The organism is Pseudonocardia sp. CA-142604, from assembly GCF_050948475.1.
GTDB classification, from domain to species: Bacteria; Actinomycetota; Actinomycetes; order Mycobacteriales; family Pseudonocardiaceae; genus Pseudonocardia; species Pseudonocardia alaniniphila.
This window is the reverse complement of record NZ_CP192045.1, coordinates 2,734,679-2,846,436: the sequence shown is the minus strand read 5'-3', so window position 1 is coordinate 2,846,436 and position 111,758 is coordinate 2,734,679. Positions and strand designations below refer to the sequence as shown.

The 111,758-nt window shown below is 71.3% G+C and carries 112 protein-coding genes, 1 other RNA gene and 2 pseudogenes (2 of these 115 running past the window's edge); 54 read left to right on the top strand and 61 right to left on the bottom strand.

Going from position 1 to position 111,758, the window contains the following annotated elements:
* The 3 genes in view from ptsP to dhaK are tightly spaced (at most 29 nt apart) and all read right to left on the bottom strand, a layout consistent with a single transcriptional unit that may run on beyond the window.
* Positions 1–2,375: the 5' portion of a phosphoenolpyruvate--protein phosphotransferase gene (gene ptsP, locus ACQPZQ_RS13080; protein ID WP_433295400.1), read on the bottom strand. 139 nt of this gene lie to the left of the window's left edge; only the first 2,375 of its 2,514 coding nucleotides appear in the window; its start codon is at positions 2,373–2,375; its stop codon lies beyond the left edge, outside the window.
* A 25-nt stretch (positions 2,376–2,400) separates the two neighbouring features.
* Complete coding sequence (gene dhaL, locus ACQPZQ_RS13075; protein WP_433295398.1) at positions 2,401–3,042, bottom strand: dihydroxyacetone kinase subunit DhaL; 642 nt, start codon at positions 3,040–3,042, stop codon at positions 2,401–2,403.
* Positions 3,043–3,071: 29 nt separating this feature from the next.
* Positions 3,072–4,073 (bottom strand): dihydroxyacetone kinase subunit DhaK, encoded by a 1,002-nt coding sequence (gene dhaK / locus ACQPZQ_RS13070; RefSeq protein ID WP_433295396.1) that lies wholly within the window; start codon positions 4,071–4,073, stop codon positions 3,072–3,074.
* 64 nt (positions 4,074–4,137) lie between these two features.
* Here dhaK and ACQPZQ_RS13065 point away from each other — a divergent pair, with 64 nt between their 5' ends.
* Positions 4,138–5,109 carry an aldo/keto reductase gene (locus tag ACQPZQ_RS13065; RefSeq protein ID WP_433295394.1) on the top strand — a complete coding sequence of 324 codons (972 nt, stop codon included), beginning with the start codon at positions 4,138–4,140 and terminating at the stop codon, positions 5,107–5,109.
* Positions 5,110–5,116: 7 nt separating this feature from the next.
* Here the strand turns inward: ACQPZQ_RS13065 and ACQPZQ_RS13060 are convergent, their stop codons facing one another.
* The 6 genes from ACQPZQ_RS13060 to ACQPZQ_RS13035 are packed head-to-tail and all read right to left on the bottom strand — an operon-like array spanning position 5,117 to position 11,831.
* Positions 5,117–6,277 (bottom strand): vWA domain-containing protein, encoded by a 1,161-nt coding sequence (locus tag ACQPZQ_RS13060; RefSeq protein ID WP_433295392.1) that lies wholly within the window; start codon positions 6,275–6,277, stop codon positions 5,117–5,119.
* A complete protein-coding gene (locus ACQPZQ_RS13055) occupies positions 6,274–7,164 on the bottom strand; it encodes an AAA family ATPase (protein WP_433295390.1) in 891 nt (296 codons plus the stop codon). Before ACQPZQ_RS13055 ends, ACQPZQ_RS13060 begins: the two co-directional genes overlap by 4 nt.
* A complete protein-coding gene (locus tag ACQPZQ_RS13050; RefSeq protein WP_433295388.1) occupies positions 7,161–8,081 on the bottom strand; it encodes an XdhC family protein in 921 nt (306 codons plus the stop codon). The genes ACQPZQ_RS13055 and ACQPZQ_RS13050 overlap by 4 nt, the downstream gene beginning before the upstream one ends.
* Positions 8,078–10,429 carry an aerobic carbon-monoxide dehydrogenase large subunit gene (locus ACQPZQ_RS13045; RefSeq protein ID WP_433299166.1) on the bottom strand — a complete coding sequence of 784 codons (2,352 nt, stop codon included), beginning with the start codon at positions 10,427–10,429 and terminating at the stop codon, positions 8,078–8,080. The genes ACQPZQ_RS13050 and ACQPZQ_RS13045 overlap by 4 nt, the downstream gene beginning before the upstream one ends.
* A gap of 41 nt (positions 10,430–10,470) precedes the next feature.
* Positions 10,471–10,944, bottom strand: coding sequence for a (2Fe-2S)-binding protein (locus ACQPZQ_RS13040; RefSeq protein WP_241039307.1), 474 nt, complete (start codon positions 10,942–10,944; stop codon positions 10,471–10,473).
* Positions 10,929–11,831, bottom strand: a complete 903-nt coding sequence (locus ACQPZQ_RS13035; protein ID WP_433295385.1) for an FAD binding domain-containing protein — start codon at positions 11,829–11,831, stop codon at positions 10,929–10,931. Before ACQPZQ_RS13035 ends, ACQPZQ_RS13040 begins: the two co-directional genes overlap by 16 nt.
* Positions 11,832–11,994: 163 nt before the next feature.
* Here ACQPZQ_RS13035 and ACQPZQ_RS13030 point away from each other — a divergent pair, with 163 nt between their 5' ends.
* The 14 genes from ACQPZQ_RS13030 (at position 11,995) to ACQPZQ_RS12965 (ending at position 21,140) form a co-directional block, all read left to right on the top strand.
* Positions 11,995–12,237: a hypothetical protein gene (locus ACQPZQ_RS13030; RefSeq protein ID WP_241039305.1), complete on the top strand. Its 243-nt coding sequence runs from the start codon at positions 11,995–11,997 to the stop codon at positions 12,235–12,237.
* Positions 12,238–12,254: 17 nt separating this feature from the next.
* The gene (locus ACQPZQ_RS13025) at positions 12,255–13,121 is read left to right on the top strand and encodes an FAD binding domain-containing protein (protein ID WP_433295383.1); all 867 of its coding nucleotides are present in this window, start codon (positions 12,255–12,257) and stop codon (positions 13,119–13,121) included.
* Positions 13,118–13,681 carry a (2Fe-2S)-binding protein gene (locus tag ACQPZQ_RS13020; protein ID WP_433295381.1) on the top strand — a complete coding sequence of 188 codons (564 nt, stop codon included), beginning with the start codon at positions 13,118–13,120 and terminating at the stop codon, positions 13,679–13,681. The genes ACQPZQ_RS13025 and ACQPZQ_RS13020 overlap by 4 nt, the downstream gene beginning before the upstream one ends.
* Positions 13,678–16,065 carry an aerobic carbon-monoxide dehydrogenase large subunit gene (locus ACQPZQ_RS13015; protein ID WP_433295379.1) on the top strand — a complete coding sequence of 796 codons (2,388 nt, stop codon included), beginning with the start codon at positions 13,678–13,680 and terminating at the stop codon, positions 16,063–16,065. Before ACQPZQ_RS13020 ends, ACQPZQ_RS13015 begins: the two co-directional genes overlap by 4 nt.
* A gap of 3 nt (positions 16,066–16,068) precedes the next feature.
* The gene (locus tag ACQPZQ_RS13010) at positions 16,069–16,659 is read left to right on the top strand and encodes an SRPBCC family protein (RefSeq protein ID WP_433295377.1); all 591 of its coding nucleotides are present in this window, start codon (positions 16,069–16,071) and stop codon (positions 16,657–16,659) included.
* A gap of 12 nt (positions 16,660–16,671) precedes the next feature.
* On the top strand, positions 16,672–16,932 hold the full coding sequence (locus ACQPZQ_RS13005) for a hypothetical protein (RefSeq protein WP_241039300.1): 261 nt from the start codon (positions 16,672–16,674) through the stop codon (positions 16,930–16,932).
* Between the two features lie 13 nt (positions 16,933–16,945).
* A complete protein-coding gene (locus ACQPZQ_RS13000) occupies positions 16,946–17,173 on the top strand; it encodes a hypothetical protein (protein WP_241039299.1) in 228 nt (75 codons plus the stop codon).
* Positions 17,174–17,187: 14 nt separating this feature from the next.
* The gene (locus tag ACQPZQ_RS12995) at positions 17,188–17,433 is read left to right on the top strand and encodes a hypothetical protein (protein ID WP_433299164.1); all 246 of its coding nucleotides are present in this window, start codon (positions 17,188–17,190) and stop codon (positions 17,431–17,433) included.
* Between the two features lie 2 nt (positions 17,434–17,435).
* Entirely contained in the window at positions 17,436–17,768 is a 333-nt protein-coding gene (locus tag ACQPZQ_RS12990; RefSeq protein ID WP_433295374.1) for a hypothetical protein, read from the top strand.
* Positions 17,769–17,771: 3 nt separating this feature from the next.
* The gene (locus tag ACQPZQ_RS12985; protein ID WP_433295372.1) at positions 17,772–18,134 is read left to right on the top strand and encodes a hypothetical protein; all 363 of its coding nucleotides are present in this window, start codon (positions 17,772–17,774) and stop codon (positions 18,132–18,134) included.
* A 206-nt stretch (positions 18,135–18,340) separates the two neighbouring features.
* Positions 18,341–18,502, top strand: a complete 162-nt coding sequence (locus ACQPZQ_RS12980) for a lasso RiPP family leader peptide-containing protein (protein ID WP_241039295.1) — start codon at positions 18,341–18,343, stop codon at positions 18,500–18,502.
* Positions 18,503–18,621: 119 nt separating this feature from the next.
* Positions 18,622–20,421 carry an asparagine synthase-related protein gene (locus ACQPZQ_RS12975; protein ID WP_433295370.1) on the top strand — a complete coding sequence of 600 codons (1,800 nt, stop codon included), beginning with the start codon at positions 18,622–18,624 and terminating at the stop codon, positions 20,419–20,421.
* Positions 20,405–20,647, top strand: a complete 243-nt coding sequence (locus ACQPZQ_RS12970; RefSeq protein WP_433295368.1) for a lasso peptide biosynthesis PqqD family chaperone — start codon at positions 20,405–20,407, stop codon at positions 20,645–20,647. Before ACQPZQ_RS12975 ends, ACQPZQ_RS12970 begins: the two co-directional genes overlap by 17 nt.
* A gap of 49 nt (positions 20,648–20,696) precedes the next feature.
* Positions 20,697–21,140, top strand: coding sequence for a lasso peptide biosynthesis B2 protein (locus ACQPZQ_RS12965; protein WP_433295366.1), 444 nt, complete (start codon positions 20,697–20,699; stop codon positions 21,138–21,140).
* Between the two features lie 58 nt (positions 21,141–21,198).
* Here the strand turns inward: ACQPZQ_RS12965 and ACQPZQ_RS12960 are convergent, their stop codons facing one another.
* The 5 genes from ACQPZQ_RS12960 to ACQPZQ_RS12940 are packed head-to-tail and all read right to left on the bottom strand — an operon-like array spanning position 21,199 to position 24,329.
* A complete protein-coding gene (locus ACQPZQ_RS12960) occupies positions 21,199–21,636 on the bottom strand; it encodes a hypothetical protein (RefSeq protein WP_433295364.1) in 438 nt (145 codons plus the stop codon).
* Positions 21,633–21,941 (bottom strand): hypothetical protein, encoded by a 309-nt coding sequence (locus ACQPZQ_RS12955; protein ID WP_433295362.1) that lies wholly within the window; start codon positions 21,939–21,941, stop codon positions 21,633–21,635. Before ACQPZQ_RS12955 ends, ACQPZQ_RS12960 begins: the two co-directional genes overlap by 4 nt.
* A gap of 11 nt (positions 21,942–21,952) precedes the next feature.
* A complete protein-coding gene (locus tag ACQPZQ_RS12950) occupies positions 21,953–23,098 on the bottom strand; it encodes a vWA domain-containing protein (RefSeq protein ID WP_433295360.1) in 1,146 nt (381 codons plus the stop codon).
* Positions 23,095–23,991, bottom strand: a complete 897-nt coding sequence (locus ACQPZQ_RS12945) for an AAA family ATPase (protein WP_433295358.1) — start codon at positions 23,989–23,991, stop codon at positions 23,095–23,097. The genes ACQPZQ_RS12950 and ACQPZQ_RS12945 overlap by 4 nt, the downstream gene beginning before the upstream one ends.
* A 32-nt stretch (positions 23,992–24,023) precedes the next feature.
* On the bottom strand, positions 24,024–24,329 hold the full coding sequence (locus tag ACQPZQ_RS12940; protein WP_433295356.1) for a hypothetical protein: 306 nt from the start codon (positions 24,327–24,329) through the stop codon (positions 24,024–24,026).
* Between the two features lie 129 nt (positions 24,330–24,458).
* On the opposite strand from ACQPZQ_RS12940, the gene ACQPZQ_RS12935 reads away from it, so the two are divergent.
* From ACQPZQ_RS12935 to ACQPZQ_RS12910, 6 genes are all read left to right on the top strand, one after another.
* Positions 24,459–25,406, top strand: a complete 948-nt coding sequence (locus ACQPZQ_RS12935) for a LysR family transcriptional regulator (RefSeq protein WP_433295354.1) — start codon at positions 24,459–24,461, stop codon at positions 25,404–25,406.
* Between the two features lie 283 nt (positions 25,407–25,689).
* Entirely contained in the window at positions 25,690–27,600 is a 1,911-nt protein-coding gene (locus ACQPZQ_RS12930; RefSeq protein WP_433295352.1) for an ATP-binding protein, read from the top strand.
* Positions 27,601–27,620: 20 nt separating this feature from the next.
* A complete protein-coding gene (locus tag ACQPZQ_RS12925; RefSeq protein ID WP_433299162.1) occupies positions 27,621–27,998 on the top strand; it encodes a roadblock/LC7 domain-containing protein in 378 nt (125 codons plus the stop codon).
* Positions 27,998–28,375, top strand: coding sequence for a DUF742 domain-containing protein (locus ACQPZQ_RS12920; RefSeq protein WP_433295350.1), 378 nt, complete (start codon positions 27,998–28,000; stop codon positions 28,373–28,375). The genes ACQPZQ_RS12925 and ACQPZQ_RS12920 overlap by 1 nt, the downstream gene beginning before the upstream one ends.
* Positions 28,365–28,934 carry a GTP-binding protein gene (locus tag ACQPZQ_RS12915; protein ID WP_433295348.1) on the top strand — a complete coding sequence of 190 codons (570 nt, stop codon included), beginning with the start codon at positions 28,365–28,367 and terminating at the stop codon, positions 28,932–28,934. Before ACQPZQ_RS12920 ends, ACQPZQ_RS12915 begins: the two co-directional genes overlap by 11 nt.
* Before the next feature lie 52 nt (positions 28,935–28,986).
* Positions 28,987–30,174 (top strand): winged helix DNA-binding domain-containing protein, encoded by a 1,188-nt coding sequence (locus ACQPZQ_RS12910; RefSeq protein ID WP_433295346.1) that lies wholly within the window; start codon positions 28,987–28,989, stop codon positions 30,172–30,174.
* Positions 30,175–30,189: 15 nt separating this feature from the next.
* Here the strand turns inward: ACQPZQ_RS12910 and ACQPZQ_RS12905 are convergent, their stop codons facing one another.
* Positions 30,190–31,461 (bottom strand): PucR family transcriptional regulator, encoded by a 1,272-nt coding sequence (locus tag ACQPZQ_RS12905; RefSeq protein WP_433295344.1) that lies wholly within the window; start codon positions 31,459–31,461, stop codon positions 30,190–30,192.
* Between the two features lie 173 nt (positions 31,462–31,634).
* Here ACQPZQ_RS12905 and ACQPZQ_RS12900 point away from each other — a divergent pair, with 173 nt between their 5' ends.
* From ACQPZQ_RS12900 to ACQPZQ_RS12880, 5 genes are read left to right on the top strand one after another with little or no spacing between them, the layout of a single operon-like run.
* Entirely contained in the window at positions 31,635–32,450 is an 816-nt protein-coding gene (locus ACQPZQ_RS12900) for an ABC transporter ATP-binding protein (protein ID WP_433295342.1), read from the top strand.
* On the top strand, positions 32,447–33,166 hold the full coding sequence (locus ACQPZQ_RS12895) for an ABC transporter ATP-binding protein (protein WP_433295340.1): 720 nt from the start codon (positions 32,447–32,449) through the stop codon (positions 33,164–33,166). Before ACQPZQ_RS12900 ends, ACQPZQ_RS12895 begins: the two co-directional genes overlap by 4 nt.
* A gap of 34 nt (positions 33,167–33,200) precedes the next feature.
* On the top strand, positions 33,201–34,079 hold the full coding sequence (locus ACQPZQ_RS12890; RefSeq protein WP_433295338.1) for a branched-chain amino acid ABC transporter permease: 879 nt from the start codon (positions 33,201–33,203) through the stop codon (positions 34,077–34,079).
* A complete protein-coding gene (locus ACQPZQ_RS12885; protein ID WP_433295336.1) occupies positions 34,079–35,230 on the top strand; it encodes a branched-chain amino acid ABC transporter permease in 1,152 nt (383 codons plus the stop codon). Before ACQPZQ_RS12890 ends, ACQPZQ_RS12885 begins: the two co-directional genes overlap by 1 nt.
* Positions 35,227–36,558, top strand: coding sequence for an ABC transporter substrate-binding protein (locus ACQPZQ_RS12880; RefSeq protein ID WP_433295334.1), 1,332 nt, complete (start codon positions 35,227–35,229; stop codon positions 36,556–36,558). Before ACQPZQ_RS12885 ends, ACQPZQ_RS12880 begins: the two co-directional genes overlap by 4 nt.
* Positions 36,559–36,651: 93 nt before the next feature.
* Here the strand turns inward: ACQPZQ_RS12880 and ACQPZQ_RS12875 are convergent, their stop codons facing one another.
* Positions 36,652–37,611, bottom strand: coding sequence for a ring-cleaving dioxygenase (locus ACQPZQ_RS12875; protein ID WP_433295332.1), 960 nt, complete (start codon positions 37,609–37,611; stop codon positions 36,652–36,654).
* Between the two features lie 118 nt (positions 37,612–37,729).
* On the opposite strand from ACQPZQ_RS12875, the gene ACQPZQ_RS12870 reads away from it, so the two are divergent.
* Complete coding sequence (locus tag ACQPZQ_RS12870) at positions 37,730–38,473, top strand: HpcH/HpaI aldolase family protein (RefSeq protein ID WP_433295330.1); 744 nt, start codon at positions 37,730–37,732, stop codon at positions 38,471–38,473.
* Positions 38,474–38,497: 24 nt separating this feature from the next.
* The gene (locus ACQPZQ_RS12865) at positions 38,498–38,962 is read left to right on the top strand and encodes a group II truncated hemoglobin (protein ID WP_433295328.1); all 465 of its coding nucleotides are present in this window, start codon (positions 38,498–38,500) and stop codon (positions 38,960–38,962) included.
* On the opposite strand, the gene ACQPZQ_RS12860 is transcribed toward ACQPZQ_RS12865, so the two are convergent.
* The 5 genes from ACQPZQ_RS12860 to ACQPZQ_RS12840 form a co-directional block, all read right to left on the bottom strand.
* Positions 38,950–40,407, bottom strand: coding sequence for a CoA-binding protein (locus ACQPZQ_RS12860; RefSeq protein ID WP_433295326.1), 1,458 nt, complete (start codon positions 40,405–40,407; stop codon positions 38,950–38,952). The two genes, ACQPZQ_RS12865 and ACQPZQ_RS12860, sit on opposite strands and share 13 nt — an antisense overlap.
* Positions 40,404–41,585 (bottom strand): acyl-CoA dehydrogenase family protein, encoded by a 1,182-nt coding sequence (locus ACQPZQ_RS12855; RefSeq protein ID WP_433295324.1) that lies wholly within the window; start codon positions 41,583–41,585, stop codon positions 40,404–40,406. Before ACQPZQ_RS12855 ends, ACQPZQ_RS12860 begins: the two co-directional genes overlap by 4 nt.
* 40 nt (positions 41,586–41,625) lie before the next feature.
* The gene (locus ACQPZQ_RS12850) at positions 41,626–42,411 is read right to left on the bottom strand and encodes an enoyl-CoA hydratase/isomerase family protein (protein WP_433295322.1); all 786 of its coding nucleotides are present in this window, start codon (positions 42,409–42,411) and stop codon (positions 41,626–41,628) included.
* 27 nt (positions 42,412–42,438) lie between these two features.
* Positions 42,439–43,740: an MFS transporter gene (locus tag ACQPZQ_RS12845; RefSeq protein WP_433295320.1), complete on the bottom strand. Its 1,302-nt coding sequence runs from the start codon at positions 43,738–43,740 to the stop codon at positions 42,439–42,441.
* A 95-nt stretch (positions 43,741–43,835) separates the two neighbouring features.
* On the bottom strand, positions 43,836–44,507 hold the full coding sequence (locus ACQPZQ_RS12840) for a GntR family transcriptional regulator (protein WP_433295318.1): 672 nt from the start codon (positions 44,505–44,507) through the stop codon (positions 43,836–43,838).
* A gap of 1,352 nt (positions 44,508–45,859) precedes the next feature.
* Between ACQPZQ_RS12840 and ACQPZQ_RS12835 the strand changes: the two genes are divergently transcribed.
* The gene (locus ACQPZQ_RS12835) at positions 45,860–48,604 is read left to right on the top strand and encodes an AAA family ATPase (RefSeq protein ID WP_433295316.1); all 2,745 of its coding nucleotides are present in this window, start codon (positions 45,860–45,862) and stop codon (positions 48,602–48,604) included.
* Here the strand turns inward: ACQPZQ_RS12835 and ACQPZQ_RS12830 are convergent.
* The 4 genes from ACQPZQ_RS12830 to ACQPZQ_RS12815 all read right to left on the bottom strand — a co-directional run bounded on the left by ACQPZQ_RS12830 (position 48,560) and on the right by ACQPZQ_RS12815 (position 53,235).
* The gene (locus ACQPZQ_RS12830) at positions 48,560–49,318 is read right to left on the bottom strand and encodes a sigma-70 family RNA polymerase sigma factor (RefSeq protein ID WP_433295314.1); all 759 of its coding nucleotides are present in this window, start codon (positions 49,316–49,318) and stop codon (positions 48,560–48,562) included. The genes ACQPZQ_RS12835 and ACQPZQ_RS12830 overlap by 45 nt on opposite strands.
* 1,241 nt (positions 49,319–50,559) lie before the next feature.
* Positions 50,560–51,801 (bottom strand): flavin-dependent oxidoreductase, encoded by a 1,242-nt coding sequence (locus tag ACQPZQ_RS12825; protein ID WP_433295312.1) that lies wholly within the window; start codon positions 51,799–51,801, stop codon positions 50,560–50,562.
* A complete protein-coding gene (locus ACQPZQ_RS12820; protein ID WP_433295310.1) occupies positions 51,798–52,310 on the bottom strand; it encodes a hypothetical protein in 513 nt (170 codons plus the stop codon). Before ACQPZQ_RS12820 ends, ACQPZQ_RS12825 begins: the two co-directional genes overlap by 4 nt.
* A 169-nt stretch (positions 52,311–52,479) precedes the next feature.
* Complete coding sequence (locus tag ACQPZQ_RS12815) at positions 52,480–53,235, bottom strand: IclR family transcriptional regulator (RefSeq protein ID WP_433295308.1); 756 nt, start codon at positions 53,233–53,235, stop codon at positions 52,480–52,482.
* A gap of 102 nt (positions 53,236–53,337) precedes the next feature.
* On the opposite strand from ACQPZQ_RS12815, the gene ACQPZQ_RS12810 reads away from it, so the two are divergent.
* Positions 53,338–54,465 carry a cupin domain-containing protein gene (locus ACQPZQ_RS12810; RefSeq protein WP_433295306.1) on the top strand — a complete coding sequence of 376 codons (1,128 nt, stop codon included), beginning with the start codon at positions 53,338–53,340 and terminating at the stop codon, positions 54,463–54,465.
* On the top strand, positions 54,462–55,292 hold the full coding sequence (locus ACQPZQ_RS12805) for a fumarylacetoacetate hydrolase family protein (RefSeq protein ID WP_433295304.1): 831 nt from the start codon (positions 54,462–54,464) through the stop codon (positions 55,290–55,292). Before ACQPZQ_RS12810 ends, ACQPZQ_RS12805 begins: the two co-directional genes overlap by 4 nt.
* Positions 55,293–55,308: 16 nt before the next feature.
* On the opposite strand, the gene ACQPZQ_RS12800 is transcribed toward ACQPZQ_RS12805, so the two are convergent.
* From ACQPZQ_RS12800 to ACQPZQ_RS12745, 12 genes are all read right to left on the bottom strand, one after another.
* Positions 55,309–55,674 carry a VOC family protein gene (locus ACQPZQ_RS12800; protein WP_433295302.1) on the bottom strand — a complete coding sequence of 122 codons (366 nt, stop codon included), beginning with the start codon at positions 55,672–55,674 and terminating at the stop codon, positions 55,309–55,311.
* 45 nt (positions 55,675–55,719) lie between these two features.
* A complete protein-coding gene (locus tag ACQPZQ_RS12795) occupies positions 55,720–56,307 on the bottom strand; it encodes a hypothetical protein (RefSeq protein WP_433295300.1) in 588 nt (195 codons plus the stop codon).
* Positions 56,304–56,825, bottom strand: coding sequence for a SigE family RNA polymerase sigma factor (locus ACQPZQ_RS12790; RefSeq protein ID WP_433295298.1), 522 nt, complete (start codon positions 56,823–56,825; stop codon positions 56,304–56,306). The genes ACQPZQ_RS12795 and ACQPZQ_RS12790 overlap by 4 nt, the downstream gene beginning before the upstream one ends.
* Before the next feature lie 79 nt (positions 56,826–56,904).
* Positions 56,905–57,849: a ribose-phosphate diphosphokinase gene (locus ACQPZQ_RS12785; RefSeq protein WP_433295296.1), complete on the bottom strand. Its 945-nt coding sequence runs from the start codon at positions 57,847–57,849 to the stop codon at positions 56,905–56,907.
* A gap of 48 nt (positions 57,850–57,897) precedes the next feature.
* The gene (gene idi, locus ACQPZQ_RS12780; RefSeq protein ID WP_433295294.1) at positions 57,898–58,458 is read right to left on the bottom strand and encodes an isopentenyl-diphosphate Delta-isomerase; all 561 of its coding nucleotides are present in this window, start codon (positions 58,456–58,458) and stop codon (positions 57,898–57,900) included.
* 79 nt (positions 58,459–58,537) lie between these two features.
* Entirely contained in the window at positions 58,538–60,190 is a 1,653-nt protein-coding gene (locus tag ACQPZQ_RS12775) for a thiamine pyrophosphate-binding protein (protein WP_433295292.1), read from the bottom strand.
* A gap of 121 nt (positions 60,191–60,311) precedes the next feature.
* Positions 60,312–61,667 (bottom strand): dihydroorotase, encoded by a 1,356-nt coding sequence (locus tag ACQPZQ_RS12770; RefSeq protein ID WP_433295290.1) that lies wholly within the window; start codon positions 61,665–61,667, stop codon positions 60,312–60,314.
* A gap of 42 nt (positions 61,668–61,709) precedes the next feature.
* Complete coding sequence (locus tag ACQPZQ_RS12765; protein ID WP_433295288.1) at positions 61,710–63,221, bottom strand: aldehyde dehydrogenase family protein; 1,512 nt, start codon at positions 63,219–63,221, stop codon at positions 61,710–61,712.
* A complete protein-coding gene (locus tag ACQPZQ_RS12760) occupies positions 63,218–64,225 on the bottom strand; it encodes an amidohydrolase family protein (protein WP_433295286.1) in 1,008 nt (335 codons plus the stop codon). Before ACQPZQ_RS12760 ends, ACQPZQ_RS12765 begins: the two co-directional genes overlap by 4 nt.
* Positions 64,222–64,851 carry a cysteine hydrolase family protein gene (locus ACQPZQ_RS12755; RefSeq protein WP_433295284.1) on the bottom strand — a complete coding sequence of 210 codons (630 nt, stop codon included), beginning with the start codon at positions 64,849–64,851 and terminating at the stop codon, positions 64,222–64,224. The genes ACQPZQ_RS12760 and ACQPZQ_RS12755 overlap by 4 nt, the downstream gene beginning before the upstream one ends.
* Positions 64,848–66,089, bottom strand: a complete 1,242-nt coding sequence (locus ACQPZQ_RS12750; RefSeq protein ID WP_433295282.1) for an alpha/beta hydrolase family protein — start codon at positions 66,087–66,089, stop codon at positions 64,848–64,850. The genes ACQPZQ_RS12755 and ACQPZQ_RS12750 overlap by 4 nt, the downstream gene beginning before the upstream one ends.
* A 26-nt stretch (positions 66,090–66,115) precedes the next feature.
* Positions 66,116–67,327: an MFS transporter gene (locus ACQPZQ_RS12745; protein ID WP_433295280.1), complete on the bottom strand. Its 1,212-nt coding sequence runs from the start codon at positions 67,325–67,327 to the stop codon at positions 66,116–66,118.
* A gap of 93 nt (positions 67,328–67,420) precedes the next feature.
* Here ACQPZQ_RS12745 and ACQPZQ_RS12740 point away from each other — a divergent pair, with 93 nt between their 5' ends.
* Positions 67,421–68,533, top strand: coding sequence for an asparaginase (locus tag ACQPZQ_RS12740; protein ID WP_433295278.1), 1,113 nt, complete (start codon positions 67,421–67,423; stop codon positions 68,531–68,533).
* Positions 68,520–69,194, top strand: coding sequence for a GntR family transcriptional regulator (locus ACQPZQ_RS12735; protein ID WP_433295276.1), 675 nt, complete (start codon positions 68,520–68,522; stop codon positions 69,192–69,194). The genes ACQPZQ_RS12740 and ACQPZQ_RS12735 overlap by 14 nt, the downstream gene beginning before the upstream one ends.
* Before the next feature lie 10 nt (positions 69,195–69,204).
* Here ACQPZQ_RS12735 and ACQPZQ_RS12730 read toward each other — a convergent pair whose 3' ends face one another.
* A complete protein-coding gene (locus ACQPZQ_RS12730; RefSeq protein WP_433295274.1) occupies positions 69,205–70,356 on the bottom strand; it encodes an acyl-CoA dehydrogenase family protein in 1,152 nt (383 codons plus the stop codon).
* Between the two features lie 269 nt (positions 70,357–70,625).
* The gene (locus ACQPZQ_RS12725) at positions 70,626–71,561 is read right to left on the bottom strand and encodes a phosphoribulokinase (protein ID WP_433295272.1); all 936 of its coding nucleotides are present in this window, start codon (positions 71,559–71,561) and stop codon (positions 70,626–70,628) included.
* A 177-nt stretch (positions 71,562–71,738) separates the two neighbouring features.
* On the opposite strand from ACQPZQ_RS12725, the gene ACQPZQ_RS12720 reads away from it, so the two are divergent.
* On the top strand, positions 71,739–72,395 hold the full coding sequence (locus ACQPZQ_RS12720; RefSeq protein WP_433295270.1) for a response regulator: 657 nt from the start codon (positions 71,739–71,741) through the stop codon (positions 72,393–72,395).
* Complete coding sequence (locus tag ACQPZQ_RS12715; protein WP_433295268.1) at positions 72,392–73,621, top strand: GAF domain-containing sensor histidine kinase; 1,230 nt, start codon at positions 72,392–72,394, stop codon at positions 73,619–73,621. Before ACQPZQ_RS12720 ends, ACQPZQ_RS12715 begins: the two co-directional genes overlap by 4 nt.
* A 5-nt stretch (positions 73,622–73,626) precedes the next feature.
* On the opposite strand, the gene ACQPZQ_RS12710 is transcribed toward ACQPZQ_RS12715, so the two are convergent.
* Positions 73,627–74,514: a LysR substrate-binding domain-containing protein gene (locus tag ACQPZQ_RS12710; protein ID WP_433295266.1), complete on the bottom strand. Its 888-nt coding sequence runs from the start codon at positions 74,512–74,514 to the stop codon at positions 73,627–73,629.
* Between the two features lie 104 nt (positions 74,515–74,618).
* Here ACQPZQ_RS12710 and ACQPZQ_RS12705 point away from each other — a divergent pair.
* A pseudogene (locus ACQPZQ_RS12705) lies at positions 74,619–75,149 on the top strand (NADH-quinone oxidoreductase subunit C); the annotation flags it as partial.
* Between the two features lie 43 nt (positions 75,150–75,192).
* Here the strand turns inward: ACQPZQ_RS12705 and ACQPZQ_RS12700 are convergent.
* Positions 75,193–76,902, bottom strand: a complete 1,710-nt coding sequence (locus ACQPZQ_RS12700; protein ID WP_433295264.1) for an MFS transporter — start codon at positions 76,900–76,902, stop codon at positions 75,193–75,195.
* Between the two features lie 48 nt (positions 76,903–76,950).
* On the bottom strand, positions 76,951–77,430 hold the full coding sequence (locus ACQPZQ_RS12695) for a hypothetical protein (RefSeq protein ID WP_433295262.1): 480 nt from the start codon (positions 77,428–77,430) through the stop codon (positions 76,951–76,953).
* A gap of 1,132 nt (positions 77,431–78,562) precedes the next feature.
* Here ACQPZQ_RS12695 and ACQPZQ_RS12690 point away from each other — a divergent pair.
* The gene (locus tag ACQPZQ_RS12690; protein ID WP_433295261.1) at positions 78,563–79,156 is read left to right on the top strand and encodes a sigma-70 family RNA polymerase sigma factor; all 594 of its coding nucleotides are present in this window, start codon (positions 78,563–78,565) and stop codon (positions 79,154–79,156) included.
* Positions 79,157–79,179: 23 nt separating this feature from the next.
* Here ACQPZQ_RS12690 and ACQPZQ_RS12685 read toward each other — a convergent pair whose 3' ends face one another.
* Positions 79,180–79,968, bottom strand: a complete 789-nt coding sequence (locus ACQPZQ_RS12685) for a serine hydrolase (protein WP_433299160.1) — start codon at positions 79,966–79,968, stop codon at positions 79,180–79,182.
* 462 nt (positions 79,969–80,430) lie between these two features.
* On the opposite strand from ACQPZQ_RS12685, the gene ACQPZQ_RS12680 reads away from it, so the two are divergent.
* Entirely contained in the window at positions 80,431–81,423 is a 993-nt protein-coding gene (locus tag ACQPZQ_RS12680) for an AraC family transcriptional regulator (RefSeq protein WP_433295259.1), read from the top strand.
* A 12-nt stretch (positions 81,424–81,435) separates the two neighbouring features.
* Here ACQPZQ_RS12680 and ACQPZQ_RS12675 read toward each other — a convergent pair whose 3' ends face one another.
* A complete protein-coding gene (locus tag ACQPZQ_RS12675; protein WP_433295257.1) occupies positions 81,436–82,374 on the bottom strand; it encodes a helix-turn-helix domain-containing protein in 939 nt (312 codons plus the stop codon).
* A 132-nt stretch (positions 82,375–82,506) separates the two neighbouring features.
* On the opposite strand from ACQPZQ_RS12675, the gene ACQPZQ_RS12670 reads away from it, so the two are divergent.
* Positions 82,507–83,094: a transglutaminase-like domain-containing protein gene (locus ACQPZQ_RS12670; protein ID WP_433295255.1), complete on the top strand. Its 588-nt coding sequence runs from the start codon at positions 82,507–82,509 to the stop codon at positions 83,092–83,094.
* Positions 83,095–83,116: 22 nt separating this feature from the next.
* Here ACQPZQ_RS12670 and ACQPZQ_RS12665 read toward each other — a convergent pair whose 3' ends face one another.
* Complete coding sequence (locus ACQPZQ_RS12665; protein ID WP_433295253.1) at positions 83,117–83,401, bottom strand: hypothetical protein; 285 nt, start codon at positions 83,399–83,401, stop codon at positions 83,117–83,119.
* A 400-nt stretch (positions 83,402–83,801) separates the two neighbouring features.
* On the opposite strand from ACQPZQ_RS12665, the gene ACQPZQ_RS12660 reads away from it, so the two are divergent.
* Positions 83,802–84,905, top strand: coding sequence for a hypothetical protein (locus ACQPZQ_RS12660; protein ID WP_433295251.1), 1,104 nt, complete (start codon positions 83,802–83,804; stop codon positions 84,903–84,905).
* Positions 84,906–85,055: 150 nt separating this feature from the next.
* Positions 85,056–86,321 carry an erythromycin esterase family protein gene (locus tag ACQPZQ_RS12655; protein WP_433295249.1) on the top strand — a complete coding sequence of 422 codons (1,266 nt, stop codon included), beginning with the start codon at positions 85,056–85,058 and terminating at the stop codon, positions 86,319–86,321.
* 266 nt (positions 86,322–86,587) lie between these two features.
* Here ACQPZQ_RS12655 and ACQPZQ_RS12650 read toward each other — a convergent pair whose 3' ends face one another.
* On the bottom strand, positions 86,588–87,817 hold the full coding sequence (locus ACQPZQ_RS12650) for an acyl-CoA dehydrogenase family protein (protein ID WP_433295247.1): 1,230 nt from the start codon (positions 87,815–87,817) through the stop codon (positions 86,588–86,590).
* 447 nt (positions 87,818–88,264) lie between these two features.
* On the opposite strand from ACQPZQ_RS12650, the gene ACQPZQ_RS12645 reads away from it, so the two are divergent.
* Complete coding sequence (locus ACQPZQ_RS12645) at positions 88,265–89,257, top strand: helix-turn-helix domain-containing protein (RefSeq protein ID WP_433295245.1); 993 nt, start codon at positions 88,265–88,267, stop codon at positions 89,255–89,257.
* Between the two features lie 89 nt (positions 89,258–89,346).
* Here the strand turns inward: ACQPZQ_RS12645 and rnpB are convergent.
* The 6 genes and pseudogenes from rnpB to ACQPZQ_RS12615 form a co-directional block, all read right to left on the bottom strand.
* Positions 89,347–89,764, bottom strand: an RNA gene (rnpB, locus tag ACQPZQ_RS12640) — RNase P RNA component class A.
* A 41-nt stretch (positions 89,765–89,805) separates the two neighbouring features.
* Positions 89,806–90,941 (bottom strand): annotated as a pseudogene (locus ACQPZQ_RS12635) (bifunctional RNase H/acid phosphatase).
* Positions 90,899–91,636, bottom strand: coding sequence for a zinc ribbon domain-containing protein (locus ACQPZQ_RS12630; protein ID WP_433295243.1), 738 nt, complete (start codon positions 91,634–91,636; stop codon positions 90,899–90,901). The pseudogene ACQPZQ_RS12635 and the gene ACQPZQ_RS12630 overlap by 43 nt, the downstream one beginning before the upstream one ends.
* Before the next feature lie 29 nt (positions 91,637–91,665).
* Positions 91,666–92,832 carry a Nif3-like dinuclear metal center hexameric protein gene (locus ACQPZQ_RS12625; RefSeq protein ID WP_433295241.1) on the bottom strand — a complete coding sequence of 389 codons (1,167 nt, stop codon included), beginning with the start codon at positions 92,830–92,832 and terminating at the stop codon, positions 91,666–91,668.
* A complete protein-coding gene (gene cobC / locus ACQPZQ_RS12620; protein WP_433295239.1) occupies positions 92,829–93,908 on the bottom strand; it encodes an Rv2231c family pyridoxal phosphate-dependent protein CobC in 1,080 nt (359 codons plus the stop codon). The genes ACQPZQ_RS12625 and cobC overlap by 4 nt, the downstream gene beginning before the upstream one ends.
* A 57-nt stretch (positions 93,909–93,965) precedes the next feature.
* Entirely contained in the window at positions 93,966–94,361 is a 396-nt protein-coding gene (locus ACQPZQ_RS12615) for a hypothetical protein (RefSeq protein WP_433295237.1), read from the bottom strand.
* Positions 94,362–94,530: 169 nt separating this feature from the next.
* Between ACQPZQ_RS12615 and ACQPZQ_RS12610 the strand changes: the two genes are divergently transcribed.
* Both ACQPZQ_RS12610 and ACQPZQ_RS12605 read left to right on the top strand, forming a co-directional pair.
* Positions 94,531–95,010, top strand: a complete 480-nt coding sequence (locus tag ACQPZQ_RS12610) for a low molecular weight protein-tyrosine-phosphatase (protein WP_433295235.1) — start codon at positions 94,531–94,533, stop codon at positions 95,008–95,010.
* Complete coding sequence (locus tag ACQPZQ_RS12605) at positions 95,007–95,834, top strand: fructosamine kinase family protein (protein WP_433295233.1); 828 nt, start codon at positions 95,007–95,009, stop codon at positions 95,832–95,834. Before ACQPZQ_RS12610 ends, ACQPZQ_RS12605 begins: the two co-directional genes overlap by 4 nt.
* A 69-nt stretch (positions 95,835–95,903) precedes the next feature.
* Here the strand turns inward: ACQPZQ_RS12605 and ACQPZQ_RS12600 are convergent, their stop codons facing one another.
* The 4 genes from ACQPZQ_RS12600 to ACQPZQ_RS12585 all read right to left on the bottom strand — a co-directional run bounded on the left by ACQPZQ_RS12600 (position 95,904) and on the right by ACQPZQ_RS12585 (position 101,077).
* Positions 95,904–96,830: a GNAT family N-acetyltransferase gene (locus ACQPZQ_RS12600; protein ID WP_433295231.1), complete on the bottom strand. Its 927-nt coding sequence runs from the start codon at positions 96,828–96,830 to the stop codon at positions 95,904–95,906.
* Positions 96,831–96,974: 144 nt separating this feature from the next.
* Complete coding sequence (locus ACQPZQ_RS12595) at positions 96,975–98,366, bottom strand: WS/DGAT/MGAT family O-acyltransferase (RefSeq protein ID WP_344724136.1); 1,392 nt, start codon at positions 98,364–98,366, stop codon at positions 96,975–96,977.
* An 84-nt stretch (positions 98,367–98,450) separates the two neighbouring features.
* Positions 98,451–99,680 carry a class I SAM-dependent methyltransferase gene (locus tag ACQPZQ_RS12590; protein WP_433299158.1) on the bottom strand — a complete coding sequence of 410 codons (1,230 nt, stop codon included), beginning with the start codon at positions 99,678–99,680 and terminating at the stop codon, positions 98,451–98,453.
* Entirely contained in the window at positions 99,680–101,077 is a 1,398-nt protein-coding gene (locus tag ACQPZQ_RS12585) for an FAD-binding oxidoreductase (RefSeq protein ID WP_433295229.1), read from the bottom strand. The genes ACQPZQ_RS12590 and ACQPZQ_RS12585 overlap by 1 nt, the downstream gene beginning before the upstream one ends.
* A gap of 233 nt (positions 101,078–101,310) precedes the next feature.
* On the opposite strand from ACQPZQ_RS12585, the gene ACQPZQ_RS12580 reads away from it, so the two are divergent.
* From ACQPZQ_RS12580 to ACQPZQ_RS12570, 3 genes are read left to right on the top strand one after another with little or no spacing between them, the layout of a single operon-like run.
* Entirely contained in the window at positions 101,311–102,453 is a 1,143-nt protein-coding gene (locus ACQPZQ_RS12580; protein WP_433295227.1) for an acyl-CoA dehydrogenase family protein, read from the top strand.
* A 36-nt stretch (positions 102,454–102,489) separates the two neighbouring features.
* The gene (locus tag ACQPZQ_RS12575; protein WP_433295225.1) at positions 102,490–103,125 is read left to right on the top strand and encodes a DUF47 domain-containing protein; all 636 of its coding nucleotides are present in this window, start codon (positions 102,490–102,492) and stop codon (positions 103,123–103,125) included.
* A gap of 1 nt (position 103,126) precedes the next feature.
* Positions 103,127–104,122: an anion permease gene (locus ACQPZQ_RS12570; RefSeq protein ID WP_433295223.1), complete on the top strand. Its 996-nt coding sequence runs from the start codon at positions 103,127–103,129 to the stop codon at positions 104,120–104,122.
* A 15-nt stretch (positions 104,123–104,137) separates the two neighbouring features.
* Here ACQPZQ_RS12570 and ACQPZQ_RS12565 read toward each other — a convergent pair whose 3' ends face one another.
* From ACQPZQ_RS12565 to ACQPZQ_RS12545, 5 genes are all read right to left on the bottom strand, one after another.
* Complete coding sequence (locus ACQPZQ_RS12565; RefSeq protein WP_433295221.1) at positions 104,138–104,986, bottom strand: PPK2 family polyphosphate kinase; 849 nt, start codon at positions 104,984–104,986, stop codon at positions 104,138–104,140.
* 88 nt (positions 104,987–105,074) lie between these two features.
* Positions 105,075–105,665 carry a Uma2 family endonuclease gene (locus ACQPZQ_RS12560; RefSeq protein WP_433295219.1) on the bottom strand — a complete coding sequence of 197 codons (591 nt, stop codon included), beginning with the start codon at positions 105,663–105,665 and terminating at the stop codon, positions 105,075–105,077.
* A 66-nt stretch (positions 105,666–105,731) separates the two neighbouring features.
* Positions 105,732–106,574: an ABC transporter ATP-binding protein gene (locus ACQPZQ_RS12555; RefSeq protein ID WP_433295217.1), complete on the bottom strand. Its 843-nt coding sequence runs from the start codon at positions 106,572–106,574 to the stop codon at positions 105,732–105,734.
* Positions 106,571–107,665 carry a FecCD family ABC transporter permease gene (locus ACQPZQ_RS12550; RefSeq protein WP_433295215.1) on the bottom strand — a complete coding sequence of 365 codons (1,095 nt, stop codon included), beginning with the start codon at positions 107,663–107,665 and terminating at the stop codon, positions 106,571–106,573. Before ACQPZQ_RS12550 ends, ACQPZQ_RS12555 begins: the two co-directional genes overlap by 4 nt.
* On the bottom strand, positions 107,665–108,714 hold the full coding sequence (locus ACQPZQ_RS12545; protein WP_433295213.1) for a FecCD family ABC transporter permease: 1,050 nt from the start codon (positions 108,712–108,714) through the stop codon (positions 107,665–107,667). The genes ACQPZQ_RS12550 and ACQPZQ_RS12545 overlap by 1 nt, the downstream gene beginning before the upstream one ends.
* A 167-nt stretch (positions 108,715–108,881) precedes the next feature.
* Here ACQPZQ_RS12545 and ACQPZQ_RS12540 point away from each other — a divergent pair, with 167 nt between their 5' ends.
* The 7 genes from ACQPZQ_RS12540 to ACQPZQ_RS12510 form a co-directional block, all read left to right on the top strand.
* Complete coding sequence (locus ACQPZQ_RS12540; protein ID WP_433295211.1) at positions 108,882–109,622, top strand: pyrimidine reductase family protein; 741 nt, start codon at positions 108,882–108,884, stop codon at positions 109,620–109,622.
* Between the two features lie 73 nt (positions 109,623–109,695).
* Positions 109,696–110,196: an Asp23/Gls24 family envelope stress response protein gene (locus tag ACQPZQ_RS12535; protein ID WP_433295209.1), complete on the top strand. Its 501-nt coding sequence runs from the start codon at positions 109,696–109,698 to the stop codon at positions 110,194–110,196.
* Positions 110,197–110,222: 26 nt separating this feature from the next.
* Positions 110,223–110,549, top strand: coding sequence for a hypothetical protein (locus tag ACQPZQ_RS12530; RefSeq protein WP_433295207.1), 327 nt, complete (start codon positions 110,223–110,225; stop codon positions 110,547–110,549).
* Positions 110,546–110,803, top strand: coding sequence for a hypothetical protein (locus ACQPZQ_RS12525; RefSeq protein WP_433295205.1), 258 nt, complete (start codon positions 110,546–110,548; stop codon positions 110,801–110,803). The genes ACQPZQ_RS12530 and ACQPZQ_RS12525 overlap by 4 nt, the downstream gene beginning before the upstream one ends.
* Positions 110,804–110,822: 19 nt before the next feature.
* The gene (locus ACQPZQ_RS12520; RefSeq protein WP_241039218.1) at positions 110,823–111,002 is read left to right on the top strand and encodes a hypothetical protein; all 180 of its coding nucleotides are present in this window, start codon (positions 110,823–110,825) and stop codon (positions 111,000–111,002) included.
* On the top strand, positions 110,999–111,376 hold the full coding sequence (locus tag ACQPZQ_RS12515; protein WP_433295203.1) for an Asp23/Gls24 family envelope stress response protein: 378 nt from the start codon (positions 110,999–111,001) through the stop codon (positions 111,374–111,376). The genes ACQPZQ_RS12520 and ACQPZQ_RS12515 overlap by 4 nt, the downstream gene beginning before the upstream one ends.
* A gap of 21 nt (positions 111,377–111,397) precedes the next feature.
* A protein-coding gene (locus ACQPZQ_RS12510) for a DUF6286 domain-containing protein (protein WP_433295201.1) crosses the window boundary here: on the top strand, positions 111,398–111,758 show its 5' portion. 179 nt of this gene lie beyond the right edge of the window; the window shows 361 of its 540 coding nt (coding positions 1–361); the start codon lies at positions 111,398–111,400; its stop codon lies off the right edge, out of view.

The window sequence follows — 111,758 nt, the reverse complement described above, 5'->3', positions numbered from 1 at the left end:
AGCCCCACCAGCAACTGCGCCGCGAGCGGGTCGGCCGCCGCCTCGCCGCAGACGGCCACGAGCACCTGCTCCCCCGCCGCCCGGCACACAGCGTCGACTAGCCGGAGCACGCCCGGATCGAGCGGATCGGCCACGGTGGCGACCGCCGGATTGCCCCGCTCGGCAGCCAGCGTGTACTGGGTGAGGTCGTTGGTACCGATGCTGAAGAAGTCGACGTGCGGCACGAATGCGGCCGCCTTCAACGCCGCCGCCGGTACCTCGACCATGATCCCCACCTCCAGGCCGGGCGGGGTGCCCCGGCCATCGCGGGCGATCGCCTCGTCCAGCGAGCGGCGGGCGGCGAGAAGCTCCTCGACGGTCGCGACCATCGGGAACATCACGCTCACCGGCGTGTCGTGGGCGACCCGGACCATGGCCAGGAGTTGGTCGGCCAGCAGTTCGGGGAACGACGTGGCGAGCCGGATACCACGCAGGCCGAGGAACGGGTTGGCCTCGGCGGGCAGCGGCAGGTACGGGAGCGGCTTGTCGCCGCCGACGTCGAGGGTGCGCAGCGTGATGCGCTTCCCACCGAGGGCGGTGGCGACGGCGCGGTAGGCCGCCTCCTGCTCGTCGACGTCGGGGGCGGCGGCCCGGTCGAGGAAGAGGAACTCGGTGCGCACCAGCCCGACAAGATCGGCTCCCGCGTCCGCGGCCGCCGTGGCGTCGGCAGGGGATCCGACGTTCGCCCCGACAAGAACGTCGACGCCGTCGCGCGTGACCGCCGGGGCGGACGAGCGCTCGCGGGCCTCCAGCTCACGTTCCGCCTGCGCGGCAGCACGATCGCGGAACGACGCCACGGCGTCGGGTTCGGGGTCGACGAGGAGCTCGCCCGCAGCACCGTCGAGCGCGAGCAGCGTGCCGTCCCGGACGTCCAGGATCGCCGGACCGGCGCCGAGAACCGCGGGTACACCGCGGGCCCGCAGCAGGATCGCGCTGTGAGCGGTAGGGCTCCCACCGGCGAGCACCACACCCGCCACGCGTGCAGGGTCGAGCGCCGCGGCCCGCGCCGGGGTGAGGTCGGCCGCGACGAGGACGGTTGGTGGCCCGTCATCCGGATCGGCCAGGGCGTCCGGCACCCCGACGAGGGTGCGGAGCACCTGCTGCGCGACGGCACGGACGTCGGCGGCGCGGGCGGCGAGGTAGGGATCGGGCAGCGCGTCGAACTCCGCGGCCGCCCGCGCGGTGGCGTCGGACCAAGCCTGCGGGGCCGACGCCCCCGCCGCGACGGCGGCCCTGGCCTCCTCGACCACATCGGGGTCGTCGAGCAGGAGGAGATGCGCGTCGAAGATCGCCGCCTCGGCCGGTCCCAGCTCGCGGGCGGCCGTGTCACGACCGTCGCGGATCTCGCCCGCGACCGTGGCGATCGCCGCATCGAGCCTGCCCTGCTCGGTGGCCGGATCGCTGCCCGGCTCGTCCGGCACCACGACGGGAGCGGGAACGTCCGCACGCTTGGGCCCGATCGCGACCCCCGGCGACGCGGGAAGCGGCCCGCCGGGCCGGGGCGACCCGACCGCGGGAACCGGGCGACTCGCGGGAAGGCGGGGGGCAGGTTCGGGTGCCGCGGTGCCGGGCGCAGCCGTCTCGTCGAAGCCGCGGGCGGCGAGCTCCAGCACGGCGTCAACCACGTCCTGGGCCCGCTCGCCCGAGGCCGCGACCTCGACGCGGTGGCCGCGCAGCGCTCCGATCGTGGTGACGCGGGCGAGGCTCGTGGCAGGCGCCCAGGGCGAGCCGGTGGTCGCGTTGCGCAGCCGCACACCGGAGCCGTCCAGCTCGCGGACGAGCGCGACCAGCCGGGCCGCCGGCCGGGCGTGCAGGCCGTGCGGGTTCGCGACCTCGAAGCTCTCGACGATCTCCGACTGCTCCGCGGGCGCGGGCAGCGCCTCCGTCTCCGGTGCCGCGGTGACCGGTGCGGCCGGCTCGTCCGCCGCGAGCTGCGCGAGCTTCCCGTCGAGCGCCCCGGCGGCCTCCGCCGCCACCTCCGCCCGGTCGGCGCCGCCCGACGCCGCCACCGCGGCGACGACCAGCCCTTCGACCAGCGGGGCGGGGCAGAGCAGCACGCGCTCGCGCGAGGCCGGGTCGTCGAGCAGTTCGAGCGCAAGCTCCGCGGAGAGCACGGCGCTGCCGAGGTCCATCAGCACGACCACGCCCGACCCGGTGTCGGCTGCGCCGATCGCCCCCGCGATGGCCACGGCATCCGTGCCGAGCCCGCCGTCGGCCACCCCGGCTGCCACCTCGATCGGCAGCTCCCCCGGCGCCATCTCCCGGGCCAGCTCCACCGCCGCCGCCGCGAGCGCGGCGCTGTGCGAGACGACGACCAGGCCGACCGGCGCCGTCACGAACCCTCCCGCGCCGAGATGCAGCTCATGCCAGCGTGTCCGCCGCCGCGGCGATCAGCAGAGCCGCCGACGTGGCGCCTGGGTCCTGGTGGCCGATGCTGCGCTCCCCGAGATAGCTCGCCCGGCCCTTGCGGGCCTGCAGCGGGGTGGTGGCGTCGCGCCCGGTGGCGGCCGCGTCGGAGGCAGCCCGCAGCGCGGCCGGAAAGTCCTTGCCGTCCAGCGCGCCGTCGAGCGCGTCGACGGCGGGGGCGAGTGCGTCGTACATGGTCTTGTCGCCCGCCTCGGCCTTACCGCGGGCCACGATGCCGTCGACCCCGGCCCGCAGCGCCGCGGCGAAGCCGGCCTGGTCGAGCGACTCGGCGGTGCCGGCCGCGGTGGCCATCCGCAGGAAGAACGTGCCGTAGAGCGCACCGCTCGCGCCTCCCACCGAGCTGACGAGCGTCATCCCGGTGAGCTTCAGCAAGGCGGCCGGGTTTTCCGGGGGGCTCCCGTCGAGCTTCGCGAGCACCGCCTTCATCCCGCGGGCCAGGTTGGACCCGTGGTCGGCGTCGCCGATCGCGGCGTCGAGCCGGGTGAGCATCTCCGCGTTCTCGGCGACCGCCGCCGCGAACGCGCGGATCCAGCGGTCCATCAGTGCGGCGTCGATCGTCGCGGTCGAGTCGGCCATCACGCTCCCGTCCTACACGCTCCGGCGCGTCAGACGCCCCACCGCAGCCCGGGGGTGCGGACCGGAGCGTCCCAGAGCCGCAGCAGCTCGTCGTCCAGCTTCAGCAACGTCACCGAGCAGCCCGCCATCTCCAGGCTCGTGATGTAGGGCCCCACCAGCGACCGGGCGACCGTCACGCCGGACTTCGCGAGGATCGCCGCCACCTCGTTGTACATGAGGTACAGCTCCAGCAGGGGCGTGCCACCCATCCCGTTCACGAAAGCGAGGACGCCGTCGCCGCCGGTGAAGTCGAGGTCGGCGAGGATCGGCTCGACGAGCATCTCGGCCACCTCGCGTGCCGGCGCTGCTGGCACGCGACGCCGTCCGGGCTCCCCGTGGATGCCGATGCCGATCTCGATCTGGTCGTCGGGCAGGTCGAAGGTCGGGTGCCCGGCGGCAGGGACGATGCACGAGGTGAGCGCCATGCCCATGCTGCGGCCGTTGGCGTTGACGCGGCGGGCGACCTCGGCCACGCCTGCCAGATCGCGCCCCTCGTCGGCCGCCGCACCGGCGATCTTCTCCACCGCGACGGTGATACCGACCCCGCGCCGCCCGGCGGTGTAGAGGCTGTCCTGCACGGCGACGTCGTCGTCGGTGATCACGGCGTCGACCTCGACGCCCGTCTCGGCGGCGGCGAGCTCGGCCGCCATCTCGAAGTTCATCACGTCGCCGGTGTAGTTCTTGACGATGTGCAGCACGCCTGCGCCGCCGTCGACGCCGCGGGTGGCCGCCATCACCTGGTCGGGTACCGGTGAGGTGAAAACCTCACCCGCGCAGGCGGCGTCGAGCATGCCCGGCCCGACGAAACCCCCGTGCAGCGGTTCGTGTCCGGACCCGCCGCCGGACACCAGCGCGACCTTGCCCTGAACCGGCGCGTCGGCCCGGTAGACGATCTTGTTCTCGTGGTCGATGCGCAGCTCGGGATGCGCCGCGGCCATTCCCAGCAGCGCTTCGGAGACGACGTCGCCCGGATCGTTGATCAGCTTCTTCACGGCGGCACCTCTTCGACGATCATCGGTGAACGTGCAACAACCTGCGGGCGTAAGCTACGCCGCTGTGGGTGCAGGCACTACCGATCCGACCCGGCCGGTGGGTGTGGGCATCGGGCTGGCCGCTGTCGGGCGGCCCGCGTACATCAACTCCGGACGGGCTCACGACCTGGGCACACACCGCGCCGTTGAGGAGCTGCGGGACCGTACCGCGGCAGTGCTCGACGCGGCCTACGCCGCCGGTATGCGCTACCTGGACGCGGCGCGCTCCTACGGCCGAGCGGAGGAGTTCCTCGCCGAGTGGCTGGCTGCGCACCCCGAGATCGACGACGTGGTCGTCGGGTCGAAATGGGGCTACCGGTACGTCGGTGAGTGGCGCCTCGACGCTCCCGTGCACGAGGTGAAGGACCACTCGCTGGCCGCGTTCACCGAGCAGCTGGCGGAGACCGAGGCCCTGCTCGGATCCCGGTTGGACGTCTACCACGTGCATTCGGCCACTCTGGACACCGGTGTGCTGGACGACGTCGAGCTGCACGAGGCGATGGCGGCGCTGCGCGACCGCGGGGTGCGGGTGGGCGTCTCCACCTCGGGACCGGCGCAGCCGGAGGCGGTGCTCAAGGCGTTGGACGTGGAGGTGGGCGGCGCCCCGCTCTTCACCTCGATCCAGTCCACCTGGAACCTGCTCGAACCCTCCGTCGGCCCCGCGCTCGCCGAGGCCGCCGCCCGTGGCGCGCGGGTGATCGTCAAGGAGGCGGTGGCGAACGGGCGCCTCACCCCCGGCGCGCCCGACACCCCGCCTCGCGTGGTGGAGGTCGCCGAGCGGCTCGGCATCCCCCTCGACCAGCTTGCGATCGCTGCGGCGCTGGCCCAGCCGTGGACGTGGTGCGTGCTCTCCGGTGGAGTCGACCCTGCGCAGGTCGCGAGCAATGCCGCTGCCGAGCAGGTACAGCTGCCGGCCGACGTGCTGGCCGAGCTGGGCGAGCTCGCCGAACGACCCGCCGACTACTGGTCGGAGCGCTCGGCGCGCGCCTGGAGCTGACCGGGCCTCAGACCCTGGGGCCGGCCAGCGCGGCGACCAGCTCGCCGAGCGCGTCGAGGCTGTGTGCGCTGACCACCTCGTCGCAGTACGGCCACGCCGCCGCCATGCCGCCTGCCAGGGGGCGGTAGTCCGGGTGCCTGGTCCGGGGGTTGGCCCAGACGATCCGGTACGCCACCTGCCGCAGGCGGGCCATCTCCCCGCGCAGCAACTGCGGGTCACTGGTCTCCCACCCGTCGGACAGGATGAGCACCACGGCACCGCGCGCCAGCCCGCGCCGGCCGTACTCGTCGTTGAACCGGTGCAGCGCCTCCCCGATGCGGGTGCCGCCCGACCAGTCCGGTGCGAGCCGTGCCGCCCGGTCCAGCGCGACGGCGGGGCTGGAGCGAGCCAGCGCCCTGGTCAGCCTGGTCAGGCGGGTGGCGAAGGTGAACACCTCGGCACGCTCGGCTCCCGCCGCGCAGTAGAGGAGTTGGATCAGCGCCCGGGCGTAGGGCGCCATCGACCCGGAGATGTCGCAGAGCACGACGAGCCGTCGCGGCCGCAGGCGACGGCGACGGCGGGCGAGCGCCACGGGGTCGCCCGCGGTGCGACGGGCCGACCGCAGGGTCCGGCGAAGATCGAGCCGGTCGCCGTGGGCGGCAACGCGGGTGCGGCGTGAGCGGCGTACCGGCGTGGCGACGCGCAGCGCGCGCATCGCCTCGGCGAGCCGGGCGAGCTCGACGGGCGACAGCGCGTCGAACTCCCGCCCGCCGAGCCGCTCGGTGGCCGAGGCGAGAGCCGGCACGGGCACCTCCGACGGCGCCGCATCCGACCCGGACGAGGTACCACCCCCGACCCGCGCAGGCCCACCGGCCGCCTCCCCTCCGCGGGCAACGGACGCGACCAACGGATCGTCACGGAGCAGCGGAGCGTTGGGATCCCCGCGGAACACCGGCGGATCGCTACCGCGGAAGACCCTGTCGAACACGGCGTCGAGCACCGGGATCTGCGCGGGATCGGACACCAGCGTGGCCAGCGCGCACCAGTAGAGCCGCTGTGTGGTGGCCGGGGACACCTCGACAACGGCACGGGCGAGCCGCTGCGCCCGCTCCGGTCCCACCGGCAGGCCTGCGGCGTGGCACTCCGCGGTGAAGCGAGCCACCAGCGCCGGGAGGTCGCCGGGGGTCATCCAGCACCGCTGATCAGGGTGTCGAGGCCCGTCGCGTGCGCGAGCCGGGCGTCCTCCTCGTACTTCAGCACCGCGCCGAGGGTGCGCTCGGCCGCCACCGCGTCCAACTGCTCGACGCCGAGGGCGTCCAGTGCCCTCGTCCAGCTGATCGCCTCGGCCACACCTGGTTGTTTCTGCAGATCCAGGCCGCGTAGGCGCTGCACTGCACCCGTCACCTGCGCCGCCAGCCAGCCCGCCGCCTCCGGCACGCGGCGCCGCACGATCTCCTCGACCCGCTCGCCGTCGGGATAGCCGATCCAGTGGTAGAGACAGCGGCGCTTGAGGGCGTCGTGCAGGTCACGAGTGCGGTTCGAGGTGAGCACGACCACCGGCGCGACGGTGGCGCGGCGCGTCCCCAACTCCGGGATCGTCACGGCCGACTCGGCGAGCGCCTCGAAGAGGAACGCCTCGAACTCGTCGTCGGCGCGGTCGATCTCGTCGACGAGCAGCACCGCGGGGCCCGGGCCCGGATGCGTGATCGCGGCGAGCAGCGGGCGGGCGAGCAGGTAGTCCTCGGTGAACAGGTCGGCGTCGGCGAGGTCGGTGCCGCGGGCCTCCGCCAGCCGGATGGCCAGCAGCTGGCGGGGGTAGTTCCACTCGTAGAGCGCCTCGGCCGCGGTGAGGCCCTCGTAGCACTGCACCCGCAGCAGCGGCGTGTCGAGCGCGGCCGCGAGCGCCACGGCCGCGGACGTCTTGCCGACCCCCGGCTCGCCCTCCAGCAGGATCGGCTGGCGCATCCGCACCGCCAGGAACAGCGCGGTGGCAAGTGCCTCGTCGGCGAGGTAGGCGGTGCGGTCGAGCGCGGCGGCCAGGCCGTCGACGTCGGTGATCGCGCCCCCGTCGCTCACCGGGCGAACCGCTGCGGATCGTCGAGGAAGGCCTGCCGGCAGCCGGTCCCGCAGAAGTAGGCCGTCTCGCCGTCGTGCTGGGCGGAGATGCTCGCCGTGGTCACGGCCACCTCCATCCCGCAGACCGGGTCGATCGCCACCGCCGGCTCCCCGGCCGCAGGAACGTCCGCGGGACCGCTCGCCGGCAGCACCACCCGCGGGCTCTGCGCAACGATCTCCGCGAACACCGACAACGCGATCTCCGGGGCCGTCCGCGCCCCGATGTCCAGGCCTGCGGGGGCGTGGATCCGCTCGCGCTGCCCGGCGGGCACCCCCTGCGCCGCCAGGTCGTCGAGCACCCCCGCCGCTCGGCGCCTGCTCGCCACCAGCGCCACGTAGGGCACCTCCGCGCGGAGCGCCGCCCGCAGCACGGGTGCCTCGCCACGCCCGTGCGAGGCGACGACGACAGCGGCGGTGTCCGGGGCGATCGGTGCGTCCGGATCGACGCCCGCGCGCACGTCCCAGTCCAGGGCGTGCCCGACCCGCACCAGCGCCCTGGCCACCGGTGCCTCGCCGTGCACCACCACCAGGACGGGCGGGATCATCGCCTCAAGGAAGATCTCCAGCGTGCCGCCGGACAGGCACGGGTTGCCCACGGTGCGCACGCCTTCCTCGGCGGTACCGCCGTCCCCCGCGCGCGGGGTGATCCGCAGCAGTCCCGACTCCCCCGCCTGCAACAGTCGCAGACTCTCCAACCGCACGGTCGACTCGGCGCAGGCGCCGCCCACGAAGCCGTCGATCGTGCCGTCGGCCAGCACCAGCGCGCAGTCTCCCGGTTTCGCGCTCGTCGGACGCTCGGCCCGCACCACCGTGGCCAGCACGAAGGGGGTGCGCCCGGACCGCAGCCCGTCCACACGGGACAGCAAATCGGCTCTCATGATCGCTCTCCGATCGCCAGATCCGTCCGCAGCGGGGCGCCCTGCAGGGCCCGCCACACCTGCGCCGGGGTGAGCGGCATGTCGGCGTGCCGCACCCCGATCGCGTCCAGCACCGCATTCACGACGGCGGCGGGCGAGCCGACCGTGGCCGACTCCCCCACACCCTTGGCCCCGATGGGGTGGTGCGGCGACGGCGTCACCGTCTCCCCCAGCTCCCACGACGGGCACTCCATGGACGTCGGGAGCAGGTAGTCCATGAAGGACGCGCCCAGGTGGTTGCCGTCGCGGTCGAACGCCATGAGCTCCATCAGCGCCATGCCGATCCCGTCCGCCAGGCCGCCGTGCACCTGCCCCTCGACGATCATCGGGTTGATCCGCACACCGCAGTCGTCCACCGCGACGAACCGGCGGACCTTCACCTGCCCGGTACCCGGATCGACGTCCACGACGCAGACATAGGCGCCGCACGGGAACGTCAGGTTCGGCGGGTTGTAGACGCACGTGGCGTCCAGATGTCCCTCGACGCCGTCGGGGAGATCGAGGTCGGAGTGGGCGGCCAGCGCGATCTCGCGCATCGTGACGCCGGCTGCGCGGTCGCCGCGCACGTGGAACCGACCCTTCTCCCACACCAGGTCGCTGGCCGCGACCTCCAGCACCGCGGCCGCCACCAGCCGGGCGCGCTCGCGCACCTTGCGCGCGGCCAGCACCGCCGCCGCTCCCGAGACGGGCGTGGACCGCGAGCCGTAGGTGCCCAGCCCGAACGGCGTGCGATCGGTGTCGCCCTGCACGACCTCCACCTCGTCGGGAGGGATACCCAGCTCCTCGGCCACGATCTGCGCGAACGTCGTCTCGTGGCCCTGGCCCTGCGACATGCACGACAGCCGCAGCACCGCCGAGCCCGTCGGGTGCACGCGCAGCTCGGCGCCATCGGCCATGCCGAGACCGGCGATGTCCATCACCTTGCGCGGGCCCGCGCCGACGGCCTCGGTGAAGAAGCTGATCCCGACGCCCATCAGCGTGCCGTTCCCGGTCTCCGCGTGCTCCTGCCGCCGTTGCGCCTGCTCGCGCCGCAGCTCGTCGTACCCGGCGAGATCCAGGGCCAGCTCGAGGGTGCGCGGGTAGTCGCCGGAGTCGTACTCCCAGCCCGTCGCACATCGGTAGGGGAACTGTTCGGGACGCAGCAGGTTGCGCCGCCGGACCTCAGCAGGGTCCAGCCCGAGATCGTGGGCCAGCACGTCCACCAGCCGCTCCACCAGGTAGGACGCCTCGGTCACGCGGAACGAGCAGGCATAGGCGACCCCGCCGGGCGCCTTGTTCGTGTACACGCCGGTGACCTGGCAGTGCGCCGCGGGCACGTCGTAGGAGCCGGTGAAGATGTGGAAGAACCCGGCCGGGAACTTCGACGGCTGAGCCGTGCCGTTGAACGCGCCGTGGTCGGCGAGCACCCGCACCCGCAGGCCCAGGATCCGCCCGTCCTTCGTGGCCGCTATCTCGCCGCTCATGTGGTAGTCGCGGGCGAAGGAGGTGCTCATGAGGTTCTCCGAGCGGTCCTCCGTCCATTTCACGGGCGCACCGGTGAGCCGGGAGCCGACCACCGCGCAGAGGTAGCCGGGGTACATCCCGACCTTGTTGCCGAACCCGCCGCCGATGTCGGGGGCGACGATCCGGATCTTGTGCTCGGGGATTCCGGCGATCGTCGAGTACAGGGTGCGGTGGGCGTGCGGCGCCTGCGTGGTGCCCCAGACCGTGAGCTTGCCGCTCACCCGGTCGACGCTCGCCACGGTGCCGCACGTCTCCAGCGGCGCGGGGTGCACCCGTGGATAGAGCAGATCGAGGGTGCTCACGTGCTCGGCGGCGGCGAAGGCCGCGTCGGTGGCGGCGGCGTCCCCGGACTCCCAGTCGAAGACACGGTTGTCGGCGCGGCCGTCGATCTCGTCGCGCACCAGCGGCGCGTCGGGATCCAGCGCGCGGCGGGCATCGATCACCGGAGGCAGCGGCTCGTACTCGACGTCGATCAGCGCGAGGGCGTCACGTGCGGCGTACCGGTTCTCCGCGACGACGAACGCCACCTCCTGGCCCTGGTAGCGCACCTTGTCGGTGGCGAGCACCGCGGCAACGTCGTGCGAGAGCGTCGGCATCCAGGCCAGGCCCCGCTCCGCGAGCAGGTCACCGGTGATCACCGCGCGCACCTTCGGGTGCGACTCGGCCGCGCTGGCGTCGACCGACAGGATCCGGGCGTGGGCGTACGGGCTGCGCAGCACGGCTGCGTGCAGCATGCCGGGCAGCTGCACGTCGTCGACGAACTGGCCGCGGCCCCTGATGAACCGGGCGTCCTCCTTGCGGAGCATGCGCCCGTGGCCGATCGGCGAAGGGTCCGCCGGGAGCGCGCTCACGACGCCCGCTCCGCTTCCGCCTCGGCGGCGTGCCGCACCGACCGCACGATGTTCTCGTAGCCGGTGCACCGGCACGTCTGCCCGGAGATCGCCTCGCGGATCTGCGTGTCGGTGGGGTCGGGGTTGCGGTCCAGCAGCCACCGCGCGGTCATCAGCATCCCGGGTGTGCAGAATCCGCACTGCAGCCCGTGGCAGGCCATGAACGAGACCTGCAGCTGGTCGAGCCCGAACGGCGTCTCCAGCCCCTCGACGGTGTGCACGTCGCGCCCATCGGCCATCACAGCGAGGACGGTGCAGGACTTCACGGGGATCCGGTCCATCCAGACGGTGCACGCCCCGCAGTTGGACGTGTCGCAGCCCCAGTGCGTGCCGGTCAGGCCGAGCTCGTCGCGGAGCAGGTGGACGAGCAGCAGCCGCGGTTCGACCTCCCGCGTGTGCTCCTGCCCGTTGACGGTCACCGTGATCTCCACTTCACCCCCCGGCCCGCCCGGGCCACCGCCCGCTCCAGCGCTCGCACGGTCAGCTCGCCCGCCAGGTGCCGCTTGTAGTCGGCCGGGCCACGCTGGTCGTCGGCAGGCGAGCAGTGCTCCGCGGCGATCCGTCCGGCCTCCGCGAAGTGCTCGGCCCGAGCCGCGCGGCCGCGCAGGTACTCCTCCGCCTCCTGCGCCACGAAGTTCCGCGCCCCGACGGCGGTGAGCCCGATCCCCACGTCGGTGACCGTGTCGTCGTCGAGCCGCACCACCGCGGCCGCGGCGGCGACCGCCCAGTCCCCCGACCGGCGGTCCACCTTCACGTAGGCGCTCCCGGCGTCCGGGAAGATCGGCACCTGCAGCTCCACCAGCAGCTCGGCGTCCGCCACCACCGTCTGGTACGGGCCCGTGAAGAACTCGCGCATCGGCACCGTGCGCGTGTACGCCTCGCCCGCGTTCGAGCACCCCCGGATGACGGCCACGGCACGCAACGCGCAGAACGCGCCGGAGAGGTCCTCGGAGGGATCGGCCTGGCACACCGAGCCGCCGACCGTGCCGCGGTTACGCACGACGGGGTCGGCGATCACGCGTTCGGCGTCGTGCAGCATCGGGCACAGCAGCCCGACCTCGGGTGACGCCAGCAGGTCGGCGTGCCGCAGCAGCGCACCCAGCCGCAGGACGCCCTCCTGGAAATGGAGCTCGGCCAGCTCGGCCAGGTCGTTGATGTCGATCAGCATCTCGGGCTGTGCGAGCCGGAGTTTCATCATCGGGATGAGGCTGTGGCCGCCGGCCACCACACGCGACTCGGGCCCGTGCCGGTTCAGCAGCGCGATGGCGTGCTCGACGCTCGTGGCGCGCTGGTACTCGAACTGCGCAGGCACCTGCATGTCGCTCCCGACGCTGGGTGCGAGCCATCGTGTCTCCCGTCACATGACCCGGCAAGACCTCTTAAGTCTTCGCTTAGGCCAGGGGCGCCGGATGCGCCGATCGGGTGCAGCATGTCCGCACTTGACAGACCGGCACTTCCCGCAACGAGGCGAGTGAGGACGGATGGCGATCGAGTCGAGTGGGCACAGCCAGGACAACCCGCGCATGTACGAGCTGATCGAGGGCGCACCGAAGACCGGGAAGAGCCCGACGATCTGGGCCTGGCCGCAGATCACCGAGTACCTCAAGATCGCGGGTCAGCCCGTGGCCGGGCCGTGGCCGCCACACCAGGAGCCGCGCCCCGACCCCGTCGACGAGTCGCTCCCTGTCGCCGTGGCCGAGCCCGACCGCCGTCCGCGCCCGTAGAGCCGCAGGAGACGCCGATGTATCCGTCCCGTTTTCGCTACGAGGTCCCCCGCTCCCTGGACGAGGCACTCGCGCTGCTGCGGCAGTCCGGTGACGAGGCCAAGGTGCTGGCGGGCGGGCAGAGCCTCGTGCCGCTGCTGAAGCTGCGGTTCGCCTCGCCCGAGCTGCTCGTCGACATCAACGGCATCCCCGGCCTCGACCACCACCGCGAGGACCCGGACGGCACGCTGCACATCGGTGCCCTCTGCCGGCACGCCACCCTCGAACGGTCGGCGCTGCTCGCGTCGAAGCACCCGCTGATGGCCTCGGCCGCCCCGCTGATCGCCGACCCGATCGTGCGCAACCGCGGCACGCTGGTCGGCTCGCTCTGCCACTCCGACCCCCAGGGCGACTGGGCCTCGGTGCTCCTCGCACTCGGTGGGCACGTCGTCGCGCAAGGGCCGTCCGGACGCCGGACGATCCCGGCCGCCGAGTTCTCCGTCGGGCCGTTCGAGAACGCTCTGCAGCCCGGCGAGATCGCGGTGGAGGCCGTCGTCCCGCCGCCGGTCGGCGAGAGGTCGGGCAGATACCTCAAGCTCGAACGCCGTGTCGGCGACTTCGCCACCGCGGGCGTGGCCATCGCACTCGAGACCTCGGGCGGCCGGGTCCTCCGGGCCGGCATCGGGCTCACCGGAGTCGGGCCCAGCACCATCCAGGCCGTCGCGGCCGAGCAGGCGCTCACCGGGCGGCTGCTCGACACCGACGCGATCGAGGAGGCGGCGGCGCTGGCCGCCGAGGCGGCGCAACCGCGCAGCGACCACCGCGGCAGCGCGGCCTACAAGCGCCACGTCGTGGCGACGTTCGTCCGGCGCGGGCTCGCCCGCAGGGAGGCGGTGGCGGCATGAGGTACGGCGAGCCGGTCGACGAGGTCAGCGACGTCGTGCAGGACGAGCGGCGGATCACGCTCACGGTCAACGGGCGGCGCAGGGCGGTGGAGGTCGAGCCACGCCTGCTGCTCGCCCATCTCCTCCGCGAGGGGCTGGGGCTCACCGGCACCCATCTCGGGTGCGACACCACGAGCTGCGGCGCATGCACCGTGCTGGTGGACGGCACCCCGGTGAAGTCCTGCACGATGCTCGCCGTCCAGGCCGACGGGCACGAGGTCACCACCGTCGAGGGTCTGGGCACGCCGAGCGAGCTCGACCCCGTTCAGGAGGGGTTCTCGATCGAGCACGGGCTCCAGTGCGGCTTCTGCACCCCGGGGATGATGCTGACCTCGAAGGCCCTGCTGGAGCGCAACCCGGACCCGTCCGAGGACGAGGTGCGCTGGGCGCTGTCGGGCAACCTCTGCCGCTGCACCGGCTACCAGAACATCGTCAAGGCCGTGCTGTGGGCGGCGCGGAAGCAGGCGCCTGCAGGCAACGGGGCGAGCGCCAACGGGTCGGGCGGGGAGGCTGAGTCATGACCGCACTCGACGAGGTCAAGATCGGCGGGCTCGGTGCGAGCCGCCGCCGGGTCGAGGACAACCGGTTCGTCCGGGGCCGCGGCAACTACACCGACGACATCAAGCTGCCCGGCATGCTGCACATGGAGATCCTGCGCAGCCCGCTGGCGCACGCGCGGATCACCTCGATCGACACGAGCAAGGCGTGGGAGATCCCGGGCGTCCGGCTGGTGTTGACGGGCGAGATGATGGCCCAGCGCAACCTCGCCTGGATGCCCACCCTGTCCTACGACACCCAAGCCGTACTCGCCACCGACAAGGTGCGCTTCCAGGGCCAGGAGGTGTGCGTCGTCGTCGCCGACGACCCGTACATCGCCAAGGACGGCTGCGAGGCGATCGTCGTCGAGTACGAGCCGCTGCCGCCGGTCGTCAGCCCGGAACAGGCCCAGGCGCCCGATGCGCCGCTGATCCGTGACGACAAGGAAGGCCAGACCGACAACACCTGCTACCGGTGGGAGGTCGGCGACCGGGAGTCCACCGAGCGGGCGTTCGCCGAGGCGGACCACGTGTCACGGCTGAAGCTGCACTACCCGCGCAGCCACCCGTCACCGATCGAGTGCTGCGGATCGATCGCCGACTTCAACCCGGCCACCCAGAAGCTCACCGTCTACATGACCACGCAGGCCCCGCACATCATCCGAGCCGCGGTGGCGCTGGTGGCGGAACTGCCCGAACACATGATCCGGATCGTCTCGCCCGACATCGGGGGCGGGTTCGGCAACAAGGTGCCCGTCTACCCGGGCTACGTCGCGTCGATCCTGTGCTCGATCCTGCTCGGCAAACCCGTCAAGTGGATCGAGGACAAGTCCGGCAACCTCAGCTCCACGGGGTTCGGCCGGGACATGTACCTCGACAGCGAGATGGCTCTGCGCGCCGACGGGAAGATCCTCGCGGTGCGCCTGCGCGCCGACACCGACCAGGGCGCGTTCTTCGCCGACGCGCAGCCCAGCAAGTTCAAGATCGGGCTGCTGCACTCGGCGTTCGCCTGCTACGACATCCCCACCGGCCACATCACCGCGCAGGGCCACTACACGAACAAGGCACCCGGCGGCGTCGCCTACCGGTGCTCGTTCCGCGTCACCGAGGCGATGTACTTCCAGGAACGCATGGTGGCGGCCGCCGCGGCCGAACTGGGCATCGACCAGGCCGAGTTCCGCCGCATCAACCTGCTGCGCGACGACCAGTTCCCGCACCGCACGGCGTTCGGGTTCCTCGTCGACTCCGGCCAGTACGGGAAATGCCTGCAACTCGGGCTCGACGCGATCGGCTACGACGAGTTCCGCAAGGACCAGGAGATCGCCCGTTCACGGGGGCGCCGCCTCGGCATCGGGATCTCGACGATGACCGAGCCGCTCGGGGCGGGCAACAGCCGCGAGTACGACATCCTCGGCATCAAGATGTTCGACTCCGCCGAGCTGCGGGTGCACCTGACCGGCAAGGCGATCCTGCGAACCGGCGCGAAGACGCAGGGCCAGGGGCACGAGACCACCTGGGCGCAGATCGTGAGCCACGAGCTCGGCATCCCGGCCGCCGACGTGATCGTCGAGGAGGGCGACACCGACACGGCACCGTTCGGGATGGGCACCTACGCATCACGCAGCACGCCCGTGGCGGGCGCCGCGGTCTCGATGGTGGCCCGCAAGGTGCGCGCCAAGGCCCGCAAGCTCGCGGCGCACCTGCTGGAGGTGTCCGAAGAGGACATCGAGTGGGAGCTCGGGCGCTTCTTCGTGCGCAGCGCTCCCGACCGTGGCGCCACCATCCAGGAGTGCGCGATGGCCGCGTACTCCAACATGCCCGACGGGATGGAGCCCGGCCTCGAGTTCAACGCCTACTACGACCCGCCCAACCTGACCTGGCCGTTCGCCTGCTACATCGTGACGGTCGAGGTCGACCCGGAGACCGGCGTGTGGGACGTGCTGCGGGTGGTCGCCGTCGACGACTGCGGTGTGCGGATCAACCCCATGGTCGTCGAGGGGCAGATCATGGGTGGTCTCACCGAGGCGTACGCGGTTTCCAGCATGCAGTTCCAGACCTACGACGCCGACGGCAACATCGTGGGCTCGAACTACATGGACTACCTCCTCCCGACGTCCTGGGAGACGCCGGGCTTCGAGCTCCACGAGGTCGTCACGCCGTGCCCGCACCACCCCATCGGGGCCAAGGGGGTCGGAGAGTGCGCCGCGGTCGGTGGCCCGGCCGCGTTCGTCAACGCCGTGCTGGACGCCCTGTCCGACACGGGCGTCCGCAACATCGACATGCCGCTCCTGCCGGACCGCGTCTGGCAGGCCATCCAGGACGGGCGTGACGTGTCCGGTGCGCCGCCGATCCGCAGTGACCAGGGGTGACGAATGCTCATCGACAACGAGTTCGAGGTCGCCGCACCCGTCGACACGGTCTGGGCCTACCTGCTCGACGTGCCCAACCTCGTCCCGTGCCTGCCCGGTGCGGAACTGGTCGGTGACGACGGTGACGGCACCTACCAGGGCAAGGTCACCACGAGGCTCGGCCCGGTGCGGCTGAACTTCAGCGGCACCGCGAAGATCGTCGACACCGACGAGGCCGCTCACCGGATGGTGCTCGAAGCGTCCGGTTCCGAGGACCGGGGCAAGGGCACCGCGGAGATGACGGTGACGGCCACGCTGCGGGCCGCAGGCCGGGGCACGCGCGTGCACGTCGCCCAGGACCTGACGGTCTCGGGAGCCGCCGCGCAGTTCGGGCGCGGCATGATCTCCGACGTCACCAGCGTGCTCATGAACAGCTTCGCCGAGTGCCTGCAGTACAACATCGACAACCAGGGCCGCGGCGGCGCCACCGCCACGGCCGTGCGGGCCGCCGCACCCGCCAGCGGGCTCGCCATCGGGCTGCGAGCCGCCGTGATGGCCCTCAAGCGCGTCTTCGCCCGCTTCTTCCTGCCCTACGACGCGTCGCGCCTGCGCTGAAAGGAGATCGACGTGGTGCTCTGGTGGATCGGCAACGCACTGCTGCTGTTCGTCGTGCTGCCCGTGGTGATCGCCCTGCTCAACCGGGTGCTCGCTGCGGTGGAGCGGATCCGGGCCGCGGCCGACGACCTCCTCGTCCACGGCGTCGAACTGGTCGGCGAGGTGGACGGCGTCCCCGAACTGCTCGCGACGACCGACGCCACCGTCGAGCAGATCGCGGTCGGCGCCACGAGGTACGCGGGCAGCGTCGCGGCGCTGCTCCCGGCGAAGTAGAGGGGACGGGACGATGCCGGCTGTCGCCTGGGTCACGATCGTGATCGCCGCCCTGATCATCGCTGTCACGGCTGTCGGGCTGCTGCGGGTGATCCTGCACCTGCGCCACGTGCACACCACCCTCGGCGCGCTGCTCGGCGGCGTGCGAGCGGTCGCGGACAGCACTCGCACGGTGCCCGAGGTGGTGCCGTCGGTGAACGCCAACCTCGCCCCCGTGCGGGCCTGGACCGAGACGGTGTGAGGAGCGCAGTCGTGATGGTTCCCTTCGGATGGACCCTCGGCCTGATCATCGGGCTGGTGGTGGTCGTGGTGGTCGTCGCGCTGGTCACGCCGATCCTGGTGCTGGCCTACAAGATCGGCACGCAGGCCCAGGAGCTCGACGCGGAACTGGACCGCGCGCGCGTCCACACGGCAGGGCTCGCCGGGCTGAACGAGACCATCGACCACGCCACCACGATCATCGGTGGCCTGCAGCGCGGCCGCGCGCGGTTGGGAGGCTGACCATGTCCACCACTCCTGCGGCGCTCTCGCCGGGCGAGGTCACGTACTGGTCGGTGATCCTGCTCATCGGCCTGGTCGTCATCGTCGCGGTGGTCGTGCTGCTCAGCATGCTCATCGCGTACGTCAAGCGGATCGACCGGCACACCACCGCGATCGGCGGCACCCTCACCGAGATCACCGCCAACACAGCCGACACGAAGCTGATCCCGGCCACCGGCGACGGCCTCGACCTCGTGCTCGCGGAAGGTCTGCAGCACCACCTGTTCCTCGGGCGCGTCGTGGACAGCATCCCCACGCCCGCCGCGAGTGCCCCGCGCTCGGAAGGGAGTGCCTAGGCCATGTCGGAGACCACGCTGATCGTCCTGACCGTCGTCGAGATCGTCGTGCTCATCGCGGGCCTGGCGTTCTTCCTCTACTGGGTGGGTTCGCTACTGGCCAAGATCGCCACCACGCTCGAAGCCGGCGACGGGCTCGTGCGGCAGATCGTCGACGACGCCACGGTGATCAAGCCCGGCCTGGAACACATCAACCGCTCCGGCGGCGTCGTGGCGGGCGCCCTCCCACTGCTCTACGGATTCGCCGAGCAGATCATCCGGAAGGCCTCACCCAACCCCGAGCGCCCGAAGGTCGCGGCGCCGGCAGCCGGAAGTCGCCGCTCCCGATTGCTCGACGCCGTCGGGTTCGCCTCGCCGCGCCACTGACGGTCGTTTCACAAACAACACATTCGCCGAGCGCCCCCTTCACGGCCGTCGTGAAGGGGGCGCTCGGGCGTCCGGGATCGGAAAGAAAGAGCGCGCCGAGCGCCCCACGTCGGGCGAGGGTTATGTGCCGACGCAAGAAACGGACAATATTGACATACTGTATGTAGTAGACATACCGTGATCATCCACCCAGGGAAGGGGATCCCATGGAAATGGAAATCACGGAGACCTACGAGTCGCCCGTGCCCGTCAAGGAGACCTACGAGCCGCCCGCGTTCGTCGAGGTCGGCGGCTTCGCGGAGCAGACGATGGGGGCGGGCTACGTCTACCCCGAGGGGCGCCCCGCCATGCGGTACCTCGGTTCCTGAACCGGGCGCTCCGCAGGCTGATTCGTGCGGCGGGCGTCGGCTCCTGGTCGTCCTGACTCGGGAGTCGGCGCTCGCCGCCCGTCTGTACGCAGTCGCAGAACTCTGAGGGGGGAGTTCCCGTGCACAGCGGGCGCTGGTTCATTGTCCTGCCCGACTCGGAGCAGGCGCTCGCGATCGCGCGCCGCGTGCAGCCGTTCGCGTGTGGGTCGATAGCGCATGCGTCGGGCCGTCCCTGGCTGATGGGCTGCTGGGACGGCGACGGGATCGCTGTCGGCTCCTCGGACGCGAACCGGGTGGCCGCGATCGGCACTTTCTCGGCAACCGAAGCCGACCTCTCGCGGTGGGCGGCACGAGGTGACGAGCCGGAACCTCCGGGAGCCCTCCACCTGATCGCCTCCCTCGACGGGCGTGTGCGCGTACGCGGCAGCATGTCCGGCACCCACCGCGTCTTCCATGCGCTGGTCGACGGCGTCACTGTCGCCGCCGACCGGGCCAGGACATTGGCGTGGCTCACGGACGCGCCGCTCGACGAGGGCCAACTGGCGGTGCGGATGGCGTACCCGCAGCCGCCGCACCCGATGGAGGACACCGCGCTGTGGCAGGGCGTCGAGGCACTGGCCGGTGGATCGGTGCTGACCGTGGACCCCACCGGCACTGCCCACGTGCGGCGCTGGTGGCAGCCGCCGGAGCCGGAGCTCCCGCTGGAGGAGGGGGCGGTCGCGCTTCGCGAGGCGCTGCTCGAGGCGGTGGAGCTGCGGACGCGCGGCGGCGGGGTGCTCGGCGCGGATCTGTCCGGCGGGCTGGATTCCACCTCGCTGTGCTTCCTGGCCGCCCGGACCGGTGCCCAACTGGTGACGGTGACACTGCGGTGGGCCGCGGCAGGCAACGAGGACGCGGATTGGGCCGACCGGGCGGCCGCCCACCTGCCCGGCTGCGAACGCCTGGTCTACGGGCCCGACGAGCTACCGCCCTTCTTCACGGGGATCGGGTCGCTCGGCGAAGGCCGGTCGGAGGACGAACCGACGATGGGCGTGCGGGAGGACGCGCAGCAGGACGTGATCGACCAGGAACTGCTGAAGCGCGGCGCGCGCCTGCGGCTGTGCGGTCACGGCGGCGACCACGTGGTGCAATCCCCGCCCTCCTACGTGCACGGCCTGTTCCGCCGCTCCCCGACCGAGGCGTTGCGCAACGCGATGGGCTACCGGGCGCGGCACCGGTGGCCCGCGGCCGCCACCGCCCGCATGCTGCTGGACCGCACCCCGTACCGCCGGTGGCTCGCTGCGGCAGGCGACTCGCTGACCGCTGCGCCGACACGATGGCCGGAGCCGTGGGGCACGTCGCCGAGGATGCCCCCGTGGGCAAGTGGCGACGCGGTCGCCGCGGTCGCGGCCCTGCTGCGCCGGGCCGAGACCGAGCCGCTCGACCCGGCGCGCGGTCGTCATGGGCGAATCCACCAGGCTCAGACCGTCGGCCGGATCGGCCGCCAGATGATCATGCGCGAGCTGGTCACCGACTCCCCGTTCTGTGACGACAAGGTGATCGAGGCCTGCCTCTCGGTGCGCGCGGAGGCGACCGCCTCGCCGTGGGCGTACAAGCCGCTGCTGGTCCGCGCCATGCGCGGCCTGGTCCCCGACGAGGTGCTGACCCGCACCACCAAGGACCACTCGGGCGACGAGTGGTTCTCGGGCCTGAGGCTGCAGCGCCCGGCGCTCGCCGCACTGGCCGAGGACTCCCTGCTCGTCCGGTACGGCCTGGTCGACGCCGATTCGCTACGGCGGGCGCTGCTCAGCCCGCAGCTCGCCACCGTGCCCGCGCAGGCGCTGGAGCAGACGCTCGGCCATGAGATGTGGCTACGCGACCTCGAAGCCCACCCGACGCCCGCCTACCTGTGGAAGGAGCACCATGCGGCTGCGCACTGAGGTCGTCGCCGTGGACACGGACGACGCGCGGGTACTCCTGGACGAGCGCACCGGCCGCTACTTCCAGCTGAACCGGTCAGGGGCGCTCATCCTCGACGCCGTCCTCGCCGACGAGGACGCGGCCCAGCGCCTGACCGAGGTCTACGCCATCGACCCCGAACGAGCCGCCGCGGACGTCTCGGACCTGCTGGAGCGGCTCCGCGCGGCCGGACTGGTGGTCACGTGAGGACAGCAGCACCGCGGACGCCCCCGACGAGCGCCGGCGAGGAGGCACCGTGAGCGAGCGTGCGAGCGAGCCATCAGGCGGCGCGAGCCAGGCGCTGCACCGCGGAAACCGGCCGCCGGTGGGTCGTCGCGTCGTCGTCCACCTCGCCGTCGGCGCCGCCCGAATGCTCGCCCGCCTGCCACCGGGACGAATCCGGCGGGTGCTCGAGCTGCTCAGGCGCGGAGCCGCTGCCGCCACACCTGAGCAGGCCCTCGCCGCCCGCCAGGACGTCGTCGCGGTCAGCGTGCTCTGCTCGGGCCGGTACTGCCTGCAGCGCTCGCTCGCCACCGCGCTCGTGTGCCGGATCCGCGGTGTCTGGCCCACCTGGTGCACGGGCGTGCGCACACCGCCGTTCGCCGCGCACGCGTGGGTCGAGGTCGATGGCCGGCCCGTCGGCGAGCCTGCCGACACCGTCACCTACCGCCACGTCATGACGGTTCCTCCGGTGAACTGATCGCCGCGAGATCCGCCGATCAGCCCTCGCGAGGGCGCATATCCGGATCTCACGGTGATCACGGACCGTCCCGACGGCGCGGCGGCAGGGGGGCCGTGTTCGGAGCGTCCGAGTACTCGCCGATCCACTCGTCGCGCCAGGCGTTGTCGTACTGCTGCTCGTTGCAGAACGGGTGGTAGACGGCCACCAGTTCGTTGGTGATCATCTCCCGGTGCGGCCGGTTGCCGCCGGGCACCTCCAGGAACGCGACGTGCACCTTCCATTTCGACCCGGCGCGCTGGGTCCAGCAGCGCGCCCGCCGGTGTTTGAAGGGAAAGCCTTCGGCAGCGAGGTCGTCGGCGTGCCCGACGTAGATCACCGCGTACGTCTCGGGCTTCGCCTCGGGGTCGGGTTTGTAGAGGATGGCGTAGACCCCCGGCCGGGCGGGCGGGGTCCAGCCGCCGAGCACGCGGGGGCCTGAGAAGGCGTACCCCGCGAGGGAACCGAGGCGGATCATCCCTGGGCCAGGTCCGGATCAGGGCCGATCTCCATGTCCTCCTCCTCGCTCACCGCCTCCACCCGCACGACCGGGTAGTCGGGAAGGCCCGCCTTGGCCACCGCGGCGGCGAACGCCGTGCGTCCCTTCTCGACGGCCTCCTCTCGGGTGTCGGCGACAACGACGAGCTGGGCGCCGTAGCGGGTGGTGCCGATCCCGGTGGCGATCCCGCCGCTCGGCGCGACGGCGTCGGCCAGCTCGACGACCTCCTCCAGCTGCATGACGCGGTCGCCCTCGGCCTCGATGCCGACGCTCCACCTGGTCATCTGTTCCCCTCTCACCGGGCCAGCGTCGGGAGCAGCTCCGCGAGCTCGGCGAGGCTGCTCAGATCGTGCCCGGACAACAGGACGTCGATGTGCGGCTCGGCCACCATCATTCCGACGGTCCGCGGCCGGTGACCCGGGTCGTCGCCCCGGTGCGGGTTCATCCAGACGACGTGGTGGCACAGCCGGCTCAGCCGTTCCATGGCGGTGGCGAGTGTGTCGGGGGTGCCGCGGTCCAGGCCGTCGGAGCAGATGACGACCACGCCCCCGCGACAGACGCCGCGCCTGCCCCAGCCGCGCACGAACTCGTCGAGCGAGTCACCGATGCGGGTGCCGCCCTCCCAGTCGACGACCAGCTCTGCGGCCTCCGCCAACGCCTGGTCCGGGCTGCGGCGCTGGAGTGGGACGGTGATCCGCGTCAGCCGGGTGCCGAAACAGAACACCTCCACACGCTGCGTCGCCCGCCGAGCCGAGTGGGCGAACTGCAGGAGCGCGCGCGAGTAGTCGGCCATCGAGCCGGAGACGTCGAGGATGAGCACGAGCGGGCGCAGCTTGTGTCGTCGCAGCTTCCACCGCAGGTGGACCGGCTCGCCGTGCATCCGTAGCGACTCCCGCACGGTCCGGCGCAGGTCGGGACGGCGGCCGCGCGACGACGGACGGGTCCGGCGGGTGCGGCGCTGCGGCGGGGTGAGCCGGATCCGCTCCATGATCCGCCGCAACGCTGCGAGCTCCTCGGGGGTGCAGGCGGCGAACGACTTGTGCCGCAGCGTCTCGACGTTCGACGCCACGAGCCCGAGCAGCGCCTCGTCCTCCTCCTGCTCCGAGCCGGCCGGGTCGACGGCCGGGACCTGGAGAACGGCCTCGGACTCGGCGGTGGACCTGGCGGTGAGCTGGTGCAGCTCCTCGACGGGGTTGCGCTCGCCCAGGAAGAACTCGCGGAAGACGTCGTCGTATCCGGCGATGTCCTCGTGGCGGCTGATCAGCGTGGTGCGTCCGGCCCAGTAGAGGTCGACGAGGTCGGTGGGGTCGAGCGGGACCATGGCCGCGCAGTACGTGGAGATGTCCCCCGAGCCGACCGAGATCCCCCGCGCCCGCAGCGCGCGGCCGAACGCGACGAGCACGCGTACGAGCTCGTGGCCTGCGGTCCGGGTGCCGGTCACGCCTGCGACGTGATCTCGTCGAGGTTGTCGCGGGCCAGCTCCATGTCCTCCCGCTCCTTGAGCACCGAGCCGAGCGTGAGGTCGGCGGCGTCGGCGGTCAGCGTGGTCTCGCCGAGGAAGGCCAGCGTGCGCGCCCAGTCGATCGTCTCCGCGACGCCGGGCGGCTTGGCGAGATCGAGCTCGCGCAGCCGGTGCACCGCGGCCACGACCTTGCGGGCGAGCGCCTCGCTCACCCCCGGCCGGCGGACCAGGACGATCTCGACCTCCCGATCGATCGACGGGTAATCGATCCAGTGGTACATGCACCGTCGCTTCAGGGCGTCGTGCAGCTCGCGGGTGCGGTTGGAGGTGAGCACGACGAAGGGCGGGGCTGCTGCTGTGATCGTGCCGACCTCCGGGATGGTGATCTGGAAGTCCGACAGCACCTCCAGCAGGAAGGCCTCGAACTCGTCGTCGGCGCGGTCGATCTCGTCGATCAGCAGCACGGCGCGATCACCGGACCGGACCGCCTGCAGCAGGGGCCGCTCCAGCAGGAACCGTGGCCCGAACAGCTTGTCGACGGCTGAGTCGTCTCCCGGATCCTCGTTCTCGCCGACGGTCGCGCGCTCCGACATGGCCCGGATGTGCAGCAGCTGCCGGGCGTAGTCCCACTCATAGAGCGCCTGGCTCGTGTCGATGCCCTCGTAGCACTGCAGACGGATCAGGTCGCGTCCCAGGACGCCGGCCAGCACCTTGGCGATCTCGGTCTTGCCGACTCCCGGCTCGCCTTCGAGAAGGAGCGGGCGCTGCAGCGACAGCGCGACGAACACGGCCGTCGACAGCCCGCGGTCGGCGAGGTACTGGCCCCGGCGCAGCGTCTCGGTCAGTTCGGCGACGCTGGTGGGTGCGATCACGGTCGGGGTCCTCCAGCTGCCGGGTGCGGGCTTCAGCGCTCGTTCTTCTCCGACCCCATGACGAGGTCGCGCACGCTCCTGGCGCCGGGGACGATCTTGCCCTCGCGGGCGAGCCGATCGCGCCATGCGCTGCGGAGATCGTCGCCGACGGGGCCGGCGGTGGAGTCGGTGTCGGCGCCGCCGTTCGCGATGCCGCCGAAGCCGATGTTCTTCATGTTCTTGCACACCTTGGTGGTGCTGGGTGCCTCGATGTCGGCGGCGGACTGGCGCCGGGCCCTCCAGATGCCGCGCAGCACCGGCAGCGCCTCGCTGTCGGGGGCGTCGCTCTCGTGGGTCATGTCCGCACCCTCCTCGCCGCACTGCGGGAAGACATCAGCGTAGTCGCGGACCATGCTGCTGGGCCCCGGGACAAGGGGCAATCGGTGAATAACCCTTTGCTTAGCCGTGCGCTGGGTCACAATTCACCCATGACGCTGACGCAGCTGAGCGCCTTCGTGCTGGTCGCCCGGCTCGGCTCGGTGAAGGCCGCCGCGAGCGCGCTCGGGGTGAGCGAGCCCGCCGTCTCCCAGGCGCTCGCCGCCCTGCGCAAGTACCTCGACGATCCCCTCCTCACGCGCAGCGGCGGCGGGATGGCGATGACGGCGGGCGGGAGCAGGCTGTTGACGATCGCCGCGCAGATGGTCTCTCTCGGCGCCGAGGCCGAGTCGGCCGTCCGGTCGGCGAAGGGTGCCGCCGAGCAGCTGCGGCTGGTAGCGCCGAGCGCCATCGTCGAGTTCGTCGCGGGCCCGCTGGCCGATGCGTTCACCGCACGCTCGGCCGGATCGATCGAGGTGTCGGCGGGGGTGTCGGCCACCGCGGAGATGGCCGTGCTGGTCTCGCAGCGTCTCGCCGACGTGGCGCTGGGCCCCTATCTGGGCGCCGACCGCAGCTTGGGGCTGGTCAGCGAGCCGATCTTCCGCTGCAGGCTCGTGGTGCTCGCGTCGCCCGACGCCCGGTTGCGCGGCTCACCCGCGGGGTGGCCGTGGCTGGTCGAGCCTGCGGCCACCGACCCGGGCAGCGACGTCAGCCGGCTGCTGCGCGGGCTCGGCGTGCCCGAGTCGCGTCTGAGCGTCTTCCCCAACCAGACCGCGGCGTGGGAGGCCGCGAGCCGCGGGGCCGGCGTCGCCCCGGGCATCGCCCACCTCGCCGTGCACCAGTTGCGCCGCCGCGAACTGCAGGTGGTGGACGTTCCGGGCACCCCGCTGGAGCTGTGCTGGCACGCCACCACCCCGCCGGTCGACCGGCGCTCGGCCGCGGCGGCCTCGTTGCGCCATTTCCTCGGCACCCCCGAAGCGATGAAGCTACTGCGATCTCCCGGCGCGGGAGTGCCGCCGTCGCGGTTCCGGCCCCCTGTGTATGTGACGATCTGGAGCTGACCGGGGCGCGGGGAGCCCGCCGCCCTCCCCCGTTCCTCGTAACCCGCTACACCATCGAGTGTCCACCAATAGGCCGGGCGCGTGCATTTTTCTGTCATTCCGTGAGCGGTTCTTCACACTGCGTCAGACCGCTGTAGCCTCGCCACCACTCCCCAGTGACGAGGTCTCAGGAACGGTGCGACACACGATGTGGAGATCGGTCCTCGATACGCTCCCCCGCGGTTACTCCCTCGATGAGAGGGACTGGCAACGCAGGCACCGACTCCTCCTGGGGGTCCTCGCCATGCACGTTCCGGGGCTCGCCCTGTTCGGCCTGCTCCTGCGACACCCGCCGCTGACGGTGGCATACGTGCTGGTCACCCCGGTCGTCTGCCTGGCGTTCGGGTACTGGCTGCGACGCAGGCGCGGCACGGCATCAGTGCTCGTGACAGCGGGGCTCGTGTACTCGTCGGCCGCACTGGTGGGGCTGACCGGAGGCACCATCGAGGCGCACTTCCATTTCTTCATCATCATCGGATTCATCGCGCTGTACCAGCACTGGGCGCCTTTCCTGTTCAACATCATTTTTACGGTGATCAGTCACGGGATCGGCTCGGCGTGGCACCAGACATTGATCTTCAACCATCCCGCGGCGCAGGCGAATCCGTGGCTCTGGTCGGCGATCCACGGTGTGGCCGTCCTTCTCGCCTGTGTGGGCATGTCGCTCTTCTGGCGGGTCACGGAGGAATCGCAGCGGGAGAAGGACACGCTGTCGCGCCGGCTCTCAGACGCCGAGATCGGCCGCCGCCAGTTCACCTCGGATCTGCTGGTGAACCTCGCGCGGCGCAACCAGAGCATGCTCTACCGGCAGCTCGACATCATCAACCAGCTCGAGGAGTCCGAACGCGACCCGGACGCGCTGGCCGAGCTGTTCAAGCTCGACCACCTGGCCACCCGGGTCCGTCGCAACGCCGAGAGCCTGCTGGTGCTCTCGGGTGAGCAGCCGTCCCGTACGTGGAGCGCGCCGGTGCCGCTGCGTGACGTCGCGCGAGCGGCCGTCGCGGAGATCGAGCACCTCGAACGCGTCGTCCTCGTGGTCGACGAGCACCCGGCCGTCTCCGGGCGCAGCGTCACCGACCTGACACACCTCATCGCCGAGCTCACCGAGAACGCGGTGCGGTTCTCCCCGCCGGACACGGTCGTCACCATCCGCTCCTGCCCCGACCGCGACACCCGCGGCGGCCATCTGGTCAGCGTGGAGGACTGGGGCCTCGGGATGCCGCGGGACGAGCTGGCCGCCACCAACGCGCTCCTCGCCGACCCGCCGGAAGTCGACCTCTCGGTCGCGCAACGCCTCGGGTTCCACGTCGTCGCCCGGCTCTCCGCGCGGCACGGCATTCGCGTGTCGCTCACCGCGCTGCCCGGGTCGGGGCTGACCGCGATGCTGGCGTTGCCCGCCAGGTTGTTCGAGCCCCCGCTGCTCGACGACCCACCGCCGAAGACCCAGCTGTTCGCGCCGTCGATGTCCGAGCCGGTGTCGGCCGCACCGACCCGTAACCTGCCGGCACAGTCAGCACCGGCGACGTCCCCCCCGAACAGGACGGTCCGGCCCACGGCCCGAAACGGATCGACGCCGGTGGTCGGCACCACGCGGAACGGGTCGTCGTCCGCCCGGCGCGTTCCGGCCGCGCCGGTCCGGCGCCGCCCGCCCGAACCCGTGCCCGCCCCCGAGACCACCTGGCCCGGCTGGTGGGACCGGCCCCTCGCCGGTCCCACCAGCACCACCCCGGCGGGCAACCTCCAGACCAGCGGCACCGTCACCCCCGCCGAGCATGCCCCGCCGGCGGCCGTGGCGGTGCCGTTTCCTCGCCGTCCGACCCCCACCGGCGGCACGCCGGCCCCCGACCGTTTCCCAGCCATCACCGCCGTCACCCGGGTGCCGGCGCCTCGACTCGCTGAGCCGGCGGACCCACCCCCACCTGGCGCCGCACTGCCACCTCCGGACCGGCCTGACCACGACCCGGCGGGCAGGCACACCCTCCGCCGGCGCGTCCCCCAGGCGAGCCTGGCTGCGGGTTTGCGCGAGCCCGATCAGCGCGTCGTACCCGCGGATCACAACACGACGACGGGGAGCGCGGACGCGCTCTCCCGCTACCAGGCCGGTCGGCGGGCCGCGCTCGCCATCGCGGAGAACGAGAGTGGAGGGGTGTCGTGACCGACGGGGCGCTCAACTGGATGCTCGTCGAGTTCGCCCGGGAGACGCCGGGTGTCGAGCAGGTGGTCGTCGTCTCCGGTGACGGGCTGCGGCTCGCCACGTCCCCCGGGGTTGACGATGACCTCGCCGACCAGCTCGCGGCAGCGGCGTCCGGGCTCGTCAGCCTGGCCCGTGGAACGGCGCAGCTGCTGAACGCCGGACCGGTGTGCCAGACGATCCTCGAGATGGACGAGGGCTACCTGTTCGTCACCGCGATCAGCCAGGGCGCCACTCTCGCCGTGCATGCCGCGCGGCGCTGCGACATCGGGATGGTCGGCTACGAGATGACCTTGCTGGCCGCCCGCGTCGGGCACGCGCTGGCCCCGGCGACGCGCGCCGGAGCCGGGAACCTTTCGTGATGCGGCCGGGCGGATCGGCGGGGCACGCCACCCCGGAGCGCCACGACGACCGCGTCGTCCCCGTGTACGCCGTGACGGGAGGCCGCACTCGCTCCGCCGGGCCCGACCTCCCGGTCGAGTCGCTCGTGGTCGCGACCGACCGGTGGGCCGGAGACCTGCAGAAGGAACACCGCATGATCGTCGAGCTGGCCGCGCGCCCGGTGTCGCTCATCGAGGTCGGCGCGCGGCTGCGGGTGCCGGTCGGGGTGGCCAGGGTGCTTGTCAGCGACCTGGCCGACGCCGGATTCCTCATGGTCCACACCCCGCCGCGGGCCGCGGACGGCGGCCCCACGCCCGCGATGCTGCAGCGCTTGCTGGACGGTCTCCGTGCCTACTGACGACGCCGCCCCGGCAGCGCTGAAGATCGTCGTGGCCGGCGGGTTCGGGGTCGGGAAGACGACGTTGGTGCGTGCTCTGTCCGAGATCCCGCCGCTGCTGACCGAGGAGGCGTTGACCGCAGCATCGGTGGGGGTCGACGACGTGACGGCGCTGCCGGGTAAGCGCACCACGACCGTCGCGATGGACTTCGGCCGGATCACGGTCGACGACGCGCTGATCCTGTACCTCTTCGGCACGCCGGGCCAGGAACGCTTCTGGTTCATGTGGGACGAGCTCGCCCGCGGCTGCGTCGGAGCGGTCGTACTCGTCGATCTGCACCGGATCGAGGAGTGCTTCCCGTCCGTCGACTACTGCGAGAACCGGCGACTGCCGTTCGTCGTCGCGCTGAACCTCTTCCCGGGAACGTCCACCTTCCCGGTCGAGATCGTGCGTGACGCACTCGCGCTCGCCCCGGAGGTCCCGATCCTGAGGATGGACGCCCGCAACGGCGACTCCTGCCTCTCGACGGTGATCACGCTGGTCGAGCACGCGCTGGAGCGCACGACGGTGGTGCACTGAGGGCACGGACCGCCCCCGGTTCGCCGGTGACGAATGGTCCATGATCCTGCACATGGCGGCTGATCCGGTCATCACCACAGCACAGCGGCGCGCGCGGCTCGGTCAGCGCCATCTCCTCGCCCCCGGGCGTTCCGCACCGGGCTCGGTGTCCGGGGTGGTCGAGGTCGCCGACGCGCTCGTCGCCCTGCACGCCACCGACCCCGCGTCCGTCGTGCTTGCGGTGCTCGCGCGATCGGCCGCCGACGTCCCGACGGTCGAGCGGGCCCTGCACGACGAGCGCGCCCTGCTCCGGATGCTGTCGATGCGGCGCACGGTGTGGGTGGTGGCGCTCGACGTCGCCCCGGTGGTGCAGGCCGCGTGCACGCTCGACGTCGCCGCCGTGCAGCGCCGCAGGCTCGTGGAGCACATCGAGCGGGCCGGGGTGATCCAGGACGGGGCGACGTGGCTCGCCGACGTCGAGGCCTCGGCGTTGCAGGCGCTGATCAAGCGTGGTGAGGCCACGGCGGTGGAACTGGTGGCGGACGAGCCCCGGCTGCGCACCCAGATCGTCGTGCCTCCCGACGACACCCCGCAGAACATGACGAGCCGAGCCCTGCTCGTACTGGCGGCGGACGGCCACATCGTCCGCGGCCGTCCCCTCGGCAGCTGGACGTCCACGCAGTACCGCTGGTCACCGGTGTCGGCGTGGTGGCCGGACGGCTTTCCCGCGCTGGAGCCGGACGCCGCACGCACGGAGTTGGCGCGGCGGTGGCTCACCGCGTTCGGTCCCGCGCCGGTCGCCGACCTGAAGTGGTGGACGGGCTGGACGATGGCGCGCACCCGCGCCGCGCTCGCCGCGGTGGGTGCCGTGCCCGTCGACCTCGACGGCGTCCCGGGCGTGGTGCTGCCCGACGACGTCGAGCCCGTGGCGGAACCCGAGCCGTGGGTGGCGCTGCTCCCGGGGCTCGACCCGACGCCGATGGGCTGGCAGGAGCGCGGCTGGTACCTCGGGCAGCACAAGGCCCCGCTGTTCGACCGCAGTGGCAACATCGGCCCGACGGTGTGGTGCGACGGCAGGATCGTCGGCGGCTGGGCGCACCGCGCGGACGGCACGGTGGCGCTGCGGCTGCTCGAGGACATCGGCGCCGAGGCGACCGCCGCCGTGCACGCGGCGGCCGAGCGGCTCGCGGCCCGGGTGGGCGGCGTACGGGTCACGCCGCGGTTCCGCACGCCGCTGGAGCGCGAGCTCGTCAGCTCCTGACAACGTTTCCGCTGGTCAGCGGTCAGCCGGAAATCCACCCGCCCGCGCAGCCATCACCCCGAGGGTGAGCAGCAGCCGGTCGCGCGGATCAGCGATGGAGCGGCCGGTGGCCGCCTCGATCCGCCGCATCCGGTAGATCACGGTGTTGCGGTGGCAGAACAGCGCCGCGGCGGCGTGGGTCGGCGAGCCGCCGTTCGCCAGCAGCTCCTGCAGGGTGTCGAGGAGCATGTCCCGGTCGGCGGCGGGCAGGTCCAGCAGGCCGCCCAGCGCGCTCTGCACCACCCGGGGCACCAGCTCCGGGCTGTCCACCAGCAGCGCCTCGGGCAGCCGCTCGTCGAGCACCACCAGACCGGGCTCGACCAGGGTGCGGGCCGCCGTGTGAGCCATCCGGTAGCCCGCGTCGATCGCGCCCAGGCCGTCGACCACCGGGGAGACGCCGACCCGGCCCTCGGCGCACGGGCGCAACGCCTCGACGGCCACCTCGGGCGGGCGTGACCCGAGCGCCACCAGGCCGACCTCGTCGCGCGGGCGCATGAACCAGGCCGAGACGATGCCGTGGGCCGCCAGCGCCTCCAGCGGCGACCGCAGTGGATCCTCGCCGGTCGGTTCGAGCGGCGTCACCACACACAACATCGGGCCGCGCTCCGGCATCCCGAGCACGGTGGCCGCCTCCCGGAGGAACGCCGGGTCGCTCCCGCGGCCCTCGATGAGGCCGTCGATCACGGCGTGGCGCCTGCTCAGGTCGTGGCTCTGCAAGCGCAGTTCCTCGAGCCGGTAGGCCTCGACCAGCGCTGTGGCACTGCTGTCGTTGACGCGCCAGACGTAGCTCGCCGCGTCGAGCAGCGCGCTGTCGTACCGCCCCGAGAAGCGGCCGCGGGAAGTGTTGAGCAGGGCTTCCCACATGACGCGCCCGCCCAGCCGGTACGCCTTGAGCACCACCTCGAGCGGCACGCCCTGGCGCGCACGGAGGCGGCCGGTCCGCCGCGAGGTGTCCTCGGGGTCCACGCCGCCCGGCACCTGCTCGGCGAGCGTCTGCACGCCGCGTTCCATGTTCGCGCGGCACGCGCTGCGCAGTTCCTCCACCATGTCGAGCTCGGCGTAGATCGGCTCGCGCTGCAGCACCATCACGGTGAGCCGGTCGGCCAGACCGTCGACCTCGCCGATCAACACGCCCCCGAGCACGCGCAGCGCCTCGGCGGATTCCTCGGGGAGGGGGCGCCGCGCGACGCCCGTGCGCGTACCGGTGGCGCGGCGGCCTTCGCCGGCGGCCCGCCGGGTGGGGATCATCCCGGCACTGTGCAACAGACCGCACAGCGCCGTCCACTACCGCGGGCGCAGTGCCCAGTCCATCGCTGGGGATCTTGGGCTCTGAGCACATGGTGCGGACTGGGCGCAGCGCCCAAAGTTGGGCCACCCCGGTGATCGGGGTCACCCGCCGCCCGCACCCGGGAGACGCCCACGTGTCACTGTCGACATCGCCCACCGGGCCGACGACGTCCCCGGACGCGTCGGCCGTCTTCGCGGTCAGCGGGATCGGGGTCCGGTTCGGCGGCCTCGTCGCGCTGGACGACGTATCGCTCACGGTCGGCCCGGGCGAGGTGCACGGCGTGATCGGGCCGAACGGCGCGGGCAAGACCACCCTCTTCAACGTCTGCTGCGGCTTCGTCCGCCCCGACACGGGCACGGTGCTGCGCCACGGCAGGCCCGTACGCGACCTGCGGCCCCACCAGCTCGCGGGGATGGGCATCGCGCGCACCCTGCAGGGCGTGGGGCTCTTCCGCGGGCTCAACGTGGTGGAGAACGTGATGGTCGGCGCCGACCGGCACCGCCGGGCCGGTTTCGCCGCCACGCTGTTCGCGTTGCGCACGTCGGACCGCGACGAACGGGCGCTGCGCGAGCGCGCGATGGCCGCGCTCACCGAGCTCGGGGCCGACGGCTACGCCACCCGGTTGCCCGGCAGCCTCCCGTACCCGGTGCAGAAGCGGGTCGCACTCGCACGGGCGCTCGCGACCGCGCCCGACCTGCTGCTGCTCGACGAACCCGCGAGCGGCCTGAGCGGCGACGAGATGAGCGAGCTCGGCGAGCTGATCCGGAGGTTGACGGGCCGGATGTCGGTGGTGCTGGTGGAGCACCACATGGACCTGGTGATGTCGGTCTGCGACCGGATCACCGTGCTCGACTTCGGCAAGGTCGTCGCCGACGGCACCCCCGACGAGGTGCGCGACGACCCCGCGGTGATCGACGCGTACCTGGGCGAGGAGGCCACTCATTCATGAGTACCGGGACGCTGGAGATCTCCGGCCTGACCACGGCCTACGGTCCGGTCACGGCGCTCGACTCCGTCGACATCACTGCCGAGCGAGGGCAGGTCACCGCTGTGCTGGGTGCCAACGGGGCCGGCAAGTCGACGCTCCTGCGCACGGTGTCCGGGCTGGTCCGGCCGGTGGCGGGGAAGGTGCTCCTGGACGGCACCGACCTGACCCGCGCTCCCGCCGAGGAGATCGCCCGCGCCGGTATCGCGCACGTCCCCGAGGGCCGCGGCGTCATCACCGAGCTCACGGTGGAGGAGAACCTGCGCCTCGGCGCACTGCTGGGCGCCTCCCGCAAGCGCACGGAGCACGACCTGGCCCGGGTGTACGAGATGTTCCCGGCGCTGGCTGAGCGGCGGCGCCGCGACGCGCACGTGCTCTCCGGCGGCGAGCGGCAGATGCTCGTGATCGGACGTGCCCTGCTGTCGGGTCCCGACGTCCTGCTGCTCGACGAGCCGTCACTCGGGCTGGCGCCCCGGATCGTCGCGCAGATCTTCGGGCTGCTGCGCGACCTGGTCGACAGCGAAGGGGTCACGGTGCTGCTCGTCGAGCAGAACGCGCGCAGCGCCCTCTCCATCGCCGACGTCGGGATCGTGCTCAACCTGGGCCGGGTGGTGGCCCGTGACAGCGCGGGCGCCCTCGCCGCCGACGACGGTCTGCGCCACGCGTACCTGGGCTTCTGATGCGCACGGTCACGAATCTCTGGAGAGGAGAGCAGTGCAGCAGTTCCTCAACGTCACGCTGACCGGGCTCGGCCAGGGCGCCGTCTACGCGGCTTTCGCGCTGGCCCTGGTGCTGATCTGGCGGTCCACCCGGATCGTCAACTTCGCACAGGGCGCGATGGCCATGTTCACCACCTATCTCGCGCTCACCGTGATCGAGGGCGGCCAGTCCTACTGGGTGGCGCTCGTGGTCGCGCTCGTCACCGGTCTGGTGCTGGGCGCCGGGATCGAGCGGCTGGTGGTCCGGCCGGTCGAGGGCGGACCGGAGCTCAACGCCGTGATCGTGACGCTGGGCCTGTTCGTGGCGCTGCAGGCGCTGGCCGCGATCCTGTTCGGCTCCACGTTCCAGTCCTTCCCCGCACCGTTCGACCTGCGCGGGTTCACCGTGGGCGGGGTCAACATCGCGTTCACCCCGAACAGCATCTACACCATCGTGGCCGTCGTCGTGGTGATGCTCGGCCTGGTGGCGCTCTTCCGCTTCACCGACCTCGGCCTGAAGATGCGGGCCGCCGCCTTCAACCAGGAGGTGTCGCGGCTGCTCGGCGTCCGCGTCGGTCGCATGCTCACGCTCGGCTGGGCGCTCGCCGCGGGCGTCGGGTCGCTGTCGGGCCTGCTGATCGCGGGCGGGAGCCTCGTCTTCCCCGCCTACATGGACGCCGTGATCGTCTACGGTTTCGTCGCGGCCGTGCTCGGCGGGCTCGACTCGCCGGCGGGCGCCGTGGTCGGTGGCCTGACGATCGGGCTGCTGCTGTCCTACGTGAGCGGTTACCTCGGCAGCGAACTAGTGGCGCTGGCGGCACTCGTCATCCTCGTCGCGGTGCTGCTGGTCCGTCCGCAGGGCCTGTTCGCCCGCACCGCGGCACGGAGGGTCTGATGTCCCAGCAGACCGACGAGCCCGCAGCCGCCGCACAGGCGTCCTCCCCGTCCGCGGCCGCGGCTCTACGGCCCCGCCGCCTGGACGCCCTGCGCCGCAGGCTGCCGCGCTCCACCTTCGGCCGGCACGCGCTGATCGTCGTCGTCGCGCTGGTCGCCGTGGTGCTCGTGCTGGAACTGACGAGCCCGTTCCGCAACTCGCAGTTCGCCACGATGTCCTACTACGCGATCGCCGCAGCGGGCCTCACCGTGCTCACCGGGCTCAACGGGCAGATCTCGCTCGGTCACGGCGCGCTGATGGCGGTCGGTGCGTACACCACCGGTCTGTTGCTCGGCGACGACGGCACGGGCCTCCCACTGCTGCTTGTCATGCTCATCGCGGCCGTCGTCACCGCGGTGGTCGGTGCGGTGGTCGGGGCGGCCGCTGCCCGGCTGCACGGGCCGTACCTGGCAGGCGCCACGCTCGCGCTGGCCGTCGCGGTGCCGGGGCTCGCGATCTACTTCGACCACACGCTCGGCGGCGAGCAGGGTCTCCCGGTCGCTTCGCCCGACGTGCCCGACTGGTTCTCCGACGCCGTCTACTTCCTCTCCGCCAACGAGACGCCCACCGCCAAGTACCTCGCCTACCTCGGTTGGGGGACGTTGCTGCTGGTGCTGCTGCTCCTGGCCAACCTGATGGCCGGGCGCACGGGACGGGTCTGGCGTGCCGTGCGCGACGACGAGGTCGCGGCGGAACTGGCGGGCATCCGGCTGGGCCGCGTCCGCGTGCTCGCGTTCGTGGTCAGCGCGGTCTGCGCCGGGCTGGCGGGGTCGGTGCTGGGCATCGTCGTGCGGCTGGCCGCGCCCAGCGGGTTCACCATCGTGCTGTCGCTGGGGTTGCTCACGGCGGTGGTCGTCGGTGGGCTCGGCAGCCTCGTCGGCGCTCTGCTCGGCAGCGCGCTGCTGGTGTTCCTGCCACCTGCCGTCACCAACATCGGTATCGGCGCGGGACTCGACGGCACCCAGGCAGCACAGCTCGCGCCGTTCGTCTACGGCGTGGTGCTCGTGCTCGTGATACTGCTCGCGCCGTCGGGGGCCGTGGGCGTGGTGAAACAGATCTGGAACCGAAGCCGGACGAACCGCCGGGAACCCTCGACGAGGAGGACAGGATGATCAGGAGAAGCAGGCGCTGGGCGCCGGCCGCGGCAGCGGTCGCGGCAGCGCTGGTTCTCACCGCGTGCGGCGCGGGCGGGCGGCCCGACGGCGGGTCCGGGGACGGCGCGGCGCCGTCCGTCGGGATCACGGAGACGTCGGTGAAGGTCGGGGGGCACTTCCCGCTCACCGGTGTGGCCGCGCCCGGCTACAGCGAGATCCCGACCGGGACGAAGGCCTACTTCGACTTCGTCAACGCCGCGGGCGGCGTGAACGGGCGGAAGATCGACTACGTCTACCGCGACGACGCCTATAATCCGACGCAGACCAGCCAGGTCGTCAACGAGCTCGTCCTGCAGGACCAGGTGTTCGCGATCCTCTCCGGGCTCGGCACGCCCACGCACTCCGCAGTGCTCGACTACCTGAACAGCGAGGGCGTTCCCGACCTGTTCGTCTCCTCCGGCTCGCTGCTGTGGGACCAGCCCGACAAGAACCCGCAGACCTTCGGCTGGCAGCCCGACTACGAGATCGAGGGCAAGATCGTCGGGCAGTACGTGTCACAGAACTTCCCGAACGCCAAGGTCGGGCTGTTCCTCCAGGACGACGACTTCGGGCGCGACGGCGAGCTCGGCGCCCGCCGGTTCCTCGACAAGCAGATCGTTGCGGCGGAGCGCTACACCCCCGGTAACACCGACGTGGCCCCGCAGATCGCGGCGCTGCAGGCGGCGGGAGCCGACCTCGTGATCGGCTTCAACGTGCCGTCCTACACCGCGCTCTCGCAGTTGCAGTCGCTGCGGCTGAACTACAAGCCGCAGTGGATCTACTCGAACGTCGGCTCCGACCCGGGCCTGGTCGGGTCGCTCCTGGCCCGCTTCTCCGAGGGCGCCGTTACCGACGCGTCGATGCTCGACGGCGTGATCACCACCGAGTACCTGCCCGGTGTGGACGCTCCGCAGGACCCGTGGACGCAGCTGTTCCAGAGGGTGTGGGACCAGTACGGCGGCGACGGCGACCTGACGAACTACCGCATCTACGGCATGTCCCAGGCCTACACGTTCGTGCAGGCTTTGCAGGCGGCCGGCGCCGATCCCACGCGCGAGAGCATCGTGCAGGCCATCGAGCGGTCGGGCGCGCAGTTCCAGGGGCCGTGGATGGCGCCGTTCCGGTTCTCGGCCGATCGGCACGCCGGCATCTCGGGAGTGGAGGTCACCCGCATCAAGGGAGGCGCCACGGAGAGCCTCACCCCTGTGCTGGTGACCGACAACGGTGACGCACCGATCACCGAGGCGACACAGCAGGAGACCGCACCACCGGCCAACGGCATTCCGACCGTGCCGGCCTCCGGCTGAGTCCCTGGCAACCGCTCCCCTGCGGTTCAGGAAGGCCATCGCCGGGCCGCGAGGTCCGGAGGTGGCTTTCCTGGACTCCCGGGAACGGCTCGGTCACGCCGACGAGGCCGGCTCATCCACCAGCAGCGGCGGGAGCGCGGCCGCGATCTGATCACGGTCGGGCTCGAGCCACGGTGGCAGCTTCAGCGAACGCCCCAGCTCCAGCAGCGGCTCGTCGACGGTGAAGCCCGGCCGGTCGGTCGCGATCTCCAGCAGCACTCCCCCGGGCTCGTGGAAGTAGATGGAGGTGAAGTACTGCCGATCGAGGATCTCGGTGACCCGCAGCCCGGCGTCGACCAACTCCTCGCGCCAGCGGGCCTGGGTGGCCTGGTCGGGCGCGCGCAGGGCGATGTGGTGCACGGTGCCGCCCGCCTGCAGGCCCCGCGGGCCCGGGTCGGCGGCCACGTCGACGACCGCCCCGGCACCCCCGTCTGCCATCACGAAACGCGCACGGTCGCCGTTCTCGCCCTGCAGACGCATCCCGAGCAGCCCCGCGAGCATCTCCGCGGTGGCGTCGGGCAGCCGCTCGGACAGCGTGAGGGAGTACAGGCCGCGCACCGCGTGCTCGGCGGGGACACGGGCGACGCCGTCCCAGCCCGACCGGGCGTCACCGGGTGCCGCGACGATGTCGATGACCAGGCCGTCGGGGTCGCGCAGCGTCAGCACCTCCTCTCCGTCTCGGGTGCGCGGGCCGTCGATCTCGAGGCCGAGGCCGGCGAGGTGGCGCTGCCACCAGCCCATCGACTCCGGCGGCACGCTGAACGCGGTGGCCGTGGTCAGCCCGCTGCCCTGACGCCCGGGGGGCACGCCCTGCCACGGGAAGAACGTCAGGAGCGTGGACGGCGCGCCCTGCGCGTCGCCGTAGTAGAGGTGGTAGGTGCCGGGAGCGTCGAAGTTCACCGTCCGCTTCACCAGCCGCAGCCCCAGCACCTGCGTGTAGAAGTCGACGTTGCGCTGTGGATCCGACGCGATCGCCGTGACGTGATGCAGACCGTGCGGAGCGATGTCGCTCATCCTCGTTCTCCCGTCATCCGATGACCGTGGTTGCATACGCAACGGACGCGCGCGGTTGTCCCCCTCTGTACTCGCTCGTTCACGTCGTGGCCAGGGGCGACGTGGCAGAGTTCGCGCTGTGAACGCTCCCCCTCTCGACCTGACGGCCGACATCGTCGGCGGCTGGCTGCAGCTGCCCGGTTCCGCATCCGCCGAGCTCATGGGCTCGGTCGGCTTCGGGTTCCTGTGCGTGGACCAGCAACACGGCCTGATCGGCGACGACGCACTCTTCCCGATGCTCCAGGCGCTGGACGCCACCGGCACGCCTGCCGTCGTGCGGGTCACGGGCAACGAGCCCAGTGCGATCGGGCGGGCCCTGGACCGCGGGGCCGCCGCGGTGATCGTGCCGCTGGTCGACACGGCCGAGGAGGCGGCGCGCGCCGTGGAGGCCTGCCACTACCCACCCCGCGGCGGGCGCAGCTACGGGCCCACCCGAGCGGCCTGGTCACCCGGCCGGCCCGACCCGCAGTGCATCGTCATGGTCGAGACGGTCGCGGCGGTCGAGGCGCTCCCGGAGATCGCGTCGGTCGACGGGCTCGACGCGGTGTTCGTCGGACCGTCGGATCTGGCCCTCAGCTCGGGGCGGCTGCCGCGAGCCCAGGACGACGCGGACTACGAGCAGATGCTGCGCAAGGTCGTCGCCGGCTGCCGTGACCGTGACCTTCCGGTCGGCATCTACTGCGGCACCCCCGCGCACGTGCACCGTTTCCGCGAGTTGGGGTTCACGTTCTTCGCACTGCAGTCCGAGGCGGCGATTCTCCGGGCGGCCGCACTGGCGCTCCTGACGGAAGCGCGCGAGGATGGGCGCGCATCAACGCCGTAATGAAGTAATTTCAGGAGTTCTTCTGTGACAGACACCGTCCCGACGCTCTACGACTGGTGTGGCGGGTCCGCCGCGTTGCACCGCCTCACCGATGTGTTCTACGACCGCGTGCTCGCCGACCCCGTGCTCGAACCCGTCTTCCGGCACATGGGCCCGAACCACCGCGACCACGTGGCCCGCTGGCTCGGCGAGGTGTTCGGCGGCCCCACCGACTACACCGACGAGCTCGGCGGCTACCCCGCGATGCTGAGCCACCACATCGGCCTCGGCATCACCGAGGAGCAGCGGGCGCGGTGGGCGACCCTCATCGCGGCGAGCGCCGACGAGGCGGGGCTCCCCGAGGACCCCGAGTTCCGCTCCGCCTTCGTCGCCTACGTGGAGTGGGGCACGCGCATCGCCCGGGAGAACGCGGCACCGGGCGCCACTCCCATGCAGAACGCGCCCACCCCCCGGTGGGGCTGGGGTGAGGCCCCGCCCTACCTCGGCTGATCGCGGGGCGCCAGTGCCGCCAGCGCGCCTGCCGCGCGGGCGGTGCTGGTGAAGTAGGCGATCCCGAGCTCCTCGAGGAGATCGATGCTGGCCTGGGCGGGCCTGGTGTAGCTGTAGATCACGAGCGGCACCGCCCGGGCCAGCGCGACGAGGTGCTCGCGCTCGCGTTCGAGCTGCTTCTGGTCGGCCAGCGTCGCCACCAGCACCACCGCGTCGACCTCGCCGCTCTCGGCGAGCAGCCGCACCACCGGGCTGATCCCGCCGAGCCCGAGCACCTGCGCCGTGGCGTCCACCGGGTTGGCCGGGCTGCCGTACGGCGGAATCCCCTCGCGCAGGCGCGCCTGCAGCCCGTCGGAGAGCAGCGGCACCTGCAGCCCGGCCGACACGAGGTCGTCGGCGAGCCAGGTGCCGGCGCCTCCGGACACGGTGACGATCCCGACCCGGGGTCCGGCGAGCCGGGTGGTGCGCGACAGCGCGAGGGCGAGATCGATCATGTGTTCCTGGTCGTGGGCCCGCAGGATGCCGGTCCGGTCCAACAGCTGGGCGTAGAGCGCCTCGTCGCCCGCGTCGTGCGCCGTGTGGGCGAGCGCGGCCCGCCTGCCCGCCTCGGTGTTCCCGACCTTCGCGACGACCACCGTCTTCTCCGCCGCGAGGGCGGCGTCGCCGAGCGCCGCGAGCCGCTCCGGCTCCGCCACGCCCTCGACGAACAGCAGCAGCACCCGTGTGTCCGGGTCGTACAACAGCGCCTCGGCGAGGTCGGTCAGGTCGACGTCCACCTCGTTGCCCGTGGTGACCACGTGGCTGAACCCGAGCCCCCGGCTGAGCCCGTCGTTGAACAGCGCGAATCCCAGCCCGCCGCTCTGCGCCACCACGGCGACGTCACCCCGGCGCAGCCGCACCAGGCCGCGCCGGTAGTCGATCGTGGGGCTGAACCCCAGCGGAACGTCGTCGACGACGTTGATCAGACCCTCGCCGTTGGGGCCGAGCACGCGCATGCCGGGGTGGCGCGCGCAGACGTCGGCGAGCGCCTGCTGCCGGTCGGCGGCGTCGGCCTGCTCGGCGAACCCGGAGCTGATCACCACGGCGAACCGGACGCCCGCCCGCCCGCAGGCGTCGAGCACCTCGACCACGCGACTCGCGTTCACCACCACGAGCACGACGTCGACCGGCCCGGGTACCGACTCGATGTCCGGGTAGCAGGGCACGCCGTCGATCTCGTCGTAGCGGGGGTTCACCGGGTACACCGCGCCGGCGTAGCCGTGCTGGGCGAGCACCCGCTGCGGGATCCCGCTGATCACCCCGGCGTTCGCCGAGGCACCGACGATCGCGACCGACGCGGGCCGCAGCAACCGCTCGACGTCGAGCGGCCGGGCGGCGAGCGGGCTCGTGGGCCCGGCGGGGCCGCCCGCGCCGTCGGCCGAGGTCCTGTCCGACGCCGTGGTCACGACGCCCTGCCCAGTGCAGCGGCACCCAGCATGTCCCGCGCGACGAGGAAGCGCTGGATCTCGCTCGGCCCCTCGACGACCCGGGCCACCCGCAGCCCGCGGAACCAGTGCTCGAGCGGCATCTCCTTGGTCATCCCCATCCCGCCGAGGATCTGCATCATCGCGTCGACGACCTGGTACCCGGCCTCGGTGGCGTAGACCTTCGCGATCGACGCCTTCGTGCGGGCGTCGCGGCCCTGGTCGGCCTCCCACGCGGCCTCCCAGGTCAGGTGTCGCGCCGCCGAGATCTGCATGCGCGCGTCGGCCAGCGGGAACTGCACGGCCTGCCGGGTGGCGAGCAGCGCCCCGAACGTCTCCCTCGTCTTCGCCCACTCCAGCGCGATGCGCACGGCCTCCTCGGCCACGCCTACCGCCTGGGCGGCGTAGCGCAACCGGCCGCGGACCAGCCACTCCTGGGCCAGGCCGAAGCCCTGACCCTCCTCACCCACCAGGTTCTCCGCCGGGACCTCGACGTTGTCGAACACGACCTCGGTGGTCCAGTGGTCGCGCAGCACGGGTACCGGGGTGATCGTCATCCCGGGCGTGCCGGAGTCGACGATGAAGGCGCTCATCCCGCGCCGCCCGGCCTCGCGGTCCGTGCGCGCGTAGACGATGCCGTACCGCGCCGTGTCCGCGCCGCTGGTCCACATCTTGTGGCCGTTGATCCGGTAGACGTCGCCGTCGCGCGTGGCGACGCTGCGGATGGCCCGCGCCGGGTCCGATCCACCCGTCGGCTCGCTGATCGCGCTGAACGCCGTCCAGGCGTTCTCGATCGTCGGACGCACGTACTCCTCGATCTGGCGCGGGCTGCCCTTGTAGAGGACGTTCGGCGGTTCGGAACCGAAGACGCCCGCCCCCGGCCGCGGGAAGCTGTAGCGGTGCTTGGCCATCTGTTCAGCCAGCACCACGCCCTCGAACACGCCGAGCCCACCGCCGCCGTACTCCTCCGGCGCCTCCAGGCACCAGAACCCCGCGGCGCGGGCCTTGGCCTGCAGCGTCCTGAGGTCGTCGATCGGCAGGCCGCGGGCGTCACCGGGCACGCCCGCCTCGACGGGAACGATCTCCTCCCGGACGAAGTCGGCGACCGTGTCCCGGAGCAGCCGCAGGTCGTCGGGCAGGTCGAATCCTGCGAACGTCATGCGTGCCTCCTTTCCAGGCCCTCCGCGGGCCCACTGTTGGTCAGCGCCCGACGAACCGGCCGGGGCGCTTCTCACGGAAGGCGGCGAGCGCCTCGGCGGAGTCCTCGGTGGAGGTGACCACCGCCATGTGCGAGGAGATGAGATCGAGCGCAGTGCGCAGGTCGGACCGCGCCGACTGGTAGACCGCACGCTTGATCGTCCGGATCGCCACCGGAGGGCCGTCGGCGATCTTGCGGGCCAGGGTGGAGACCGCGCCGGCGAGGTCCGCGTCGTCGACGACGTGGTTGGCGATCCCCAGCCTGCCCGCCTCCTCGGCGTCGATGAAGTCACCGGTGAGCAGCAGTTCCAGCGCCTTCGCCGTGCCGACCAGGCGCGGCAGGTAGTAGCAGCCACCGTCGCCGGGAACGAGGCCGACGCGGACGTATCCCTCCGACAACCGTGCCGAGCGGGCCATGATCCGCATGTCGCACATCAGCGCCATGTCCATCCCGGCGCCGACGGCCACCCCGTTGATCGCGGCGATCACCGGCTTGTCCAGGTCCTCCAGCGCGTAGGGGATCCGGTGGATCCGCTCGGTGAGGCTCTCCTTGCGCTGCAACGGCGTCGGAGGTGCGGCGCCGTCGCGACGGTCGAGGTCGACGCCCGAACAGAAGGCGTCACCGGCGCCGGTGAGCACCACGACCCGCACGTCCGGATCGGTACGCGCCTCGCGGAGCGCCTCCGCCCACACGTCGATCATGTCCATGGTGAAGGCGTTCTTGCGGTGCGGCCGGTTCAGCAGGATCGTGCCGATGCCGTCGGCGACGGTGTACTCCAGATCCGCCACGGGACACCTCCTCTCAATCTGTACTGATCAGTTGGGGGCCAGTAACCGCGACGGCGTGAGCTGGTCGAGCTCGCGCTGCGGCGGCAGGTTGCGCCCGCAGGCCATGACGACGGCACCTGCCAGCACCAGCGCCGCGGAGATCGCCGGAATCACCGCGGGCGTGCTCGACTCGATCAACGCACCGCCGATGATCGGCATGAACGACAAGGTCAGGAACGAGAAGCCGAGCGAGAACGACGTGCCGGTGCCCCGCAGCTCCGCGGGAAAGGACTCGGCGGTGTAGCGCGTGTAGCAGCCGAACGTGCCGTTCCCGAAGAACCCGAACGCGACGAGGCTGACCAGCGCCATCGAGTAGGTCAGGTGCGGCGTCACCAGAAGCGCCAACGCTCCAGCGGCGAGCACCGAGTAGCCGGTCATCAGCCATTTCGCCGGAAGGTGGTCGGCGAGAAAGCCGACGAGGACCTGACTGCCCAGCGCGACCCAGTTGCTCAGCCCGAACAGGAACGCCGCAGCCCCGATCCCGATCCCGTCGACGTGCACGAGGTAGGTGGTGACGACGCCGATGATCAGGCCGATCCCACCGTTGATGCAGAACCCGAACAGGCTGGTGACGATGGTCTGCCTGCGCAGCTGCGGGGAGAAGAGCTGGCGCCAGCCGGGCCGGTGGTTGACCTGCCGGCGCTCGGTCTCGGCGCGCACGGCCGTGAAGCTGCGGGACTCGCGCAGGAACCGCGCGGAGACCAGCACGATGAGCACCGGGGCGAAGGCCATCAGGAACAGCGGGCGCCAGCCGGAGGACGGCAGCAGCACCGCGGCGAGCGTGCCCGCGACGGCGGCGCCGAGCGGGTAGCCGGCCTGCACGAAGCCCATGATCAGCCCGCGGCGGCGGGCGGGCGCCTCCTCGGCGACGACGGTGTTCACCACCGGCTCGGTGAGGCCGTACGACGTCGCTGCGACGATCCGGACCAGCACGAACTGCCAGGCGGCGCCGACCACCGCCGTCAGGCCGCCGAAGATCCCGGTGCCCAGCAGCGACGCCTGGAAGCCCCAGCGCCTGCCCAGCCGGTCGATGAGACGCCCGCCGATCACGGGCGCCGCGAACGTCACGAAGGCGAAGATCCCGACCAGGTATTCCATTGTGGACAGCGACACGCCGAGCGCATCGGACAGCGACGGCACCGCGACACCGAGCATGGTCTGGTCCATCGAGACCAGGGCCCAGGCCAGGAAGCTGACGATGACCACGAAGGCGACGTAGCCGGAGCGCCGGGACGGTGGAGCGGATGCGGCCATCGGTACGTCCCCGGCGGGGGTCTGTGAAGCGGTCATCGTGCGTTCCTCCTCATCGAGCGCAGTGATGACGTTCCAGTGATGACGGGTGAGCGCGGCGCCGGCGTGGGCTGCGCCGGGCGTCGACGTGCGCGCTAACCGAGCACGGGGCCCGGCCGGGTGAGCACGTGGACCACGTCACGCTCGCTGGCGGCGCGGTGGCCGTCCATCACCTCGACCAGCCGCTCGACGTCCCGGTCGCCGAGCGCGGCGATGAGCGCGTCGTGCTCCGCGACGATCAGGGCGCGGGCCGAACGCTCCGAGCTGTAGACGGCGCGATAGGGGACGGTGCGGTCCCAGAGCCGGGAGACCTCGGCCACGACGTGACCGAGCCCGGCAGCGAGTCCGAAGATCCGGAAGTGGAACTCGCGGTTGAGCGAACGGAGCTCCCGCGAGGGCTGGTCGACCATCTCGGCCATCCGGGCGTTGAGCCCGGCGAGCAGCTCCAGCTCGGACTCCGGCACCGCCTCGACGCGGCGCAGCAGCTCGGACTCGAGCAGCCTGCGCATCAGGTAGAACTGCCCGAGCTCGTCGGCCGAGAGCCGCGTGACCTCGAACCCACCCGTCGGTGACGCCGTGACCAGCCCGTCGGCCTGCAGGTTCTTCAACGCCTCCCGCAGCGGAACCCGGCTCATGCCCAGCTGCTCCGCGAGCGCGAGCTGGCGGATGGGCTGGCCGGGCAGCAGCCCCCCGTCGTGGATCAGCTCACGGACCGCGAGGACGGCGCGCTCAGCGAGACTCGCCGTAGAGCTCGTGGTGGTCGGCATCGGGTCCCTCGTTCCTCCGCCTTGGCGGCCGCTTACTGAATACAGTCCTGAATACAGCTGGGTCAACAGGGGCTCCGGCCCCGCCTTGCGTGGAACACCATGCAGCCGAGCCGAAGATGGTCGATCATCCCTGGTCACCCGGGCAGCGGACGCTCACTTCACCACCGAGGCCGTCATCACCGACAAGCCGGAGAAGCCCCGGCCCTGGCTGGCGACCCGTCGGACGGACATGGACTTCTGAGCCGGTGCGCGCCGGGCCGGCCCGTTCAGTCCGGCCCGGCGCCCCCACAGACGGTGCAGTGACCGTCACGTCGGGATCGCTCCCGAATAATCAACCCGCACCGAACACCGATACAGCGCGAACGAACCAGCAGGCCTCTTTTTGGTTTTCACTGCCGGTGAACATCCCGGCGTAAACCACTGGAGGCAACTTCCGCGACGCAGCGAAAGGATACCGATATGAAAATCCTCCAGAGGATTCCAGACCGCGGGAGCCGCGACGCTCCATCACGGATTGGCGCTCAACCCCGTCTCAATCGGTGGGTTGCCAAGAAACTGAGCGTGATGGCAAACATCGGCAACTCGAGGTGACCAGTCGCATATTCTCGACCCCGCTCTCGTTCACCGAACCCAGCCGCGCGTCGCGAGAAGGAGGACTCCCTTGGCCATGGGTCAGGGCTCCTGCACCAGGCAGAGCAACCATCTCCGTGACTCAGCGAACCGTCAAGTCCACTTTCCTTGATTCAACGCTCCGTTTCGTCTGCGTCTGAACCTGTAGGCAGTACGTCCCTTTCAGCCCGTAAAATCCCCATACCGACCGCCCAACGAGCCATGATCACCCGGGCACCCCCCGCTGTAATGACTCTCAAGGCCGTTACACTCCACTGGACCGAACGGTGCTGAAGTCGACCACCAGTGTCTAGATAGCTCATCGTCCGACCCACGCCGTGTGGCCCGAAACGTTGTGACTGCCGGACTCCCCGAGGACCGCACGGATCCCGCAGCACGATTTCAGGAGACAAGACAAGGTTGATTCTCGCACGCACACGTGGTATTTGCCAGGAGATAATGTGCATCGGCACGATTCTACGCACAATGCCCTTCTCCCGACGAAGCCCCACAGCCGACATAAGGAACCCGATGAGACCACTGTTCTCGAGCACATCGCCACCGCTGCACAGTCACCACTACACCGATGCCGGCTGCACGAACGCACCTCATATGTGCGAGACGACCATGATCACCCCGCAAGAAGACGATCCTGGACAAAGGCACGCGCATGCCACCGGTGTCCACGTGCACGGTTCGACTGCAAGATCGGGGGGTGCTGAGCCGTGGCCCGACTTCCAGTCGTGTCTCGTCTTTTCGGCCGGCAGAGCGAGCTGAGCGAGCTCGACCGATTGCTGGACAAGGCACGGGACGGTGAGGGCGCGGTGCTGGTCGTCCGCGGGGAGGCCGGCGTCGGGAAGACCGCGCTGCTGGACAACGCGGTCACGAGAGCGTCGGACATGAGGGTCGCGCACATCGCCGGCGCGGAGTCGGAGATGGAGCTGGCGTTCGCCGGACTGCACCAGCTGTGCGGCTCGATGCTCGATCGTCTCGACGACCTGCCCGCCCCCCAGCGGGAAGCGCTCGGCGTGGCGTTCGGTCTGCGGGACGGCAGCGCTCCGGACCCGTTCCTGGTGGGGCTGGCGATACTCACCCTGCTGACCGATGTGGCCCGTGACAAGCCGCTGGCCTGCGTGATCGACGATGCGCAGTGGATCGACGGCGCTTCGCTGCTGGCGTTGACCTTCGCCGCACGGCGTCTGCAGGCCGACGCGGTAGCGATGGTCTTCGGGATCCGGGAGTCGACCGACGACCACCTGCTCGCCGGCCTGCCGGAGCTCCTCGTCTCTGGACTGGCCGACCAGGATGCGCGAGCGCTCTTCGCCGCGGCCGTGCCCGGCCGCCTCGACGGGCGGGTTCGCGAGCGCATCATCGCCGAGGCCGACGGCAACCCGCTGGCGCTGATGCAGCTGCCCAAAGGCCTCTCCCCGGCGCAGCTGGCCGGCGGATACGCAGTCGCGGGCACCGCGCCACTGGTCAGCCGCATCGAACGCAGCTTCGTCACCCAGGTGCGGGCACTGCCGGTCCCGACCCAGACGCTCCTGCTGATCGCGGCGGCGGACTCCGTCGGCGAGCCGGCACTCGTGTACCGCGCGGCCGACCGGCTCGGGATCGCCATCGACGCCGCGGCTCCTGCCGAGGCTGCGGGGCTCGTCAGCATCGCCGGGCGGACCCGGTTCCACCACCCCCTGGTGCGGTCGGCCGTGTACCGGGCTGCAGCCGTCGCGGAACGCCGGCTGGTCCACCGTGCGCTCGCCGACGTGATGGATCCGCAGGCCGACGCCGACCGGATCGCCTGGCACCGGGCACACGCCGCCGACAGGCCCGACGAGCAGGTCGCTGACGAGTTGGAGCGTTCGGCGTTCCGGGCCCGGGCGCGTGGAGGTGTGGCCGCATCCGCGGCGTTCCTCGCGTACGCAGCCGACTTGACGCCGGACCCGTCCGCCCGTGCCCGACGTGCGCTGGACGCCGCGCAGGACAAGCTGGAGGCCGGAACCCCTGGTGGCGCGCTCGACCTGCTGGCCACGGCGGAGGCACTGCCGCTGGAGGAACTGCAGCGGGCCCGCGCCGACCTCCTGCGCGCGCAGGTCGCCTTCGCCGTCCACCGCGGCCGCGATGCGCCGCCGCTGCTGCTCGCTGCGGCGAAGCACCTGGAGGGTGTCGACCCCCAGCTGTCCCGCGAGACCTATCTCGAGGCACTGAGCGCGGCGATCTTCGCGGGCCGCTTCGCAATCGGCGGCGACGAGGGTGTGCGTGGCGTGGCACGAGCAGCCCTCAGTGCCCCACCCGTCACCGGGCCCCCGAGAGCGCTCGACCTGCTGCTCGACGGCCTGGCGGCCCGTTTCCTCGACGGCTACGAAGCAGCCTGCCCCCTGCTGAAGCGGGGGCTGCAGGAGTTCCGCCGGGAGGACGACGAGGACCGTGCCCCGATGCGCTGGTACGGCCTGGTGGGCCGCGTCGCACTGGATCTGTGGGACTTCGAGAGCCACCGGACACTGGCCGTTCGCCAGGTGCAGCTTCTGCGCAATGTCGGCTCCCTGACCCGTTTGCCCCTCGCCATCGCCTTCAACGCTGGCGAGCTCGTCAATACCGCGCGTCTGGCGGATGCCGAAGCCCTCCTGGAGGAGGGCGACGCGATCACCGACACAACCGGAGCGCCGCCTCCCCGGTACATCGAGCCGCTCGTCACGGCCTACCGCGGGCAGGAGCGACGAACGCTCGACCAGGTGGAGGTCATCACACGGAGCGCCAGCGACCGGGGAGAGGGACGGACCATATCGCTGATGCAGTACGCGGCGGCCGTGCTCCACAACGGTCTCGGGCAGCACGCGGCCGCGCTCGCCGCCACCCAGCTCGGAGCCGAACACGACGACCTCGGAGTGCGCAACAGCAATCTCCGCGAAATGATCGAGGCGGCCGCCAGATGTGGCCGGACCGACCTCGCCGAGGCCGCCGCACGGGAGCTCGCCGCGCAGGCCGCGGTCACCCGGACGCCGCTGGGAAGCGGCATCGCCGCACGCTCCCTTGCCCTGGTCAGCGAGGGGCAGGCCGCCGACGATCTCTACCAGGAGGCGATCGCGCACCTGGAGCGCAGCGGCGGCGTCACCGAGCAGGCCCGCACACATCTCCTCTACGGAGAGTGGCTGCGCAGAGCGAACCACATTGCCGAGGCGCGCCGTCACCTGCACCGAGCGCACCAGATCTTCACGGCCATGCGGGCCGACGGGTTCGCCGAGCGCGCGCGCCGCGAACTGCTCGCCGCAGGCGAAGCCGTGGACGAGCAGGCCGCCACCGCGAGTGACACCCTCACCGCGCAGGAATCCGCCATCGCCCGTCTCGCACGGGACGGGTTCACCAACTCGGAGATCGCGACGCAGCTCTTCATCAGCGCCCGGACCGTCGAATGGCACCTGGGCAAGATCTTCACCAAGCTCAACATCACCTCACGGAGAAGCCTGCGCATCGTCCTCCCCGACGCCGCTGCGTGATCGCGTCAGCGGCGGGCACCGCGGAATGGGGCGACTCACGGATGAGGCACGTCCGTCCGCGCGGCGGCGACCGGCCAGGGCTGCGGGATCCTCCACACGGTCGGGATTCCGCAGCAGTTGGTGCAGGCAGCGCAATGCGTAGTAGGTGCGAGACTTCACGGTGCCGGGCGGGATTCCGAGCTTCGCGGCCGTCTCGCGGACCGTGTTCCCGCGCAGGTAGACGCTCTCGAGAACCGCCCGGTGCCCCGGCGACAGCGAGTCCAACGCCTGGAACACCAGCAGCGAATCCACCACCCGGTCGGCGTGATCACGCTCGACGGGATGGGTCCGCGGTGTGTCGGCCACCTCGACCGGCCGGCGATTCCCGGCGCGGGCCCGGTCCGTCACCAGGTGCCGGATCACGGTGAAGAGCCACGCGCGTACCGAGTCCTTGCCGCCGTCCGGGTGGTCGAGGTGCCGCCATGCCCGCACCAGCGCCTCCTGCACCACGTCCTCGGCCGCTGAACGATCGCCGGTGAGCCGCGTCGAATAGGCGAGCATCGCCTTGCCGTGCTCCTGGAACAGCAGGCGGACCCATACCTCGTCCGTCGCTTTCGCACGGCGACAGGCCTCCCGCTCGCCCGCCTGCCGCAAGCCCGGCGACGTGCTCGGCCGCGTGGCCTCGACCAGATCGCTCAGCTCGTCGAACCCGAGCCGTTTGTCTCTCGTTCTCATCGGACATTCGACGTCTTCGGGCGATCGCGGAACGGACTCGCGGCAGCACGACGTCCCACCGGCCCCTCCGCGCACAGACGGAAACGACCGGGAAATCAGTCGCCGCCCAATCGCACCCGACCGAACACTCACGACGCCGCCACCGATAATCACAACTTTCGGCACCAGTTTCTCCTTGCTCCTTGGATATGCCACTCATCGAGGTAGCACCCGCCAGGTCACGGGGATCCTCACCCGGTCAATTCCGGCGAGCCGTGCTGGGCCAGCCGGCGAAGTGCCCCACTGACCGCCGTCCCGGTGGAACCGTCGATCCGGAACTCCTGCCTGGCCGTCCCGGTCCTACCGGCACCGACGAATAACACATCCAGCAGCGAGAACTGCCGCGCGATCGCCGGTGCCGTACTCTGCTAGTGCGCCCGCCAGTTACCCGTGTTGTGTACTGGTTCTGCCACGTACCGATCACCCGCACGCAGTCGATACGCACTCAGAAAACCACCCACGGCGTTCGGATCGGAGATGATGTGCACCCGACTGCCGAACGCCCCCATCAGACGCCTCGTGGACAAGTTGCAGTGAGAATCGGTGACGCACGGGAACCGGTAGCCCTTGCTCGTGGCGATCAACGCGGTGGCTCTCACTGTGGCCCAACGGATTCATCTCGATCCTGACTGACTCGCCCGCAGGTCGTCGCGGGCCCGGATTCTGGCGGATCGTGCCGGTGCGCTGCCGTCCGTCGACACCTCCGTACCTGCGGGTGCTTCCATCCGGCCAGTTCAGCCTGACACCCGCGCCCCCGCCCGGTCTCCCGCGGATTCGCCGGGTCCCGCCGGCCCGGGTACCCGGGCCCCATCCCCGGGGGACCCGGGCGGGGGTCACTGCCACAGATCAAAGGCCGGTCTGAATGCCCGTCCCGGCTGTGGTCGGCCCACGCCGGCCGTTGCCCGCTTGCGCCGCTTCGCCACCGGCAGCACGAGGCGGATGAGCAGCGTGAGCGCCACCACCACCCACAGGAACGTTCCCGGCTACTGGTTCGCCCGACTTCGAGTGCTCACTGACAACGTCGCCCGCCGGCTATCCCCGCGGTTGCCGAGCGGCTCCGGACGTTCGTGCAGCGGCCGGCGTCAGCCTGCGCGCTGTCCGATGTTCTCAGAGCTCATCGCCAGGCTCGGTGAACGGAAACTGATCGGAGCACTGATCGCAGGCGAGTCCCTGCGCACCGCAGAACGCCCGTAGGAGAGAGGTCAGGGGGTGCCGAGCGCGTACCCCGCCACGTTCTTGTAACCGTCGGAGATCGCAGCGAGCTCCTCGCGGCTGATCACGTCCTCGATGCGGGCGAAGGGCCGGTCACCGCTGCGCCGGCTCACCTCCCGCAGGATCGCGTCCGGCGGGTTGGCGCGGTTGGTGCGCACGACCGCGGCCGTCGCGGGCCTGCGCTTGTGCTCGTACGCCTGCAGTGCGCTGCGCACATCCGGCTCCTCGACGAGGGCGGTCCGCAACGCCCTGGCGTCGAGCACGGCCTGGCCTGCCCCGTTCGAACCGCGCGGCACCATCGGGTGCGCGGCGTCGCCGAGCAGCGTCACGCGCCCCGCCGTCCACCAGTCCAGCGGCTCCTGGTCGACCATCGGGTACTCCAGGACGGTGTCGGTCGCCTCGAGGAACGCCGGCACGTCCAGCCAGTCGAAATGCCAGTCGGCGTACGCGGAGGCGAAGTCCGCGAGCTCGCCCTGACGGATCCAGTCGCGGTCGGTGCGCTGTGGGGTCTCCCGCTCGGCCACCCAGTTGACCAGCTGCCGGCCCTGTGCGTCGACGTTGTCGCGGATCGGGTAGATCACGAGCTTGCCCTTGTCGAGCCAGCCGATGCGCACCATGCTGCCGCCGGACAGGAACGGCTCCCACACGGTCACCCCGCGCCACATCGTCACACCCGAGTAGCGGGGCTCGCCTTCCTTCGGGTGCAGCTGCTTGCGGATCACCGAGTTGACCCCGTCGCACGCGATCACCGCGTCGCCCCGGACCCGCACGACCGCACCGTCCGCGGTCCGGAACTCGGCCGTGACGTGGCCGTCCTCGTCGCGCGTGCCGGTGCAGGTGTGCCCGGTCACGACGGCGTCCGGTCCGAGCCGCTCGCGTACCGCGGAGAGGAGAACGGCCTGCAGATCACCGCGGTGGATGGAGTACTGCGGGTCGGGGTAGCCGGCGTCACGGCCCGCGGGCTCGCGGTAGGCGAGCTGGCCGAACCGGGTGAAGAACACCGATTCGCGGGTCAGCACCGCGGCCGCCGACAAGTCGGCCTCGAGACCGAGCTGCCCGAGGACCGCCCCTGCATGCGGGAGGACGTTGATCCCCACCCCGAGTGCCCGGATCTCGGGCACCGACTCGTACACGCGGCACGGAATCCCGGCGTCGTGCAGTTCCAGGGCCAGGACGAGCCCGGCGACGCCTGCGCCGACGATGACGATCTCGGGGCGGTTGGTTGCGGTCATGGTGGGGCTTGATCTCCTGTCGTTCGGGTGGACCACACCGACGGGCCGAGCTCGCGCAGCAGGCGGCGCGTGGTGACCCATCGGTCGAACACGGATGCGGGGTCGGTGAGCCGGAACCGGATGCCCGACTCGAGCACCGCATACGGCGCCGTGTCGGCGCTGGCCTCCACCACGCGCCCGTCGACGACGGTCAGCGGGGCTCCGAGGAGGGCGAGTTCGCCGTGCGAGGCCAGGGCCAGGAGCACGGTGTAGGAGACGCCGTCGACCACCGCGGTGAGTGCGCAGCGCCCGGTCCGCGCCATGTGGCGGGTGGTGGTGCTCGACGGCCACGTGGCGAGCCGAACGTGCTCGTCGTCGAGGACGACGATCTCACCGACGCTGATCAGCGCCTGGTGCGGGAACGCCTCTTCGGTGACGGTCAGCAGGGCCATCGTGAAGCCCTCGTTGTCGTCCTGGTCCAGCACCGCGCGCAGGGCGGGCGGGACCTTTCGGTCCAGCAATGTGCTCATGGCGCCAGTGTCCACACGAGCGTTCGTCCGTCCGCGCCGTTGCTCATGCAGGTCTCCCGCTCGCTCCGATGCCCACGCCAGGGGCGAGCGGAACGTTACGAGGTTGTTCCTCTGATAGGAAGAAAGTGACGACTATGTTCCTTAGTACGGAACAGTCTCCTGCAGAGGGCTACCCGGCGGAGATCGCCTCCGTGACAGCCGCCGCGGCAGCGAGCAGGGGTGCGCTGAGCTCGTCGAGGGCACGCCCCTGCACCCGCGAGCTGGGAGCGCCGATGACGACCGCCGCGACCGCGCGGCCACGCCGGTCACGCACACAGGCTCCCACCGCGCTGACGCCGCGCTCGGTCTCCTCGACGTTGCGCGCGTAACCGCGCCGCCGGATCCCGGCGAGCTCTCGGCGCAGCGCGGCGAGAGCAGGGCCTGCGGCGTCCGGCGTGAGCGGGAGGCCGCGCGGATAACGCTCGCCCAGCTCGTCGGCGGTCAGTTCGGCGAGCAACGCCTTGCCGCCGGAGGTCAGGTGCGCGGGCATCAGGAGCCCGACCCGGGGGGCGACCCGGCGGGCCGGGCTGCCCTCGACCACCGCGACGAACCGGGCGCTGGTGCCCTCCAGCACCACCAGGTGCACCGTCTCCCCCACCTGCGCGGCGAGCGCTTCCAGGTGCGGGCGGGCGCAGGCCACCAGGTCCACGGGCTCGACACGCGGCGCGGCCACCGCGTCGAGGGCGGAACCGGGGAAGTACTCGTGCCGGACGTCCCGGCGTGCGAAGTCGTGCCGGACGAGGGTCGTGAGCAACCGGTGCGCCGTGGACGGGGCGACGTCCAACGCGAGCGCCGCCTCGTGCACCCGGAGCCGGCCGCGGACGTGCAGGAGTGCGAGCAGGTCCAACACGCGGTCGGCTGAGGTCGAGCCGGACGGTGTCGGCACCTCCGAGATTCTGCATGACCGAATGTCGTGCGCGGGACGAGACGGGTTCGGCCGCAGTTCCTAGCGTGGGGAGAGACAGCTTGATCGGGAAGGAGTGCTTCGATGACCAGCACCGACACACGGCCGGTCGCCGAGCCCACCGCCGAGGAAGCGGCGGCGCTCGAACAGCTCTACGCCGACTTCGCCGCGGCCCACATGGCGCCGCTGTGGACCCAGCGGGCCGGGCTCATGCCCGAGACCCCGGAGCCCGCCGCGGTCCCGATGCTCTGGCGCTGGTCCACCCTGTACCCGCTGGCCGCGCGGAGCGGCGAGCTGGTGCCGGTGGGCCGCGGCGGCGAGCGCCGGGCCATCGCGCTGGCCAACCCCGGTCTGCCCGGCACCGCCTACGCCACCCCGACCCTGTGGGCGGCCATCCAGTACCTCGGCCCGCGCGAGGAGGCGCCCGCGCACCGGCACACGCAGACCGCGTTCCGGTTCGTGGTCGAGGGCGAGGGCGTCTGGACGAACGTGGCGGGCGACCCGGTCGCGATGCGTCGCGGCGACCTGCTGCTCACCCCGGGCATGCACTTCCACGAGCACCACAACACCACCGATCACCCCATGGCCTGGGTCGACGGACTGGACATCCCGCTGGTCCGCCAGCTCGACGCCGGGTTCTTCGAGTTCGGCCCCGACCAGCTCGCCACCCGGGAGACGCCGGCGGCGTCGCGCAACGAGCGGCTGTGGGCGCACCCCGGGCTGCGGCCGATCGGCGCGCCGCGCACCCCCGCGTCGCCGCTCATGGCCTACCGCTGGGAGCACACCGACGCCGCGCTCACGGCCCAGCTCGAGCTGGAGCGAGAAGGGCACCCCGGCGTGGTCTCCCCCGGGCACGCCGCCATCCGGTTCAGCAACCCGGCCACCGGCGGCGACGCGCTCTCGACGATCCGCTGCGAAATGCACCGGCTCGCCCCGGGCGCCCGGTCGGCCACCACGCGCGTGGCCGGTTCGGCTGTGTGGCAGGTGTTCTCCGGCTCCGGCGTCGTCACGGTCGGCGCAGAGCGGTACGAGGTCGCCACCGGCGACCTGTTCGCCGTGCCGTCCTGGGCCCCGGTGACGGTCACGACCGACGAGGGCCTCGACGCCTTCCGGTTCAGCGACGACCCGGTCTTCGAGGCACTCGGCCTCGCCCGCAGCACCGTCGAGAAGAACCAGGCAGCAGACGAGGAACAGGCAGGGAAGCACGCATGAGACTCGCCACCGTCCGCACCGCCGAGGGCACCCGCGCCGTCCGTGTCGAGGACGACGACGCCGTCGACCTCGGCCACCCGGACCTGGGCGCTCTCCTGCGCAGGCCGGACTGGCGTGCCGAGGCGGCCGCGGCCGACGGCACCCGCCACGACCTGGCCACCCTGGACTACGCACCGGTGGTGCCGTTCCCGGAGAAGATCGTGTGCGTCGGTCTGAACTACCGCGCCCACATCCTGGAGATGGGCCGCGAGCTCCCGGACGTCCCCACCCTGTTCGCCAAGTACGGGCGGTCGCTGATCGGCGCGTACGACCCGATCACGCTGCCGGCCGGGTCGGAGCAGGTGGACTGGGAGGCCGAGCTCGGCGTCGTGGTCGGGGCCGAGGTGCGCCACGCCACCCGGGAGCAGGCCGCGGCGGCCATCGCCGGCTACACCGTGGTCAACGACATCACCGCGCGGGACTTCCAGTACCGCACTCTGCAGTGGCTGCAGGGCAAGACCTTCGAGGCGAGCACGCCGGTCGGGCCCTGGCTGGTCACCACCGAGAACGGCGCGGTGCCCGGCGAGCTCACGTGCAGCGTGGACGGCGAGCTGATGCAGAAGGCCCACACCAGCGACCTCGTGTTCGACCCTGCCGCGCTGGTGGAGTACGTGTCCTCGATCATCACGCTGGCACCCGGCGACCTGATCGCCACCGGCACCCCCGGCGGCGTCGGCCACGCGCGCAAGCCCCAGCGCTACCTCGGAGCGGGCTCGCAGGTCGTCACGCGCGTCGAGGGGATCGGCGAGTGCCGCAACGCCTGCCGCATCGAGGGCACGCCGGGCTGAGCGCGTACCTCCGCGCTCAGCCGGACCGCGGAGGCAGCACGCAGAACTCGTTGCCCTCGGGGTCGGCGAGCACCACCCAGGGGTGCTCGGCCTCGTCCGCGACCCGCGTGGCACCGAGCCGCACCAGCCGCTCCACCTCGTCCTCCTGCGACCCGGTCACCGGCGCGATGTCCAGGTGCAGCCGGTTCTTCCCGGCCTTGCCCTCGGGAACGGGCTGGAAGACCAGCATCGGCCGGTCCGCCGTGCCGATCTCCACGTACTGCACCTCATGGGCGTCCTGCCACCGGCCGCGCACCTCGACGCCGAGCGCCGCGCACCAGAACGCGGCACACCGCTCGGCGTCGAGGCAGTCGACCGCCACGGCGACCAGTTTGCTGTGCACGACCGGATCTTCGCCCATCGACGCGGCATCCGCAGGCCGCGACGGTCAGCCGGGGAGGTAGTTCAGCCGGACGGTGTCGGTGCGCTCGCCCCACCGCAGGTCGAGCGTCCAGCAGCCGGGGGTGGGCAGGTCGACCCCCGACGGCCCTGGTCCTCCCGGCACCTCACGGACCACGGGAGGGTCGTCGGGACTTCGGCGCGCGGTGATCAGCAGCGGGCCGGGGGATGCCGGCTCCCGGGCCACCCAGAGGATCTTGTTGTTCCGCCCCGGCTCGGGCGGAGAGGTGAGCGGGCCGAACAGGATCGCCGCGATGTGCCCGCCGTCGCCGAGCACGTAGGGCATCGTCGGCTCGGGCGCGGTGAAGCCGGTCCTGGCCCATTCGGGCAGCACGGCAGGAGCGACCTCGGCCGCACACGTCGGCGCTGCCGCCGGCGCGATGGGACGCTTCCCGATCCCGAGCGGCACGAGCACGGCTACCACCGCGACCGCCGCGACGGTGCCGGCCACCTGCGCCACGATCCGTCGACGGGCGCGGCGGCGGCCCGTGCGGACGATCTCCTCCACGGGGGCGTCCCGGACGTCGAGCCCCGATGCGGTGCGCCGCAGCAGCGTGCTGATCTCATCGGGTGTCATCCGGGCTCCCTCTCCGCGGTCGGCAGCAGGTCCGCGAGCGTGGTGTCGGCGGCCAGCAGGGCGATGGCCCGGGCGGTCCGGCTCTTCACGGTGCCGGCCGGGACCCCGAGGACGGCCGCGGTGCGGCGCTCGCTCAGATCGGCGAAGAAGCGCAGCACGACGACCTGCCGGTGCTCGTGGCGGAGCTTCACCAGCGCCGCGCCGACGGCCGTGCGCAGCAGGACCTCGGGTTCGGGGCCCGCTTGCCCTGCCGGTTCGGGTGGCTCGGCGTGCGGCACCTCGCCCCGCCACCGCCTGCGCCTGGCCCTGGAGATCCCGTTGACCAGCACCCGGTAGGCGTAGGCCTCCGGGTCGTCGGCCGCACGCACCCGCGACCATGCCGCGTAGCAGCGGCTCAGCGCGTCCTGCGCAGCGTCCTCGGCGTCCGGACGGCTGCAGCCCAGCAGCACGGCCGCCCGGACCAGCGGCCCGTACCGAGCGGTGACGAAAGCCCGGAACCCCGCGTCGTCGCGTCCCAACCGGGCCTCCTCGTGCCGGTTTCCCTACCTGGAGGAGTACCTGGCCGTCATATCCGGTTCCGCGCCCGCACCCAGTACGTCAGCTGTGCTCGAACAGCACGCTCACCGACTCGCCGTTGTGGATCCGCCGCACCGCCTCGGCGAACGCGGGTGCGATCGAGAGCACGGTGAGCTTGGGGGCACGGTCCGCGTCGTGCACCGGCACCGTGTTCGTGCAGACGATCTCCGTGACGTCCTCGCGCTCCCCGATCCGGGCCAGCGCGCCGTCGGTGAACAGGCCGTGGGTGCAGGCGACCCGCACGGACGCCACCTCGTGCTCGGCGAGGCGGTCGAGCAGCTCCAGGATGGTGGTGCCGCGAGCGATCTCGTCGTCGAGCACCACGACGTCGCGCCCCCTGACGTCACCGATGATCTCGCTGATCACCACCTTGTCGTCCGCCAGCCGCTCCTTGGCGGCCGCCGCCACCGGCACCCCGAGCAGGCGCGCGAACCGCGCGGCCTCCTTCGCGTAGCCCAGGTCCGGGGAGACGACGACGGAGTTCCTGAGGTCGCCCTGGCGGAAGTGCTGGGCAAGCTCGTGCCGGGCGTGCAGGTGGTCGACGGGAACGCCGAAGAACCCGTGCACCTGGGGCGAGTGCAGGGTCATGGTCAGCACCCGGTCGGCGCCTGCGGTCTGCATGAGGTCGGCCATCAGCCGGGCGGCGATCGAGATCCGCGGCGCGTTCTTCTTGTCCGAACGCGCGTAGGCGAAGTGCGGCATCACCACGGTGATCCGCCCGGCCGACGCGCCGCGGGCGGCGTCGAGCATCAGGAGCAGCTCCACCACGTGCTCCTGCACGGGCGGCGAGAGCGGCTGCACGATGTAGACGTCGCGCTCACGGCAGTTGGCGAGCAGCTGCACCTCGAGACAGTCGTTCGCGAATCTCGTGACGCGCGTCGAGGCCAGAGGTATGTCGAGGTGATGGCAGATCGCCGCAGCCAACTCCTTGTGCGCCGACCCGCTGAACATGGTGATCTCGTGCATCCGCTGCTCCCCCAGCCGGTTGTGAGGAGAGCCTTTCACGCGAACCGCTCAAGCGGGGCGTGGCATCCAGGTGTCGCGGCACGCATCGAGCAACGGCGCCTGCAATCGCGCCCACGGTGAGATGTCGCTGTCATCGGCACGGGCGTCGGCGACGAACGCGTCCCAGCTGCACCACTCCCACGAGTCCACCTCGTCGGGGCGCGGCCGGGGCTCCCCCACCAGCCTGCACACGTACACCGGGCAGAGCTCGTTCTCCTCCACACCGCCCGCCGATGCGCGGTAGGCGAAGTCGGGCAGTACCAGCTGCAGGTCCACCGCGGTCATCCCGAGCTCGTCGGCCAGCCGCCGCCGCACGGCGTCCTCGCCCGCCTCGTCGGGAGCGGGATGGCCACAGCACGTGTTGGTGCGGACGCCGGGGAACGTTCGCTTGTCCCGGGCCCGCCACGTGACGAGCAGCCGTCCGGCCTCGTCGAAGCCGTAGCAGGAGAAGGCGAGATGCAGAGGTGTCTGCGCGCCGTGCACGGTGGCCTTGTCGGCCACCCCGATCGGACGGCCGCCGTCATCGAGGAGAACCACCTGCTCAGCCGGTGGAGTGGTTACGACATTCACCTCCACCAGTCTGCTGGACGAGCGGCCTGCACGCTCGCGATATCACCCGACTGTCCTCACCCGACATGCGCGGACCAGGTCACGCGCTCCGCGGCCACCACCGTACGAGCGGGCCTGCCGCCATCTCGTCCGAGACGTGGACGTCGACGACGGCACAGCCACCACCGCGAACCACCTCGACCGCCTCCTCCAACGCCGGGCGTACGTCCGCGGTCGCCTTGGCCTCGGCGCCGAACACGCCGAATGCCGCAGCGACGTGCGAGAAATGCTGCTCGCCGTAGTCCACGCCGACGCTGCGCCCTCCGAAGTTGGCCTCCTGCCGCATGCGAATGTGGCCGAGGGAGCTGTTGTTGATCACGACGACCAGAAGCGGGGTGCCGAGCCGGACCGCGGTCTCCAGCTCGCCCATGGTCATCGTGAACCCGCCGTCGCCGACCAGGGCACAGACGAACGCGTCGGGGTGGGCGATCTTCGCCCCGATCGCGCCCGGAACCCCGAACCCCATCGTGGCCGCCGTCGGGTAGTGGAAGAGCCCCGCGTGCTCGACCGGGAAGTACTGCTCCGCCCAGTGCAGGTAGTTGCCCGAGTCGAGCACCAGGCGCGTGTCCGCGTCGAGGAGCTCGCGCAGTTGCTCCACCACGTACCGGCTCTGCGGGGTGGTGTCGTCCCGCCGGTAGCAGGCCAGCTCCTGCAGGTAGCCGGCCTGCTCCTTCTGCAGCGTCGTCAACCAGTCCGACGGGCCGGCGGGCGGTGCCGCCTCGACGGCGGCCCGGAGCTCCGGCAGGACGTCGCCCAGGTCGGCCTGCACCCCGAGGTGCACGGGGTAGACGCGGCCGATGACGGCGGGGTCGAGGTCGACGTGCACGAGCTTCGCGTCGGCGGCGAAGCGCATCGCGTATTGCTCGGTCATCTGCTCGGAGAACCGGCATCCCAGCACCAGCACGACATCGGCGTCCTGGATGCCTCGCCGGGCCGCCGGAGAGCCGCCGACACCGGCCATACCGATGCAGTACGGGTCGCGGTCGGGAACCGGCTTGCGCAGCCACGACTGCACCACCGGAGCGGACAGACCGCGGGCGACGGCGAGCAGGTCGTCCGCGTTCTGCGGGGGTACACCGCCTCCGGCGATGATGAGCGGTCGCTGCGCCGAGCGCATGAGCTCGACGATCCCGTCGCGGGAGCCCTGCGGCGTGATCGGGCCGACCGGCCGCGCGGGGCGCACGTACGGACCGGCCTCCTGCCGCATGAAGTCGTACGGAATCGCGACGTGGACCGGCCCCGCGCGGCCGGTGAGCGTGCGCCGGTATGCCTCGTTGAGGATCTCGACGGTGTGGCCCGGGTCGTCGAGCCGCACGGACCATTTCGTGATCGGCTCGAAGAGAGCGGAGAGATCGATCTCGCCGAAGGCGTCGCAACCCTCGTGGGCGTTGCTGCCCTGCGCGGTGAGTACCAGCATCGGCAGCGACTCCACGTGCGCCCCCATGACGCCGATGGTCAGGATGGTGGTGCCCGGCGCCCTGGAACCGACGACCACGGCGGGCCGGCCGGTCTGGAAGGCGTACGAGTACGCCATCATCGACGCGCTCTGTTCGTGGCGCGTCAGGATGAACGGCACATCGGTCGTCGTCGACACCGAGTCGATGATCTCGAGGATCCCGTTGCCCGGGATCCCGGCCACGAAGGGCGTCTCCACATCGGCGCACCACCGCGCGATGGCGTCACAGACCTTCACGTTTCCCTCTTCCGTTTCGACGGATCTCACGCGGCGCAACACGGACGATGGCAATGGCGGGGAAGAGGAGGGTCACGTCGACCTCCGTGTCGGCGGATCCCACTGTCAGGTGCGCGGGCGGCTAGCCGGCTGCAGCGCTCCGGCCCGGCACGAAGCGGCCCCCGCGGGCACCTACCGGCTTGCCCTCCTCCGCGACCAGCGCGCCACGCAGGTAGGTCCGCACGGTCTGGCCGCGCACCCGCCGCCCGTCGAACGGCGTCCACCCGGCCTTGGAGAGCACGTCCTGGTTGCGCAACACGCGCTCGCCCGAGGGGTTGACCAATACGAGATCGGCGTCGGCTCCCTGCGCGACCCGGCCCTTGCGCGGCCAGAGCCCATAGGTGCGCGCCGGAACCTCCGCGTAGACCCTCGCCACGTCCTCATAGGACAGATGGCCACGGGCGGCCGCATCGAGCAACAGCGCCATGGTGCTGTCCAACCCGGGCAGCCCGAAATGGACGTTCCAGATGTCGCCCTCGCGCTTTTGCTCCAATGTGGACGGCGCGTGGTCGGTCGACATGTGGGTCAGGGTGCCGCCGCGCAGCAGCTGCCACATCTGCTTCTCGTCGTCGTCGGTACGGGCCCTGGCCGGCGGGGTGAACTTGCGCAGCGCTCCCTGCTCGAGCACCTCCTCCTCGCGCAGGAGGAAGTACTGCGGGCAGGTCTCGGCCGCCAGGCGCGCCCCCCGCGCCCGTTCCTGGGCGACGTACTCGGCCACCTCCGGATGGCTGACGTGCGCGATGGTGGCCCTCGCGCCGGTACGCCGGACGAGGAGCGCGGCGACCGCGGCCGCCACCACCTCGGCGTCCCGGTTGCGCCACTCGGGCACCAGCCCGCCGTCGTAGCGCCCGGCCTCCCGCAGGATCTTCTCCGCGGCTCCCGTCAGGGACTCGTCCTCGCAGTGCATCAGGCTGACCGAGTCGACGAGCGCGGTCTGCGTGAGGTGCTCCTTGAGCGCGGCGGCGTCGTGCCCCGGCACGCCGTGGGTGGTGCACGTGAACACCTTGAAGAAGGCGACGCCTGCGGCTGCCAGCTCCGCGACGACCGACGAGCGGCCCGGCCAGGCGTGCGCCGCGAGCCCGTAGTCGACGTTCGACCGGTCGAGCAGGTACTCCCGCTTGGCGTTCAGGTCGTCCACGCTCACGACCGGCTGGCCGTGGCTGTGCTCGATGATCGTGGTGACCCCGGACGCGGCCGCCGCGCTGGTGCCCGTGGGGAAGTCCTCCCGCTCCGTGCTCCCCGGGTCCATCAGGTGCACGTGCGTGTCGACCCCGCCGGGAAGCACCAGGAGCCCCCCGGCGTCCACGGTCTCACGGGCCGTGGGTTGTTCGGGTCCGACATAGCTGATCCGGCCGTCCTGCACGGCGACGTTGAGCCTGTTGCGTCCCTGTGCGGTCACCACGGTGCCGCCCGCGATGACGAGGTCCATGTCAGGCATCTCGTGCTCCTCCCCTTGTGCCGTATCGAGCTTCGCCGGCGGCTACGAGTAGCGCAGATCCGCGCTGCTGCCGAACCAGTCGGAGGAACCCGCCCCGGTGTTGACGATCAGGCTCTGCGTTCGGGTGTAGCCGCGGTAGGAGTCCCATCCGTTCTCCGAGCCGATCCCGCTGTCCTTCGAGCCGCCCCAGGGGGACGCGGGGTCGATCCGGTGGTGGTCGTTGATCCACACGATGCCGATGTCGAGCTGGTCGGCGACCCGGATGGCTCGTCCGACGTCCCGGGTCCAGACGGAGGCGGCGAGCCCGAACTCGCAGTCGTTCGCCTGCGCGACCGCGTCGGCCTCGTCCCGGAACGGACGGACCAGCGTCACCGGTCCGAAGACCTCGTCGTACCACAGGTCGTGTGCCGGGGTGATGCCTGCGACGACCGTCGGTTCGTAGAAGAAGCCGCCGGCGTACCGCGGGTCCTCGGGCACGCTGCCGCCGCACAGCACGACGGCGCCCTGCTCGCGGGCCCTGTCGACCGCCGCCGCGACCCGCTCCCGCTGCGGCCCCGAGACCAGCGGGCCGATCTGGGTCTCGGAGTCCAGGGGGTCGCCCAGCCGCAGCGCCCGCGTGCGGTCGACGAGCCGGTCGACCACCGCGTCGTACATGCTCTCCGCAACCAGTACGCGGGCTCCCTGCACGCAGGTCTGGCCCGTCGCGATGAACGCCGCGAAGAGCGCGCCCGCCACGGCGTCGTCGACGTCCACGTCGTCGAACACGATGACCGGCGCCTTGCCACCGAGCTCCGCGGTCACCGGGATCAGGGACCGTCCGGCGTTGCCCGCCACCACGCGGCCGGTATCGGTGCCGCCGGTGATGTCGAGCTTGTCGAGCCCCGGGTGCTCGGAGAGGAACCGGCCGGTCGTGGCGCCGAACCCGGTGACGGAGTTGACCACGCCGGGCGGCACACCCGCCTCCTCCAGCAGAGCCACGAGCGCCGAGGGCACAGCGGGGCCGAGCTCACTCGGCTTCACCACGATGGAGTTGCCCGCCGCGAGGGCGGCCGACAGCTTCTTCATCGTGATCAGCAACGGGTGGTTCCACGGGGTGATCAGCCCGGCCACACCGAGCGGGACCCGCCGCACCACGTTCAGATAGCCGGTGCCGAACTCCGGCGCCGTGCCCTCCGCGGACTGCGCCACCGCGCCGAAGTACTCCAGCCACTCCGGCAGGCGGCGCAGTTGGGCGCGCATCTCCCGCAGCGGTCGTCCGATCTGCAGCGTCTCCAGCCGGGCGTACTCGTCGATGCGGTCGGCCAGCAGCGCGGCCGCACGGTTGAGGATGCGGGCCCGGTCGCGGGGGCGCATGCCGCTCCAGCGCCGGTCCTCGAAGGCGGACCTGGCCGCGCCGACGGCGGCGTCGACGTCAGCGGCACCGGCGTTCGCGACCTCGCCGAGGTGCTCGCCCGTCGCAGGGTTGTTCAGCGGGAACGTCGCACCGTCCGCCGCCGGGACCTGCTTCCCGTCGATGTGCAGCAGGATGCGCTCGGGCATGTGTCCGTCCGTCACAGCTCGTCATCTCCTTGATGCCTGCCGAAGAGTCGTTCGGCGTTGCCGTGCGCGATCGCCTCGAGCTCGTGGGCGGACAGCTGCAGCCCGCCCAGCTGCTCGTCGAGCCCGCCGGCGCCCATGTCGAACGGCATGTCGGTGCCCAGCACCACCCGGTCCGAGCCGACCTGGTCGACGAGGAAACGGACCGCGGCGCTGCCGTGGGTCAGGGTGTCGTAGTGGAACCGCCGCAGGTACTCGCTCGGCGGATGCGCGGAGCCCCGCGCCTCGGGACGCACGCGGTGCCCGTGGTCGAGCCTGCCGATCTGGTAAGGCAGGTGTCCCCCGCCGTGCACCAGGACGAGGTCGAGGCCGGGCAGGGCGTCCAGCGTTCCGGAGAGGATCAGGCGGGACGCGCAGACCGCGGTCTGCCAGGGGTTGCCCTGCAGGTTGGTCAGGTAGAAGTCGCTCAGCGGCCCGGGCGTCGAACCGACGTAGTAGGGGTGGACCATCAGCGGCACGGACAGCTCGGCCGCCGCTGCGAGCACCGGGCGCAGGCTCTCGTCGTCGAGTTGCACGCCCTCGGCGTGCGGGCCCACCTCTGCTCCGCGGAACCCGAGCTCGATCACGCACCGGCGCAGCTCGTCGACCGCCGCGCGTGGATCCTGCAGCGGCAGGGTCGCCATGGCGGTGAACCTGCTCGGTGCCGCCGCCACCATGCCCGCGATCGCGTCGTTCACGATCCGGGCGGCCGCAGCGGCATCCGCAGGCTCGATCCAGTACAGGAACAGCGGCGGTGCGACGGACAGGACGGCGCTGTCGATGCCGCATGCGTCCATGGCCTTGAGCCGCATCTGCACGTCGTGGAACTCGGCGAGCAGCGGGTAGCGGTAGCCCTGCCGGTGCACCACCCAGGGCGATCCCTCCTGCTCCGCGATCGTGATGCCGTCCGGGGCGCCGCCGTCGTACATCGCGTCGACCAGCGTCTGCGGGATGACGTGGGCGTGCGTGTCGACGACCTTCATCGGGAGTCCCCGAGGGCTTCCAGCACGTCCTGAGCAGGCGCGACCCAGCCGAAGGCCTGCCGGATCACGGCCAGCGCGGCGTCGTGCAGGTGCCGGTCCATCGTGTCCACGCAGTCCTCCACCACCACCGGTGCGTAGTCGCGCGTGTTGGCCGCGACAGCGGTGGCCAGCACGCAGCTGTTGGTGTTCACGCCGGTGAGCAGCAACGTGTCGAGGGATCGGGAGCGAAGGACGTGGTCCAGGTCGGTGGCCACGAAACAGTCGTAGCGCTTCTTGCTGTCGATCACGAGGTCGTAGTCGGCCTCGTAGACCTCCGGCATCAGCTGCAGCCCGGGGCTGCCGGGCAACTGGTGGCGCATCGCATTGGACCGGCTGGCGCCGGTGTCCGCGACGGCCGCCCACCACGGGTTGGAAGCGATCTCCGCGGCGGACCGGTAGGAGGTGACGACGTGCACCACCGGCACACCCTGGTTGCGCACCTCGCGCAGGAACTCGGCGTTGGCCTTCGTGACACGCGCGGCGGCGTCGGCGGGAAGCGGCATCGTCGCCACCTCGGGATCGAGATGGCCACGGTGCAGGTCGATCGTCACGACGGCGGCGCGGCGACCGGACAGTGGGAGCGTCATGCGGATACGGCCTCCTTGGGGTGGGAACGACGTTCGATCTGCCCCGTGGGCAGCACGTAGTCCACGACGTCCTCGGCGGGCTTGCCGTCGACGCGGTCGCGGAGCCAGTCGGCGGCGTAGGTGACCCAGTTCGGCCCGAGCGCCACCGACGGGGTCGGCAGCGACAGCGCATGTCTGCCCTGCTGGTAGACGAGCATCGGAGCGGGGGCCGGACAGCGCGCTGCCAGGTCGTAGCTGTGTTCCATGGGCGAGAGCTCGTCCTCGTCGCCCGCGATCACCAGCCACGGCGCCGACATCCCGCCGATCAGCGGGCGCAGGTCGATCTGCTGCGCCATCTTGTCGAAGGCGGCCTCGTCACGCTCCAGGCCCGACATCCACATGTACCGGGCCTTGAACGACGGGGAGGCCATCTCGAAGATCATGTGACAGCCCGGCTCGTGGCAGACCAGCCCGACCGCCGACCCCCGCAGTGCCGGCTGGGTGGCGGCGATCTGGCTCATCCAGTACGAGCCGAAGGAGAGCCCGAAACCGACCATGCGATCGGCGTCCACCTCGGGGCGCTGCCGGCACCACTCGACGATCTTCTCGCCCGCCTCGACCCACGCCGTGGGGGTGAACTTCACGCCCCGCACCGGAGCCTCGCCCTGCCCCGGCCCGTCGAACGCGAGCACCGCGAACCCGCGCTCGAGGAACTTGTCGCCGTAGAGGTTGACGTTCAGCTCCTTCGGCGCGTCCATGCCGCCACAGGAGATGACGGTCGGCAGCGGGCCGCCGGTGTCGCCGCTGGGCAGGTGGAACCAGGCCGGGATGAAGCTGTCGCCGAAGGGGATCTCCACACGCTCGACGTGGTGGTCCGCCAGCTCGGCGTAGGCCTGGTAGCAGGCGTTCTTGCGGTCGTCGAGCGCCACGAGATCGGGACCGTCACGCCAGATCGGCCATTCCGCCGTGACGTAGAGCAGCGCGGCGTGGAAGAAGTTCTCGCGAGCGGTCACGGGGTTGGTGGCGGCCCGGGCCAGCCGCTCCCGACGCTCCGCGAGCTCGGTGAACACCGGCACCATGTCGGCGAACTTGTGGATGCGCGACTCCGCCACCCGGAAGTCCGGCGTGGCGTCGACACCCATGGGCCGCAGCGTGTAGGCCACCCGCGGCTGGTCCCATTCGAGGCCGTCGGTGCGCAGTACGGAGTCGGTGATCCAGCGTTGCTCGCGCCACCGGCGCGGGCCGATCTCGTGATCCATCGTCACAGTCCCCTCCACGGACGGTTTCATGACGCGGTCCGGGTTCGCGCATTCGCGAACCTGCCGACGTCGACGAAGAGCAGGGCGACCACCCCGACCAGCGGCAGCACCGCCAGCTGCCAGATCGCGGCTCCGCCCCAGCCCGTGCCGGCGACGAGCGCCGAGAACAGGTACCCGGCGAACGCCGCCGGAACGTAGAACGCGCTCACGTAGACGCCGGAAGCACGCCCGATCAGATGTGGCCGGACAGCGCGCTGCATCGCCGAGTAGATGTTGACGAAGAGGAAGCCGCTCGCGATCGCGCCCTCGGCGAACGACAGCACGTACTGGGCGACGGCTCCGGTGGGCCCGTTGAACAGCAGGTAACCCACCACCGCGCCGATCAACAGCGCCACGGTCATGAGGACGCGCTGGTTGACGCGGTCGCCCAGCCAGCCCGCCGGGATGCCCAGCAGCGCTCCGAGCCCGAACATGCTCGCGGCCAGCGCGGCCTGCCCGCTGCTCCAGTGCAGTTGGGTAACCAGGAACGTGGGGTAGAGCCCGATGTAGCCGTACATCGACATCCCCACCACCACGGCGGTCACGCCGAGCAGCACGGTGTTGCGGTTGTACAGCCGCGGCGGCACGTGCGCGACGTCCAGCGGCCGGTCCACGTCACCGGCCACCTCCTGCCGCTCGGTGAACGCTCTGCGGATCACCACCGCGATGAGCAGGCAGAACGCCAGACCGATCAGGCCGTAGACGAGGAACGGCATCTGCCAGTGCCCGGCGCCTGCCAGTTTGGCGCCGGCCAGCGGACCGACGAACCCGCCGAGCCCGTAGGCGAAGTTCAGGCTGCCGAGCGCCAGTGAGCGCCGGGCGAAGAAGTAGGCCCCGACCGCGGAGAACAGCGCGGCGTTCTGCAGCGCCTCGCCCACCCCGGACAGCGCCCGGTAGGCCAGCATGTCCCAGAACCCGGCGGCAACCATGGTGAGCAGCGTGAACACCGAGTAGATGAAGACGCCGAGGATGATCACCGACTTGCGCGACAGCCGGTCCAGCAGGTAGCCGGCGGGCACGCCGGACAGGCCGATCCCGAGAGTGAAGATCGTCGACAGCAGGCCGCCCTGTGCGAGCGTGAACCCGTAGTCGTGGCTGATCGGTGTCAGCAGGACCGGGAAGACCTGCCGGTCCATCGCATTGACGACGTAGGAGCCCGCCAGCACGACGAGGCCGACGAGGGCAACCGTTCTGGACAACCTTGCGGCGTCGGACGGCGGACGAACGGCCGGTTCTTGCACGTCGGGACGGGCCACGACACCACCACTTCTTCCCTATGAGCGCGAGCAATAATGCATCCTATAAAGTGCAGAGTACAGAGCGTCAACGTGGTGGGAGATGGGATGACGAAGCCGTGTCTGGCAGTGGGCTCACTGGGAGGCACGATCACGATGACCCGAGACGATGGGGACGGGCGCGGCGTCACGCCGTCCCTGACCGTCGCGGACCTGCTGGCGGCGGTCCCGGGCCTGGCGAACTCGACCGAGCTGCTGACCCGCACCCTCGCCACCGCGCCAGGTGCCTCGCTCGGCTTCGCCGACGTGCTCGCCGCGATGGACTGGGCTCGCCAGGCCGTCGATGACGGCGCCGCCGCAGCGGTTCTCGTCCAGGGCACCGACACCCTGGAGGAGACTTCCTACCTACTCGACCTGCACTGGGACCGGGAGCAGCCGCTCGTGCTCACCGGTGCGATGCGCTCACCCCGGCAGCCCGGGGCCGACGGCCCGGCGAACATCCTCGCCGCCTCGGCGGTGGCGACCGCGCCGTCATCGCGGGGCCTCGGAGTTCTGGTCACGATCAATGACGAGGTGCACGCCGCGAGGCGCGTCCGCAAGTCCGACGCCACCGCGCCCGACGCCTTCACCTCGGCGCCGTTCGGACCGCTCGCCCGCATCCACGAGGGGGCGGTCGTGTACGCGAACCGGCCCCGGCGGTGGGCTGCCCTACCCCGGCCCACCGGCTCACACGTGCCACGGGTGGCGCTGCTGGAGGCGAGCCTCGGCGACGACGGCGCCCTGCTGGAAGCCGTGTGCGACGCCGGATACGACGGCGTCGTGCTCTCCGCCTTCGGTGCCGGTCACGTGTCCGCGACGATGGCCGACGCTGTCTCCGCGGCGGTCGAACACGTGCCGGTACTGCTCACCAGCCGAACCGGGAGCGGCTCGGTGCTCTCCGGCACGTACGGGTTCCCGGGCTCGGAGCAGGACCTGCTCGCCCGCGGGGTCGTGTCGGCCGGCTGGCTGGACGCACACAAGGCCCGGATCCTGCTCTGGTCGCTGATCGCCACCGGCTCCCCGCTGCGCCGCATCCGCGAGGTGGTCGCCGCTCGAGGCGGGCACCCCGGTGGTCCGGGATCAGCTCTAGACTCCACGATGGACAGGTGGAGGAAGCGTGACTCTCAGTAACCTGAGGCCGGTCGGACGGTCCAGGACAGCGCATGAGTACGTACTGGGCACACTGCGTTCGGCGATCCTGGGCGGCACTCTCGCCGGGGGCACCCGCCTCGTGCAGGCCGAGCTGGCCAGCCAGCTCGGCGTGAGCACCACACCGGTCCGCGAAGCGCTGCGGGACATGGCCAGCGAGGGACTCGTGGTCTTCGACCCGCACCGTGGCGCGATCGTGCGGCCCCTCGACATGGAGGAGGTCCGCGAGATCTACGAGCTGCGGATCACGCTCGAACCGCTGATGGTGCGCCGGGTCGCCGACCTGATCACCGACGAGCAGCTCGACCGGGCCGACGGGCTCGCCGCGCGCATGCGCATCGAGACGAACGTGTCCACCTGGGTGGAGCTGAACCGGGAGTTCCACTCGGTGTTCAGCGAGATCGGTGAGGGCAGCAGGCTGGCCGGGATTCTGGCCAGCCTGCGCGACAGCGCCTCGGCCTACGTCAGCCTGTCGCTCGAGGCCCGGCCGGAGCAGGTGCCCCAGGCCAACCACGAACACGACGAGCTGGTCCAGCTCTACCGCGAGCGGGACGCCGAGGGCGCCGTCGAGCTCACCGTGGCGCACCTGCGGTCCACGCTCGCCGCGATCGAGGAGGCGCACGAGCGGGGCGGCATCCGCTGACGGGACGCGCTCAGAGCCCGCCGCGCGACACCAGCTGGCGCACGATCACGTTCCGCTGGATCTCGTTGGTGCCCTCACCCACGATCATCAGCGGGGCGTCGCGGAAGTAGCGCTCCACGTCGAACTCGGTGGAGTAGCCGTAGCCGCCGTGCACCCGGATGGCGTCGATGGCCACCTGCATCGCCGTCTCCGAGCAGAAGAGCTTGGCCATCCCGGCCTCGAGGTCGGCCCGCTCGGCGGAGTCGTAGCGCTGCGCGGCGTGCAGGAGGAGCTGGCGGGCCGCGGTGATCTTCGTGCCCATGTCGGCGAGGAGGTTGCCCACCGACTGGTGCTGCCAGATGGGCTTGCCGAAGCTCTCCCGCTCCTGGGCGTAGCGCAGGGCGTCGTCGAACGCCGCGCGTGCCACGCCGGTGGCCCGTGCGGCCACCTGGATCCGGCCGATCTCCAGCCCGCGCATCATCTGCGCGAAGCCACGGCCCTCCACCCCGCCGAGCAGCGCGTCCGCCGGCACCCGGCAGTCGTCGAAGGACAGCTCGCAGCTCTCGACGCCCTTGTACCCGAGCTTGGGCAGATCCGCGGAGACGACGAACCCCGGCACCTTCTCCACGAGCAACACGCTGATCCCGCTGTGGGCGGGCTGCGCCTGTGGGTCGGTCTTGCACAGCAGCGCGACCACGCCGGCGCGACGGGCGTTCGTGATCCAGGTCTTGCCACCGTTGATCACGTAGGAGTCGCCGTCGCGGCGCGCGACCGTGCGCATCGCCTGCAGGTCCGATCCCCCGCCGGGCTCGGTGAGCGCCATCGTGGCGCGCAGCTCGCCTGTCGCCATCCGCGGCAGGTAGCGCTTCTTCTGCTCCTCCGTGCCGTGGTCGAGCAGCAGCTTCGCCACGACGGTGTGCCCGCCCATCGCGCCGGCCAGGCTCATCCAGCCGCGCGACAGTTCCTCGGTGACCATCGCGTAGCACGGCGTCGACACGCGCACGTCGCCGTACGGCTCGGGGATCGCCAGCCCGAAGATCCCCAGCTGCTTCATCTGGTCGATCAGCTTCTCGGGATAGGTGTTGCTGTGCTCCAGCTCGCGCGCCACCGGCCGGACGTCGCGGTCCACGAAGTCGCGGACCGTCTCGACGATCGCCGACTCCTCGGCGTCGAGTGCGTGCATGCTCTCTGCGTCCCTTCCGCTGGCCGGCCTTCGCATGACCAGACAACCACGATCGCGCAGCGCGCGTCGGATGCCTGCCGCGCTCCGCGGTCGACCTCACCATCGGCCATCGTCACCAGCGGTTCCTGGCCGCAATCACCCGATGGCCACTACCCTCGAGATGGCTTCGCACTTGCAAGCCAGCGAGGTGGGATGAGTCGAAACGTCGACCTCGGGGCGTTCCCGCGGATTCGCCGTGCCCGGGATCTGAAATCCGGAAGTCGGCGCAGCTACGCGGCATCCAGCATGTGGAAGAGCAGCAGGAGCTGGGTGACCGCCAGCGGCCCGCTGCGCTTGCCCCAGCTGAGCAGGCCCAACCCGTCCGGAACATCGCCCGCCCGGTCGAGCAGTGCCCAGATCGCCTTCTCCAGGGTGCGGCTCTCCTCCTCGGCGACGTCGCCGTGCACGTGGAGCGTGTCGACCGGCCTGCCGTCGGTGTCGCGGCACAGCTTCAGGCGCATCGAGGGGTGGTCGGCCAGCACGCTGCTCAGGTCGGGGTGGCGGATGGTCGGCCGGAGCACGAGCTCCGCCGAGAGCGAGGTGGCAGGCAGGTCGTCCCGTGACGGGATCGGCGCGAACCGGACGACGATGTCGGCCTGGCTGCGCTGCGGCTGGATGTAGGCCTCCGACTCGGCGATCCGGCGGTTCATCTCGGCGAGCACCTCGGGCCGCGTGTAGCCCCGGGCGCGGACGTCTCGGGTCAGCTTCCAGCGACGGCGGATCCGCTCCGGCGGGTCGAGGTACACGGTGACGTCGAAGCACGCCCTCGCGAGCTTGCTGTACAGCGGGAACAGGCCCTCGACGATGATGTACCGATTCGGCTCCACCCGCTCCGACCGGCAGAACTCGCCGGTGCGGTGGTCGTACACGGGCTTGAGGATCGGCTGGCCGCTGGCCAGGAGCTGCAGGTGCTGCTCCATGATGTCGAGGTGGTTGCAGTCGGGGTGCAGCGCCGTGAAGGGCAGGTCGCGCCGCTCTGCCCGGTCGTACCGGTGGTAGTCGTCCACGCAGATCGACACGCAGTTGTCCGGGCCCAGTGCCTGCACCAGGCCGCGGGTGATGGTCGTCTTGCCCGACGCACTGTCCCCCGCGATCGCGATCATCACCGGGCGCGACACCGCACCGGCCCGCACGATCCGCAGCGCCTTGTCCACCACTGCATCCACCTGCCCCTCCGCCGCGCCCACCACCCTGGAATGGCGGCGCCGCTGCCGCAGTAGGAAGACGTTAGGCGGATCACGGCTCCTCCGGGTCCCCCGCACTGGGGGTACGGCGGGGGATGCCGTCGCGATGACGCCTCTGAAGAGGTGTTCGCCCGGATGCCGGGGCCCTATCGTCATGTGATGCCCGGCCCCTTGCGCATCGTCCTGGTCGACGACCACGAGATGGTGCGTCATGGGCTCAAGGCGATGCTGGCGCCGTTCCGCACCCGTGTCCAGGTGGTCGGTGAGGCGGAGGGCGCGGATGACGCGGTCCCGCTGGTCACGGACCTGGACCCGGACATCGTGCTCTCCGACGTCCGGCTGAACGGGGCGAGCGGCCTGGACCTGTGCAGGCGGCTGCGCGAGGAGCGGGCCGAGCGCCGGGTGGTGCTGCTGTCGGTGTACGACGACGAGCAGTACCTGTTCCAGGCCATGCGTGCCGGAGCAGCGGGCTACCTGATCAAGCGGATCACCGGGGAGGACCTGGTGCGCCACCTCGAACTGGTGCACGCCGGGGAGACCGTGATCGACCCGGGGATGGCCGGGCGCGCGGTCGCCTCCGCGGCACGGCTGCACAGCGGGGAGTTCTGGCCAGGCGCCCGCCACGGCCTCACCCACCGCGAGAGCGAGGTGCTGTCACTGATCGTCAGCGGCCTCTCCAACCGGGCCATCGCCGGCCGCCTGACGGTCGGGGACGAGACCGTGAAGAGCCACCTGCGCTCGATCTACCGCAAGCTCGCGGTGAACGACCGGGCCGGGGCCGTGGCCGCGGCCCTGCGCGAGGGCATCTTCCAATGACGGGCACGCGGCGTCCCACCCTGGGCGATCTCGCAGACCTCGAGGCGGAGAACGCGCTGTTGCTCGCCATCGTGGAGGCCACGTCGTCGGGACCGGACGTCGAGCCCCTCGCCGCCGCGGTCGCGCGGTTGATCGTCGAGGCCACCGCCACCGACGTCTGCTTCGTGCACGTTCTCGACGACGCCGAGCGCTCGCTCACCCTCGCAGGCGCCACCCCGCCGTTCGACGCGCAGGCGGGCCGCGTGCGGCTGCCGATCGGCACGGGAGTCGCGGGCTGGGTAGCGGAGCACGGGCAGCCCGCCGTGATCGTCGACGACAAGCACGCCGACCCCCGTTACGTGCCGATCGCGGCGTTGCGCGGCGTCGACTACACCTCCATGGCCTCGGTGCCGATGACCAGCGATCTCGCCGGTCTGGTCGGTGTGCTCAACGTGCACACGGTGGTCCGTCGCGAGTTCACCGCCCGGGACATCCGGTTGCTCACCTCGATCGGACGGCTCGTCGCGGGAGCCCTGCACTCCGCGCGGCTGCATCGCAGGCTCGTCGCCCGGGAGCGTGCCAACGAGCGGTTCACCGAGCAGGTGATCGCCGCCCAGGAGACCGAACGGCGGCGGCTCGCGGGCGACATCCACGACGGCATCTCCCAGCGCCTGGTCAGCCTCGGCTACCACCTCGACGCCGCGGCAGGCACGCTGCGCAGCGACCCGGCGTACGCGGAGCAGCAGCTGATCCTGGCCCGCGAGCTCGCCGACATCACCGTGGACGAGGCACGGGTCGCCATCGGTGGCCTGCGTCCCCCGGTGCTGGACGACCTGGGGCTCGCCGGGGGTCTGACCAGCCTCTCCCGTACGGTGCCCGACCTCGACTGCGAGCTGATCCTCGGTGACGAACGCCTGCCCGAGCACGTCGAGATCGCGCTGTACCGGATCGCGCAGGAGGCCCTGCAGAACGTGCAGAAGCACGCCAGGGCCACCCGCGTCGAGCTGCGGTTCGCAGTACGGGAGGGCACGGTCCGGCTCGAGGTCAGCGACGACGGGTGCGGGTTCGACACCGGGGTGGGCGGCTTCGAGGCGCGCGACCCGCAGCCGGAGGCCTCCGGCTACGGGATGCGCAGCATGGCCGAGCGGGCCGAGCTGGTGGGCGGCACGCTGACGGTGCGCTCGCGGCCCGGTTCGGGCACCACCGTGACCGTCACGGTCCCGGCCACCCCGGTCGCCCCCACCTGATCCGCTCAGCGCCTGGGCGGCGGAGCGCTCCAGCCCAGCTCGGGCCGGGCCAGCAGGTGGGTCACGAACAGGTCGGTGCCCGCCGTGGCGTGCGGGTGGCTCACCACGTGCCACGGGCGGTTCAGCGGTGTGCCCGGCATCGGCAGCTCCACCAGGGCCCCGGCCTCGAGCTGCCGCTCCACGGCCTGGCGGGACACCAACGTGACACCCAGACCGGCCTCGGCCGCGGCGATCACCGCGCCCGGCGAACCGAGCACGAGCCGTGGAGGGTCGGCGCCCGCCGCCGCGAGCAGCGCCTCGCACGTCTCGCGGGTGCCGGAGCCCGCCTCACGCATCAGCCAGGTCGTGTGAGCGGGCGAGAAACCGGCGGCGAGCGACGGCGGGCCGACCGCCAGCAGCGTGTTGGGGCTGACGGCCCGGATCCCGGCCGCGAGCTCGTCGGGGGGACGTCCGGCGAGCACGAGGTCGACGTCGTGGTGGGCGAGCAGCGGCCACACCCTGGCCCGGTGGGCAACCTCCAGCCGCAGCGTGACCCGCGGGTGCTGGCCACGGAACGAGGCGAGCATCGCCGGAAGCACGTGCTCCCCCGCCGTGGTGACGGCGGCCAGCCGCAGCAGCCCTCGCTCCGGATCGGCCTCGCCGCGCGCGGCCGCCATCGCCTCGTCGTGCAACCCCAGGATCCGGCGGGCGTAGCCCGCGTAGCGTTCGCCGGCCGGGGTGAGCAGCACCCCTCGGCCGTTGCGGCGCACGAGCGGCACGCCCACATCCGCGGCGAGCGCGCTGACCGCGGCCGAGACGGAGGACTCCGTGACCACCAGGCGTTGCGCGGCCGCGCGTACCGAGCCGGTGTCGGCCAGCTCGACCAGGGCCCGCAACCTGGCGTTCGTGGTCACTCCCGCATGGTCCCCGCGGAACAGCCACTGCGGTACCCCCGGGTAGCGGCGCCTGGCGCCGCGGAACCTTGAGCAGATGGTTGAGGGTGTGCTGACGACTCTTGATGGACGGCGGCAGGTCCGGGCCCCATGGTGGAGCAGCGCCGGGGCAGCCCTCCCCGGGCGAGGGGATGGTGAGGGTGCCTGTGACGGGAGACGGTCGCCGCCCGGCCGCTCGGCTGCGGGACGGCGCAGGTGCGGAAGCGAACGCCGCCGCCGACGAACTAGCTGTGCTGGTCGGCGCCGCACTGGCGATGGGCGAGCCGGAGATCGGGCAGCGGCTCGTCACGGTCATCGTCGAGCCCGGTGCGTGGTGCCACGCCCTGGGATGGGCACGCGACGATCTGGGCTGCTCGTCCTTCGACTATCTCTGCGGTGTCGAGCAGCACGACTCCGCCGCGATCCTGGTGACCGCCCATCTGCACAGTCCGGGAGGACGTAACCACGTGCTCGTGCGCACGCTGGTGCCCGCCGACCGGCGCCGGCTGCCCAGCGCGACCGGCCTGTTCCAGGTCGCGCAGCGGCACGAGCGCGAGACGCACGAGTCGGTCGGCGTGCTCTTCACCCGGCAGCCGGACGTGCGCCCGCTCCCCACTCCGGACGGCGACGAGGACCCGTGCGCCCGTTCGGTGACCGAGGTCAGACCCGTGCGCTCGTTGCGGCCGGCAGGGGCTGGTCGGGCTCCTGGTAGCGGTACTTCCCGCCCCGCAGCACCGATGCGACCGCGGCCACCAGGCACGCCACCGCTGCGAACCCGAGGGCCAGCGTGAGGCCTGCAGCGAACGGCCCGGAGATCAGCTCCGGGAAGAACGCGCGTCCGGTGAGGAACTGAGCGTCAGCAGGCGGAAGCGCCCCGAGCACCTGCGGCCCGAGCAGGTTCTGGATCGGGTTGTCACCGAGCAGCGCGGCGAAGAGCGTGCCGACCGGCGGTAGACCGGCCACGCGGTTCGCGACGTCGGCGGGCACACCGTGCGCGATGAGACCGGTGGACAGCGCGCCCGGCAGCGTCCCGGCGAGGCCGATGATGAGCAGCGAGAAGAACACCCCGATCGACAACACCGTCGCCGCGTTCTGGAAGGTCGAGGTCATACCGGCGCCGACCCCGCGTTGCGAGGCCGGCAGGCTGTTCATGATCGCGGCCCGGTTCGGTGAGCTGAACATCCCCATCGCCAGCCCGTTCAGCACGAGGAGCAGCGCGAAGACCCGGTAGTCGAAGTCGACGGGCACGAGGTCGAGCAGGATGAAGCTGAGAGCGGCGAGCACCATCCCGCCGGTCGAGAAGGCGCGCGCCCCGAACCGATCCGACAGAATTCCGGACACCGGACCGGCCACGAGAAAGCCCACGGTCAGCGGCACCATGTAGATACCGGCCCACAACGGCGTCTGCTCGAAGTCGTAGCCGTGCTCGGGCAGCCAGATCCCCTGCAGCCAGATGATGAGGATGAACTGCAGCCCACCACGGCCGAGTGCAGCGAGCAGGTTGGCCACGTTGCCTGCGGTGAAGGCGCGTGACCGGAACAGCGACATGCGGAACATGGGCTCCGGCACACGCCTCTCGATCGCCACGAAGCCGGCCAGCACCACGATGCCGCCGATGATCAGACCGAGCACCGACGGGCTCGTCCAGCCCATGACGTGCGTGCCATAAGGCTGGATGCCGTAGGTGATGCCGGTGAGGAGCGCGACGAGCCCGACCGCGAACGTGACATTGCCCCACCAGTCCAGCTTCGCGGGGACGCGGACACCCGTCTCGCGCAGCTTGTAGTAGGCCCAGACCGTCCCGAAGACGCCGACCGGCACCGACACCAAGAAGATCCAGTGCCAGTTCAGCGGCGCGAGCACCCCGCCGATGACGAGCCCGAGGAACGACCCGGCGATGGCCGCCACCTGGTTGACCCCCAGCGCGAGTCCGCGCTGGTCGGCGGGGAAGGCGTCGGTCAGGATCGCGGTGGAGTTGGCCAGAAGCAGGGCGCCCCCGACGCCCTGCAGCACGCGCATGCCGATCAGCCAGATGGCGGCGGCGTCACCATGGGTCCAGGTGACCGCGAGCAGCACGGAGAAGATCGTGAAGACCGCGAAGCCGAGGTTGTACATGCGGGTGCGCCCGAACATGTCGCCGAGCCGGCCGAAGCTGACCACCAGCACAGCGGTGACCACCAGGTAGCCCATGATCAGCCAGAGCAGGTAGCTGATGTCGGCCGGCGCGAGCGGGTCGACGCCGATCCCGCGGAAGATGTCCGGCAACGCAATGAGCAGGATCGACATGTTGATCGTCACGATCAGCACGCCGAGCGTGGTGTTCGAGAGGGCAACCCACTTGTAGTGGCCGGCCGCGGAGTTCGTTAGCATTACGAACAATATACGCCGGGGACGCGAACGCCCGCCCCCGTGGCGCGGTCAGTGAATGCGGAGGATGCGCGTGGTGACGACGGCCGTCGCTGTGAGCACCGCAACCCCGGCGAGCTCCAGGACCAGCGTGGTCGGCACCAACGGTGTCGTGAGCTCGTCGACGAACCCGAAGAGACCCACGGTCAGGGCGAGCGTGAGCGCACCCAGGGTGCCGGCGATGAACAGGCCGCCCAACGCGGCGGTCAACGGGACGTGCCGCGGCCGGACGGCGACCATCGCGGCCGCCAGGAACAGCGCCCCGGCAGCATTGGCCAGGAACGACACACCGATCCGCGGAATCGCCCCGTATCCGACGAACCAGAGCAGGAGGTGGCTGCCGCCCACCGCGAGGAGCAGCGCGGCACTCAGTCCGCGGCCGAGGAGCAGGACGACCCGATCCATCGGGTTGGTGGTGCCGCGCGACGGTCGCGCCAGCTCCTCCGGCCCCCGCGGTTCGGGTTCGCCGGTCGACGGCGACAGCCAGGACACGGCGGTCATCCGACTGCGGCGCAGCGCGCTGAGCAGGCTGGGGCGCGCCGCAAGGTCCGCCCCGTCGAGATCGAGGGGACACCGAGGTGGGCGCGGTACATCTGGACCTCCTGATCGCCGGGTGGCGCCCGGCGGCGCCCTGCAACCCACATGTGATCACGAAGTTCCGAGGCGGAAGGTTCATCGGAACCCCATGTGCTTCGGATCCCATCGGCAAAGGACTGAAGCCGTGGTCGCCGCCGGGAAGACGCCGGGCCGAACGACCGGCTATCGGAATCGCCGGTGATGATGCAACTCACAGCCCGAAAGGCCGGATCGTTGCGTCCGACGCCGTTCGGTGGCGTCGATCATGCGGAACAGCCCGCCGACAGCGGGCGATCAGCCCCGCGACCACCGCCACCACCACAGCCGTCGACGTTCTCCGCATCCGCCCACGTCACCGGGCCTCCTGCCCGGCACCGGCCGCGGCGACGACCCGCGGCGTCCGGTCGCGTCCCGGCGTGGCGCCTGGTTGCACCATTCAGCGGGATCGACACAGCGCAGCAGGCTCAACAGGGGCATCAGCTCCGCAATCTCCCGGCGACAGTCCGCGCAATCGGGGAGATGACGGTCGAACGCGGCACGCTCCGACTTCACGAGACTGCCGACCAGGTAGGCGCCCAGCGAGAGGCAGACGTCGTCATCCTCTCCGCTCACCACGCCACCGCTCCGCGGAAGACATCTGACCGCACCACGTGCCCCCTGACGGTTCCCGGTGTCGTCCGGTTCACTGGGATCCCTGCATGTGGCCCAGACCATCGCCACAGATCGCGATCCCCCCGGCCAGTCAAAGCGCGCCGTCGACGCGCGGGGCTCGCAACCCCGCCCGACTGCTCGGGGGATCGTCCGGAAATCTCGGCAGAATCGCCGCCGCACCCCGAGCATAAAACTGCATGAATATCCATGGTCCAGCACGTAACAGACAAACAGGACCAGTTCGACAGAACAATGATCGAGATTTACTCAACGCTCTCCCGAGCTATACGTCGCGCCTATCCGAAGATGGCTTCGATTTACATAGCACAAGCTAACGAAGCCCGTCGCTCCGGACTTTCTCCGAGGTGGATGTCGATATTGTGGATAGACTGTGCACGTGCCGGCCAAGAAAGACGCCACCCGGAGCGATAATCGTCTTCAGAACAGAGATCCGAGAGCCGCGGCGGCGCTCATGCGGCACATCCACGATCAACACGGCCGGGCACTCTGGTCGTTCGCCATGCGGCTCACCAGGGGCAATACCAGCAAAGCCGAGGATGTCGTCCAGGAGACGATGCTGCGCGCCTGGCGCCACCTCGACGCGCTCGAGGAGAGCCGCGGCTCTCAGCGCACCTGGCTGTTCACGGTCGCGCGGCGGATCTCCATCGACGAGTGGCGGTCACGTGGGCAGTTCGTCGAGTTCACGGTGGACGTCGTCCCCGAGGTGATCGCGGAGGACACGATCGACCGGGCCGTCCAGAGCTGGACCGTTGCCGCGGCGCTGAACCGGCTGTCACCGGAGCACCGCACGGCATTGCACGCGTGCTACTTCCACGGCCACACGGTGCGGGAAGCCGCACGGGAGTTCGGGGTACCCGAGGGCACCGTCAAGTCACGGCTCTACTACGGCCTGCGTGCGATGCGCGCCGAACTGGAGGCCGCGGGCGAGTTGGCGAGCACCTCGAGCGCGCGCTCGACGAGTCACACGTGACCCGGCGCCGCGACCGCCCGAGGTCATCGGGGCTGGGGAATCGCGGCCTCGGCAGCGGCCGTCGCCTTGTTCACGATCGTCCGGGCGGCGGCGGAACCCGCGTTCGCCGGGTTCTTGCTGAGGATCGCCACGACGTACCGGTCGTCGCTGCCCAGCACGCCGGTGGTGTGGAGGTCGAAGTCGGAGTTGATCCACATCCACCCCTGCTTCGCCGCCACGTTCGACTGCCGCGGGGGTGCGATCAGGCCGAAAGCCTGGTCGAACCCGTCGGCCCCCTTGTCCTGAGCATGGCCGAGAGCGTTCATGATCATGTTGCGGCTGGCCGGGGACAATGACCGCAGCACGTAGTTGTAGACGGCGGTCACATCGCGAGCGGAGATCTTGGTCTCGCCCCACTGCGACGGATCGGCAGGCGGCTGGCTGTCCTTGAGGCCCACCAGGCTGATCGTCTGCGACACCGTCTCGGCCCCACCGAACTTCACCCAGAGCGCATCCATCGCATTGTCGTCGCTGGCGACGAGGGCCCGCTGGATGTCGTCGCGGTCGGTGGCCGACAGCGTCAGTTTCCCGGCGTCGACCCTGTGCAGGATCGCGACCACGGTGTAGAGCTTCACCACCGACGCCGAGTAGAACCGGGTCGTCCCGTCGGTGCCGAGCGCGAGCATCCCGGTCTTCCGATCGAGGACTGCCGCCCCGATCTGGGTGCGTGGGTTGGCCGCCTGGACGGCATCGACCCGCTGCACCGCACTGTCCACGGCGGCCGACGACGCCGCCGCCACGCCGGCGGTGTCACCGGCATTGAGAGCGGGCATCGCCACGGGCGCCATGGCAGTCCGTGACGCGACCGATCCCGGGCTTGCGTCTGCGACACCCGCGTCCGTGCGGCCCTCCAGCAAGAAGGCACCCGCACCGAGGAACACGGCCAGAGCCACCACGAGCAGGGCGGACCTCTTCGGTGTGCTTCGACGTTTTCCTTCCACACCTTGATGACGTTGGGCGACGTCTGTCCGTTGCCGTTCGCGGAATCTTCACAGGAGATCAACAGCTTTCTACAACTCACAGTGATGCGCGTCGCAGAGCCTTGAATTCGCCGCTCATGCGAGGGGTCGCATAAGCGAGCCAGGCAGGGCGGCGCAAACCCCGTAGCCCGGACATTCAGCGAATCCGACATTGCCGTGACAGGGATCATAGATCATCCGGACCCGAACCAGGATCACGCTCATAGCATGAGCCGCAAGAGTGCACGTCGAGCCGGACCGGACCCTGGTTGACACATGAGCGAGAATGCGCCGCGCGACCTCGGGCGAGCGGGTTCACCGCCCGTCGTCGCGGCTTCGGCGAGCATGGCACAGAAATGCTTCTCCGCTTTCTATCCAGCGCGGTTCGACATTCTCGGTGAGCGCCGGTCCGGCGCGGTGCATCGCTTCAGCCGGATCGGGCCGATCACGATGGGTGACATCACTTACGGCCGGGACGTCCGGCTCGAGCTCGACGAGCTCGGATCGAGCTACCACGTGAACCTCCCGGTCGCCGGCCGTCTGGAGTCCCGGCACAGGGGGGTGGAGGTGGTGGCGACGCGGGAGCGGGCCGCGGTGTACCGGCCCGACGGCGAGGTCATCCTCACCCGCTGGGCCGCTGACTGCCGGCAGTTGTGCGTGAAGCTCGACCGGGTAGCGGTCGACCGCACGCTGGAAGGCCTCCTGGGGCGTCCGGTCTCCGGGCGGATCGCGTTCGCCGCCGCCATGGACATCAGGAGCGGCGCCGCCCGAAGCTGGGCACAGTTGCTCCTCACGCTCAACGACCAACTTGCGTGCAGCGACAGCATCGTTCGGCAACCACTGGTCGCCGCCCCCCTCGCGGAAGGCGTGGTGCGAGGGCTCCTGCTGGCCGCCGAGCACCCCTATTCGCAGGAACTGAGCACGCCGGCGGAGCCCTGCCGTCCGTCGGCGGTTCGATCGGCGATCGACATCATGGAGACCGATCCGCAAGCGCCCCTGACCACCCCGGTGCTCGCGGCGAGGTGCCACGTCAGCGTCCGCACGCTGCAGGAGGGCTTCCAGCGCCATGTCGGCATGTCGCCGACGACGTACCTGCGCCGGATCCGGCTCCGCCGGGCACACGAGGAGCTCCGCGCGGCCGACCCCTCCCACACGACCGTCGCGACCGTCGCGCACAAGTGGGGTTTCACCCACCTCGGCCGCTTCGCCGCCGCTCACGAAGGGGAGTTCGGAGAGCTGCCTGGGGAGACGCTGCGCGCAACCCGGTGACCATCGGGCACCTCAGCGCTCGACGTGCAGGCGCTCGCGCCGCCAGCCGGCCGGCGTCGTCCCGTACTGCCGCCGGAACGCCCGTTCGAACGTGCCGCGGTCGAGGATCCCGACAGCAGCCGCGACGCCCGACACCCCGAGCCGCGAGTACCTCGGGTCGGACAACATCGCCCGGGCCGCCAATAGCCGCTCCTCGCGAAGGTAGGCACCAGGCGTGGTCCCGATCCGTTCGAACAGGCTGTACGCGTGTCGGACCGACACGTGGTGGCGCCGCGCCAGCTCCTCGACCCGCAGGTCCGGGTCCGCCAGGTGCTCGCGGACGTGCTTCCGCATCATCTCGAGCAAGACGTCATCAGGGCCGTCGCCGCCCGGCACGGAAGGCGTCACGTTCTGCAGCACCATCGCGAGCAACTCGATCGCGGCCCGTCCGGCGTCCAGCCGCTGCCGCGCGGTGAGCTCGTCGGCCACCTCGTACAGCCGGCCGAGGTAGCCGGACAGCAGCTGCATGGCCGGCGCCGCGGGATCCGCGCAGCGCGCACACGCCTCGGTGATCTCCGCGGTGCGGAGCGGGAGCACCTCACGGGAGAACTGCAGGTTGAGGCACACAGTGTCGGTCGACGAGACCCGCTCGTAGCGGCTACGGGCCTCGATGAGCACTCCGGTACCGGCCGCCAGTTCGACGACGCGGTCATGCTGGCGGACACGGCTCCGGCCGGCCATGTGTATCAATATGACCATCTGGCTGTCGGCCGACGCGCTCGCTGCCATCCGGTCGGTCCGGAGCGTCGACATCTGCCCCCAATGCGTCCGATAGAGCGTGAGGGTCCGGCCCAGGTCCTCGAACGCCGTTCGCCCGCGGAAGTCGGGACCCGTCCGGGTGATCACCGGTATGAAGAACTCGCCGGCGACGTCTTCCATCTCCTCACCGGAGTAGTAGTCGAGGATCTGCACGCGCCCGAGGCTAGTTCCGGGACATCCGCCCAGGTAAGAGCACTGCGAGTGCTCTTGGTGCTACCAGGATTGCTGTACCCGGCGTCGACTAATCACGGGCGACACAACCCGGCGGCTGCCTACCATCCGCCGGTGACAGTGGACTCGGACGCCCCGGAGACCTACCTGGGCCAGGACGCGGTCGTCGACTTCGGCCGGCCGGAAATCAGCGAGCTCGCGAGTGGCCTCCGCTCGCACCACACGGACGACGTGGACTTCGCCCGAGCCGCCTTCGAGCATGTGCGTGACAAAATCCGGCACTCGTGGGACGCGCAGGACCCTCGCGTGTCCATCAGCGCATCGGACACGCTCGCTCACGGCACCGGTCTCTGCTTCGCGAAGGCCCACCTGCTGGCCGCCATCCTTCGATCCCAGGGCATGCCCACCGGCTTCTGCTACCAGCGGCTGACCGACGACGGGGCCACGTTCATGCTGCACGGGCTTGTCGCCGTGTTCCTGAACGGGAACTGGCACCGGCAAGACGCCCGTGGCAACAAGCCCGGCATCGACGCCCAGTTCTCACTCGGCGAAGAACGCCTGGCCTGGTCGGTCCGCCCGGAGCTCGGAGAACGGGACTACGACCGGGTCTTCGCCACTCCGAGCCGGAAAGTCATCGAAACCCTCGAAGCAACGAAAAACATTCTCGACCTCTGCCGCGGCGGACTCCCCAGCGATCTCTGACGCGACACCGACCTCCGAGGTTTCAGGGCAGGAAATCGGCCACCCGAATCGTTCTGTCGATCTTGCCCAGGATCGGGCGGCCTACATCAAGAAGCTTGAGGTGATCACGGAGCAGGACGCGCTGACACGCCGCATAGCCGACGTCCGTCGCCTCCTGAGCCGGGCCGCGCCATCCACACTTGCAGGCAGGAGCGTAGGCCGTGAATGTCTGCTCTGCACACCGCACGACATCCGTCCAGCTGTCGCTGTATGTTCCGTTGCGGTACCGACCCGCCACGTAACCCTCGTGCCCGTCAGTACGCAGCATCTGGCCATCTTCCATCCTGGGCGTTGCAGGACAAGAAACTCGGCCGCATCTCACCCCCTCGGTCCAGTGCCCGTGTCGAACATCTGTTCCGGTTCGAAAGAAGATCGACAACCCGCGCGAACAGCTCTCATGAGGCATCCCGGATCTCGGGCAGTGCTCGGGGATCGCCGCACGGCCGGCCGTCGTCGGCTGCACCCGTCGGCACAGCTCATATCGCCAATGCATCGGCCGGATTCGAAAGCCGCCTGACCGAGGCACTCGACAGCCGGCCATGGTTCCCGGAGGACTCATCGACCGAGAACGTCAGCCTGAGCGCGAGTAGAAGCAGCACCAGACCGATCGGAATTCGCGGGTCGAGGCTGAGAAACCTAACGGGTCCCCCGAATAAGGAGTCGTCACGATGCCCCAGGCCGCACCGATGCCAGAGCCTTCTGCACGAAGAGTCAGGGCTCAGGGAGCTCACCTGGTCGGGAGCGTTCCGCTGGAGAGCGCCGCTGCGGTGTTCCATGCGGCCGGCGAGGTTCTGCCTGAGCACCTTCGGCGCATCTCCGACGGGGAGACCGGAGTCCGCAGCGGCTGGATCGACTGGCAGGCGTCGGTCTTCCGGAGCCAGCCCGACCTGGTGGAGACGGAGGCTACCGGTGCCGACGGGAAGTACGGGTCGCGGTTGCGCGCCCGCTTCTTCCCGCGGCCCGGCGTCGACCCGGCCCAGCTGCGGTTCGGCGCGCTGGGCTACGCGGATCATGCGCTGTGTTCGTACGTGGAGTTCCGAGCAGCCCGGGACGCAGGCGTCATCCCCCGCCACTGGCGCTTCATGGTGGCGATGCCGACGCCGTTGGCGCCGGTCAACCGGTTCATCGAGGCCGACCACCGTGCCGCGTTGGAACCGGCGTACGAGGCGGCGATGTTGGCTGAGCTCGCGACGATCGCCGCGGCCGTCCCGCACGAGGATCTGGCGGTCCAGTGGGACGCCCCGCACGAGATCGGGATGTGGGAGGGCCTCTTTCCGCCATTCTTCGACGGGGATCCCCGGGTGGAGACGGTCGCTCGGCTCGCCCGGCTGGCTGCCGCCGTTCCCGACGAAGCGGAGCTCGGCTTCCACCTGTGCTACGGCGACGCGCAGCACCGCCACTTCGTGCAGCCGAAGGACACCGGAATCGCCGTCGCCCTCGCCAACGCGATCGCGGAGGTGGCGGCGCGACCGATCAATTGGCTGCACCTCCCGGTGCCGCGTGACCGCGCCGACGATGAGTATTTCGCGCCGCTCATCGGTCTGCGGCTGCATCCGGAGACCGAGCTCTACCTGGGACTCGTCCACCTGACCGACGGCACGGAGGGCACGCGCGAGCGAATCCGCACTGCGAGCCGGTACCTCGACGCGTTCGGGGTGGCGACGGAGTGCGGCTTCGGCCGCAGGCCCCCCGAGGACGTCCCGGCGCTGCTGCGCATCCACCGCGACGTCGCGAACCCTGGCCCTGTACCCAAGTTACCGCCGCCTGTTTGACGTTCCCGTATATCGAGTCTCGGGAGAATGGTGGCAGGGAGAGCGCGACATGGAACCGCAAATCCGCGCACTCCCCGGCCTTGCCGACCTCGGCTGCAGTCTCTTGCCGACTGATCAGGTCTCGGGGTAACAGCCAAGTAGCATGGTCGAATGCCTGATGCGTTCCTTGATTTCGTTGACGACGAGGCAATGACCCTGGACACGCTGAATCCGGAAGCCCCGCTCGACGACCTGGAGCCGCTGGCCATACGGCTGGCCGATGCGCGAGTGGTGGCCATCGGCGAAAGCTCGCACCTCGTACGCGAGTTCTGCCTGCTGCGCCACCGGTTGACGCGGTTCCTGGTGGAGCGGATGGGGTTCACCGTCTTCGGCATGGAATCGGGGTTCAGCGAAGGACTTACCGTGGACGACTGGGTACGCGGCGGTCCCGGTGACCTGCGGACGATCGCCGACGACGGGATCACGTACACGTTCGGGCGGTGCGCGGAGTTGCGTGCGCACCTGCAGTGGATGCGGGAGGCCAACGCCGCCGGGGTGACGCCCGTGCGATTCTTCGGGATCGACGTACCGGGTTCCGCGGCGTCCCCGCTGCGGGCAATGGAGAACATCGGGCGTTACCTGAGCGCGGTTGACGGCGACGCGGTGGTCGCCGTCGAGCGGCTCGTCGTGCTGATGGAGAAGTTCGCGGGCGAGCACCCGCTGCCGGTGTACGCCGCGTATGGCCAGGTCGCCCAGGCCGAGCGTGACGGGATCACGGCGATGCTCGCGGAGCTGACGACCCGGTTCGACGCGCTGCAACTGGAGTACATGTCGGCCGGTGGCGTCGAGTTGTACGAGGTCGCACGGCGCGAGTTGCGCCTGGCCTGCCTGCTGGACCAGTCATTGCGGAGCACCGCTGCGCGGGTGGCCGGTGATAGGGCGCACCCGAAGGTGGCCTCACGCGACCGTGGCATGGCCGAGACGGTGTTGTGGCTGCTCGACCGGTTCGGGCCGGACGCGAAGGTCGTCATCGGTGCGCACAACAGTCACATCCAGCGGATCCCGGTCGTCACGCCGTCGTTCTCGCTGTCGGCGATGGGGCACCACCTGGCCAACCGGTTGGGCGGCGACTACGTGGCGGTGGCGGTCACCAGCACCGTCGGCCGTACGGTGACCCGCCGGGCGAACCCGGACCGACCGAGCGGTGTCGAGATCGTCGGAGTCGACCTCGATCCGGCGCGCGAGGGCAGCGTGGAGGCGGCGTTTGCTCCGCTGCCGGGGCTGCGGGCGGTCGACCTGCGCGGGGCACGAGGACGGCTGGCCGGTCCCGACCGCATCCGGGTCATGGACACCTATCAGGAGGTACGGCTGCTCGACGCCTACGACCTGGTGGTGAACGTTCCCGAGACCTCGACGACCGAGCAGGTGACCGGCTGACCGAGAACGTGCCATTTCGAGCGGGCGTCAGGCGCGCAGTAGCGCTCGTCTCTGCCCGAGCAGCCCGTGATCGCACCGAATTGGCGCCGCAGATGACGCAGACTACGGCGCTCAAGCCCGCGGCCGGCGCAGGATCGCTCACGCCGGCCGGACCCCAGCGCCTTAGCGCCACCGCGGTTGTCGGCTACTTGACGCATCGGCTCGGAGCCTGACTGTTGCGACCCTGGCCGCAGGGTCGGGAGGACGCTTCGCGGACAGCCCGCATCTCAGATGTCGGTGGTCGGCGGGCCGTCAGCCCCGAGCAGGAGGCGCCCGTAGATCTCCCTTCCGACATCAGGGGAGACGTGTGCGTGCCTACCGGCGATCTCGGCATCACGCCAGATCCTGCTAAGGACGTTGGAGTCCGCGAAGGAACCGGCACCGTTGGCGGTGAGAAGTGATCCGATCCCCGCTGAGACGAGTTCAGCTATCGTGCCGATGTCGTTACGCATGCGGCCGCGACGCAACAGTCCGAGGTGCTCGTGACGTGCCGCCGCAGTATCGATTTCATGACACATCCGCTGCATCAGCAGCTCAGCCAGATCGAACTTGGTGAGCGCCTCGGCAACTCTCAGCTGGTGTGAGGGAGAATTCCTGGCGGCGTTGTACGCCGTGACCGCAACCTGTTTCTCCGGAAGTCCCGCCAGCGTCAATTCAGTCGCATGTCGGGCAAGTCCGATCTGAGGGCCCACGAGCACGATTGCGGCAGCAGGCAGGAACGCCATGTTGGCGTTCCTCTCGGCTGATTGGTGAGGAGTTGCGAATCTTCCCTCGAGCATGTCCGCGAACCGCTGTACTCGGTGTTCAGGGACGAAGTGGTCCTCGACGACGATGGTGTCGCTGCCTGACCCTTTCATGCCCGCGGCGAACCACGTCGGCTCGATCGTCCATGCCGATGACGGAATCAGCGCCAGCCCACGCGGGTCCTCGCCGCCGGAGGTGTCCAGCTCAAGGCCCACGATTGCCCAATCCGCCGCGAACGATCCCGATGCATAGGGCCACCGGCCACAGACCACGTAACCGCCGTCGACCCGCTCGGACGTGGTTGCCGGCGTCAAGATCGCGCACACCATGGCGCGCGCATCTGCCCGGAAGACGTCGTCCTGAGCTTGCTGAGAGAACGTGCTCGCTATCCAGGCGCAGCCGTTGAGCAGTGCCACGGTCCACGCAGTCGAACCATCGCCCCGGGCAACCTCCGCGATCACTTCCATCACCGTGCACATGTTCGCGCCGTGGCCGCTATACCGGCGAGGGACGAACAACCTGAACAGACCAGCCTTCTCGATCGCGCTCATCACAGGTTCGACCACCGCGCGCTGCTCGGAACTCTGTGCTGCATGCTCGCGGATCAACGGAATCAGCTCGCTCGCCCGAGCAATCAGGTTCCCATCGGGCTCGGTGTCCGAATCGCCGCCCGGCGAGGACGACGCGGGCACTTGATTGAGCGATGTGGTCACCGCAATCTCCCGGTTCTCGAAGGTGATCGACTGTGCGTGGCCAAGACGATCCGGCCAGGGTGGCAAGGTCGGGAGCCGAGAGTGAGCACGCACGTTCTCCTCCGACACAGGCACCCACACAGCAGCGTCTGCGCTTGGCGCTGCGCGACGACCGCGCCCGACCAGTTGACCGCACCGGGTCATCTCGGGAGCAGGCGTTTTCACCTCAGCGGGGCGGCATTTCTTGGCTCAGGGTTGCGGGAGCGATCCGGATGCCGGGCCACTTGGCCCCTGGGGTACAGCCCCGGCGGCGTGCCGGTGCCGCATGGGAGCGGCCTCGTTCGGCCGGCCACCGTCGTCGGCCGTCGTGCTTCGCCCGCCCACGCTGCCCGTGATCGCCGAGATCAGCAGCAACTCTGCCCGCGGCGGCATGTGACCTCGGTTGATGCCGAAGCTAGCCTCGGGGTCGTGCAGATCGTCGAGTACTCCGGCGAGGAGTTGGAACACGTCGCCTGTGAGTTCTCCATTCCGGTGATCGCCCGGGCGTGTCCCGACTTCCAAGGGCGGCTGGCGGTGCAGAAGCTGGGCGACACCCTGACTCTCTCTCGATCGCGCTGGGGGCAGATGTCGGCGGTCCGCACCACCCGGATGACAGCGGGCGCGCAGGCCGACAACCTGATGCTCTTCTCCGTACATCTGGCCGGCCGCGGCCGCGTCCGCCAGCACGACCGCTGCGTCGAGCTGGCGCCCGGTGCGGGAGTGCTGGCCGAGGCTCGTAGCCGCTACGAGCGGGTCTCGTCAGGCGAGGCCCGATGCATGAACCTGCGGTTCTCCCGCGAGCGGCTCCCGCTTCGTACCGCCGAGATCACAGAGGCGTGTGCGCGCAGTGTGAACCCCGCAGCCCCGGCCATGCAGATGCTGTCCGGCTACCTCGTCCGGCTGTTCGAGGTCGCCGACGACCTCACCGCTCCGCAGCGGCTCGACGCCGGGCAGGCCGCGATCGATCTACTGGCGATGGCGCTGCGGGACATCACCTCTGTGCCGGGCGGGGACGGCCCCGACGAGGTGTTGCTCGACATGATGCGGATGCACGTCCGCGAACACCTGGATGACCCGGACCTCAAGGTCGAGGAGCTGGCCCGGCGGCACCACGTGTCGGTCGGCCGCGTGTACAGCCTGTTCGCGCGGATCGGGACCACACCCGCTGCGTACCTCCGCGACCAGCGGCTGCTCGCGGCACGGACCATGTTGTCCGATCCGAGGAACGTCCGGCGCCGGGTGTCGGACATCGCGGCCGCCGTCGGGTTCCTCGACCTCCGGACGTTCGAGAGGGCGTTCCGGCGGCAGAACGGGATGACACCGGTCAGCTGGCGGCGCGAGCACTGCCACTCCGGATTCGGCCCTGTGGCCCCCGAAGCAGCGAATGCCCCCACGCCGAGCAGGAAAGCCGCCCCGGCCTGAGACTTCCGCGAGCTCAACCACGTTGCGGCCGGGGACGCGATCTTGATGTCTGCGCCCCCGGCGTGCCCGGCAGCCGGACAGGCTTGGGGCGGACGAGCTGGCCTGTAAGCCGGATCCTGTTCCCGGGCGCCTTGCGGCGCACCGTTCGGCGACCATCCATCTGGACCTGCCGTCGCCGGCAGGCTCTAGCGGTCTACCCGCAAGCTCGGACGGGCCGTCCTCGAACGCCTGCGCAGCTCCCCGTCCGAAGACGGAGAGCCTCTTGACCTTGCTCCGGGTGGGGTTTACCGAGCCACCCCGGTCACCCGGGGTGCTGGTGGTCTCTTACACCACCGTTTCACCCTTACCTCGCTCCCGGACGTGGGTCCGGGAGGAGGCGGTCTGTTCTCTGTGGCACTGTCCCGCGGGTCGCCCCGGGTTGCCGTTGACAACCACCCTGCCCTGCGGAGTCCGGACTTTCCTCGCCGGTGGCCCGAAGGCCATCGACGCGGCCGCCCGGCCAGCTCGTCCGCGCAAGAATCGTACTCGCAGCCGAGAGTTCTCCGTGATCAGCCCGGGGGGTAGTGGCTGGTGTCGTTGACCAGCCGGACGCTGGCGCCGCCGTCCGGGTAGAAGTCCACGATGGACAGCGCGGCCAGGTCGAGATGCAGGCGGTAGAGGATGCTCGGGCCGCCCTGCAGGGCATGGCGCAGCAGCATCTTGATCGGTGTCACGTGGCTGACCACCACCACCGTGGCGCCCGGGAACTGCTCCAGCACGGCGGCCTGCTCGTCGGCGATCCGCCTGCCGACCGCGGCGAAGCTCTCCCCGCCGGGTGGTGCGACGTCCTCGGAGCCGAGCCACGACGCGTGCAGCTCGGGGTCGCGCTCCTTGGCCTCGGCGAACGTCAGGCCCTCCCAGGCCCCGAAGTCGGTCTCGATCAACCCCGGCCGGACGACGAGGGGCGCACCCGTCGCCTCGGCGACGGCGGCCGCGGTCTGCCGGGCACGCAGCAAGGGCGAGCTGAGCACGGCGGCCACGTCGGGCAGGGCGCCGAGCCGGACGGCGGCCGCGGCGGCCTGTCGCAGGCCGAGCTCGGTGAGCTCGGGGTCGCCGTGCCCGGAGTAGCGGCGCTGCACGGACAGGGCGGTCTGCCCGTGCCGCAGGAGCAGGAGTCGCGACGGGGCGCCGACCTGCCCCGTCCACGACGCCGACGCAGGAGCGGTGGCGATGCCGGGCTCGCTCACGGTCCCGTCAACCGGGCCGCTTGCGCGTCCATCGCCTTGTTGGCGAGCGTGTCGGCCCGGGTGTTGCGGGCACGGGGGATCCAGCCGAACCGGACCGAGCCGACCTCGCGCACGAGCCGCCCCGCCTCCAGCGCCAGCGGCTTCATCGCCGGATGCTTGACCTGCCAGCGCCCGGACATCTGCTCGACGACGAGCTTCGAGTCCATCCGGACGTCCACCTCGGTGGCGCCCAGCTCGATCGCCGCCCGCAGCCCGGCGATGAGGCCCTTGTACTCGGCGACGTTGTTGGTGGTGACGCCGAGCCCCTCGGAGCACTCGGCGAGCACCTCCTCCGTGGCCGAATCGAGCACCACGGCGCCGTAGCCCGCGGGACCGGGGTTGCCGCGCGAACCGCCGTCGGCCTCGACGATCAGCTTCACAGACCCGACTCCTTCGTCCGCACGAGGATCACGCCGCATTCCTCGCAGTGGACCACCTCGTCGTCGGGCGCGGCCCGCAGCTCCGCGATGGCGGTGCGGTCCAGCTCCAACCGGCACGCCTGGCAGCGACGCTGCAGCAGCAGCGCCGCGCCCACGCCCCGCTGCTCACGGCGCTTGTCGTACGCGGCGAGCAGGTCGGCCGGGAAACCGGGAAGCGCCTCGTCGCGGGCCCGGCGCCGGCCGGTCTCAGCGGCGTCGATGTCGGAGAGCGCCGAGTCGCGCCGCGTGGTGATCTCCGAGAGCTTCTGCTCCGCCGCGGCCAGCGCCGCACGCGAGTGGTCGACGTCGGCGCCGATGGCCTCGCGCTGCTCCATGATCTCGAGCTGCTCGTCCTCCAGGACGCTCTGGCGCCGGGCCAGGGTCTCCAGCTCGTGCTGCAGGTCGGTGGCCTGCTTGGCGCCGATCCCGGCACCGGTGAGCATCTGGTTGTCGCGCTCGGTGCGCGCACGGACGCCGTCGACGTCACGCTCGATGCGGCGGATGTCGCGGTCGAGGTCACCCGCGGCGGTCTCCACCTCGACGAGCTTGTCCTTGGCCGTGCGGACCGCCGCCTCGGCGCCGGTCAGCTCGGCGTGCTCCGGCAGGTTGCGGCGCCGGTGCGCGAGCCTCGTCAGCTCGGCGTCGATCTCGGCGAGATCCAGCAGCCGGCGTTGGACGGCAGGGTCGGCCTTCACGCGGCCATCACATCCATCCCATCCATTTGTCATTGCCTCCCGGTCAGGGGCGCCACCGACCAGGGATCGGTGCAGCGGTGCGAAACGCGGACCTCGACGCTACCGCCAAGCGATTTACCAACGATGTCCGCCGCCTGCAAACACCACGGCCACTCCGACGCCCAATGGGCGACGTCGACGAGCGCCGGCGTCGGGCGGCCCGCGAGCGTGCCGGCCAGCAGGTGCTCCGACGCCGGATGGTGGCGCAGGTCGGCGGTGACGTAGGCATCGACGCCTGCGCGGATCGCGGCGTCCAGTGCGGAATCCCCCGCCCCGCCGCAGACCGCAACCCGCTCGATCACACGATCGGGGTCTCCCGCGGCGCGCACGCCCCACGCCGTGGCCGGCAGCGCCGCGGCCACCCGTTCGGCGAACGTCGCGAGCGACTCCGCCGCCGGCAGCGTGCCGATCCGGCCGAGCCCACGAGCCGAGGGCAGGTCGGCGAGCTCGATCACGTCGAACGCGGGTTCCTCGTACGGATGCGACGCCCGAAGCGCGGCGACGACGGTTGCGCGTCGGCTGCGCGGGAGCACCATCTCGAGCTTCGTCTCGGCCACCCGTTCCAGCTTGCCGACCGACCCGATCGTCGGCTGGGCACCCTCGAGGGGCCGGAACTGTCCCGTGCCGGCCGTGGCGAAGGAGCAATGGCTGTAGTTGCCGACCAGCCCCGCGCCCGCCGCGGACAGTGCCTCGTGCACCTCGGTGATCGCCGGGCCTACCGGAATGAACGTGACGATCTTGTCGAACGGCTCGTCCGGAAGTCCGACCAGCGGACCCGTGACGTCCAGGCCGATCGCCGCCGCCAGCGCGTCCGAGACGCCGGGGTCGGCGGAGTCGGCGTTCGTGTGCGCGGTGTAGAGCGCGGTGCCCGAGCGGATCAGCCGGTGCAGCAACGCGCCCTTCGGGGTGTCCGCACCCACGCCGTGCACGCCACGAAGCAGCAACGGATGGTGGGTGACGAGCATCTGGGCGGCGCCCTCGCTGCCGTCGATCGCCTCGGCGACCGTCTCGGGCACCGGGTCCACGGCGAAGAGCACCGACGACACGGGATCGGCGGGGTCACCGCAGACCAGGCCGACCGCGTCCCAGTCGGCCGCCAGCGACGGCGGGTACGCGGTCTCCAGCGCGGCGATCACATCGGCGACGGTCGCGGTCATGCGCCGACCTCCACGAGCGCATCGGCCAGGACGGCGGCGAGCCGGGCGACCTGCGCCGCCGGACGCACCGCGACCCGGACGTGGTCCGGGCCGAGACCCGGGAAAGTGTCCCCGCGGCGCACCGCGACACCGGCCTGACGCAGCACGGCGCGCACCCGTTCCCCTCTCCCCTCTGGCAACCGCAGCAGCAGGTAGGGCGCGCGGCCCGGCAGCACCGTGACCCCCGGAACAGCAGCGAGCAGCGCAGCCTGCTCGGCGCGGGCCGCGACCAGGCGCTCCGCGGCCCGCTCGGACTCGGCGACGGCCTCCGGTCCCGCACAGGCGATCACGGCCTCCAGCGCAGGCGTCGAGACGGGCCACGGAGGCCGGGGCGCAGCGAGCCGGGCCAGCAGGGCGGGCTCGCCGAGTGCGTATCCGGCGCGCAGCCCCGCGAGCGCCCAGGTCTTGGTGAGGCTGCGGAACACGAGCAGCCCGGGGACGTCCACGTCGCCGGCGAGGGACTCCGGTTCCCCCGGGATCGCGTCGGCGAACGCCTCGTCCACCAGCAGCACCCGGCCCGGCGCCGCCATGGCCCGGACGTCAGTGGCCGGGTGCAGCACCCCGGTGGGGTTGGTGGGGTTGCCGACCACGACGAGATCGGCCTCCGCCGGGACATCGCCGGGACGCAGCCGATGGCCGTCGTACTCGCTGGTCAGGACCCGTACGACCGGCACTCCCGCGGCCCTCAGCACGGCCTCGGGCTCGGTGAACCCCGGGTGCAGCACAGCTGCCAGCCGAGGGCGCAGGGCCGGCAACAGCGCGAACCCCTCCGCGCTGCCGGCGAGCACCAGCACGTCGTCAGCGCTGCGCCCGTGCCGCGCCGCGACGGACTCGCGGGCGAGGGCGTCGTGCGCGGCGGCCGGGTAGCGGCCGAGCCCGTCCAGCGTCGCCGCGAGCCGGTCACGCAACCACGCCGGCGGTCCGGTGCCCTGGACGTTCACGGCGAAGTCGAGCAGGCCGGGTTCGGCGTCGACGTCGCCGTGGTGACGCAAGGCTGCGGCACCATCCGCAGCGAGGCCATCCGGCGCGTGATCCATCGCAGCAGCCTACGGGGCGCCGAACGAGGGCAGCTCGCTCAGCGCCCCATCACCCGCTCACCCTCCGAACATCGCGAACACGAACACCGCCGCGAAGACCACGCCGATCGCGATCCCGACGCACGACAACACGACACCGGCGATGGCGAGACCACGGTCGCTGATGAAACCGATCTTCGCCAGGCGCAGCGCCTTCAACCCGAGCACCAGCCCGACCACACCGAGCGCTGTGCCGATCAGTCCGACCAGGGGGATCCACCCCAGCAGGAACGCCAGCATGCCGAACGCGAACGAGATGGGCCCGGTGTTGGTCACCGGGGCCTGCTGCATGGGTGACGGCACGGCGTACACGGGCACGGGGTGCGCCGGGTACGGCGACTGCGGCGGGTGGAACCACTGCAGCGGGTACTGCGGGCCGGGTGGTTGGGGCGGGCCGGGCGTCTGGTCGGTCACGGTGGCTCCTCGGGGTCGATCACGGTGTCGCCTCCCCCATCACGCCCGTTACGCACCCCTTCGTCCCGTCCTCGCAGCGTCTTCGGTCTCCTCGCAGACGCCGTGCGCTCTGCGAGGACGACAGTGCCCCTGCGAGGACGCCACGGGACCGCCCGGCCAGACTCGTCCCATGAGCGACACTCACCAACCGCTGCGTGTGGTCTTCGTCTGCACCGGCAACATCTGCCGCTCCCCCATTGCCGAGAAGGTGTTCGTTCACGAGTTGCAGCGCGCGGGCCTGGCGCACGCCGTGGAGGTCGGCAGCGCGGGTACCGGCAGCTGGCACATCGGATCACCCGCCGACGAACGCGCTGCGGCGTTGCTGCGCGCCGAGGGCTACCCCGACGAGCACACGGCCCGTCAGGTGGACGCCGAGCTGCTCTCGGCCGACCTGCTCGTCGCGCTCGACAACTCCCATCGCCGCGCGTTGCAGTCGATGGTCCCCGAGCCCGAACGGGTGCGGCTGCTGCGTTCGTTCGACCCCGCCGCGCCCGCCGGGGCCGAGGTGCCGGATCCCTACTACGGCAACGCCGACGGGTTCACCGAGGTGCTCACCATGATCCGGGCGGCCATGCCGGGAATGCTGGAGTGGGTGCGGAGCCGGGCGTGAACGTCCTCGGCGTCGCGGTACGCACCAGCGCACCGCTCGGTGGCGGGGCCGTGCGCGCGGAGCTCGCCGACGGGCGCACCGTCGTCGTCAAGAACGCGGAGGAGAGCTCCCTCGCCGCCGAGGCGGCCGGGCTGCGGTGGCTGCGGGTGCCGGGCGGGACTTCCGTGCCCGCCGTGCTGGACGTCGACCCGCAGCGGCTCGTCACGGAGTTCGTCCCGCGCGGCTCACCCGACGCCGGAGCCGCGGCGGCGTTCGGCCGCAGCCTCGCCCATCTGCACGGTGCCGGGGCCCCTGCTTTCGGCGCTGCCCCGCCCGACGGGCCGACCGCGGCCTGGATCGGGCGGGCACCGATGCGCAACGAGCCGTCCCCGGGCTGGGCGGAGTGGTTCGCAGCGGACCGCGTGCTGCCCTACCTGCGTGCAGCGTCGGACGCCGGGGAGCTGACGGGTGAGGAGGCTGCCGTCGTCGAGCGGGTGTGTGACCGGCTGCCTGAGATCGCCGGTCCGGCCGAGCCACCCGCTCGACTGCACGGCGACCTGTGGTCGGGCAACGTTCTGTGGTCCCCGAGCGGCGCATGGCTGATCGACCCCGCCGCCCACGGCGGGCACCGCGAGACCGACCTGGCGATGCTCGCGCTGTTCGGCTGCCCGCACCTCGACGCCGTGCTGCGCGCGTACGACGAGACGGCGCCGCTCGCCGCGGGCTGGCGCGAACGGGTGCCGCTTCACCAGCTCTTCCCGCTGCTCGTGCACGTCGTGCTGTTCGGCCGCGGCTACGCCGGGCAGGCCGTGGCGGCGGCGCGGGCAGCTCTACGCCTGGGCTGAGCTGCCACCTCCGAACGGAGCGGCGCCTCCTCCCAGACCGATCGGACGAGAGTGTCGGCGCGCGGGCGGTCAGCGCCAGTCGTCGAGAACGTAGAGGTCAGCGCGGTCGTAGGCGGGTTCGTTGGGCCGGTGCATGGAGACGCCCGCCGTGTCGACGCGGAATCCGGCGCCGAGAAGATGCCGGTGCGCCTCGTGACGAGCGGTGTTCACCCCCACGGTGAGCCTGCGGGCGCCGGCACCCGCGGCGAAGCCCTGGCAGGCGCCGAGCAGTGCGGCGAACACGTCGGCGGTGTGTGGGCCGGGCCGTACGGCGGCGAACTTCACGTAGACCGTGCCGCTGCCCGCCTCCGTGCCCGCCCCGGAATGGCAGACGGCGAAGCCGCTCGGCGCATCGGGAGCGCCGACGAGCACGACCTCGCCGAGACCCTGGTCGAGCACGGCCGTGATCTCGCCGCGGACGTCGAGCCCCGGGTGGATCGAGTCGGTCACCGCGGCGCAGGCGTTCAGCAGTGCCTGACGGCTCGCGGGCGCCGCGGCCGACATGCGCCAGCCCAGCACGGGCTCTTCCCCGCCCACCCGGCGCGACATGATCACCGTGAGGTACCGCGGCCAGAACCCGAACTTGTGGTAGAGCCAATGGTGCATCGGGCTCTGCGGGAACGTGAACAGACCTTGGTGGGTGGCGCCCCGCGCGTCGAGCAACTCCGTGGCCGCCGCGACGAGCCGCGTGCCCACACCGCTGTTCCACATGCGCGGCGTCACCGACAACGGCCCGAGGAAACCCACGCTGCCCCACAGCGTCACCAGCGTGGAGCCGACCAGCACGCCGTCGACCAGGCCGGCGAGCGCGACGGTGTGCGGAGCGCGGAAACGCGTGCGGAGCACCTCGGTGTCGTCGTTCATGTCGATGCCGAGGAGGGTGCCGAACGCGTCACGCAGGATGCCGTCCGCATCGTCCAGTTCGGCTTGGAGGAGCGGCCGCACCTCGATCTGCACCACGAAAGGATGGCGCGTCGCTCTGCCGAGCGGACCACCGGGCTACTCCATTTGCGATCTCGTGACCTCGGCGGGTCGGCCCGTCAGGCCAGAACGGTGCAATTCACCCACGGGGAAAACCGGCGGCCCGCGCCAACTCGCGGGTCAGGCCAGATCCGCCAGTTCGGCCAGCGAGTCGCCCATCGCCGCGGCCAGCACGTCGACGTCGGGCATCGCATCGCGGTCGGCGGTGAGTCCGTAGTGGACGCCGCCGTCGTAGGAGGTGACCCCGATCGCGACGGCCTGGCCGCCGGCGAGCGGAACCACCGGGTACATGTCGAGCATCCGCGCGCCCATCGCGTACAGCGGGCGTGGCGGGCCGGGGACGTTGGTGACCAGCACGTTGTAGAGGCGGCTGGAGAACTGGCTGGCCAGCCGCGCGCCAAGGCTGTGCAGGATCGGCGGGGCGAGGCCCACGAGCCCGACCAGCGTCGACGCGCCGACTGCCTGGCCGCTGCGCTTGTGGATCTCCATGGCGTCCCGCACGGCCATGAGGCGAGCCAGCGGATAGGGCTCGGCGACCGGCAGGTCCACGAGGTAGGCGGAGATGCTGTTGCCCGAGCCTTCGCTGCGGCTACGGGCCCGGACGCTCACGGGCACCATCGCGCGGACGCTGGTGTCGGCGGTCAGCGGCTCCCCGCGGCTGATCAACCAGCGGCGCAGCCCGCCCGCGACCACCGCGAGCACCACATCGTTGACGGTGCCGCCGAACGCCTTGCGGACGGCCCGATGGTCGGCCAGCGTGGTGCGTTCCATGCCGTAGCGGCGTTGCTCACCGGTGGCGCCGTTCAGGGGCTGCACCGGGCGCGTCGCCGCCGCGCTGCGCCCGGCGGCGACCACGGCCTCCACCGTGCGCCCGACCGCCGAGGCCGCCTCCCGCACGTCGGCCACCGCCCGGCCTGCGACGTCGAGCGCGGCGCGCGGGCGGCGCAGCGAGTGCGCCGCGGCCATCGCCGCGAGCTCCAGCGCCGACGGCTCGGGCGCGGGGCACCAGTCGTCGGGCGGGCTCTCGCGGGGCTGTGGGGTGAGATCGAGCAGAGCTGCCCCGATGTCCATCGACGCCAACCCGTCGACCATGGCGTGGTGGGTCTTGGTGACCACGGCGAAGCGCCCGTCGGCCAGCCCCTCCACGAGGTAGACCTCCCAGAGCGGACGGGAGCGGTCGAGCTGGCGCGCCAGCAGCCTGCCGACGAGATCGCGCAGGACGTCCTCGGTGCCCGGGGCGGGCAGCGCCGACCGTCGCACGTGGAAGCCGAGGTCGAAATCCGGGTCGTCCACCCACACGGGCAGCCCGAGCCGACCCGGCACGTCCCGCACCTTCTGGCGATAACGCGGGACGAGCGCGAGCCTGCTCCCGATGAGCTCGGTGAACGCATCGGCGTCGAACCGCCCGTGCTCCGGCGGTTCGAACGTCATCACGGCACCGACGTGCATCGCTGCGGTGCGATGCTCCGCGAAGAGGAACGACGCGTCGAGCGGTGAGAGACGGTCCGGCACGGTGCTCATTGTCTCCGACCTGCACGATCGTGTAAGGGCATGGGTGCTGCAGCACGCACGCCCGTACACGAACGGCTGGAGCGGTTACCAGCCCCGGAGCGGGAAGCCGGAGCGTCCCTGATCGAGCAGCTTCACCCCGAGCACCTGGTGCAGCTGGATGTTGTCGCGCTCGAACCCGAGCCGGGACGCGGCCATGTAGAGCCGCCACACCCGGGCCCGCCCGACACCGACCTCGGCCACGGCCTCGTCCCAGTTCGCTTCGAGGTTGGCGCACCACCCGGCGAGCGTGAGGGCGTAGTGCTCGCGCAGGTTCTCCTCGTGCCGGACCTCGAAGCCCGAGTCGTTCATCACGGAGATGAGGTGCCCGACCGGCTCCAGCTGCCCGTCCGGGAAGACGTAGCGGGCGATGAACGGGTCGAGCCTGCGGGTCAGCGGCGTGCGCGGCTGGGTGATGCAGTGGTTGAGCAACCGCCCGCCCGGGCGGAGCCGCTCGTACAGGGACCGGAAGTAGTTCGGCAGCTGGTCCTTGCCGATGTGCTCGGTGAGCCCGATCGAGCTGATCGCGTCGAACTCGGACTCCGGCGCGTCGCGGTAGTCGAGGTGGCGCACCTCGGCGAGATCGCCGAGGCCACGCCGGACGATCTCGGCCTGGGCCCACTCGGCCTGGTTGCGGGAGAGCGTCACACCCAGCGCCTTGACGCCGTGCTCGGCGGCGGCGTGCATGACCATCCCGCCCCACCCGCAGCCCACGTCCAGCAGCCGCATGCCGGGCTGCAGACCGAGCTTCTGCGACACCAGCTCGTGCTTGGCGGCCTGCGCCTCCTCCAGGGTGGCTGACGCCGTGGGGAAGACCGCGCAGGTGTAGGCCATCGACGGGCCGAGCACCCACTCGTAGAACCGGTTGGAGACGTCGTAGTGGTGCGAGATCGCCTTCCGGTCCCGCGCCTTGGAGTGCAGGCGACCCGGCGGCCGGTACTCGAGAGGGGGCGGCGGCTGGCGGTGCCGGAGCCAGAGCGGCAGCAGACGCCGGGCCAGGCGCACCCGCTCGGCGCGCGTCAGGTCGTGCAGCGTGAGGTCGGCCATCGCGTCGAGCACTTCGTAGACGTCGCCGTCGACCTCGATCTCACCCGTGACGTAGGCCCTGGCGAGCCCCAGCGTTCCCGGTGCCGTGACGAGCCGGGCGAGCGCCCGCGGCGTGAGGATGCGCAGGGCGACGTCGGAGCTGTCCGGTCCGGCCTTGCTGCCGTCGTACGCCACGACCCGAATAGGCACGTCCTGGCCGAGGACGTCCGAGATGAGTTGAGCGACCTGCATCATGCCCTCCCTGAACCGGTGACCTTGGAATAAAGGTCGGGCAGCCGGCCGTGCGGGTCGTAGCGCCGCTTGAGCGCACGGTAGGCGGGCCCGTTGTAGTGCTTCCAGAACTCACCCTCGTCGTAGTGCACTGTGGAGTACAGCGACTTGTGTCCGCCGAGGTCGGCGACGAGTTCCTCCACACGCCGGTTGTGCGCGTCCGGCCGCCCGGGAACCTCCGGGACGGTGGACCAGAACCCGACGTTGACATAGAGCTCGCCCGGCTCCATGGGATACAGCGGCCAGCGCTGCTTCCCGCGCAGCCGCAGCGGGCAGAGCCACACCGGCGTGATCCCGACGTCGGTGTGGAACGCGTCGAGGAACTCCGCGAGCCGGTCCACCGGGATCTCGACGTCCTGGATGACCGGCTCTTCCTGCGGCGTGCGGGTGAGCCGGTGGGCCTGGCTGCTGAACCCGATGCGCCGGTCGAAGGCCACGATCTTGCGGTAGACGTCCGAGCGGCGGTAGCGCCGCGGCCACACCCGGCGCACCAGCGGGTGCTGCACGCCGAAGGCCCGCGAGCACCAGAACCAGTCGGTGTCCCAGCGCCAGATGTAGTCGTGCGCTGTCAGATGGTCGACAGTGCGCTCGCGGATGGACCGGTAGAAGATCTGCTGTCCTGTGTAGTCACTCGGCCCCGGCCCCGGATCGTCGGTGAACCTACCGACGGTGAGGTACTGCTCGCCCGGTGTGAACACCGTGCCGTCGACGAAGTCGGGACCGCCCACGGCGTCGGGATCGCACAGTTCGGTGATCACAGAGGCCAGATCGGACGATGCCACGCGCCGGTGCTCCAGCCGCACGTACGGGGCCACCGGTTGCAGTTCGATCTTCAGTCGCAACGCGTAGCCGAGCGTGCCGTACGAGTTGGGAAAGCCCTGGAAGAGGTCGGCGTGCTCACCGTTCGGCGTGGCCGTGACGATCTCGCCACCGGGAGTGAGTATGTCCATTTCGAGCACGGACTCGTGCGGAAGACCATGTCGGAACGATGTGGACTCGATGCCCAGCCCCGTGACCGCGCCACCCAGCGTGATCGTCTTCAACTGCGGCACGACCAGCGGCATCATCCCGCGCGCCAGCGTGGCGGAGACGAGGTCCTCGTAGGTCGTCATGCCCTGCACCTCGGCGGTGCGGGACTCCGCGTCGACGTCGAGCACGCCGGTCAGCGCGGAAGTGTCGAGCCGGGTGGTGTCGGCCGCTGCTCCCGCGCCGAACCGGAACAGGTTCGACGACTTCTTCCCGAGCCGCACGCGGGCGCCCGGAGGCAGCGCCCGGTACTTGCCGATGAGGTCGTTCACCGCGGCGGCGTGCGCCTCGGGTGACACCGCAGGTGGGGCGGATGATCCGGCCACGGTCATGACGGGGACGCTAGTCGGCGAACGGATGCTGCCCAACCGCTCAGATAGGGCTTTCGTCACAGGAGTTGCCCAGCCGCACACAAGTTGTCCGGTTCGTCCAATCCACAGTGGCCTCTGCCCCGGCGGGTCATGGTCTGATGTGGACCGTGACCTCCCCAGGACTCGCCTCCCGGGGTTCCCGCGAAGCAGCGCGCACTAACACCGGATCGAGACGATCGTGTGACACTCCGGCCATGCAGCGCGACATCTTCGACGCCGATCACGATGCCTTCCGTTCCCTTGCGCGCACCTTCACCGCGAAGGAGATCACGCCGTTCCACGACCAGTGGGAGCGGGACGGTCAGGTCAGCCGGGACGTGTGGCTGGCCGCGGGCCGCGCCGGGCTTCTCGGCACGGACGTGCCCGAGGAGTACGGCGGCGGCGGGGTGCCCGACTTCCGGTACAACGCCGTGCTGCTCGAGGAGCTCACCAGGGCGGGTGCGACCGGCATCGGCTTCCCGCTCCAGAACGACGTCGTCGCGCCGTACCTGCTGCGGCTGGCCGACGGGGACCAGAAGAAGCGCTGGCTGCCCGGGTTCTGCTCCGGGGAGATCATCACCGCGATCGCGATGACCGAGCCGGGAGCGGGATCCGACCTCCAGGGCATCCAGACCCACGCCCGCCGCGAGGGCGACGACTGGGTGCTCAACGGCTCGAAGACCTTCATCACCAACGGCATCCTCTCCGACCTGGTGATCGTCGTCGCGCGCACCGACCCGGACGCCGGGAGCCGCGGGTTCAGCCTGCTCGTGGTGGAGCGGGGGATGCCCGGCTTCGAGCGTGGCAGGCGGCTGGAGAAGGTCGGGCTGAAGGCACAGGACACCGCGGAGCTGTCGTTCACCGACGTCCGGGTGCCCGCGGCGAACGTCCTGGGCGCACCGGGCAGCGGCTTCGTGTCCCTCATGCAGAACCTGGCGCAGGAGCGGCTCTCGATCGCCGTGGGCAGCGTCGCGGGCGCGGCGCGCGCCCTGGAGCTGACGCTGGACTACACCAAGGAGCGCACAGCCTTCGGCCGGCCGGTCGCGAACTTCCAGAACACCCGCTTCGAGCTGGCCGAGATGGACACCGAGGTGACCGTCGCGCAGGTCTTCGTCGATCGCTGCATCACCGAGCACGTGGCCGGGCGCCTGACGGTGCAGGACGCGGCGAAGGCCAAGTGGTGGGCGAGCGACGTGCAGAAGCGCGTGGTGGACCGCTGCGTGCAGTTGCACGGCGGCTACGGCTACATGCTCGAGTACCCGATCGCCAAGGCGTTCGTCGACTCGCGCGTGCAGGCGATCTACGGCGGCACCAACGAGATCATGAAGGAGATCATCGGACGCGCACTCGTGGGCTGAACCGGTTGGTACGGGCGGATACGGTAGAACCCCCGAATGGCCTTCAGGTTGACGCCGCATGAACGCGGCTTCTACCCGCTGTTCACCCGAGCCGCTGAGAACATCGTCCGTGCCGCGGACGACCTCGCGGCGCTCGTCGCCGCCGATCCCCCCGATCGGCCCGAGCTGGCGAAACGGGTGAAGGACGCGGAGAACGCGGGTGACGAGCTGACCCACGAGATCCTGGTCAAGCTCAACTCCACGTTCGTCACGCCGTTCGATCGCGAGGACATCTACCGGCTCACCTCGTCCCTCGACGACGTGCTCGACGCCATCGAGGAGGCCGCCGACCGGATCGTGCTGTACCGGCTCGGCGCCCTCCCCGGCGGCGTCGCCCGTCAGGTCGAGGTCCTCCGCCGGGCCGCGGCCGCCACCGCCGAGGCGATGCCGCACCTCGCGAGCATGTCGCAGCTACGCGAGTACTGGGTGCACGTGAACTCCCTCGAGGACGAAGGCGACGCGGTCTACCGGGCGCTGATCGCCGAGCTCCTCTCACCGCCCGACGACGTACCGCCTGCCGGCCTGCTGACGATCCTCAAGACCAAGGAGGTCGTCGAAGTGCTCGAGGAGGCCGCCGACGCGTTCGAGACGGTGGCGAACACCGTCGAGAGCATCGTGGTCAAGGAGTCCTGAGGTGGAGCTCACCACGATCGTCGTGGTGATCGTCGTGGCGCTCGCCTTCGATTACACCAACGGCTTCCACGACGCCGCCAACGCGATCGCCACCTCCGTGGCGACCCGGGCGCTCACCCCGCGCACCGCGCTCGTCATGGCCGCTGTGATGAACCTGATCGGGGCGTTCCTCGGCACCGAGGTGGCCACGACGGTGGGGAGCGGCATCATCGAGCCGCCGGAGGGGCCCGCCGGGCTGCTGGTGGTGCTGGCCGCGCTGATCGGGGCCATCGTCTGGAACCTCATCACCTGGCGGCTGGGGCTGCCGTCCTCGTCCTCGCACGCCCTGATCGGCGGTCTCGTGGGGGCGGCGCTGGCGTCGGCGGGGGGCGTGCACTGGGACGGTGTGCTCGACAAGGTCGTCATCCCGATGGTGCTCTCGCCCGTGGTGGGTTGCGCCCTCGCCGCCGCGGTGATGGTGGCGATCCTCTGGATCTTCCGCAGGGGCAGGCCCGAGCCGCTGCAGCGCGGCTTCCGGCACGCGCAGACGGTGTCGGCCGCCGCGATGGCGCTGGGCCACGGGCTGCAGGACGCGCAGAAGACGATGGGCGTGATCGTGCTCGCCCTGGTGGTGGGCGGCTACCACCAGGGGTTCGAGATCCCGTGGTGGGTCGTCCTGGTCTCGGCGGGTGCCCTGTCCGCCGGCACGTACGCGGGCGGCTGGCGGATCATGCGGACGCTCGGCAGGCGGATCATCGCGCTCGACCCTCCGAGGGGTTTCGCGGCCGAGGTCACGGCGTCGACCATCCTCTACACCACCGCCTTCGTGTTCGCCGCGCCGATCTCGACCACGCAGACGATCACGGCGTCGATCCTCGGGGTGGGTGCCACGAAGCGGCTCTCCGCGGTGCGCTGGGGCGTGGCCGGCAACATCGCCATCGCCTGGGTGCTCACGCTCCCGATGGCGGCACTCGCCGCCGCGCTGGCGTTCTGGGCCTTGCGTCCGCTGGCCGGCTGACCCCGGCCTCGATGGTCAGGAGACCTTGCTCGCTGCGAGGCGGGCCCGCTCGGCGTCGATGTCGAGGTTCGGCTGCGGGAACTGCGGGTCCATCTCGGCGAGGGTCTCGGCGAGCAGCGCCGCGACCGCCCAGTTGCGGTACCACTTGCGATCCGACGGCACGACGTACCAGGGCGCGGCGTCGGAGTCGCAGTGGCGCAGCGCGGCGCTGTAGGCCTGCTGGTAGTCATCCCACTTCGCACGGGAGACGAGGTCGCCGGGGTTGTACTTCCAGCGCTTCGTCGGGTCGTCCAGCCGGGCGAGCAACCGCTCGGCCTGCTCCTGCGGCGAGATGTGCAGCATGCACTTCATGATCGTGACACCCTGACCGGCGAGCTCGGCCTCGAACGCGTTGATCTCGTCGTAGCGTTCGCGCAGGGCGTCCTCGGTGATCAGGCCTTCGACGCGCGGGACGAGCACGTCCTCGTAGTGCGAGCGGTCGAACACGCCGATGAAGCCCGGACGGGGCACCTCCCGGCGGATCCGCCAGAGGAAGTGGTGCTCGAGCTCCTCGGGCGTGGGCTTCTTGAACGACGCGATGTGCAGGCCCTGCGGGTTGACCAGCCCACCGACCTGGCGGATCGTGCCGCCCTTGCCGGACGTGTCCATCCCCTGCAGCACGAGCAGGAGCGCGCGCCTGCCCCCGGCGGTCGCCTCCGCGTAGAGGGCCTCCTGCAGGCCGTCGAGACGCTCACCGAGATCGAACGTGCTCTCCGCGGCAGCGGTCTTGTCCTTCGGGCCGAGGGGGCGGCCGCGGGGGTCGATCCCCGAGAGGTCGGGTCCGGCGGGCACGGCACGGAAGGCCTCACGGACGGATGTCCCCATAAATGGAGGGTAGGCCGCCGGACCCGGTGTCACGCCTGTTGTCGCTGGAGTGGTGGTTGTCGCGAGCGGCCACCGCCACCCTGGCGGCCTACGCGCCGGCGCGCGCCTCCGGCTCCTCGTCCGGCCCGGCCACGGCCACCAGGTCGAGCTCGAGGACGAACGGCTCCTCGATGCGCAGCTGTTCCCCCGCCCCGGCCCGCGCGTACTCGTGGTACCGGCCACCGATGATCATGTCGGCCACCGCTGTGCGGCCGTCGTGGTCGATCAGGAGCGAGTACGGGATGCGGCTGCGGGCGTAGAGCTGCGGCTTGAACGAGCGGTCGGCGATGCCGTGGTCCCGTCCCACCACCTCGATCACCATCAGCGCCGCCGCGGCCTCGAGCACCCCGTCGTCACCCTTGCCGTTACTTTCCGTAGCGGCGGTGGTGACCACCAGATCGGGCACCAGCACGCAGTCCGGGCCGAGGCGCAGCGGCACCGCCTCCCGCACCCGCAACCCGTCGGGCAACGCCGACTCGACGGCCTCCCGCACCCGGCTCACCACATCGACGCGCTGTTCGGTGGCGATCGGCCCGATGAACAGGGTTCCGTCCACCACCTCGACATGGCCGTCGTGCGGAAGGTCCAGGAACACGTCCTCGGTCCACGGTCCCTCGTGGTCGAACACTGCAGGATCCACAGCCCCCACCTCTCGGTCGTCCTCCGGCGCTCGGGCGCACATGGTGGCACGCCCGATCGGGGGACATCATGACGACCGCAGGTAACCGCCGATCGGAACGACCAGCGGGGTGCCGGCAACAGGGTCCGGGATCACCCTCGCGGCGAGACCGAAGACCTCCTCGAGCAACTCCTCGGTGATCACCTCGGCGGGCTTCCCGGCGGCCACGATGCGTCCTTCCCGCATGGCGACGAGCCGGTCGGCGTAGCGCGCCGCGAGGTTGAGGTCGTGCAGCACCATCACAACCGTGCGGCCCACCTCGGAGTGCAGGCGCCGCACGAGCTCGAGCACGTCCACCTGGTGGGCGAGGTCGAGGAACGTGGTGGGCTCGTCGAGAAGCAGCAGGTCGGTGCCCTGAGCGAGCGCCATCGAGATCCAGGCGCGCTGCCGCTGGCCGCCGGAGAGCTGGTCGACGGGCCGCTCCGCGAGGTCGGCGATGCCCGTCCAGTCCAGGGCCTGGGCGACGGCGTCCTCGTCGTCGGCCGACCACTGCCGGTACCAGGCCTGGTGGGGGTGCCGTCCCCGGGCGACGAGGTCGGCCACCGTGAGTCCCTCGGGTGCGCTCGGGGCCTGCGGCAGCAGCCCGAGAACCTTCGCGACCTCGCGGGTGGGGACCCGGTCGATGCGCTTGCCGTCGAGCACGACCTGCCCTGCGGTCGGCTTGAGCAGCCGCCCGAGCGCCCGCAGCAGCGTGGACTTGCCACAGCCGTTGGGCCCGATCACCGCGGTGATCGTGCCCGCCACGACGTCGAGGTCCAGCCCGTCGACGATGGTGCGGTCGCCGTAGCCCAGCCGGACCTGCTCCGCCCGCAGCCGAACGGTGGGGTCCACCTGCATCCCGGCCTCCGATGAGACGTGCACCTGGGTCATGCGCGGGCCTCCCGGCCGTAACGGGCGATCAGGAACAGCAGGTAGGGCGCTCCGAGCACAGCGGTGACGATGCCGACCGGCAGCTCGGTGGCGCCGAAGGCGGTGCGGGCGATCAGGTCGGCGAGCACGGTGAGAGCGGCCCCCACGACGAGTGACACCGCGATGGGAGGGCGGGCCGACCCGACGAGGCGTTGCGAGATCTGCGGGGCGACCAGCGCCACGAACGCGATCGGGCCTGCCGAGGCGGTGGCCACCGACGCGAGCCCGACCGCGACGACGAGCAGCGCCGTGCGGGCGCGGTCGACCGGGATGCCCAGCCCGCGTGCCGTGTCGTCGCCGAACTGGAGGCCGCCGAGCACGTGGGCGAGCACCAGTGCGGCCGGCACCAGGACGGCCAGCGCGATCGCCACCGGCACCACGTGCTCCCACCCGCGGCCGTTGAGGCTGCCGTTGAGCCACACGTAGGCGCGAGCAGCCTCGGTGACATTCGCAACGATGGTCAGCCAATGGACGAGGGCGGTCAGGGTCACGTCGATGCCGATGCCCACCAGCACCAGCCGGAACCCCTGCACTCCCCGCCGCCACGCCAGCCCGTAGATCGCGAAGGCGCTGACCAGACCACCGACGAGGGCGGCCACGGGCAGGCCCACGGCGCCGAGTAACCAGCCGGAGCCACCGAGCACGATCACGCCCACCGCGGCGGCGTTCGCCCCTGCCGTGAAGCCGATCATGTCCGGGCTGGCCAGGGGGTTGCGCGCGATCGACTGCGTGATGGCGCCCGCCACGGCGAGCGCGGCACCGACGAGCAGGCCGGTGAGCGAGCGGGGCAGCCGCAGGTCCATGACGATGAACCGCTGGCCCTGGTCGCCGCCTCCGGCCAGCACCGAGAGCACCTCGCCGACGCTGATCGGGAAGTCGCCGCGGCCGATGTTGAGCGCCATGCCGAGCAGCAGCACCACGAGCCCGATGCCGAGCACGAGCACCGTGCGCGGCCGCCAGACCACTGAGAAGGGCCCGAACCGCAGCGCAGGACGACCGGGGACTCGCTCCCGCGCGGTTCGGGACGGCGATGGCGTGTCCAGTACGGCCATCAGATGGCCACCATCTTCCGCCGCCGTACCAGCCACACGAAGAACGGACCGCCCACGAGCGCCAGCACGATCCCGACCTGTAGCTCGCCCGGCCGCACGACCACCCGCCCGATGACGTCCGCCACGAGCAGCAGCGCGGCGCCCGCGAGCGCCGACGCCGGAAGCAGCCAGCGATAGTCGGGCCCGGTGACCACGCGGACGACGTGCGGCACCACGAGCCCGACGAACGCGATGGGCCCGCAGGCCGCGGTGGCCGACCCCGCCAGCAGGGTGATCGCGACGATGCCGAGAACCCGCGTGCGGAGCACGGAGTGGCCGAGCGAGCGGGCGACGTCGTCGCCGAGAGCGAGCGCGTTGAGCGCGGGCGCGCCGGCCAGCCCGATCACCAGCCCGGCGAGCAGGAACCACTGCACCTGGCCCGCAACAGCGGCGTCGCGGCCTGCGATCGAGCCCACGGCCCAGAACCGGTAGGCGTCGAGCGCCTGGACGTCGATCAGGATGATCGACGAGGTGAGCGCGGCCAGCAACGCGGACACCGCGGCACCGGCGAGCGCCAGCGTGACCGGGGTGGGGCCGCCTCGGCCCACCGATCCGAGAATGAACACCGCGACGCTGGCGACGAGCGCCCCCGCGAAGGCGAACCACACGTAGCCCAGCAGGCCGGTGACGCCGAAGGCGTAGATCCCCGTGACGACGAACAGTGCGGCCCCGGCGTTGATGCCGAGCAGGCCGGGGTCGGCGAGCGGGTTGCGGGTGTGGCCCTGGATCAGGGCGCCTGCCAGCCCGAGAGCGGCGCCCGCCAGCACGCCCAGGATGGTGCGCGGGATCCGCAGCGACCGCACCACGATGTCGTCCTCGGTGCCGGTGGGAGCGACGAGCGCGTGCCAGACGGCGTCCAGCGGGATGGCTTTCGTGCCGATGGCGATGCTGGCGAGGCAGCCGGCCACGAGCACGACGACCAGCAGCGCGAGCCCCGACAGCCGGCGACGCCGCAGCGCGCCGGGTGCAGGGGACGGCGCCGGAGGGGTCAGCACGCTGTGCTCGCCCAAGATGGTCCTCCGCGTTCCGATCATGCACCGGTTCGATGCCGCATCACCATAGGTGAGGCTCGCCTTGGCAAATCGGGCGCGGGTGATCTGTGACTGCCTCGTGATCCGCCCCGCCGGGTGGGGCGGGTCGGGCTGCCCCGGCTCGCGTCCCGTGCTGGGATGACGGCGTGCACCGCCTCCTGCCGTCCTCCCCCGGCACGCTCGACGACGCAGAGCTGGACGACCCCGCCCTCGCGGCCCACTACGCCTATCCCGACGGGCTCACGGCTCCCTACGTGCGCGTGAACTTCGTGACCAGCGCCGACGGAGCCGTCGCCGTGGAGGGCCGGTCGGGGGGTCTGGCCTCGGCCGCCGACCGCCAGGTCTTCGGTGTCCTCCGCCGGCTCACCGACGTCGTCCTGGCCGGCGCCGGAACCGTGCGTTCCGAGAACTACGGCGGCGCCCGGACGCCGACCATGGGGAAGGACACCCCACCGCCCATCGCCGTCGTGACGGGATCGGCCGACCTGGACCCCGCGAGCAGGCTCTTCACCGAGACCGTCGTGCCCCCGATCATCCTCACCCTCGCCGCGGCCCCGGCGCAGCGCCGCGATGCGCTGGCGGCCGCAGGTGGCGACGTGGTCGTGCTGGAACGGCTCACCCCCGACCTCGTGCTGGCCGAGCTGGCGCGCCGCGGCCTGCACCGGGTGCTCTGCGAGGGCGGCCCGATGCTGTTCGGCAGCCTCATCGCCGCCGACGCCGTCGACGAGCTCTGCCTCACCATCAGCCCGCTGCTCGCAGGCGGCACCGCCGGGCGCATCGCCTCCGGGCCGCCCGGGACCGAACCGCGGGCCTTGGAGCTGGTCGGGGCGCTGCACGAGGCCGGCACTCTCCTCCTGCAGTATCGCCGTGCTGCCCCGATCGGGTGACTTCCCGTGAGGTGTTCGCGGGTACAGACATCTGACGGGCGAACACTCCGCACAAGTCGAGCACGGAGGGACCATGACCGAAAGCACAGCCACCCCCACCCCCACAACCGCCACCAAGACCACCCCGGGCACCACCGTTTCCTCGCCTGCCCGGCTGGCAGACGAGTCGTCGCAGGGCCGCACCACCATCGCCGCCTCCGTGGTCCAGAAGATCGCGGGCATCGCCGCGCGCGAGATCTCCGGCGTCCACGCGATGGGCGGTGGTGTGTCCCGCGCGTTCGGCGCGATCCGTGAGCGGATCCCCGGCGGCGGAGCCGGCGGAGCAGCCAACATCGCCGGTGTGCAGGTCGAGGTGGGCGAGAAGCAGGCGGCAGTCGACCTGGACATTGTGGTCGAATACGGCGCGTCGATCGTCGAGCTGGCCCGCGCGGTGCGCCGTAACGTGATCACTGCGGTCGAGCGCATGACCGGGCTCGAGGTGATCGAGGTCAACATCGCCGTCAACGACATCCACCTGCCCGACATCGACGGCGACGAGGAGATCCCGACCGTGCAGACCGCGCGCGTGGAGTGACCGCCCCGCCCGCAGGAGAGGTGCTCGTGACAGTCCCGACCACAACCGAGGCCTCCTCGCTGGCCGAGCAGGTGGCCGCGGTCGTGACCTCGCACCCGTCGGTCGTGCGGCTGCACGGTGGGGTGTTCGGTGACGTCGCCACCTACCTGCCGGGACGCAAGCTCACGGGGGTGCGCATCGGCATGGGTGAGGAGCCCGTCGAGCTGGGTGTCGTGCTCCGCCTCGACCGGCCGATCCCGCAGGTCGTGGGCGAACTACGGCGGACGGTCTCGACGATGTGCGGCGGCGCACCGGTCGACATCACCGTGGGCGACGCGGTGCTGCCGAGCGAGACGGAGCCCACGGCACCGTGAACGAGCAGGAGAGGTCGGAGTTCCGCGCGTTCGTCCGCGAGCACCATCCGGACCGGGGTGGCGATCCCGAGGTCTTCAAGGCGGGACTCGCCCGGTTCGGCGGCACGGCCCCCGTACCACCGAGTCCAGCCACCGATCCCGACGATCGTTACGACGCACCGGTCGAGGTGGTACCGCCGTTGCCGTTCGCGGTCCGCGTCGGGGTCGCACTGATCCGCACCTGGCACCGCCAGCGCCGTCGCCGCGTGGAGTAGCACCCGTGAGGAGAAGCAGATGAACTACACCCAGACCGGCCTGCTCGCCGGTCTCGTCCTCGGCCTCGCCGGAGCCTTCGGCGGCTTCGGCGTCTTCCTGATCGTGCTGGTCGTGGGCGTGCTGGGCCTCCTCATCGGCTCGGTGGTCGACGGCAGGCTCGACATCAACACCATGCTCGGCCGAGGTCGGGACCGGTGAACGGCCGGACCCTCCCGGCGGTCGAGGAGCGCGGGCGGCTCGAGATCAACCCGGTCGTGCTGCGGAAGATCGTCGAGCACGCCGCGGACCAGGTTCCGGGCACGCTGCGCCACGAGCGGCGGCTCGCCGGGATCGACGTGGGCGAGGCCGGGGCCAGCGCGAAGATCACCACCGGGTCCGGTGACCCGTCCGCCGTCGACGTACGGCTCGAACTCCATCTGCAGTACCCGGCGGCCGTACGCACGGTGGTGAGCGCCGTGCGTGAGCGGGTGAGCCAGGAGCTCGACCGCCTCGCCGGGCACCACATGCGGGCCTGCACGGTGGTCGTGTCCGGACTGCGCGGTGCCCATCACCTCGGGCCACGGCCGCGGTAGCCCCAGGCCAGGAGGAACGACATGCGCATGCTGCTTCGTCTGCTCGGCCTGCTGATCGGTCTCGCCATGGCCGCGGCGGGGGTCCTCATCGTGATCGAGGTGATCGCCGCGTGGCTGCGCCGCAACGTGGTCACCGGGCTCGTCGTGCCGTGGCACCTCTGGCGGCCCCAGGTCGAGATGACGTCGTGGAACGAGGCCCCCGTTCCCGGGATCGCGATCTCGGTCGCCCTGCTCGGCCTCCTGTTGCTGCTGGTCGGGCTGCTGGCCCGGCGCTCCCACATCAATCTGGACGGCCCGGCACCGGAGATCACCGCCGTCACCGCGCCCCGTGTGCTGGCCCGGCTCGTAGGCACGCGGGTCCGCGGCACCGACGACATCTTCA

What these genes read in the sequence shown, in the direction of transcription:
- ACQPZQ_RS12960 (WP_433295364.1), bottom strand. Translation starts at nt 21,636, where the DNA reads ATGATCCGCCTCGGTTCCCTCGCGGGGTACGCCTTCTCAGGCCCCCGC.
- ACQPZQ_RS12795 (WP_433295300.1), bottom strand. Translation starts at nt 56,307, where the DNA reads ATGACACCCGATGAGATCAGCACGCTGCTGCGGCGCACCGCATCGGGG.
- ACQPZQ_RS13030 (WP_241039305.1), top strand. Translation starts at nt 11,995, where the DNA reads ATGGCGATCGAGTCGAGTGGGCACAGCCAGGACAACCCGCGCATGTAC.
- ACQPZQ_RS12575 (WP_433295225.1), top strand. Translation starts at nt 102,490, where the DNA reads ATGGCCTTCAGGTTGACGCCGCATGAACGCGGCTTCTACCCGCTGTTC.
- ACQPZQ_RS12880 (WP_433295334.1), top strand. Translation starts at nt 35,227, where the DNA reads ATGATCAGGAGAAGCAGGCGCTGGGCGCCGGCCGCGGCAGCGGTCGCG.
- ACQPZQ_RS12840 (WP_433295318.1), bottom strand. Translation starts at nt 44,507, where the DNA reads ATGCCGACCACCACGAGCTCTACGGCGAGTCTCGCTGAGCGCGCCGTC.
- ACQPZQ_RS12910 (WP_433295346.1), top strand. Translation starts at nt 28,987, where the DNA reads ATGGCGGCTGATCCGGTCATCACCACAGCACAGCGGCGCGCGCGGCTC.
- ACQPZQ_RS12995 (WP_433299164.1), top strand. Translation starts at nt 17,188, where the DNA reads ATGGTTCCCTTCGGATGGACCCTCGGCCTGATCATCGGGCTGGTGGTG.
- ACQPZQ_RS12750 (WP_433295282.1), bottom strand. Translation starts at nt 66,089, where the DNA reads ATGGATCACGAGATCGGCCCGCGCCGGTGGCGCGAGCAACGCTGGATC.
- ACQPZQ_RS12730 (WP_433295274.1), bottom strand. Translation starts at nt 70,356, where the DNA reads ATGCACGCACTCGACGCCGAGGAGTCGGCGATCGTCGAGACGGTCCGC.
- ACQPZQ_RS12715 (WP_433295268.1), top strand. Translation starts at nt 72,392, where the DNA reads ATGACGGGCACGCGGCGTCCCACCCTGGGCGATCTCGCAGACCTCGAG.
- ACQPZQ_RS12920 (WP_433295350.1), top strand. Translation starts at nt 27,998, where the DNA reads ATGCGGCCGGGCGGATCGGCGGGGCACGCCACCCCGGAGCGCCACGAC.
- ACQPZQ_RS12740 (WP_433295278.1), top strand. Translation starts at nt 67,421, where the DNA reads ATGCATCCTATAAAGTGCAGAGTACAGAGCGTCAACGTGGTGGGAGAT.
- ACQPZQ_RS12550 (WP_433295215.1), bottom strand. Translation starts at nt 107,665, where the DNA reads ATGGCCGTACTGGACACGCCATCGCCGTCCCGAACCGCGCGGGAGCGA.
- ACQPZQ_RS12685 (WP_433299160.1), bottom strand. Translation starts at nt 79,968, where the DNA reads ATGCCCGCTCTCAATGCCGGTGACACCGCCGGCGTGGCGGCGGCGTCG.
- ACQPZQ_RS12680 (WP_433295259.1), top strand. Translation starts at nt 80,431, where the DNA reads ATGAGCGAGAATGCGCCGCGCGACCTCGGGCGAGCGGGTTCACCGCCC.
- ACQPZQ_RS12885 (WP_433295336.1), top strand. Translation starts at nt 34,079, where the DNA reads ATGTCCCAGCAGACCGACGAGCCCGCAGCCGCCGCACAGGCGTCCTCC.
- ACQPZQ_RS12930 (WP_433295352.1), top strand. Translation starts at nt 25,690, where the DNA reads ATGCACGTTCCGGGGCTCGCCCTGTTCGGCCTGCTCCTGCGACACCCG.
- ACQPZQ_RS12770 (WP_433295290.1), bottom strand. Translation starts at nt 61,667, where the DNA reads ATGCCTGACATGGACCTCGTCATCGCGGGCGGCACCGTGGTGACCGCA.
- ACQPZQ_RS13000 (WP_241039299.1), top strand. Translation starts at nt 16,946, where the DNA reads ATGCCGGCTGTCGCCTGGGTCACGATCGTGATCGCCGCCCTGATCATC.
- ACQPZQ_RS13060 (WP_433295392.1), bottom strand. Translation starts at nt 6,277, where the DNA reads ATGACCCCCGGCGACCTCCCGGCGCTGGTGGCTCGCTTCACCGCGGAG.
- ACQPZQ_RS12820 (WP_433295310.1), bottom strand. Translation starts at nt 52,310, where the DNA reads ATGAGCACATTGCTGGACCGAAAGGTCCCGCCCGCCCTGCGCGCGGTG.
- ACQPZQ_RS12585 (WP_433295229.1), bottom strand. Translation starts at nt 101,077, where the DNA reads ATGACCGTGGCCGGATCATCCGCCCCACCTGCGGTGTCACCCGAGGCG.
- ACQPZQ_RS12565 (WP_433295221.1), bottom strand. Translation starts at nt 104,986, where the DNA reads ATGGGGACATCCGTCCGTGAGGCCTTCCGTGCCGTGCCCGCCGGACCC.
- ACQPZQ_RS12955 (WP_433295362.1), bottom strand. Translation starts at nt 21,941, where the DNA reads ATGACCAGGTGGAGCGTCGGCATCGAGGCCGAGGGCGACCGCGTCATG.
- ACQPZQ_RS12785 (WP_433295296.1), bottom strand. Translation starts at nt 57,849, where the DNA reads ATGCACGAGATCACCATGTTCAGCGGGTCGGCGCACAAGGAGTTGGCT.
- ACQPZQ_RS12985 (WP_433295372.1), top strand. Translation starts at nt 17,772, where the DNA reads ATGTCGGAGACCACGCTGATCGTCCTGACCGTCGTCGAGATCGTCGTG.
- ACQPZQ_RS12905 (WP_433295344.1), bottom strand. Translation starts at nt 31,461, where the DNA reads ATGATCCCCACCCGGCGGGCCGCCGGCGAAGGCCGCCGCGCCACCGGT.
- ACQPZQ_RS13035 (WP_433295385.1), bottom strand. Translation starts at nt 11,831, where the DNA reads ATGCAGGTGCCTGCGCAGTTCGAGTACCAGCGCGCCACGAGCGTCGAG.
- ACQPZQ_RS12755 (WP_433295284.1), bottom strand. Translation starts at nt 64,851, where the DNA reads ATGACGCTCCCACTGTCCGGTCGCCGCGCCGCCGTCGTGACGATCGAC.
- ACQPZQ_RS13010 (WP_433295377.1), top strand. Translation starts at nt 16,069, where the DNA reads ATGCTCATCGACAACGAGTTCGAGGTCGCCGCACCCGTCGACACGGTC.
- dhaL (WP_433295398.1), bottom strand. Translation starts at nt 3,042, where the DNA reads ATGGCCGACTCGACCGCGACGATCGACGCCGCACTGATGGACCGCTGG.
- ACQPZQ_RS12925 (WP_433299162.1), top strand. Translation starts at nt 27,621, where the DNA reads ATGCTCGTCGAGTTCGCCCGGGAGACGCCGGGTGTCGAGCAGGTGGTC.
- ACQPZQ_RS12625 (WP_433295241.1), bottom strand. Translation starts at nt 92,832, where the DNA reads ATGACCGCGACCGTCGCCGATGTGATCGCCGCGCTGGAGACCGCGTAC.
- ACQPZQ_RS12805 (WP_433295304.1), top strand. Translation starts at nt 54,462, where the DNA reads ATGAGACTCGCCACCGTCCGCACCGCCGAGGGCACCCGCGCCGTCCGT.
- ACQPZQ_RS12520 (WP_241039218.1), top strand. Translation starts at nt 110,823, where the DNA reads ATGAACTACACCCAGACCGGCCTGCTCGCCGGTCTCGTCCTCGGCCTC.
- ACQPZQ_RS12555 (WP_433295217.1), bottom strand. Translation starts at nt 106,574, where the DNA reads ATGACCCAGGTGCACGTCTCATCGGAGGCCGGGATGCAGGTGGACCCC.
- ACQPZQ_RS12610 (WP_433295235.1), top strand. Translation starts at nt 94,531, where the DNA reads ATGAGCGACACTCACCAACCGCTGCGTGTGGTCTTCGTCTGCACCGGC.
- ACQPZQ_RS12720 (WP_433295270.1), top strand. Translation starts at nt 71,739, where the DNA reads ATGCCCGGCCCCTTGCGCATCGTCCTGGTCGACGACCACGAGATGGTG.
- ACQPZQ_RS12760 (WP_433295286.1), bottom strand. Translation starts at nt 64,225, where the DNA reads ATGAAGGTCGTCGACACGCACGCCCACGTCATCCCGCAGACGCTGGTC.
- ACQPZQ_RS12845 (WP_433295320.1), bottom strand. Translation starts at nt 43,740, where the DNA reads ATGACCGCTTCACAGACCCCCGCCGGGGACGTACCGATGGCCGCATCC.
- ACQPZQ_RS12940 (WP_433295356.1), bottom strand. Translation starts at nt 24,329, where the DNA reads ATGACCCACGAGAGCGACGCCCCCGACAGCGAGGCGCTGCCGGTGCTG.
- ACQPZQ_RS13015 (WP_433295379.1), top strand. Translation starts at nt 13,678, where the DNA reads ATGACCGCACTCGACGAGGTCAAGATCGGCGGGCTCGGTGCGAGCCGC.
- ACQPZQ_RS12580 (WP_433295227.1), top strand. Translation starts at nt 101,311, where the DNA reads ATGCAGCGCGACATCTTCGACGCCGATCACGATGCCTTCCGTTCCCTT.
- ACQPZQ_RS12875 (WP_433295332.1), bottom strand. Translation starts at nt 37,611, where the DNA reads ATGAGCGACATCGCTCCGCACGGTCTGCATCACGTCACGGCGATCGCG.
- ACQPZQ_RS12980 (WP_241039295.1), top strand. Translation starts at nt 18,341, where the DNA reads ATGGAAATGGAAATCACGGAGACCTACGAGTCGCCCGTGCCCGTCAAG.
- ACQPZQ_RS12660 (WP_433295251.1), top strand. Translation starts at nt 83,802, where the DNA reads ATGCCCCAGGCCGCACCGATGCCAGAGCCTTCTGCACGAAGAGTCAGG.
- ACQPZQ_RS12825 (WP_433295312.1), bottom strand. Translation starts at nt 51,801, where the DNA reads ATGACCGCAACCAACCGCCCCGAGATCGTCATCGTCGGCGCAGGCGTC.
- ACQPZQ_RS12935 (WP_433295354.1), top strand. Translation starts at nt 24,459, where the DNA reads ATGACGCTGACGCAGCTGAGCGCCTTCGTGCTGGTCGCCCGGCTCGGC.
- ACQPZQ_RS13050 (WP_433295388.1), bottom strand. Translation starts at nt 8,081, where the DNA reads ATGAGAGCCGATTTGCTGTCCCGTGTGGACGGGCTGCGGTCCGGGCGC.
- ACQPZQ_RS12700 (WP_433295264.1), bottom strand. Translation starts at nt 76,902, where the DNA reads ATGCTAACGAACTCCGCGGCCGGCCACTACAAGTGGGTTGCCCTCTCG.
- ACQPZQ_RS12590 (WP_433299158.1), bottom strand. Translation starts at nt 99,680, where the DNA reads ATGCAGGTCGCTCAACTCATCTCGGACGTCCTCGGCCAGGACGTGCCT.
- ACQPZQ_RS13025 (WP_433295383.1), top strand. Translation starts at nt 12,255, where the DNA reads ATGTATCCGTCCCGTTTTCGCTACGAGGTCCCCCGCTCCCTGGACGAG.
- ACQPZQ_RS12535 (WP_433295209.1), top strand. Translation starts at nt 109,696, where the DNA reads ATGACCGAAAGCACAGCCACCCCCACCCCCACAACCGCCACCAAGACC.
- ACQPZQ_RS13045 (WP_433299166.1), bottom strand. Translation starts at nt 10,429, where the DNA reads ATGCTCCGCAAGGAGGACGCCCGGTTCATCAGGGGCCGCGGCCAGTTC.
- ACQPZQ_RS12895 (WP_433295340.1), top strand. Translation starts at nt 32,447, where the DNA reads ATGAGTACCGGGACGCTGGAGATCTCCGGCCTGACCACGGCCTACGGT.
- ACQPZQ_RS12665 (WP_433295253.1), bottom strand. Translation starts at nt 83,401, where the DNA reads ATGCTGCGTACTGACGGGCACGAGGGTTACGTGGCGGGTCGGTACCGC.
- ACQPZQ_RS12810 (WP_433295306.1), top strand. Translation starts at nt 53,338, where the DNA reads ATGACCAGCACCGACACACGGCCGGTCGCCGAGCCCACCGCCGAGGAA.
- cobC (WP_433295239.1), bottom strand. Translation starts at nt 93,908, where the DNA reads ATGGATCACGCGCCGGATGGCCTCGCTGCGGATGGTGCCGCAGCCTTG.
- ACQPZQ_RS12855 (WP_433295324.1), bottom strand. Translation starts at nt 41,585, where the DNA reads ATGACGTTCGCAGGATTCGACCTGCCCGACGACCTGCGGCTGCTCCGG.
- ACQPZQ_RS12655 (WP_433295249.1), top strand. Translation starts at nt 85,056, where the DNA reads ATGCCTGATGCGTTCCTTGATTTCGTTGACGACGAGGCAATGACCCTG.
- ACQPZQ_RS12990 (WP_433295374.1), top strand. Translation starts at nt 17,436, where the DNA reads ATGTCCACCACTCCTGCGGCGCTCTCGCCGGGCGAGGTCACGTACTGG.
- ACQPZQ_RS13020 (WP_433295381.1), top strand. Translation starts at nt 13,118, where the DNA reads ATGAGGTACGGCGAGCCGGTCGACGAGGTCAGCGACGTCGTGCAGGAC.
- ACQPZQ_RS12970 (WP_433295368.1), top strand. Translation starts at nt 20,405, where the DNA reads ATGCGGCTGCGCACTGAGGTCGTCGCCGTGGACACGGACGACGCGCGG.
- ACQPZQ_RS12830 (WP_433295314.1), bottom strand. Translation starts at nt 49,318, where the DNA reads ATGAGAACGAGAGACAAACGGCTCGGGTTCGACGAGCTGAGCGATCTG.